At 55.2% G+C, this 114,764-nt stretch carries 98 protein-coding genes, 2 tRNA genes and 2 pseudogenes; 52 read left to right on the forward strand and 50 right to left on the reverse strand.

All coding sequences use genetic code 11. The features are described 5' to 3' along the window. Nucleotides 1-1,544 (forward strand): ATP-dependent nuclease (locus ABJF76_RS14375; protein WP_413822600.1); only part of this gene is annotated, 1,544 nt, incomplete at its 5' end. A gap of 109 nt (nucleotides 1,545-1,653) precedes the next feature. Here the strand turns inward: ABJF76_RS14375 and ABJF76_RS14380 are convergent. Then, complete coding sequence (locus tag ABJF76_RS14380; protein ID WP_413820787.1) at nucleotides 1,654-1,956, reverse strand: hypothetical protein; 303 nt, start codon at nucleotides 1,954-1,956, stop codon at nucleotides 1,654-1,656. Nucleotides 1,957-2,239: 283 nt separating this feature from the next. Here ABJF76_RS14380 and ABJF76_RS14385 point away from each other — a divergent pair, with 283 nt between their 5' ends. Beyond that, nucleotides 2,240-2,422 (forward strand): hypothetical protein, encoded by a 183-nt coding sequence (locus ABJF76_RS14385; RefSeq protein ID WP_413820788.1) that lies wholly within the window; start codon nucleotides 2,240-2,242, stop codon nucleotides 2,420-2,422. On the opposite strand, the gene ABJF76_RS14390 is transcribed toward ABJF76_RS14385, so the two are convergent. The 6 genes from ABJF76_RS14390 to ABJF76_RS14415 all read right to left on the reverse strand — a co-directional run bounded on the left by ABJF76_RS14390 (nucleotide 2,404) and on the right by ABJF76_RS14415 (nucleotide 8,695). Next, nucleotides 2,404-3,672 carry an integrase gene (locus tag ABJF76_RS14390; protein ID WP_413820789.1) on the reverse strand — a complete coding sequence of 423 codons (1,269 nt, stop codon included), beginning with the start codon at nucleotides 3,670-3,672 and terminating at the stop codon, nucleotides 2,404-2,406. The two genes, ABJF76_RS14385 and ABJF76_RS14390, sit on opposite strands and share 19 nt — an antisense overlap. 151 nt (nucleotides 3,673-3,823) lie before the next feature. After that, a tRNA-Ser gene (locus ABJF76_RS14395) sits at nucleotides 3,824-3,913 on the reverse strand. 535 nt (nucleotides 3,914-4,448) lie between these two features. Continuing rightward, entirely contained in the window at nucleotides 4,449-5,471 is a 1,023-nt protein-coding gene (locus tag ABJF76_RS14400; RefSeq protein ID WP_413820790.1) for a glutathione S-transferase C-terminal domain-containing protein, read from the reverse strand. Nucleotides 5,472-5,651: 180 nt separating this feature from the next. Further along, a complete protein-coding gene (locus tag ABJF76_RS14405; protein WP_413820791.1) occupies nucleotides 5,652-7,163 on the reverse strand; it encodes a tripartite tricarboxylate transporter permease in 1,512 nt (503 codons plus the stop codon). A 1-nt stretch (nucleotide 7,164) separates the two neighbouring features. Next, entirely contained in the window at nucleotides 7,165-7,647 is a 483-nt protein-coding gene (locus ABJF76_RS14410; protein WP_413820792.1) for a tripartite tricarboxylate transporter TctB family protein, read from the reverse strand. A gap of 64 nt (nucleotides 7,648-7,711) precedes the next feature. Next, nucleotides 7,712-8,695 carry a Bug family tripartite tricarboxylate transporter substrate binding protein gene (locus ABJF76_RS14415; RefSeq protein ID WP_413820793.1) on the reverse strand — a complete coding sequence of 328 codons (984 nt, stop codon included), beginning with the start codon at nucleotides 8,693-8,695 and terminating at the stop codon, nucleotides 7,712-7,714. 108 nt (nucleotides 8,696-8,803) lie between these two features. Between ABJF76_RS14415 and ABJF76_RS14420 the strand changes: the two genes are divergently transcribed. The 4 genes from ABJF76_RS14420 (at nucleotide 8,804) to ABJF76_RS14435 (ending at nucleotide 12,817) form a co-directional block, all read left to right on the forward strand. Beyond that, on the forward strand, nucleotides 8,804-9,472 hold the full coding sequence (locus ABJF76_RS14420) for a response regulator transcription factor (protein ID WP_413820794.1): 669 nt from the start codon (nucleotides 8,804-8,806) through the stop codon (nucleotides 9,470-9,472). Further along, a complete protein-coding gene (locus ABJF76_RS14425; protein WP_413820795.1) occupies nucleotides 9,462-10,829 on the forward strand; it encodes a sensor histidine kinase N-terminal domain-containing protein in 1,368 nt (455 codons plus the stop codon). The genes ABJF76_RS14420 and ABJF76_RS14425 overlap by 11 nt, the downstream gene beginning before the upstream one ends. Next, a complete protein-coding gene (locus tag ABJF76_RS14430) occupies nucleotides 10,808-11,809 on the forward strand; it encodes an ABC transporter substrate-binding protein (protein WP_413820796.1) in 1,002 nt (333 codons plus the stop codon). The genes ABJF76_RS14425 and ABJF76_RS14430 overlap by 22 nt, the downstream gene beginning before the upstream one ends. A 369-nt stretch (nucleotides 11,810-12,178) precedes the next feature. After that, entirely contained in the window at nucleotides 12,179-12,817 is a 639-nt protein-coding gene (locus tag ABJF76_RS14435; protein ID WP_413820797.1) for a glutathione S-transferase family protein, read from the forward strand. Between the two features lie 186 nt (nucleotides 12,818-13,003). On the opposite strand, the gene ABJF76_RS14440 is transcribed toward ABJF76_RS14435, so the two are convergent. The 4 genes from ABJF76_RS14440 to ABJF76_RS14455 all read right to left on the reverse strand — a co-directional run bounded on the left by ABJF76_RS14440 (nucleotide 13,004) and on the right by ABJF76_RS14455 (nucleotide 16,379). Further along, nucleotides 13,004-13,963 (reverse strand): ADP-ribosylglycohydrolase family protein, encoded by a 960-nt coding sequence (locus ABJF76_RS14440; RefSeq protein WP_413820798.1) that lies wholly within the window; start codon nucleotides 13,961-13,963, stop codon nucleotides 13,004-13,006. Nucleotides 13,964-13,989: 26 nt separating this feature from the next. After that, nucleotides 13,990-14,562 carry a TetR/AcrR family transcriptional regulator gene (locus ABJF76_RS14445; RefSeq protein ID WP_413820799.1) on the reverse strand — a complete coding sequence of 191 codons (573 nt, stop codon included), beginning with the start codon at nucleotides 14,560-14,562 and terminating at the stop codon, nucleotides 13,990-13,992. Nucleotides 14,563-14,680: 118 nt separating this feature from the next. Continuing rightward, on the reverse strand, nucleotides 14,681-15,349 hold the full coding sequence (locus ABJF76_RS14450) for a cupin domain-containing protein (RefSeq protein ID WP_413820800.1): 669 nt from the start codon (nucleotides 15,347-15,349) through the stop codon (nucleotides 14,681-14,683). 94 nt (nucleotides 15,350-15,443) lie between these two features. Next, on the reverse strand, nucleotides 15,444-16,379 hold the full coding sequence (locus tag ABJF76_RS14455; RefSeq protein ID WP_413820801.1) for a pyridoxamine 5'-phosphate oxidase family protein: 936 nt from the start codon (nucleotides 16,377-16,379) through the stop codon (nucleotides 15,444-15,446). Nucleotides 16,380-16,680: 301 nt separating this feature from the next. Between ABJF76_RS14455 and ABJF76_RS14460 the strand changes: the two genes are divergently transcribed. Then, a complete protein-coding gene (locus ABJF76_RS14460; protein WP_413820802.1) occupies nucleotides 16,681-17,325 on the forward strand; it encodes an MSMEG_1061 family FMN-dependent PPOX-type flavoprotein in 645 nt (214 codons plus the stop codon). A gap of 161 nt (nucleotides 17,326-17,486) precedes the next feature. On the opposite strand, the gene ABJF76_RS14465 is transcribed toward ABJF76_RS14460, so the two are convergent. The 3 genes from ABJF76_RS14465 to ABJF76_RS14475 all read right to left on the reverse strand — a co-directional run bounded on the left by ABJF76_RS14465 (nucleotide 17,487) and on the right by ABJF76_RS14475 (nucleotide 19,418). Continuing rightward, complete coding sequence (locus ABJF76_RS14465) at nucleotides 17,487-18,374, reverse strand: NAD(P)H-hydrate epimerase (protein ID WP_413820803.1); 888 nt, start codon at nucleotides 18,372-18,374, stop codon at nucleotides 17,487-17,489. 133 nt (nucleotides 18,375-18,507) lie between these two features. Then, entirely contained in the window at nucleotides 18,508-18,819 is a 312-nt protein-coding gene (locus ABJF76_RS14470) for an anti-sigma factor family protein (protein WP_413820804.1), read from the reverse strand. Continuing rightward, on the reverse strand, nucleotides 18,816-19,418 hold the full coding sequence (locus ABJF76_RS14475) for an RNA polymerase sigma factor (protein ID WP_413820805.1): 603 nt from the start codon (nucleotides 19,416-19,418) through the stop codon (nucleotides 18,816-18,818). Before ABJF76_RS14475 ends, ABJF76_RS14470 begins: the two co-directional genes overlap by 4 nt. Nucleotides 19,419-20,157: 739 nt before the next feature. On the opposite strand from ABJF76_RS14475, the gene ABJF76_RS14480 reads away from it, so the two are divergent. From ABJF76_RS14480 to ABJF76_RS14560, 17 genes are all read left to right on the forward strand, one after another. Beyond that, nucleotides 20,158-21,408, forward strand: a complete 1,251-nt coding sequence (locus tag ABJF76_RS14480; RefSeq protein ID WP_413820806.1) for a cation:proton antiporter — start codon at nucleotides 20,158-20,160, stop codon at nucleotides 21,406-21,408. A 29-nt stretch (nucleotides 21,409-21,437) separates the two neighbouring features. Next, on the forward strand, nucleotides 21,438-23,048 hold the full coding sequence (locus ABJF76_RS14485) for a glutamate synthase-related protein (protein ID WP_413820807.1): 1,611 nt from the start codon (nucleotides 21,438-21,440) through the stop codon (nucleotides 23,046-23,048). Further along, nucleotides 23,045-23,422 (forward strand): hypothetical protein, encoded by a 378-nt coding sequence (locus ABJF76_RS14490; RefSeq protein WP_413820808.1) that lies wholly within the window; start codon nucleotides 23,045-23,047, stop codon nucleotides 23,420-23,422. Before ABJF76_RS14485 ends, ABJF76_RS14490 begins: the two co-directional genes overlap by 4 nt. Beyond that, on the forward strand, nucleotides 23,419-24,489 hold the full coding sequence (locus tag ABJF76_RS14495) for a Rieske 2Fe-2S domain-containing protein (RefSeq protein ID WP_413820809.1): 1,071 nt from the start codon (nucleotides 23,419-23,421) through the stop codon (nucleotides 24,487-24,489). Before ABJF76_RS14490 ends, ABJF76_RS14495 begins: the two co-directional genes overlap by 4 nt. Then, entirely contained in the window at nucleotides 24,486-25,247 is a 762-nt protein-coding gene (locus tag ABJF76_RS14500) for a hypothetical protein (RefSeq protein WP_413820810.1), read from the forward strand. Before ABJF76_RS14495 ends, ABJF76_RS14500 begins: the two co-directional genes overlap by 4 nt. Then, entirely contained in the window at nucleotides 25,247-25,528 is a 282-nt protein-coding gene (locus ABJF76_RS14505; protein ID WP_413820811.1) for a hypothetical protein, read from the forward strand. The genes ABJF76_RS14500 and ABJF76_RS14505 overlap by 1 nt, the downstream gene beginning before the upstream one ends. After that, nucleotides 25,521-27,500 (forward strand): thiamine pyrophosphate-dependent enzyme, encoded by a 1,980-nt coding sequence (locus tag ABJF76_RS14510; protein WP_413820812.1) that lies wholly within the window; start codon nucleotides 25,521-25,523, stop codon nucleotides 27,498-27,500. The genes ABJF76_RS14505 and ABJF76_RS14510 overlap by 8 nt, the downstream gene beginning before the upstream one ends. A gap of 21 nt (nucleotides 27,501-27,521) precedes the next feature. Beyond that, complete coding sequence (locus ABJF76_RS14515) at nucleotides 27,522-28,181, forward strand: hypothetical protein (RefSeq protein WP_413820813.1); 660 nt, start codon at nucleotides 27,522-27,524, stop codon at nucleotides 28,179-28,181. After that, entirely contained in the window at nucleotides 28,178-29,431 is a 1,254-nt protein-coding gene (locus ABJF76_RS14520; RefSeq protein ID WP_413820814.1) for an alpha/beta hydrolase, read from the forward strand. The genes ABJF76_RS14515 and ABJF76_RS14520 overlap by 4 nt, the downstream gene beginning before the upstream one ends. Before the next feature lie 46 nt (nucleotides 29,432-29,477). Next, the gene (locus ABJF76_RS14525) at nucleotides 29,478-30,122 is read left to right on the forward strand and encodes a DUF6796 family protein (protein ID WP_413820815.1); all 645 of its coding nucleotides are present in this window, start codon (nucleotides 29,478-29,480) and stop codon (nucleotides 30,120-30,122) included. A 3-nt stretch (nucleotides 30,123-30,125) separates the two neighbouring features. After that, entirely contained in the window at nucleotides 30,126-31,751 is a 1,626-nt protein-coding gene (locus tag ABJF76_RS14530; protein WP_413820816.1) for an FG-GAP repeat domain-containing protein, read from the forward strand. Further along, nucleotides 31,748-32,158: a hypothetical protein gene (locus ABJF76_RS14535; protein WP_413820817.1), complete on the forward strand. Its 411-nt coding sequence runs from the start codon at nucleotides 31,748-31,750 to the stop codon at nucleotides 32,156-32,158. The genes ABJF76_RS14530 and ABJF76_RS14535 overlap by 4 nt, the downstream gene beginning before the upstream one ends. 41 nt (nucleotides 32,159-32,199) lie before the next feature. Further along, nucleotides 32,200-33,729, forward strand: coding sequence for a mechanosensitive ion channel domain-containing protein (locus tag ABJF76_RS14540; RefSeq protein WP_413820818.1), 1,530 nt, complete (start codon nucleotides 32,200-32,202; stop codon nucleotides 33,727-33,729). A gap of 186 nt (nucleotides 33,730-33,915) precedes the next feature. Next, nucleotides 33,916-34,899: a DUF4105 domain-containing protein gene (locus ABJF76_RS14545; protein ID WP_413820819.1), complete on the forward strand. Its 984-nt coding sequence runs from the start codon at nucleotides 33,916-33,918 to the stop codon at nucleotides 34,897-34,899. A gap of 208 nt (nucleotides 34,900-35,107) precedes the next feature. Next, a complete protein-coding gene (locus ABJF76_RS14550) occupies nucleotides 35,108-35,470 on the forward strand; it encodes a VOC family protein (RefSeq protein ID WP_413820820.1) in 363 nt (120 codons plus the stop codon). 497 nt (nucleotides 35,471-35,967) lie between these two features. After that, nucleotides 35,968-37,416 (forward strand): mannose-1-phosphate guanylyltransferase/mannose-6-phosphate isomerase, encoded by a 1,449-nt coding sequence (locus ABJF76_RS14555; RefSeq protein WP_413820821.1) that lies wholly within the window; start codon nucleotides 35,968-35,970, stop codon nucleotides 37,414-37,416. Nucleotides 37,417-37,794: 378 nt separating this feature from the next. After that, complete coding sequence (locus tag ABJF76_RS14560; protein ID WP_413820822.1) at nucleotides 37,795-37,995, forward strand: hypothetical protein; 201 nt, start codon at nucleotides 37,795-37,797, stop codon at nucleotides 37,993-37,995. 24 nt (nucleotides 37,996-38,019) lie between these two features. On the opposite strand, the gene ABJF76_RS14565 is transcribed toward ABJF76_RS14560, so the two are convergent. After that, on the reverse strand, nucleotides 38,020-38,910 hold the full coding sequence (locus ABJF76_RS14565) for a heparin lyase I family protein (RefSeq protein WP_413822601.1): 891 nt from the start codon (nucleotides 38,908-38,910) through the stop codon (nucleotides 38,020-38,022). Nucleotides 38,911-39,255: 345 nt separating this feature from the next. On the opposite strand from ABJF76_RS14565, the gene ABJF76_RS14570 reads away from it, so the two are divergent. Genes ABJF76_RS14570 through ABJF76_RS14610 form a run of 9 tightly spaced genes read left to right on the forward strand, consistent with a single transcriptional unit; the run spans nucleotide 39,256 to nucleotide 52,083 of the window. Then, the gene (locus ABJF76_RS14570) at nucleotides 39,256-40,575 is read left to right on the forward strand and encodes a nucleotide sugar dehydrogenase (protein ID WP_413820824.1); all 1,320 of its coding nucleotides are present in this window, start codon (nucleotides 39,256-39,258) and stop codon (nucleotides 40,573-40,575) included. Between the two features lie 31 nt (nucleotides 40,576-40,606). Further along, nucleotides 40,607-42,085, forward strand: coding sequence for a glycosyltransferase (locus tag ABJF76_RS14575; protein ID WP_413821051.1), 1,479 nt, complete (start codon nucleotides 40,607-40,609; stop codon nucleotides 42,083-42,085). A 10-nt stretch (nucleotides 42,086-42,095) separates the two neighbouring features. Next, a complete protein-coding gene (locus ABJF76_RS14580) occupies nucleotides 42,096-43,169 on the forward strand; it encodes a hypothetical protein (RefSeq protein ID WP_413820825.1) in 1,074 nt (357 codons plus the stop codon). After that, a complete protein-coding gene (locus ABJF76_RS14585; RefSeq protein WP_413820826.1) occupies nucleotides 43,166-44,584 on the forward strand; it encodes a mannose-1-phosphate guanylyltransferase in 1,419 nt (472 codons plus the stop codon). Before ABJF76_RS14580 ends, ABJF76_RS14585 begins: the two co-directional genes overlap by 4 nt. Nucleotides 44,585-44,588: 4 nt before the next feature. Then, nucleotides 44,589-46,223, forward strand: coding sequence for a NosD domain-containing protein (locus ABJF76_RS14590; RefSeq protein ID WP_413820827.1), 1,635 nt, complete (start codon nucleotides 44,589-44,591; stop codon nucleotides 46,221-46,223). Continuing rightward, on the forward strand, nucleotides 46,223-47,008 hold the full coding sequence (locus ABJF76_RS14595) for a hypothetical protein (RefSeq protein WP_413820828.1): 786 nt from the start codon (nucleotides 46,223-46,225) through the stop codon (nucleotides 47,006-47,008). The genes ABJF76_RS14590 and ABJF76_RS14595 overlap by 1 nt, the downstream gene beginning before the upstream one ends. 42 nt (nucleotides 47,009-47,050) lie before the next feature. Further along, nucleotides 47,051-48,337, forward strand: coding sequence for an alginate O-acetyltransferase AlgX-related protein (locus ABJF76_RS14600; RefSeq protein WP_413820829.1), 1,287 nt, complete (start codon nucleotides 47,051-47,053; stop codon nucleotides 48,335-48,337). 13 nt (nucleotides 48,338-48,350) lie between these two features. Further along, on the forward strand, nucleotides 48,351-51,089 hold the full coding sequence (locus tag ABJF76_RS14605; RefSeq protein WP_413820830.1) for a tetratricopeptide repeat protein: 2,739 nt from the start codon (nucleotides 48,351-48,353) through the stop codon (nucleotides 51,087-51,089). Between the two features lies 1 nt (nucleotide 51,090). Continuing rightward, nucleotides 51,091-52,083 carry an alginate lyase family protein gene (locus ABJF76_RS14610; protein ID WP_413820831.1) on the forward strand — a complete coding sequence of 331 codons (993 nt, stop codon included), beginning with the start codon at nucleotides 51,091-51,093 and terminating at the stop codon, nucleotides 52,081-52,083. 202 nt (nucleotides 52,084-52,285) lie between these two features. On the opposite strand, the gene ABJF76_RS14615 is transcribed toward ABJF76_RS14610, so the two are convergent. The 15 genes from ABJF76_RS14615 to ABJF76_RS14685 form a co-directional block, all read right to left on the reverse strand. Further along, nucleotides 52,286-53,065, reverse strand: a complete 780-nt coding sequence (locus ABJF76_RS14615) for a hypothetical protein (protein ID WP_413820832.1) — start codon at nucleotides 53,063-53,065, stop codon at nucleotides 52,286-52,288. 142 nt (nucleotides 53,066-53,207) lie between these two features. Next, nucleotides 53,208-54,140: an RDD family protein gene (locus ABJF76_RS14620; protein ID WP_413820833.1), complete on the reverse strand. Its 933-nt coding sequence runs from the start codon at nucleotides 54,138-54,140 to the stop codon at nucleotides 53,208-53,210. Further along, nucleotides 54,137-55,138, reverse strand: a complete 1,002-nt coding sequence (locus ABJF76_RS14625) for a stage II sporulation protein M (RefSeq protein WP_413820834.1) — start codon at nucleotides 55,136-55,138, stop codon at nucleotides 54,137-54,139. The genes ABJF76_RS14620 and ABJF76_RS14625 overlap by 4 nt, the downstream gene beginning before the upstream one ends. After that, nucleotides 55,138-56,412: a DUF58 domain-containing protein gene (locus ABJF76_RS14630; protein ID WP_413820835.1), complete on the reverse strand. Its 1,275-nt coding sequence runs from the start codon at nucleotides 56,410-56,412 to the stop codon at nucleotides 55,138-55,140. The genes ABJF76_RS14625 and ABJF76_RS14630 overlap by 1 nt, the downstream gene beginning before the upstream one ends. A gap of 20 nt (nucleotides 56,413-56,432) precedes the next feature. Further along, complete coding sequence (locus ABJF76_RS14635; protein ID WP_413820836.1) at nucleotides 56,433-57,389, reverse strand: AAA family ATPase; 957 nt, start codon at nucleotides 57,387-57,389, stop codon at nucleotides 56,433-56,435. Next, complete coding sequence (locus ABJF76_RS14640; RefSeq protein WP_413820837.1) at nucleotides 57,379-58,689, reverse strand: hypothetical protein; 1,311 nt, start codon at nucleotides 58,687-58,689, stop codon at nucleotides 57,379-57,381. The genes ABJF76_RS14635 and ABJF76_RS14640 overlap by 11 nt, the downstream gene beginning before the upstream one ends. Continuing rightward, complete coding sequence (locus tag ABJF76_RS14645; protein WP_413820838.1) at nucleotides 58,686-59,354, reverse strand: DUF4129 domain-containing protein; 669 nt, start codon at nucleotides 59,352-59,354, stop codon at nucleotides 58,686-58,688. The genes ABJF76_RS14640 and ABJF76_RS14645 overlap by 4 nt, the downstream gene beginning before the upstream one ends. Before the next feature lie 204 nt (nucleotides 59,355-59,558). Then, nucleotides 59,559-60,458 carry a NaeI family type II restriction endonuclease gene (locus ABJF76_RS14650; protein WP_413820839.1) on the reverse strand — a complete coding sequence of 300 codons (900 nt, stop codon included), beginning with the start codon at nucleotides 60,456-60,458 and terminating at the stop codon, nucleotides 59,559-59,561. Between the two features lie 49 nt (nucleotides 60,459-60,507). Beyond that, nucleotides 60,508-61,464 carry a DNA cytosine methyltransferase gene (locus tag ABJF76_RS14655; RefSeq protein ID WP_413820840.1) on the reverse strand — a complete coding sequence of 319 codons (957 nt, stop codon included), beginning with the start codon at nucleotides 61,462-61,464 and terminating at the stop codon, nucleotides 60,508-60,510. Between the two features lie 103 nt (nucleotides 61,465-61,567). Next, on the reverse strand, nucleotides 61,568-62,509 hold the full coding sequence (locus ABJF76_RS14660; protein WP_413820841.1) for an ABC transporter permease: 942 nt from the start codon (nucleotides 62,507-62,509) through the stop codon (nucleotides 61,568-61,570). Next, nucleotides 62,506-63,549: an ABC transporter permease gene (locus tag ABJF76_RS14665; protein WP_413820842.1), complete on the reverse strand. Its 1,044-nt coding sequence runs from the start codon at nucleotides 63,547-63,549 to the stop codon at nucleotides 62,506-62,508. Before ABJF76_RS14665 ends, ABJF76_RS14660 begins: the two co-directional genes overlap by 4 nt. Further along, a complete protein-coding gene (locus tag ABJF76_RS14670) occupies nucleotides 63,539-65,059 on the reverse strand; it encodes an ABC transporter ATP-binding protein (RefSeq protein ID WP_413820843.1) in 1,521 nt (506 codons plus the stop codon). The genes ABJF76_RS14665 and ABJF76_RS14670 overlap by 11 nt, the downstream gene beginning before the upstream one ends. After that, nucleotides 65,056-66,420: an amidase gene (locus tag ABJF76_RS14675; protein ID WP_413820844.1), complete on the reverse strand. Its 1,365-nt coding sequence runs from the start codon at nucleotides 66,418-66,420 to the stop codon at nucleotides 65,056-65,058. Before ABJF76_RS14675 ends, ABJF76_RS14670 begins: the two co-directional genes overlap by 4 nt. 13 nt (nucleotides 66,421-66,433) lie before the next feature. Next, entirely contained in the window at nucleotides 66,434-67,417 is a 984-nt protein-coding gene (locus tag ABJF76_RS14680) for a BMP family protein (protein WP_413820845.1), read from the reverse strand. 32 nt (nucleotides 67,418-67,449) lie between these two features. Beyond that, nucleotides 67,450-68,751: an amidohydrolase family protein gene (locus tag ABJF76_RS14685; RefSeq protein ID WP_413820846.1), complete on the reverse strand. Its 1,302-nt coding sequence runs from the start codon at nucleotides 68,749-68,751 to the stop codon at nucleotides 67,450-67,452. Nucleotides 68,752-69,214: 463 nt separating this feature from the next. Here ABJF76_RS14685 and ABJF76_RS14690 point away from each other — a divergent pair, with 463 nt between their 5' ends. From ABJF76_RS14690 to ABJF76_RS14705, 4 genes are all read left to right on the forward strand, one after another. Beyond that, complete coding sequence (locus tag ABJF76_RS14690; protein WP_413820847.1) at nucleotides 69,215-70,210, forward strand: TRAP transporter substrate-binding protein; 996 nt, start codon at nucleotides 69,215-69,217, stop codon at nucleotides 70,208-70,210. Between the two features lie 77 nt (nucleotides 70,211-70,287). Continuing rightward, on the forward strand, nucleotides 70,288-70,779 hold the full coding sequence (locus ABJF76_RS14695) for a TRAP transporter small permease (protein ID WP_413820848.1): 492 nt from the start codon (nucleotides 70,288-70,290) through the stop codon (nucleotides 70,777-70,779). Beyond that, nucleotides 70,776-72,086: a TRAP transporter large permease gene (locus ABJF76_RS14700; RefSeq protein ID WP_413820849.1), complete on the forward strand. Its 1,311-nt coding sequence runs from the start codon at nucleotides 70,776-70,778 to the stop codon at nucleotides 72,084-72,086. The genes ABJF76_RS14695 and ABJF76_RS14700 overlap by 4 nt, the downstream gene beginning before the upstream one ends. A gap of 93 nt (nucleotides 72,087-72,179) precedes the next feature. Next, nucleotides 72,180-73,064 carry an NAD(P)-dependent oxidoreductase gene (locus ABJF76_RS14705; protein WP_413820850.1) on the forward strand — a complete coding sequence of 295 codons (885 nt, stop codon included), beginning with the start codon at nucleotides 72,180-72,182 and terminating at the stop codon, nucleotides 73,062-73,064. A gap of 12 nt (nucleotides 73,065-73,076) precedes the next feature. Here the strand turns inward: ABJF76_RS14705 and ABJF76_RS14710 are convergent. The 6 genes and pseudogenes from ABJF76_RS14710 to ABJF76_RS14735 all read right to left on the reverse strand — a co-directional run bounded on the left by ABJF76_RS14710 (nucleotide 73,077) and on the right by ABJF76_RS14735 (nucleotide 80,655). Beyond that, nucleotides 73,077-73,751 (reverse strand): annotated as a pseudogene (locus ABJF76_RS14710) (L-histidine N(alpha)-methyltransferase). Nucleotides 73,752-73,808: 57 nt separating this feature from the next. Continuing rightward, entirely contained in the window at nucleotides 73,809-74,423 is a 615-nt protein-coding gene (locus ABJF76_RS14715) for a DedA family protein (protein ID WP_413820851.1), read from the reverse strand. Between the two features lie 168 nt (nucleotides 74,424-74,591). After that, nucleotides 74,592-77,951 (reverse strand): carbamoyl-phosphate synthase large subunit, encoded by a 3,360-nt coding sequence (carB, locus tag ABJF76_RS14720; protein WP_413820852.1) that lies wholly within the window; start codon nucleotides 77,949-77,951, stop codon nucleotides 74,592-74,594. A 166-nt stretch (nucleotides 77,952-78,117) separates the two neighbouring features. Then, on the reverse strand, nucleotides 78,118-78,474 hold the full coding sequence (locus ABJF76_RS14725; RefSeq protein WP_413820853.1) for a hypothetical protein: 357 nt from the start codon (nucleotides 78,472-78,474) through the stop codon (nucleotides 78,118-78,120). A 97-nt stretch (nucleotides 78,475-78,571) separates the two neighbouring features. Continuing rightward, nucleotides 78,572-79,825 carry a class I SAM-dependent methyltransferase gene (locus ABJF76_RS14730; RefSeq protein WP_413820854.1) on the reverse strand — a complete coding sequence of 418 codons (1,254 nt, stop codon included), beginning with the start codon at nucleotides 79,823-79,825 and terminating at the stop codon, nucleotides 78,572-78,574. Nucleotides 79,826-79,878: 53 nt separating this feature from the next. Next, entirely contained in the window at nucleotides 79,879-80,655 is a 777-nt protein-coding gene (locus ABJF76_RS14735) for an alpha/beta fold hydrolase (protein ID WP_413820855.1), read from the reverse strand. A gap of 78 nt (nucleotides 80,656-80,733) precedes the next feature. On the opposite strand from ABJF76_RS14735, the gene ABJF76_RS14740 reads away from it, so the two are divergent. Both ABJF76_RS14740 and ABJF76_RS14745 read left to right on the forward strand, forming a co-directional pair. Then, nucleotides 80,734-81,108, forward strand: a complete 375-nt coding sequence (locus ABJF76_RS14740) for a hypothetical protein (RefSeq protein ID WP_413820856.1) — start codon at nucleotides 80,734-80,736, stop codon at nucleotides 81,106-81,108. Between the two features lie 98 nt (nucleotides 81,109-81,206). Further along, entirely contained in the window at nucleotides 81,207-82,028 is an 822-nt protein-coding gene (locus ABJF76_RS14745) for a DUF6635 family protein (RefSeq protein ID WP_413820857.1), read from the forward strand. Between the two features lie 106 nt (nucleotides 82,029-82,134). On the opposite strand, the gene katG is transcribed toward ABJF76_RS14745, so the two are convergent. Further along, nucleotides 82,135-84,318 (reverse strand): catalase/peroxidase HPI, encoded by a 2,184-nt coding sequence (gene katG / locus ABJF76_RS14750; protein WP_413822602.1) that lies wholly within the window; start codon nucleotides 84,316-84,318, stop codon nucleotides 82,135-82,137. Nucleotides 84,319-84,425: 107 nt separating this feature from the next. Between katG and ABJF76_RS14755 the strand changes: the two genes are divergently transcribed. From ABJF76_RS14755 to ABJF76_RS14790, 8 genes are all read left to right on the forward strand, one after another. Then, nucleotides 84,426-85,313: a LysR substrate-binding domain-containing protein gene (locus ABJF76_RS14755; RefSeq protein WP_413820859.1), complete on the forward strand. Its 888-nt coding sequence runs from the start codon at nucleotides 84,426-84,428 to the stop codon at nucleotides 85,311-85,313. Between the two features lie 134 nt (nucleotides 85,314-85,447). Beyond that, nucleotides 85,448-85,651 (forward strand): hypothetical protein, encoded by a 204-nt coding sequence (locus ABJF76_RS14760; RefSeq protein ID WP_413820860.1) that lies wholly within the window; start codon nucleotides 85,448-85,450, stop codon nucleotides 85,649-85,651. Between the two features lie 97 nt (nucleotides 85,652-85,748). Continuing rightward, nucleotides 85,749-86,594, forward strand: coding sequence for a phytanoyl-CoA dioxygenase family protein (locus ABJF76_RS14765; protein WP_413820861.1), 846 nt, complete (start codon nucleotides 85,749-85,751; stop codon nucleotides 86,592-86,594). A 73-nt stretch (nucleotides 86,595-86,667) separates the two neighbouring features. After that, nucleotides 86,668-87,048 (forward strand): VOC family protein, encoded by a 381-nt coding sequence (locus tag ABJF76_RS14770; RefSeq protein WP_413820862.1) that lies wholly within the window; start codon nucleotides 86,668-86,670, stop codon nucleotides 87,046-87,048. A gap of 275 nt (nucleotides 87,049-87,323) precedes the next feature. Continuing rightward, nucleotides 87,324-87,397, forward strand: a tRNA-Gly gene (locus ABJF76_RS14775). Nucleotides 87,398-87,497: 100 nt separating this feature from the next. After that, on the forward strand, nucleotides 87,498-89,309 hold the full coding sequence (locus ABJF76_RS14780) for an ABC transporter transmembrane domain-containing protein (protein WP_413820863.1): 1,812 nt from the start codon (nucleotides 87,498-87,500) through the stop codon (nucleotides 89,307-89,309). A 185-nt stretch (nucleotides 89,310-89,494) separates the two neighbouring features. Then, nucleotides 89,495-91,396, forward strand: a complete 1,902-nt coding sequence (locus ABJF76_RS14785; RefSeq protein WP_413820864.1) for an acyl-CoA synthetase — start codon at nucleotides 89,495-89,497, stop codon at nucleotides 91,394-91,396. A gap of 109 nt (nucleotides 91,397-91,505) precedes the next feature. After that, nucleotides 91,506-91,991, forward strand: a complete 486-nt coding sequence (locus ABJF76_RS14790; protein WP_413820865.1) for a thioredoxin domain-containing protein — start codon at nucleotides 91,506-91,508, stop codon at nucleotides 91,989-91,991. A gap of 66 nt (nucleotides 91,992-92,057) precedes the next feature. Here ABJF76_RS14790 and ABJF76_RS14795 read toward each other — a convergent pair whose 3' ends face one another. Further along, nucleotides 92,058-92,501, reverse strand: coding sequence for an RrF2 family transcriptional regulator (locus ABJF76_RS14795; protein WP_413820866.1), 444 nt, complete (start codon nucleotides 92,499-92,501; stop codon nucleotides 92,058-92,060). A gap of 48 nt (nucleotides 92,502-92,549) precedes the next feature. Then, nucleotides 92,550-92,954: a group III truncated hemoglobin gene (locus tag ABJF76_RS14800; protein WP_413820867.1), complete on the reverse strand. Its 405-nt coding sequence runs from the start codon at nucleotides 92,952-92,954 to the stop codon at nucleotides 92,550-92,552. Between the two features lie 264 nt (nucleotides 92,955-93,218). On the opposite strand from ABJF76_RS14800, the gene ABJF76_RS14805 reads away from it, so the two are divergent. After that, complete coding sequence (locus ABJF76_RS14805; protein WP_413820868.1) at nucleotides 93,219-93,452, forward strand: hexameric tyrosine-coordinated heme protein; 234 nt, start codon at nucleotides 93,219-93,221, stop codon at nucleotides 93,450-93,452. Nucleotides 93,453-93,492: 40 nt separating this feature from the next. Here ABJF76_RS14805 and ABJF76_RS14810 read toward each other — a convergent pair whose 3' ends face one another. From ABJF76_RS14810 to ABJF76_RS14835, 6 genes are all read right to left on the reverse strand, one after another. Then, complete coding sequence (locus tag ABJF76_RS14810) at nucleotides 93,493-95,130, reverse strand: ABC transporter ATP-binding protein (RefSeq protein WP_413820869.1); 1,638 nt, start codon at nucleotides 95,128-95,130, stop codon at nucleotides 93,493-93,495. Between the two features lie 70 nt (nucleotides 95,131-95,200). Next, the gene (locus ABJF76_RS14815) at nucleotides 95,201-96,019 is read right to left on the reverse strand and encodes an ABC transporter permease (RefSeq protein WP_413820870.1); all 819 of its coding nucleotides are present in this window, start codon (nucleotides 96,017-96,019) and stop codon (nucleotides 95,201-95,203) included. A gap of 13 nt (nucleotides 96,020-96,032) precedes the next feature. After that, nucleotides 96,033-97,028: an ABC transporter permease gene (locus ABJF76_RS14820; protein WP_413820871.1), complete on the reverse strand. Its 996-nt coding sequence runs from the start codon at nucleotides 97,026-97,028 to the stop codon at nucleotides 96,033-96,035. Between the two features lie 9 nt (nucleotides 97,029-97,037). Beyond that, entirely contained in the window at nucleotides 97,038-98,633 is a 1,596-nt protein-coding gene (locus ABJF76_RS14825; protein ID WP_413820872.1) for an ABC transporter substrate-binding protein, read from the reverse strand. 129 nt (nucleotides 98,634-98,762) lie between these two features. After that, nucleotides 98,763-100,715: a CocE/NonD family hydrolase gene (locus tag ABJF76_RS14830; protein ID WP_413820873.1), complete on the reverse strand. Its 1,953-nt coding sequence runs from the start codon at nucleotides 100,713-100,715 to the stop codon at nucleotides 98,763-98,765. Nucleotides 100,716-100,758: 43 nt separating this feature from the next. After that, entirely contained in the window at nucleotides 100,759-101,859 is a 1,101-nt protein-coding gene (locus ABJF76_RS14835; RefSeq protein ID WP_413820874.1) for a DUF4147 domain-containing protein, read from the reverse strand. A gap of 222 nt (nucleotides 101,860-102,081) precedes the next feature. Between ABJF76_RS14835 and ABJF76_RS14840 the strand changes: the two genes are divergently transcribed. The 4 genes from ABJF76_RS14840 (at nucleotide 102,082) to ABJF76_RS14855 (ending at nucleotide 110,752) form a co-directional block, all read left to right on the forward strand. After that, nucleotides 102,082-105,846 carry an Ig-like domain-containing protein gene (locus tag ABJF76_RS14840; protein ID WP_413820875.1) on the forward strand — a complete coding sequence of 1,255 codons (3,765 nt, stop codon included), beginning with the start codon at nucleotides 102,082-102,084 and terminating at the stop codon, nucleotides 105,844-105,846. Nucleotides 105,847-106,017: 171 nt separating this feature from the next. Further along, nucleotides 106,018-107,328 carry a TolC family protein gene (locus ABJF76_RS14845; RefSeq protein WP_413820876.1) on the forward strand — a complete coding sequence of 437 codons (1,311 nt, stop codon included), beginning with the start codon at nucleotides 106,018-106,020 and terminating at the stop codon, nucleotides 107,326-107,328. Beyond that, entirely contained in the window at nucleotides 107,325-109,574 is a 2,250-nt protein-coding gene (locus ABJF76_RS14850) for an ATP-binding cassette domain-containing protein (protein ID WP_413820877.1), read from the forward strand. The genes ABJF76_RS14845 and ABJF76_RS14850 overlap by 4 nt, the downstream gene beginning before the upstream one ends. Further along, a complete protein-coding gene (locus tag ABJF76_RS14855) occupies nucleotides 109,571-110,752 on the forward strand; it encodes an HlyD family type I secretion periplasmic adaptor subunit (protein WP_413820878.1) in 1,182 nt (393 codons plus the stop codon). The genes ABJF76_RS14850 and ABJF76_RS14855 overlap by 4 nt, the downstream gene beginning before the upstream one ends. Nucleotides 110,753-110,856: 104 nt before the next feature. Here the strand turns inward: ABJF76_RS14855 and ABJF76_RS14860 are convergent, their stop codons facing one another. The 5 genes and pseudogenes from ABJF76_RS14860 to ABJF76_RS14880 form a co-directional block, all read right to left on the reverse strand. After that, complete coding sequence (locus tag ABJF76_RS14860) at nucleotides 110,857-111,780, reverse strand: AraC family transcriptional regulator (RefSeq protein ID WP_413820879.1); 924 nt, start codon at nucleotides 111,778-111,780, stop codon at nucleotides 110,857-110,859. Between the two features lie 74 nt (nucleotides 111,781-111,854). Continuing rightward, the gene (locus ABJF76_RS14865; RefSeq protein WP_413820880.1) at nucleotides 111,855-112,829 is read right to left on the reverse strand and encodes an MBL fold metallo-hydrolase; all 975 of its coding nucleotides are present in this window, start codon (nucleotides 112,827-112,829) and stop codon (nucleotides 111,855-111,857) included. Nucleotides 112,830-113,101: 272 nt separating this feature from the next. Then, on the reverse strand, nucleotides 113,102-113,548 hold the full coding sequence (dtd, locus tag ABJF76_RS14870; protein ID WP_413820881.1) for a D-aminoacyl-tRNA deacylase: 447 nt from the start codon (nucleotides 113,546-113,548) through the stop codon (nucleotides 113,102-113,104). Then, nucleotides 113,545-114,219: a nitroreductase gene (locus ABJF76_RS14875; protein ID WP_413820882.1), complete on the reverse strand. Its 675-nt coding sequence runs from the start codon at nucleotides 114,217-114,219 to the stop codon at nucleotides 113,545-113,547. Before ABJF76_RS14875 ends, dtd begins: the two co-directional genes overlap by 4 nt. Beyond that, nucleotides 114,216-114,764: pseudogene (locus tag ABJF76_RS14880) on the reverse strand (primosomal protein N' (replication factor Y) - superfamily II helicase); the annotation flags it as partial. The gene ABJF76_RS14875 and the pseudogene ABJF76_RS14880, both read right to left, overlap by 4 nt.

Genomic DNA, 114,764 nt, shown 5'->3' on the forward strand with positions numbered 1-114,764 from the left:
AGCTTTTCGACTTCGCACGTATTGAACAAGCCCCGCAGGAAGATGCGGAAGGCAACGCAATGGCTGCTGATCCGTTGCCTGAACCTCCGGAAAAAATGGAAATTTGGGGGTGGAGAAATTACGGCTACAAATCATGGTTTAAGGTTGTTGAGGCTGAGGCGCTAGGACTAGACGAAGAAAAGGTTTGTGAGTGGGCAAGAGAGAATGTCCCGAAATTTGTTTTAATCCAAGATTATGCATTTTCTGGAACACAAGTTGAATTGGATCAACTCAAGGCACGACTTGATAGGGCTGGTGGTGACAGATCAACACTTTCCGCTGAGGACCAAACGATCTTGATCGTCTTGGACCTTGCAGACATCGACATTGACGACTTTGTTGCAAAAGGGGCAACCGCAGAAGGCCGGACAACGAGGCAGTTTGACAAACGCGCAGCCTCAGCCTTTCTGACACAGCAATTCCAAAAGCTTTGGACACAGAAGAAAGTTCGTTTTGACATCGACATTGACGGACCAACATTAAATGTGTTCGCCGAAGATGAAGCTATCGGCTTTCCTGTTCGGTTGCATCGCAGATCGACAGGGTTCCGCTGGTATGTTTCTTTCGCATGGAAGTTTACTCATGCAAGCGATGGTGAATTTGAAAACTGTATATTGCTGCTTGAGGAACCGGGCGTTCACTTACACTACAGCGGCCAGCGCGACTTGTTAGGTGTTTTTGATAGCCTCTCCGAAAACAACACCGTCCTATATACAACTCACCTTGCATCTATGGTAGATCAATCGGCTCCTGAGCGTGTTAGAATTGTTGAAAGCACTGGCAAGCATTTGTCTCTTACGCATGGGGTTGTTAGCAAACAACGCGCACCTATGGCGGTGATTGAAAGCGCCTTGGGTCTGACATCTGATCTTTCGGGAATGCTTGGCAATCGGAAAGTATTGATAGTTGAGGGTGGAACCGACGCACTCATACTAAGCAAACTATCCGGATTGTTGAAATCGGGGGATAGAGTTGGATTGTCTGATCAAATTTACATGTGGCCAGCACAAACCTCCACTAAAGCCCCGATGTATGCTGCCTTCGCTATTGGCCAACGCTGGGATGCAGCGGTATTGTTAGATACTGATGATGCGGGAAATACCGCAAAAGAAAAAATTTCTGAAATGCAGCTTAAGGCCGTAGCAGAAGACGAAGGATATGAGTTCCGCGTATTGATGATGGGGGCTGCTTCTGGTGTAAAGAAAACTGACGTTGCTATTGAAGACATTTTTCCGGACAACTTTTTCCGTGAATGTGTAAACCGCGCCTATGGAATAATGATTCAAGACTCAGACTTACCTGCTGATGGTTCAACATTGATCGCAAAACGGGTGGAAAGTGTATTGAAGAACCGCCACGGGCGTAGCTTGGACAAGAAGCTGGTGCTGACTGAAATGCTCCAAGTTTTTGATAGCTGGCAAAAAGTTGATGACTTACCGGATGGCGTAGCAGAAACGTCCGAGAAACTTTTCAAAGCAGTAAATGCATCATTCAATTTCGAATGATGGGCCTAAGCAAGTTTTCTGCGCTGCAATTGGCAGCGCAGAAATCGGTTATTCCTCAAAGTAATTGGGGAGAACTAGATTGCGAGTATATCAAGCGTAGAGGTTTTTGCTATGCAGCTTTAGGGCCAAGTTTCATGGCAACCAAAATTGCCGCTTGTCCATAAGTGCGGTCTAACACGGGCAAAGGCTCACCTAGAAATGTCTGAACGGCTACACGCTGGAACGGGCAAGCAATTATCTCCTCACGTTTCTGGGCGTTCTGTTCGGCTCCAATCACTGAAAGGGCTTGCGTAAAGACTTCGACATCATCGGGGCTTATATCGTCATTTCTGCTTTCAATTGCAGAAATGAAACCCTCCGAAAAGTCTGCTTCGCTTATAGATATTGGTGATGTTTTCGTATCATCAAGCATGGATGTTTTCCTTATTGGTTTCGATTGTCGCGGCTCGGTTGAAATGATCGTCAAATCAACTTGCAATCGGGCCGCACCAAAACAATATCACCTCCCCAAACGGAAAAACTTAGGATAAAGTAGGATTCTTAGATTGGACTAAGTCATTGTTTTTAATAAATAATAGTAGCCTAAAAAATAGGCGATTTGTAAAGCGTGGGATTTTCGTCAATTTTCTTACCATAGGGCAAAGAAAAATCCGCCCAAACAGTTAGAGCGTCAAACAGAACGCTATAGGGAATCCATGTCTTACGATTTGGAAACCCTTAGATACACAGAACGCAGGCTTGCCGCCCTTGTGGTGGCGAACCCTGTTTATGTGCCGCTCTTTGTGCGTGTTCAAAACGAAATCGAAATTCTGACCAACACCCAAGACACCGTGGCAAAGGCCAAAGCCATTGCGGATAGCTACAAAGCGGTTGCTTGAACAATCTCTTGCAGGTGCTGCAAGCTTGCACCCTTGCCATAGCGCTCACGGTTCAAGGCATGGCCCATCAAATCGCGCCGGATACGTTCATCAACACCAGCCGCCAACTGCCGATCCTCAAAGGAATGGCGTAGCCCATAAAGCGAGTGCTTTGGCGTTTCCAACAAGCCATTGTTGCGCAGGTATTTGTTGACCACGGCGCTCAACCCCGCCGAACTGCCACGATACCGCTCAAAACCTTCGGGGAAGGCCTTGAGCGCCTCAAGGGACACACCACAGACCGGAATGCATCTCTTGGCGTTAGAACTCTTAAGTTGGCGTCCTACGGCCTCAATAGAGATATGCGGCACGTCTGCGTCCAGATGGATGCAATCGGGTGTAAGTGCTGCCAACTCGCTTGGCCGTGCGCCCGTGTTGACCATGAGCCGGACAATAGCCGCAGCCTGATCATTCAACCCGTCCAACGCACCATCTGCCAAGATTTTATCTGTGATCCACGTATCAGAAAATGAGGGCCGTTGCTTGGCTTCGCTTTCTTTGAATGCCAATCCGGTTAGGGGCAAAATCAGGCCAAGGCGTTTCATCACGTTCACGGTTTTCAAAACATCGCCAAGATGGGTGAAGTCTTTGTTTGCGGACGTGGTTGCCAGCCCTTCGCTTTCAATCTTGTCCATCCACCAGCCGCGAAAGTCCAACATATCGTCGGAGGTAATTTTGGTGATTGCCTTGTCACCACAGACCTCAACAAAGTTGTTCACAGCTTTGATGCGGGGATTTTTCCAACGGCGTAGCTGATCAACTGATTTGCCTTGAATTTTATCACGGGCAAGCTGCCAATACAGGTCCAAGCATTGTGATACCTTAAGCGCTGGTGGCTCTGCACCGCCTAGCAACGCTTCAGCCTCAAAAGTGTCCGGTTGATTTTCAGGGCCACTGATCGCCGCGACCCGTTCAACAACTTGCTCTAGATCATCGGCAAGGCGGTTGGCTGGCATATACCGAAAACCCCGCGCCGCAGCCAATTCCTTTGCCGCTTCAAACCGTTGATCTGCATCTTTGGTATCGCCTTTTAGCTTGGCTTCCCAACCGTCCAACATCTGTGACCATACCAACGGGGCTTTGTCTTGCGCCTCGCGCTCACTGTCTGTTCCAAGAGAACACCAAACGAATGTGCGCGGCTCAACCGAAGCGTAACGCTTGGGAACACGCTTATAGAGTGAAAATTTCTTACCGCGCTTCTTAATGGACATAGCGATTGGCCTCACGTTTGGATGAGGCGTGTATAGCGTTTTGTATAGCTAAATGTATAGTAAATACGAATCCAAAAGAAGCCGTGAGGAAGGTAAAGGCCTTCAAGTATTTGGTTTTATTGTAGAAAAATTTACGGATGCCAGATGTGGGTGGCGGAGACGAAGGGATTCGAACCCTCGAGACCCTTCCGGGCCTACTCCCTTAGCAGGGGAGCGCCTTCGACCACTCGGCCACGTCTCCGCCGACCTCATTAGTGATCAACACTCTGAATAACAAGCGCATTTTCTAAACTATTTCCGGAACAATCTAAGTGGCTGTTTTCGTTTGGCTCTTGGAAGCTTGTACCATTTGTGCTTTCGCAAATTACCTAGTGTTGTCGCCGAAGAACTCCACTCTTCGGCGAAATACTGTGATGCCACCTTTGTAAAGCGCCAGGTTTGGTTATCGAAATAAGGAATTGCTCTTACGCGTCGGTGATCCGTTGGGGGTGCCTTGGACTCTCTAGGTTACGATTATGTGATGCTGGATTGGGTTGTACGGGATGATCTGGCTGAGAACGGTCTTGATCATGCGAATGTAAACTGGAGGTGTACTTGACCGTTCTTTGGAGCAGCTCCTAATTTAACATCCGCGAAGCTTCGACAACCTGAGGACAACCGGAAGCTAACCAAAGTTGGGTCCAATCAAATCGCGGTTCTTGACGTCGGGCTATCTTTAGAATTCGCCTGTATGTTTCCTGAAAACGCGGGTTCAAATTGGCGTCGCATTTTGGGGGTTAACGATTGGAAAGATCAGGCTGAAGGTAGGCTTCGGGGTAGGGCATTGGCTTTCGCGGCCCTTTGGGGACAACCCCATTCCATGACCGTCCAAAGTACCCCTGCCGACAATGAACAAGTGATCCAGCTGCCGCGACGCCCGGCATTGCATAGACGCGACACAACCAGCGCCACAGGTGCGGATAGTCAAGAACCCGCGCGCCGTTCAATTTCATGCGCAGATAGTAGACAGGGTCATGACGGTAAAGCGTCGGAAACAGCCGCAGATCGGCTTCTGTGAATTGGTTTCCAGTTAGAAAAGAACGCCCATCTGACAGTCGATCATCAAGTGCTTCTAACGTTTTGAAGTAGGCATCAAAAGCGGCTGCATAGACCGATTGATCCGATGAAAACCCAGCCTTGTATGCCCCATTGTTGATGGTCGTATAGATTAGCTTGTTTAGTTCGTGGATGTCTTTCTTTAGCGCGTCGTGTGTGGGTAACAACTGGACGCGATTGGCCGTCGCGATATTACTGCCAAGGGCGTCTGCATGTGCATCGAACATCCGGATGATCTCTGCGCTTTCGTTGTTCACGATGCGGCCAGCGATTTTGTCATAAAGGATCGGGACGGATTGTTCTTCTGAACCTTCAGCTTGGTAGATGTCCTTGGCCAAGCGCAATCCTTTACCGGTGCCCGTTTCGCCAGTGCATTCGGGCAGGGGGGCGCCTGTAAGTGTTGCTGTGCGCTTTGGTGCGAATTCCCAAAGGTTGGGGCCGTCGGGATCGTTTTCGTCTGTGCGGTTTGGAAAGGCGACATCCATTGTAATGCCGTTCTGCAATCCCAACACATTGCGCGCCAAGGTCACGCGATGGCACCACGGACAATTAAGCGCCACGTACAAGTGGTAACGGCCGGGTTCGGCAGGAAAGTCAGGATCGCCAATGACCCCGCGAAAACCGCTGATGCCGCGTACAAATTCGCCTTTTGCGCGGCGCTGCTTGATTGCGACCTGGTCTTCTTGAGTTGATTTATCAGTCATATCGCCATCATCACGCTCTGAGCCGGTGAAGCAAGATGATTGATGTTACTGGAGTTTCCTAATCGCGCATATGCAGCCCGAGCACTTGAAACGACGCTAATATGCGAAAGCGGCAGCCGATTTGTATGTCGGCTGCCGCAGGTCGTCTTTGTATTCAGTTGTAGTGGTGTTGCTGACGGCTTAATCGCCGTCGGCAACACCCTTTGCGCGCGCTTTTGCGCGGTGGGCGCGATAGCTTGGCAACACCACAAGAAATGCGGCAATCACCAAAAGCCCTAGGGTCATCGGACGCTCCCAGATAAAGCTGATACCATCATAAAGCTGCATGGAGCGCGAAAAGTTGTCCTCCATCATGCCGCCAAGAATGAACCCGATCAGCAAAGGCGCAAGCGGGTAATCTGCAAACTTCAGTGCCGTCGCGCAGATGCCGAAACCGACCAGCAAAAGCAGTTCTGTTGCGTTGTTTTGACCGATGTAGGCCCCCATCAAAGTAAAGAACAGGATGAAGGGGATCAGGAACGTGCGTGGCACGGTCAGAACTTTGGCGATGTAGGGGATCAAGGGCAGGTTGAGGATCAAAAGCACAAGGTTGCCAATGAACATCGACATAATGACAGCCCAGAAAATCTGCGGATCATCCAGCATCAGGCGCGGCCCCGGCGTAACGTTCAAGGCAATCAGCGCGCCCAAAAGGATCGCAGTTGTGCCAGAACCCGGAATACCAAGCGTCAAAAGCGGAACAAACGAGCCTGTACAGGCCGCGTTGTTGGCCGTTTCTGGTGCTGCAAGGCCTTTGATCGAACCCTTGCCGAACTCGTCCTGTTCATGCTTGGGCGCGATATTGCGTTCGACCGCATAGCCAAGGAAGCTGGCGATCGTCGCCCCTGCGCCCGGCAGAACGCCGATGAAGAACCCTTGCAAAGATTGACGACCAATCACTGGCGCAATCGCTTTGGCTTCAGCGCGCGTGATACGCAGGTCTTTGATCTCGCCCTCGTCGCCCTTAAGGTCCTTAGGTTTCAGGACAAGAAACAAGGCTTCGGGCAAGGCAAACATAGCCATTGCAAGCGTGATAAAACCAAAGCCCGACTGAAGGTCCAAAATCCCCATCGTAAAGCGGGGTTGGTTGAACAATGCGCCTTCGCCCACGGTAGCCATGATCAGACCAAGAACGGTCATGATCATCGCCTTGGCGACTTGTCCGGTGCCCGCGAAAGCGGCAATTGCCGACAGGCCGACAACCATCAAGGCAAAGTACTCAGCCGAATGGAACAGTAACGCGACAGATGACAAAGCGGGGGCAAAAATCATCAACAGAAGTGCGCCAATGCTGCCACCTGCAAAACTGGCGATGGCTGCGATGGTCAGCGCCTTACCGGCCTTGCCTTTCCGTGCCATGGGATAGCCATCGAAACTTGACGCGACTGTTCCCGCAACACCCGGCGCATTGAGCAGGATCGACGAGGTCGAGCCACCGAAGATGGCCCCGTAATAAACGCCCGCCAAAAGAATAAGTGCGGCCGAAGGATCGCCCATGGAAATAGCCACGGGGATCATAATGGCGATGATTGACATCGGGCCCAACCCGGGCAGCATTCCGATGAATGTGCCGATCAGGCAGCCCGCGACAACCATCGCGAGGTTTTGAAACGATAAGGCCGTTGTGAGGCCGATCAGTAATCCTTCAAGCATGTTAGCCTCCCAAAAAGCCCGGCAAGGGGCGCATATAGATACCAAGAACTTCTTGAACCAAATACCAAACGGCCACGGTGGCGATCAGGGCCACCGGAAGCATGATGTGCCACTTCCGGTCACCCAGAATGTAAGACCCTAGAATGAGGAACGCCGAGGTCGAAATTAGAAACCCAACGGGGCGCAGGCAAAGCGCGTAAGCGATCATCAAAGCGAGTAACAAAAGCGCTTGTCCAAGGTGGTAATCCCCCAAGCGACGGTAATCGATTTCGGCTTCTTTAGGTTCGCTTTTTTCAAAGCCAAGCAGAATGGCCAGCGCAGCGATGATAGCAAGAATGGACAAAACCTTGGGGAAGGTGCTTGGCCAAATCGGGTTCCGCCGCATGAAAGGGGCAAGATCGCCATCCATTGTGAACCAAGCGGCATAACCATACGCTAGGCATATGCCCAACAACACAAGTGCGATCCAACGATCTAACGCCATAACGTCCCCTCCCAAGGCAAGTCGTGGTAAGGCAGAGCGGCGGACCGCTCTGCCGATTTGATTTTTAAAGGAAGCCCAGCTTCTTCATGAGATCGCCGATGACCTTTTCTTGGTCTTCGAGGAACGCTTTGAAGTCGTCGCCACTGTTGTGGATGTTGACCCAACCGTTGCGTGCACGCACTTCTTCCCACTCGGGGGTATCGTACATTTTGTCGAGAGCGTCCTGATAGGCGGTCACTTGTTCGGCGGGCATGCCCGGTGCACCGAAGAACCCGCGCCAGTTAACGAACGTGGTGTCGATGCCTTGTTCAATCATGGTTTGTGCATCAGGGGCCGCGGCGACGCGTTCGTCCGATGTGACGCCGATGATTTTGACTTCGCCTGCGTCTGCAAGATCGACAGCTTCAGAAAAGCCAGTGGACAGGGCTGCGATTTCACCTGACAGCAGAGACGCCATGGCTTTGCCGCCTGCGTCGTAGGGGATGTATTTAACACCCAACGCATCTTTGCCTGCCGCTTCCATCACCATAGCTGCCACAAGGTGGTCCATGCCGCCTGGAACTGAACCGCCGCCTACGGCTGTGCCGCTTGGGTCTGCGTCAAAGGCCGCCAAAAGATCACTCATCGAGTTGATCGGGCTGTCTTTGCCGACAACGATGGCTGCATAGTCACCGATTGTGCCGGACACGAGGGTCAGGTCACGGAAGTTATGTGGAAACACACCGGTGAGCGAGCGGATCACGATGGGGGTCGAGTTGACCATCAACGTGCCATGGTTGCTTTCCGCGTTTTCGATCAGAAAGCCGATGGCTTTACCGCCGCCGCCGCCCGACATGTTTTCGTAAGACGCTTTTCCGACGATACCCGCGCCAGTCAGCGCCTCGCCGGTACCGCGTGCGGTTCCGTCCCAACCACCACCGGCACCGCCGGGGATCAGAAAGTGAATGCTGTCCAGAACTTGGTGCCCATCAGCGGCAACCGGCCCTGTCAGTCCGAAAGCGGCCACAGCCGCGATTAGGGCGCGACGGCCCAGCTTAAAATTCGACATATTGTCCTCCCAGTTGACAACTGTCCGCATGGCGGCTCAGTTGAAATGAAAGAATGCACGTCAACCTGACACTAACCTGTCACACGCGAATAATAGTCCGGACCCCTCATGAAATTTTTGTTGGTTGAAGACAATCAAGAGCTGGCCAACGCGATTCTGTCGCGCATGGGATTGGATGGTCATGTCATTGATCATGCAACGAAATTAGAAGACGCGCGGGCCTTTGTCGCGACGGGCGACTATGATCTAATTCTATTGGATATCATGCTGCCGGACGGCGACGGGCGGGAGTTTTTAAGACAGCATCGCGCCAGTGATCAAGATACGCCGGTGATTATTTTGACGGCGCGCAGTCAGGTATCAGACCGAATCGGTTCGCTGGATCTCGGGGCGGATGACTACGTCACCAAACCATTTGATCACGCCGAGCTGGAAGCACGATGTCGCGCCGTTTTGCGTCGAAAATCCGGGATCGCCAAGACGACAATTGAAGTCGGTGGCATCGCTTTTGATCCAGTCGCCGGCAGCCTGAATATCGCCGGGAAAGAGATTACCTTGCGCAATCGCGAGCTGCGTCTGTTGGAACTGTTTTTGAATGCGCCGGGGCAGGTGTTTTCCAAGCAGAAATTGGCTGATCGGTTGTTTTCCTATGACGACGATGTCTCGGAAAACGCCATCGAAGTTTATGTCGGCCGCTTGCGCCGCCACCTGCAAGGATCAAGCATGAAAATCACCACATTGCGTGGGCTTGGGTATCGGTTGGGTCATGACGGGTAATCCGACCATCGCGGGCTCTCTCAGAAACCGCCTTATGGTGACGTTGATCGGCGGGGCGGCCTTGCTGGCGATCCTTTTGTTTTTTGTTGTCAGGAATTATGCTGAGCAGGTTGCTCAACAAGGTCAGGACAATATCCTTGTTGCCTCTGTCACTTCGATCTTGGATGCTGCCGCCATACGGGACGGTATCGTCGAGGTCGATATCCCCTATGCCGCCTTTTCGATGCTAAGCACGTCTGCGGATGATCGGGTGTTTTATGCAATCTTTCAGGACGGCGATTTTCTGTCTGGTTATGAAGAACTACCTTTTGCCGACGATCCGTTGAATGGGAATAGGAATTTTCAGACGAACGAGGTGCGTGGTGCAACCGTTCGGCAGATCAGCGCGACCCGTACATTGATCGGCGCAGATCAACGGATTGAAATTCAAATCGCGCTTGCCCAAACACGAGATGCCCTGTCTGAAACCCTTGACCAAATTTCGCGCAATGCAGCCATTTTTGGCGTTGGTTTTTTTGCACTGGCCGTCGCTTTGTCGTTGTGGGCCACGTCGGTGACTATGGGGCAACTGAACAAACTTACGACATCGGTTACTCGGCGTGGGCCACAAGATTTGACGCCGTTCAAAAAAGCAGTGCCGCGTGAAATGGCGCCCTTGGTCACATCCTTGAACTCACTCATGGGGCGGCTTGATCAGTCATTGAAGCAGTCAGAGGACTTTATCGCTGAAGCCGCTCATCGGGTGCGCACCCCGCTTGCGACGGTCAGATCCTATGCCGAGGCCACGTTGCAGCGCGTGCACAAGGAAGAAAACCGCGAAGCAATGCGATCCATGGTCAGGGCGATCGACGAAAGTTCTCGCGCGGCCGGCCAGCTTTTGGATCACGCCATGATCACCTTCCGAGCGGATCATTTGGAGCGGGAGGACATCGATTTAGTTGAGTTGGTGTGCGATCTTGTTTCAAGGCTGACGCCGATTGCGGAAATGAAGGATCTAACGCTGTCCGTGCATGGTGATACGGCGGTTCCCGTCGCGGGCGACGCTATTTTGATCCAAAGTGCAGTGCGAAACCTTATTGATAACGCTATGAAATATAGCCCTGCTGAAAGTGCTATCGAGGTCTGGGTATCAACCACCCCGCATCCTCAGGTGACAGTGTGTGACCATGGGCCGGGATTTCCGACTGATGAAATCGACAAGTTGGTCGGGCGTTTCAAACGCGGCCAAAACGCGGAAGGCACCATCGGTTCGGGCTTGGGTCTGACGATCGCGCAGGACGTTGCAGTGGCCCACGGTGGTACTATTGAATTGACAAACCAATCGGAGGGCGGAGCGTGCGTTTCTATTTCGTTTTAGCATTCTTGCTGTTGGCCCAAGCTGGGCTTGCTCAAAGTTGGGAAGACCGTCAGGTCTTTGGAAGCTCAGATGCTTCACCAACTTTGCGCATCATTTCAAGCACGGACACTGATCTATTTGCGCCATTGATTCAGTCTTTCGTTAGCACCAATCCCAATGTGTCGATCGAGTATTTGGTCACCAGTACCGCTGACCTTGATCGGCAATTTCGCAAAGACCCAACGGCCTTTGATATCGCAATCTCCAGCGCCATGGATTTGCAACTCAAGCTTACAAATGATGGTTTTGCGCTGGCCCTCGAGAACATCTCGCATCCTGTTTGGGCGGAATGGCGTCAAAGCCTGTTCGCGTTTACATCGGAGCCCGCCGCGATTGTCATCAACCGGGCTGCATTCGAAGGCGTGCCAATCCCGCAAACACGTCAAGAACTGATCGAGGCACTGCGTGCGCGGCCCGACGTGTTTCGAAATCGCATCGGGACCTACGACGTCCGCCTATCGGGGCTTGGTTATTTGTTTGCTACGCAGGATGCGCGCGCCTCCGAAACATTTTGGCGTCTTATGGAAGTGATGGGCGGTCTCGATGCGCGTCTTTATTGTTGTTCGGGGGATATGATTGACGATCTGACCAATGGCACAATTGCGGTCGCTTACAATGTGCTTGGCAGTTATGCTCAAGCCCGTGTTGATAACACACTTGAGATTGTGTTGCCTTCAGATTTTCCGACGACAATGATGCGGACTGCGCTGGTTTCCAATGCCTCACGAACACCAGAAGTCGCCGAACAGTTCATTAGGCACCTCGTCACATATCAATCCAACCTCGTCGATAAAGCGCGATCTTTGCCGTCACTTCATGCAAGCGATACTGTCGCCGAACGTCAGACCATTGCGCTGGAACCTGCCTTGATGACGTTTCTCGACACTCTCAAACGGAACAATTTCCTTACTGAATGGGAAAGTGCGTTGATTCAAAACTAACAGGCTGAGGTTTTGGTGCACAAATCGGTTAATGATGGCCGCTGTTTGATTGGTAAAGGCGCGGGTCAAATCCGGAACAAACGTGGTTCGATAGGTGTAAACATTGGCATGATTTACGAGAAACGCTGCCTCGCAGATGGGCGTATTTCCGTCCCAAATTGAAATAACCATTTGTTATTGAAAGGCTTTTGTAACGCGCTGAATTTCCGTTGGTCGGGTTACTGTGCAAAGCAAGCGTGGCCATTGTGTTTTAACACGGTTTTTTCGCGCTTTCCGGCAGGGACAAAACAACGCTACACATGGCGGGTAAATCCTGCCGACACGTTCTGTCGACAAGGGCAGTCGTTGACCAGAAAAGGGCCTCAGAAAATGATCGATCTTTACACATGGACCACACCTAATGGACGCAAAGTTTCGATTATGCTCGAAGAGCTTGGGATAGAATACAACGTCATACCCATCAACATCTCTAAGGATGAACAGTTTGCGCCTGACTTTTTGAAGATTGCTCCGAACAACCGTATTCCAGCTATCGTGGATCACGAAACCGGTGTGCATTTGATGGAGACCGGCGCCATCATGATGTACCTCGCGGACAAGTACAACAAATTCAAAGTTGATGGGCCCGAACATTGGCGGATGGTCGAATGGTTGATGTGGCAGATGGGCGGGCTTGGTCCAATGTTGGGGCAGGTGCATCACTTTGTGAAGTACAACGCCGGTAAAGCGGAATACGCTGAACAGCGGTATTCGAATGAGGCCAAGCGGCTTTACAAAGTTCTCAACACCCGGCTCGAGGGGCGCGATTTTGTCGCGGGCGTAGACCGCGGTGAATATACGATTGCGGATATGGCGATGTTCCCATGGATCGCCCGGCATGACTGGCAACAGATTGATCTTAATGATTTTCCCAATGTGCGTGATTGGTATTTGCGCATCGTCGAACGCCCCGCAACAAAGCGTGGTTATGACATTCCTAAATACGTGACAGATATTCCGATGCCATGAAAATAGGGCCCTGAAAACGGGCGCAAAGGTTAAAGCCCGCGGTCAGTAAAACGCGGGCTTTAAAATGATTGAGCCGCTTGTGCACATCGCTGCTTAGGCGGGTCTTCTAATTTTTGTCTTAGGATTGGCAAGGCCGCTTAATATAGATGCAGGTGCCTACCTTCAAACGGCGTGACGATCTTTGCGTTACTTGGCTGAAAGTGCGGCAAGCGTTTCGCAATCTTGCAAAACTGCGCCACCGTCCTTCAGCTTAAGAACCCATGACAACGGCACACCTGTGGGTGTTGCCACACCGTGAACGCGCCCCATAATTGCGCCAAGCATAATGGCACGCCCGGCGGTGTCGCCTGCGGCTAGAATGTTGCGTTCGATGGCTTCTTGATAGGAAGAGCTGCGCGCAAGGATGTGGAACACCACCGGGCTTGCTGCGGACAAATAGCACGCGCGCCCCATCAGGCCGTTAAGACCGGCAAAAACGACTGTGTCGTCTTCGGTTGTATTCAACGCGTTCAGCAAATCAGCTTTTGCGATGTCGTCAGCGCCATTTGCTGCGGCGACAAGAGCGTCATCTAAGGCCTCGCCATTCATGACCCGCGTCGCAAGGTCCGCAAAGACGTTGCTAAAGGCGGTTGCCTCATCGTTTATGTTGGTGACTTCCATGGCCGTCTTGATCATGTCAGGCAGCTGGTCCTGACCTTGGTAACCCACCAAGATTGCAGGAAGTCGGGCTAGGGCTGGTGTTTGATTGTCGTCTATCCCCGACGGATTTACATCCGCTGCAATGTTGGCCAAAGCGCCCAGAGTGGGGCGATCCATGAACCCAACAAAAGGCCCACCTGCGCCGAAAAACGCAGTAAAGGCAGACTGATAGGCGGGAACGTCAAATGTGCCATCATTGGCGTTCATGGATTTGATCGCCAGGTGCAGAACTTCGCCGATTTGGGTGAACATGCCGTTTTCACGGTCTTTGTGGGCAAAGGTTTTGACGCCTTCAAAGTTGCGCGCCTCAACTGGCGTAAACGCGCATTGCCCGTTCTGGCGGGCTGTGACTGCAGCGACGCGATCTACGTTGTAGATCCAGTGCAAACCCAAGCAAGCGGCGTCGGCAACAAGGGCACCAAGTAGAAGATCAGCGTTGTGGTTCATTGGAAGTCCTTTGGTGTGGGGGGCGTTTATGCAGCAATGCGCGCCATCAAAAGCGTCGTGGCGGTTTCAAACAGTGTGGGGTTTTCTTCGGCGCGCGCAGCAAGTTGCGCCCCTTCCATCAATGACATCGCCGAGGCGGCCTCAAACGCTGGGTGTGTGACGCCAGATATGGACCCGTCAGCGCGCCCTTTTTCAAATGCGGCTGTCATCCATTTTACGACCATTGCGCGGAATTGGCTGATTTCTTCGATGACTTCGGCGGGCAGACTGTCGCGGCTGGCGGAAAAGGACGCACATAAACAGATGCGTTTGCCATCGTCGCTGCCGGTTTTGTATTGTCGGATCAGGTCTGCCAACTGCGCGCCACCGGTGTCATTTGATGCGTCGATTTTCGCACAAATTTCTTGGAAATTAGCGTGATACCGCTGCATGAGCGCGACGGCCAGCGTCGCCTTGGATGGGAAGTGGTGGTGAATGCTTGCTTTGCGGATCCCGACGTCTTGGGCCAGATCCGCATAGCTGAAACCGTCAAAACCCAGCCTGCGTGCGGCGTTTTCAGCAGAGTTCAGCAAAGCGGTTTTTGTGTCAATTGTTGGCATCACGGGCACCTATTTTGGCGTTCAAGACAGCTGGTACGTTTCACCATTAGAACCCCCTCAGGCGCGGGGCGCAAGGTCGACAACGTTGCTCCGCGACACCTGAAAAGGTTCACATTCATCATACAGCTGGTGGTTTCGCGTGGGCAAGGTGACCTGTCTTGATCCAGACCTTGGCGCCATCATCGCCAGCGATTGCATCCAACGCTTGGCCGTCAGGCAAGCGCAACCAAGCGCCTTTTGCAAGGGTATCGCCGCCTTCGGTCACGGAGCCGCTGATGACCAGCAATTCAATCCCGCCAGACTCTGCGTTATGCAGTGTCGCACCTGCGTCCAGATGGCTGTAGGTGACCGTTTCGAACGCATCGTTGTGCAAAAGTGCGGTTGCAACACCGTCAACAGGCGTTCCAAGTTCATCGGCCATGGTTTTGCGGAATTGCGTGCGGTCGTTCAGATCAAATTGCCAAAGCTTTACGAAGATCGTGCACCCGCCTTCGGACCCCGGTGTGTGTGCCGTGGTTGGTGGATTGCGCACATACGTGCCCGTCGGGAAGTCGCCGTGTTCGTCTTGAAATACGCCATCAAGAACGATGAATTCTTCGCCGCCAGAATGCGTGTGCGCCGAAAACTTGCTGTCAGGCACGTAACGTACAATAGAAGTGGCACGCGCCACTTCGCCGCCGATCCGATCCAGCATACGACGATCCACCCCCGGCATAGGAGAGGCGCGCCATTCGATGTCGTCCGAATGAACGAGGACACGGGCGGTAAAGTCAGTATTCAGTTCCATTTGAGTATCCTTTTCGTGCGACGAAGGGTGACGCTTCGGCGCAGTGTTGAGGTTTGCCTACCAATAGGTAGGCCGCGCAGTCAAGGCATTTCGTTTATGGGGCAATTTCGGGGTTTCGGTCCGAGAATGCGCCAAAAGAATACCGAATTGGCAAGGCGCCTTCGCTTCGGGTCGCTGTTTGCACGGTGATGCGCAGCCCGCGTCCCATCAGTGGCAATACGCCATCGTTTAGATCTTCGACCAACTCGGCGGTGCCTTTGATATTCAAAAGCGTCCCTGTTTCAAAATCAACTAACTGAAGGCCGACACGGTTGTCTGTCAGAATGTTGCCATAGGTGTTGTAGAAACTGTTTCCTTTGTAGTCTGGAAACTGGATCGTTTTATCGTCCAGAACCGTTACAAAGCCGGGCATGCCGCCGCGATGATTGATATCGACACCGTCGCGCGGGTCGTCCCCAAGATCAGCCGCGCGCGATGCAATCAACAGGGTGTCGGCCTGTGCAATCTGTTTTTGATCCGCCGCCGTGAGCGTCGCAGATGTGACAGGTGCCTGCGGGGTGGATGGCCCGTTCGGAGTTTTGTTTCGTATTTGAATGTACTTAGGGCAATTGCCATAGCTTTGATCAACACGGAACGACAGGGTCCCGTTTGTTGTTGCACTGATCGTCGTATTTAACCGGTTGCGGCGCTGGGTCTCGAATTCGATCCCTACGACGCTTGTTTTTGCACCAATCGCGAGATTCAGGTCTGCGGGTTCGCCGGACAATGGCTCGGATGAAATGGCTAGGGTCTTATTATCGGGTGACGCCATAAAACCGGGCGCGCCTGTCCGCGTGATGGCCCAGGGGTGGCCCTTTGAATCGACCGCGCCGATGTGCACAGTCTCGATCTGTGCAAAGAATTCACGGTGTTGATCCGGCATGTGATCACGCACCATACGCAGGCCCAGTTCGTGCTGGCGTTCCTCGATATCCAGTTTTTTGTGAAGACTACGTTCACCTTCGTGAAAAACGCTCACTGGGTCGCCCATAATGGAAGTCCTTTTCGGGATTTACAATCTAACAACCTTCTACTAGGTAGGTTGTGAGCGAATTGTCAATCAGAAGGTGGCTTGCTCGCGAATTCTTGAGCGCATCGGGCATCCTCGACGGCAAAGTCAAACAGTTGGGTAGGGCAGGCGGGGCGATGAAGGTTGCGGGCCCTTGGACTGCCATGCCCAAGCGGGGCTAGGGTAGGGATGGCAAAATTAAAAGTTCCCAAACAGGTGCAATTGCAGCATTCATTCACCACACGACACTACGGCTTGTGCCCGAGAAATTGAAAGGTCACCCATGACGGACGACAGCGCGATCCGCGAAGAGTATCTGATCAAGGACATTCCGGAATTCCGGGAACGCTACGGCGATACAACGGCTACGATCTATGATAAATCGGCCCCATTCCTAAGTGAGCCGATGCAAGATTTTGTGCGTCTATCGCCGTTTTGCGTGGTGTCGTCACAAGACAAAGAAGGGCATTCGGACATAACACCGCGCGGTGATCCGGCTGGCTTTGTCGAGATTGTCACTCCAAAACTTTTGTTGATCCCTGATCGGCCAGGCAACCAGCGCTTTGACACGTTCCGCAATATTCTTCAGCATCCGCCGGTGTCGGTGCTGTTCATGATACCGGGTGTGTTTGATACTTTGCGGGTGAACGGCAAAGGCCTTGCGACCCGCGATCCAGAGCTGCTGGAACGTTGTGCAATTAACGGTCGTGTGCCCCCTGTTGGGTTGCTCATTCAAATCGAAGAAGCCTATGGGCATTGTTCCAAGGCGATCCGCCGTTCTGGCCTTTGGGCACCAGAGACGCAGATCGACCGCAAGATCGCACCAAGCCTGAAAGACCTGATGTCTGCACACATAAACTATGGTCAAGACGTGCTGGATGACATGGAAGGTCGCATTGAACGCGATATCAAGAAAAACATGTACTAGAGCGAAGTGCAAAAAGCCTGCAATGTCTCTTGTTGCCTAACCCGTTGAAATTAATTATTTTTGGCAGGGTTAGGTGACGTGGTTTATTACATTTCTGCTTTGAGTGGACCAAACTGGGCTGATCCAACTTTTACCAAAGAGCGCGTGGTTCAAAAACCAGGTTAAAGACGTACGATGTCGCTGTTTTTGAACACAAACCCGATGTCGAGGCTTGGGGTCAGGCTGTGGTACAGTTCGGGTGGGACGCTGATGTCAGCGCAATATAGCGACCCGATATGCTGTGCGTTGCCTTCGCTTTGCATCCCCAATTTCGGTAATGCAATGGTTAGCGTCGCTGTGGCTTGAATTGCTGGTTCTGCAATCGTGCCAGTGTGCGCGTCGTATCCTGACGGCACGTCTAAAGCCAAAGTGGGGGCGGGATTTTCGTTGGCCCACGCGATCAACGTGGCGGCTTGCCCTCTGGGCGCACCTGTAAGGCTGTAACCAATCAGCCCATCAAGAATGACGTCAACGGGTACGTCGATTTCTTCGATGGTCATTTCGACCACGTTTTCGAGGCGAAGCAGGATGTCCAATTGCGCCTTTGGGACATCCGCCATTTTGTCACGGCCTTGGGCTGTAATCACGCAGATTTTTGCGCCCCACGTGGCCAACCGTCGCGCAGCGGTCAAGGCCCCACCACCATTGCCACCAGCGCCGGCAAGAACAACTACGCGTTTGTTTTCAGGCGCATCCCCCAGTACGATGTCGCGCGCCAGAATAGCCAAACAACGCCCCGCATTTTCCATCATTTGAAACAGGCTGATCTGATAGTCTTCCATCATCAAACGGTCTACTTCGATCATAGCTTTGGTATCGATCTCTGGCAGAGGGCCGACGTTTGGAAAGCACTGGTTCATTTGATAATCCTTGATCTCGTGATCACTGCTGATTTTGTTGCGCGCCGTTTCGTGTTCCGTCAGGTGGACCATTGAATAGGGATGTGCCCGGGGCCAGTTTTTGTTTTGTCCTTTGACGCCAATGGGCAAATGGGACGAAGGCTCAGACATTTGATCATGTTTACCTTCGATGGCATTGCGCAAACCCATTTTCAAACACGCCCGACGTACTGGTGCTCAGTCCTTTTTCTTAGATGCTTGATGGCTCATAAAAGTTACAAAAAAAACGTCGATAACCTTCGTTTTAATCGTTGTCAGGCGGGTGCGCTGCGATGATCGCGGCGATTAAATCTTCTGGGACGTTCTCAAGGTTGGCTTTGTTGTCTGCGGCCAACGCATTTGTTGCGGCCAAAGTCTTTTGATAGTCGGACAGATATCGACGACACGACCTGCACACTTTCAGGTGAATTTCAAAAAGCCGCCGTTGGGGCGCTGGCAAGGTGCCCTCTAGATAGGCATAGATGAAACCTTCAAAAACTTCGCAGGTGATCATCCCAGGAAGTTTGAATATCACACCTTGAATGCGCCGCCTGCGGCGTTCCGTTATCAAGTTCATATCGCACCCCGCAAAATTAACGGTTCAAGTCGTTTTTTCAAAGCAGCCCGCGCACGGTGCAACCGAACGCGAGCATTATTTATGCTTAAATCCAACATTTTAGCCACTTCAGCCGTTGGTATCCCCTCAATGTCACGGAGGAGTAAAATAAGTCCGTAAGCCTCGGGTAAGGCCTGAATTTCGTTTCGGACGATGGTCAAGGTTTGTTGCGTCGCAAGTTCTGTTTCGGGCGTATCTACTGTGACGGCATCCGCCAAAATCCGGCAGCCGTTTGTGTCAAATTCTGGCGATAACGGGTCAAGAGTTTGCTCTTTTAAACGATTGCTTTTACGCAAAACCATCAAGGCTTCGTTCGCAACAATCCGGTGCATCCATGTTTTCACAGAGGCGCGGCGTTCAAATTTTACAAGGCCACTGTGGATTTTTGCAAAAGCACTTTGGACAGCGTCTTCGGCCTGCGCCGCGTCTCTCAGAATTCCGTTGGCAAGCGACAACATCCAGTTGATGTTCTCTCGAACCAGCGTTTCGAAAGCTGTTTGCGTGTCAAACTCATGAGTCCCGTCTGAGCCCGCACCATCTTTTTCGTGATCTTCTTCCAAGGAAACCTTCTTCTTGCAGCTTGCAAGATCTTTGGACGTCAAGGAAAGCGTCGTCCAAGACCTATGGTTTTTTTGCGAAAGCGTTGCCCATTAGTCAAGTTGGCTGACGACTTATTCTTCTGAGCAAGGGGGAATGACAAGGGGTTTTGACGGCAGAATGAGTAGCGCGAGATCACCTCGTTGTTACGTAATCCAAGTGCGTCGCACCCCCAATTTTACAAGCAGCAACCAGTGGTTGGCTGCTTTGAACGGGGCGCCGTGTGGCTTAAAACACCGGCATCATCGCTTTTGTCATGCGTTGTGATGGCAGCACGTTTTGAATAAATGACGGAGCCAGTGTAACGTTTGACGCGCCACTGCATCTAAAGATCAGAGCCTCAAAGAAAAAAGCCGAAAAATACAGGGAAGATAATCAATGTCAGATGCTTCGAACCGGGGCGCTAGGCGATCGGTTGCGTCCAAAGAGATGAGCAAAACGCATCTTGATTTGGCAAAAAACACATTCTCTCGTCATATAGAACCGGCACCGTTAAGATGCGCATGATACGCATTTTGATCTGATGATCGGCTTGAGCTCATCTGTGCGGATCGACTCTGTCACTATTGTGCCTACGCAAAGGATGTCGGCATTTGGGCACCAGTCCGGACGATCACCAGCCTAACTGCCTTGACCGACGCGCCAGAGCTTGGTCATTTCCACATTGAAAACACGCCGCATGGGCCAAAGGGACCTAGAACTATGATGGGATTTTTGATCGTTTGTATGGTCACTGTCGCGTATGCGATGATCGCACAGCGCCTCACGACTTCGGTTTTGACCGCACCTATGGTCTTTATTTTCGTCGGCGTGGTTTTGTCGATGACGGGCCTTTTGTCCGAGCACGATATGGAGGTGTTGCTGCATCCCGTTGCGGAAATCGCTTTGGTAATTTTGCTGTTTCTTGATGCAGCTCAAACTGATCTGGCGGCTTTGCGCAAACGCCATGTCTGGCCGGTGCGGATGTTGTTGATCGGTTTGCCTGCCTCAATCGCAATCGGATCGTTGGTCGGTGCTGTTCTTTTGCCGGCATGGCCGTTTGCTGCGATTGCCCTAATTTCTGCGATTCTGGCACCTACCGATGCTGCCCTTGGTCAAGCGGTGGTGACCAATCCCAATGTTCCCATGCGTCCTCGTCGTGCATTGACTGTCGAAAGTGGGTTGAACGATGGGCTGGCGCTGCCGTTAATCTTGTTTTTCGCCAGCCTCACGGCGGCAGAAAGCACGGCGGATGGCGGTGAGTGGTTGGTTTTCGGGGCCAAACAAATCTTGCTTGGGCCTTTGGTTGGCGCTTTGCTTGGCGGGGTTGGCGGGTGGATATTGCTACGTGCAAAGGCGCATGGCACGACCTCGGAAATCTACGAAGGCGTCGGCGCACTTGCCTTGGCGGGGGCCGCTTATCTTGCGGCCGTACAAGTCGGAGGCAATGGATTTATCTCGGCCTTCGTGGCCGGTCTTGCCTTTGGCAGTGTGGTCAAAGGCGCGTGTAAGTTCGTATTTGAGTTCACCGAAAGCGAAGGTCAGCTGCTGACGTGGGCGGCGTTCTTGCTGCTTGGTGCTGCTTTGGTGCCTGAAGCCATCGCACATCTGACGTGGCAAATGCTTGCCTTGATACTGCTCAGCTTGTTTGTGGTGCGCCCGCTTGCGATTTGGCTTTCGTTGCTTGGAACTGATGCCGCCCCGATAACGCGATTGTTTTTTGGCTGGTTTGGGCCAAGAGGATTGGCGACAGCGCTTTTTGCCCTATTGGTCGTCGAACAAATATCACATGAATTCGGGGCGCAGATGTTACACATAGCCGTGAACGCAGTCTGGATCAGTGCGTTGCTGCATGGCATTAGTGCTGCACCTGCTGCAAAATGGTATGGCTCGAAGACAGCAGACATGGGCGATTGTGCCGAGACGCAAAAGGTCGACGTTACGGCAAAGCCCGTTATAACACGACACGACTGACAGAAAATAAAGACATGACAGGGACAGCTATGAACAAGACAGCCATCTACAAGTTAAGCGCACTGGCAGACAGAAAACCCGAATACGCGCTTGTGGGCGAGGTGGATCTTGTTGTGGTGCGTTTCGACGACGAGATTTCAGTATTTTACGGGCGCTGCTTGCACCGCGGTGCATTGATGGCGGATGGCCATGTGCGCGGCAAAGATCTGATTTGCGGCGTGCACGATTGGGATTACCGTTTGGACACGGGCGTATCTTCCTATGCCAACGAAGAAAAGTTGCCCAAGTTCACATCATGGGTTGATGGCGATGACATCTGTGTCGACGCGGATGAGATCAACGCTTGGGGTAAGGACAACCCGCAGCCCTTTAACCGCGATGCCTATCTGGGGCTTTATGCCGATACCAGCCATGGCACCGAAGAAGAGCCCTATACCGGTCTGATCCAGCAATATGCGCGCGACGGGTTGACCAAAACGGGCCACCACGGCGCGATGGCCTCTATGGGTGTGCCGCGCAATGAATTGCCTGATTGGGACGATATTCAAATCCTGACAGCGCAATTGGCGAAACCGCCTTTGTTGGACGATGACGCTGTTGGCACGGACGTGGTGATTGGGCCAAAAGCTAAGAAACCGCTGCGCCTCGACATCCCGATGTTTGTTTCTGACATGTCGTTCGGGGCCTTGTCGGAAACTGCCAAAGTCGCTTTGGCTGTGGGGGCCGAAATGGCGGGCACGGGCATTTGTTCTGGCGAAGGCGGCATGCTGCCCGAAGAACAAGCCGCCAACAGCCGCTATTTCTACGAGCTTGCCTCGGCGCGGTTCGGGTTCAGCTGGGACAAGCTGGACAGCGTGCAAGCGTTCCACTTCAAAGGCGGGCAGGGGGCCAAGACCGGCACGGGCGGGCACCTGCCGGGCAACAAAGTACAAGGCAAGATTGCCGATGTTCGCGGGCTTGAGCCGGGCACGGCTGCTGTGTCGCCACCACGGTTCCCCGAATGGACGGACGCAAGCCAGATCAAGGAATTCGCTGACGAGGTGCGAATGCGCACAGGCGGTATTCCCATCGGATATAAATTGAGCGCGCAGCACATTGAAAACGACATTGATGCGGCACTTGCAGTGGGTGTGGACTACATCATCCTTGACGGGCGTGGTGGCGGCACCGGCGCGGCCCCGATCATTTTCCGCGACAACATTTCTGTGCCAACCATCCCTGCGTTGGCACGTGCGCGGGCGCATCTGGACAAGCTGGGGCGCGATGATGTGTCCTTGGTGATCACGGGCGGGCTGCGCAAACCGGCAGACTTTATCAAAGCGATGGCGATGGGCGCCGACGCGATTGCAGTGTCAAATTCGGCCATGCAGGCGATTGGTTGTTTGGCGATGCGGGCCTGTCACACCAACAACTGCCCCGTCGGTATCGCGACCCAAAAGCCGCATCTGGTCAGCCGACTGCTGGTGGATCGATCCGCACAACAGCTTGCCAACTTCTTTAGCGCCTCAACAGAATTGATGCAGGTGATGGCGCGGGCTTGCGGCCATGACCACGTGTCAAAATTCAACTCGGCTGACTTGACCACATGGAAACGCGACATGGCGGATCTGTCTGGTGTGGCGTTCGGTGGCCTGTCATGAACCAAGCCGAAGCAATCCTGTTGGGGCTGCGCATTTGGGCCAGCATCGGTGCCATTATAGCAGCGATATTCCTGACCATCGGTGTGGACCGGATCGACGAAGATGCCAAAGGGGCGTATATTTTCCGTGTTCTTTTGATCCCCGGTGTGGTGGTGATCTGGCCGCTGGTTTTGTGGCGCTGGTACGTCTACGAAACAAACGCCGAAGTTCTGGAGCGCCGATATGCGCCGCCTCGCAAAGCACATTTTGCAGTTGGTATGATCCTGCCCATCGGCATCGCGCTGATTATCCTGACAGGATTAAACATCCGTCAAACATGGCCCGCAGACATTGAACCTGTCCGCCTTGCCGCGCCTTCGGAGGTGACCCAATGAGCGTCAAATATATTCCGGTTCAATGGAACAACAACAAGTGGATCTATGACGCCGTCATGCTGCTGGGCGTTGCGATATTTTTGTATATCTTCCTGAATGCATCGCCTGACATTCTGGACCACGAACGCCCAATCAATCCGCAGGTTCACAATGCACGCGCCTTTGGGGCCTGTGCCTTTGTGATGTTGACGGTGATTTTGTGCATCGGCCCACTTGCGCGGCTGGATAAGCGGTTCTTGCCGCTTTTATACAATCGCCGTCATTTTGGCGTTATGACGACCTTTGTGGGGATCACCCATGCGTCTTATATCGTTGATTGGTATTTCGCGTTCTCAAGTTCGGACAAATACGAGGCTTTGCTGTTTTCCAACACAAGCTATGGTCAATTGTCCGGCTTCCCCTTTGAGGTGTTTGGCATTTTCGCGCTGAGCATTTTGGTCATTCTTGCTGCTACCAGCCATGATTTCTGGATGAAATTCCTGACTGCGCCTGTGTGGAAACGCATCCACTACCTGATTTATCCGGCCTATCTGTCGGTCGTGGCGCATGTCAGTTTGGGCATCTTGCAGGACCAACAGGCACACGCATTCACGGTTATCTTTATTGTGGGTGCTGCGGCAGTTGGCATCCTGCACCTGTTGGCGGCTCTGTACGAACGCCGCCAAGATAAGGCGATCGCAGCGCAGCCCGCTGATTGGATCGAAGTCTGCGATGTCAGCGAAATGTCAGAAGGGTTTGCCAAGATCAAGCTGTTGCCAGATGGCAAACGGGTCGCCGTATTCTTGATGGAAGGGCAACTTAGTGCCATTTCAAACGCTTGCGCACACCAAAACGGTCCTTTAGGCGAAGGCCGCGTTCTGGATTGTTTTGTGACCTGCCCATGGCACGGCTTTCAATACAACGTACGCAACGGTCAATCCCCGGCACCTTTCACCGAAAAAGTCCCGACGTATAATCTGCGTCTGATGGGAACGTCGGTGCAGGTGGATCCGAACGCTAATCCACCCGGAACGCCGGTTGACCCAGTGCCTTCACCGCTTCATCCGCAGACGGAGACAACGACATGAGTGACGAAAACAAACCTTTCTTTGTTGGTTATCTGCAGGCCCCCGGCGCGTTGCGGCGGTTTTTATTGGCCACGTGTTTCTTGTTCATGGCTGCATTTGCGGCACTTGGCCTGACGCTTGGTGTGGCGCAAGACGATCCCGGTCCGGGCGCGTTCCGGTTCGATTACGGGCGCCAAACCGTCACCGGAGTGATTGAACTGACGCCCTATCCTTTGGTGCGTGTCACCGAAGGCAATGACCGGATCAAAAAGGGCACGACGCTGATGCTGTCGGGTTCGGGCAAAAGCAGTGTTGATGCACGCGCCATCCCGCTTGATGGCAAACTGGCCAAAGTGTCTGGCGTTGTCTTGGAACGTGGCGATTTGAACATGTTGCAATTGCGCGGTGGCAAGAACGGGATTTCGGGCGTCGAAGGTGATGCACCGGAACAAGAAAAAGAACCTTTGGGCCGTTGGAAGCTTGCGGGTGAAATTTGTGATGGCAAATGCCTTGCGGGTGCGATGCGTCCGGGGCGTGGACTTGCGCACAAAGCTTGCGCGAACCTGTGCCTGATTGGCGGGGTGCCACCGGTCTTTGTATCGTCCCAAGCGGTTGATGGGTCGGAATTCCTGTTGATCACCGGGCCTGATGGCGTGGCGTTGCCGGTATCGGCCTATGATAATGTTGGTCAGTTCATCTCTTTGGAAGGGGATGTTGAACGCCGGGGCGACCTTTTGGTGTTTAGCATGGACCCCGACACATTGGAGGTTCTGGAATAATGCGCCGCATTATCACGATGGTAATTGCCGCCTTTCTTGCTGCGGTCATGTTCTATTTGTCGCGCTTTTGGTTTTTGTCACTTTGGCCGCGATCTGGCCTGTTTGGCATAGAAGAATTGCGCCCCCAAGGCGGGCTGCTGGCACGCTGGTTGCGCGGCACGGAAGCGGCCCAGTTTGAACTGATCATCTGGGCAATAGGATGCTTTCTTGTGCTGACCTTTGCCCAATCAATCTATGACCGCCTGACGGCACATAAAGATGCAGGAGATACCGATGACTGAAGAGAACCTCGACTGGATCAGCGTTGGCCATATCGACGATTTGCCCGAAGGCCGCGTCAAAACTGTGACCGCGCGTACGACCTCAATCTGCCTTGTTCACTTTGACGGCCAATGGGCTGCGATGAACAACCATTGCCCGCACCAGCGCGGGCCGCTGGGCGAAGGATCGATTGAAAAAGGCGTGGATGACAAATGTTGGATCCGCTGCCCTTGGCACGGCTGGGACTTTGATCCGCTGACAGGCAAGCCTCCGGGTGGGCACGAAGACAGCGGTCAAGACACCTATCCCGTCGACATCCGCGACGGCGAGATTTTCGTCGGAATTGAAGCAGAACCACCTCACGAACGCACCGTTACGGATGTGATGGTCGACACGCTGGCCAATTGGGGCGTGCAATCGGTATTTGGCATGGTTGGTCACTCTAACCTTGGTCTGTCCGATGCGATCCGTCTTGCTGTTGTTGATGGCAAAATGTCTTACTTCGGCATCCGCCACGAAGGGGCTGCAGCATTTGCGGCCTCTGCCTATGGCAAGCTGACGGGCACGCCGGCGGCTTGTCTGACGATTGCTGGGCCGGGTGCGACCAATCTTTTGACGGGTCTGTGGGATGCCAAAGTAGACCGTGCGCCCGTGCTGGCGCTGACAGGTCAGGTGCAAACCCAAGTGATGGGTCCGGGCGCGTTTCAGGACATTGATCTGCGGTCGGCATTTTCTGCTGTAACCGCATTTTCGCAGCCGGTTTTGGGCAGTTCAAACCATGCTGAACTGGCCTCTTTGGCGTGTAAAACAGCCATCGTTGAACAGAATGTATCGCATCTGATCTTCCCTGACGACGTTCAAACGAACCTGTCAGATCAAACGCCGGGCGCACCCGAAGGGCGCGTCACGCACGCACCTGTCTTGCCTGCACCTAGTGAAATCAACAAAGCGATTGCATTGATCAAAGGGGCCAAACGCCCAATGATCGTTGTGGGCCATGGCGCCTATTCGCACCGCGATGATGTCATTGCGCTGGCCGAAAGCCTTGGTGCGCCGGTGTTGACCACCTTCAAAGCCAAAGGGCTTGTGCCGGATAGCCATCCCAATGCGGGCGGTGTTTTAGGGCGCTCGGGCACACCAATTGCCAGTTGGTTCATGAACGAAGCCGATTTGATCATCGCGCTTGGTACCAGCTTTTCAAATCACACTGGCATCGAAGCCAGCAAGCCGATCATTCAGGTCGACCATGAGCGTATGCAATTGGGCAAATTCCACCCTGTTGAGTTGCCCATTTGGGGCGATGTTGGCGCTTTCTGTGACGCGCTGCGCGGATCGGATTGCACAAACCCTGCTGCCGACAAACAAATTCCTGAATTGGCAGAGCGGTGGGACATCTGGCGGCGTGAGAAACAGACGCGCTTGCAGGAAAATCTGGGCAAAGGCATCCACTCCTTTGCTATCTTTGAGGTACTTGGCCGTTTGGTGCCTGACAACACGATCTTTGCGGTTGATGTGGGCAACAACACCTATTCCTTTGGCCGTTACCTTGAAACCAAGGGCAGCCAGCGGGTTCTGATGTCGGGCTACCTTGGGTCAATCGGGTTTGGATTGCCTGCGGCGATGGGCGCATGGGCTGCGACCCAAGACAAGGCCGACCTGAAGGGCTGCAAGGTTGTGTCGATTTCGGGCGATGGTGGTTTTGGCCAATATCCGATGGAATTCACGACCGCCGTTAAATACGGAATGGATATCACCCATATCCTCTTGCACAACGGCGAGCTTGGCAAAATCTCGAAGGAACAGAAATCCGGCGAATGGCCCGTTTGGGAAACCGACTTGCAGAACCCCGGCTTTGCGGCATTTGCGCGGCTTTGTGGTGGTCACGGCACCAAGGTGACGGATGCGGCTGACATCGAGGCCGCGATTAAGGAAGCGCTGGATCACAAAGGGCCTGCGCTGGTGGAGATTATGACCGATGCCGATTTGGTCTGATTGTTCTAAAAAGGCAGGCGCATGACCGGTGCGCTTGCCCTTTTGTTTTTGTTTACAGTGACACTGGCCATCGTGCGGGTGGCGGGTGTTGCTTTGCGGCTGACCGGTTTGCCGCAACCTGTCGCACGATTTCAGGCGATTTCTGCGTTAACGGGTACAGGTTTCACCACTTCCGAAGCCGAAGGCACCATGCACCATCCGGTCCGACGGCGCATTCTGACAGTGTTGATGTTTACTGGTCACCTTGGGCTGGTTTCGCTGACGTCGACCGTGATTTTGACGATGGCATCAACAGACGGCAGTGGTGGTGCGTTTACGCAAATCCTTTTCATGCTGGGGGCGGTTTTTGTGATCTGCGCCTTGGCAACAAGCAAGGTTTTGGATCAGGCCATGTGCGATTGGGTTGGGCGATTGTTGACCCGCTTGGGTTGGATTACGTCGCTTCCTTTCGAAATCTTGTATGAAAACCCTGATGGATACCAGCTTGGCGAACATGTCGTTGGATCGCAGGTTCAAATTGATGGTGATGCGCAGTTGGTGTCGCTCAACGGTGTTCCATTGGCCTCAGCCGGGTCGGCGTTGCTGTCGGCCGGAGACCGTGTTGTGATTTATGCCAAACAATCCGAACAACTTGCTTGGGCATCGGGAAAATTCGACGGCGATCAAGGAAATGCAGAATGAACCGACTTCAACGTTTCTTCCTTCTTGTCGCTTTGCTTGGGCTTGCGGCCTGTAGTCCTGCGCGTGTTTTAGCGCCGACGCCGAATATCTTTGCCAACGACGGCTATCCGCTGAGCGAAATCCCTGCTGTGTACCAAACGGCACAGCCCAAAATTTTCTACATTACGGACCGAGGCAAAACGAACGAAGACGGTTTTCTATCTTACGGGTCTGAACGGTCCAGCTCGATGGCATTTGGTGCCTCTACCGTAGCCTTTGGCGAAGATCAGAATTGGCAGTCGCTTGGCACAGCTAGCGGCATGCTTGATCGATCTGAAAAGATAAAATTAAACCTTGTCAAAAACGAAGAAATCCTAAGGTTCGATAAAACTCCAACGCCGTTCAAAATTGTGAATGGCAAGCCCGTCCTGGTTCCGGAAGCGGTTAAATCCTACAACCGCAAACGCGCGGAGTTTCAAGGGCAGGTCCGCGAACAAATGCGGCTGTCAGGTAAGAACGAAGTTGTTGTTTTTGTTCCGGGTTTCAACAATTCCTTCGAAGATGGGCTCTATGCTTTGGCGGATATCTGGCACTTTTCCGGCCGCCATGGAGTGCCAATTCTGTATTCGTGGCCGGCTGGGGCGGGCGGGCTTTTTGGATACTTAAGGGACAGAGAATCCGGTGAATTTACCGTCTTTCACCTCAAAGAATTTTTGTCGCAATTGTCGCAAATCCCCGAACTGCGTAAAATCCACATCGTGGCCCACAGCCGGGGTACGGACGTCACGACCACGGCATTACGCGAAATGATCATTGCTGAACGCAGCCAAGGTAAAAACCCGAATGAAGTCCTAAAGATTGCCAACCTGATCTTGGCAGCCCCTGATCTTGATTTCTCGATTGTGCGCCAGCGTCTGATTGCCGAAGGGTTTGGCGCATCGATTGGCAAGATCACAGTCTACATCAACCGAGGCGACAGCGCTTTGGGAGTATCGCAACGTTTGGCGACCGGACGGCGCTTGGGCACTTTGACGGCAGACCGTCTGAAACCCGCAGAAAAAGAAATTTTTTCTGAGGTGAAGACCGTTAGTTTTGTCAATGTTGAAGGGGTAAAGGGCCTGACGGGGCATTCTTATTACCGTACCAATCGAAATGCGTTGTCTGACATCGCCACGATAATCCGGGAAAACGCGCCGCCTGGATCACCATCACGACCACTGGTTCGTGTTGAAGGGAATTTCTGGAATATGCCCCAGGAATACCCTTTCTGACCGCTCACATTCTGTGGGCCTCAATCTAAATACAATGGAAAAATCGATGACAGACAAACGTCTTATCCTGATCACAGGACAAATTGGGCTATTGGCAGCCATTCTGGTGGGGATTGGGGAGTTCTTGCTGCATTATGACAGCTTGGCCCGTTACACGGACACTTTTGCCTTCTTCGAAGGGGTCACTCGCGAACGTGCTACTGTTGGGCATTTCTTTGGCGTACTTGGCGCGCCTCTTTATGTTGTTGGGGCCTATCATATCTATCTGATGCTGCGCCCGGCGCATGAAACTGCGGCACGGATTGGCGGGCTTGTTATGGCCTACGGTTGTATCGTTGGGGCCGTTTGGATTGGGTCACGTGCAACGGCGGTTGAACTGGTTGCGGCGGGCAGTGTCGAAGACCAATTGGCGCTTTATGAATTGCGCTATGAAAGCCTGTTACAGATTGTGCGCGGCGCTGTACTGATCTTGTCGGGGATCTTTATCTGGCTTTGCCTTACGGGGCGGTCGCTTTATCCGCGCAAGATGGCCGTTCTGAACCCTATCTTCCTGATCATCGTCTCTTTTGTCATCTTTTTCACCGTTCCGGCGGTGGGCAAATACGTGATGCCGATTGCTTTGAATGTGGCGTACTTTGTCATGTTCTCTGTTTCGCTTGTTGTCGCTTCCAAATTGAAAAATGAGGGCTGAAATATGCTTAAGAAACTGAAATACATCCCCATGGTTATGGTGTCGCTTGTTGGCACAATGGTTGCCATCATGGCGGCTTATACGCTGAACGATCGTCGCATTGATTACGATGTGGATTTGGGCGACACGATTGTTCCGCAGTTTACCAAAGTCGAAGTGCCGTTTGATCAAATGCATTCCGACGAGACGTCTTTGCCCATGACCGGCAGTGCCGCGATTGATATCGATGGCGACGGCGTCGAAGAATTGTTCATCGGCGGTACGTTCCAACAAGAGAATGGCCTGTTCAAATTTGAAAACGGCGGCTTTGTTGCGATTGAAGGGCAGGCGGGGCTGACAAAACAAGCTGACGGCACGGCCCTTGGCCCCTTTGTGCTGGATCACAACAAGGACGGTCAAGCCGACCTGCTTGTGACGCACCCCGAGGGTATTTGGTTGTACACGAACAACGATGGCAGCTTTACGGCTGAAAAGCTTGATACGCAGATGAACGACAACACAACCGGCATGTCGATTGCTGTGGCTGACGTGAACAGCGACGGGCATTTTGATATGTATGTCGCGGGTTACATCCAGAACGACAAAATCGAAGGCCTGAATATCTTTAACAAAGAAGGCTACGGTGGCACGTCTGAATTGTTCATCAACAATGGCGACAACACCTTTCGCAACGAAACTAAGGAACGCGGGCTGTATTTCCTGCACAACACGTTTCAAACCGCGTTTGGCGACTTTGAAGGGGACGGCGATCTGGATGTGATTACTGCGAATGACACAGGTCACGTGCGCACATACCTCAATGACGGTACAGGCAACTTTACCAATACGGTAAACCCAAACACTGACCTGCCGTCCTATCCAATGGGCATCGGCATGGCCGACATCAACAATGATGGCCTCACGGATTATAGCTTTTCAAACATCGGTTCGACACCGCCAACCTTTATGGTGCGCGGCGACTTGGCAGATGATGAGCCATTGAACCGCAAGTGGATGGCCTTTGAGGCCGATGGCAAGGGTGGTTTTACAGACGAGGGCGCAGCAATCCGTATCGCGGATTACGAATTTGGTTGGGGGCCAAGCCACGAAGACCTGAACCTTGATGGTCGCGAAGACCTGATTGTGTCGCAGAACTTCGTCACCGCACCTTTCCACAAGATTGGAATGCTGCGGTTGCCCGGACGGTTATTCGTGCAAACGGCATCTGGCGAAATGGCCGAGGTCGGCGCAAAAGCTGGCGTTGTGAACCGTCAGTATTCGATTGCGCCGCTGACGGCTGACTTTAACGGCGACGGTCGCCCTGATGTGGTGCACGTCAATATTGCAGGCTATTCGCAGGCCTTCCTAAGTACGGGTGAGACGCCAAATGGGTATCTCAAAATCCGACTGCCTAACGACCTTGGCAGCATCGGTGCAATGGTTGACGTGACGTTGGAAGATGGCACCGTTTTGCATAAACCCTATGTCACGGGTGAAGGTCTTGCGTCTGACAGCAGCCACGTGATCATTGCGGGCTTGGGTACGCAAAAAGCAACTGCGGTCAACGTGCGGTTCATTGACGGCACAGAAGCCACCCAAGAGGGTAGCTTTCGGGATGAAACCGTGACCTTTGCGGGCGCTGGTCAGTGATCTGGGTCAGCCGCCTTTTGCGCGTCGGTGTTTTATTGGCGTGTTTGGCGGTGTTGAGCGGGATCGTTCCGATCTCGCTCACCCACTTTCGGACCGGCAATGCGTGCCCTGATCTGGGGCCAATCCCAGCCTGCTATGTCGTTTCGTTCGCCTATTTGGCGATGGCCATTGCGGTTTCTATCGGCTGGAACCGATTGAAGTGGTTGTTTTTTGTCGGTGCAGTACCTGTCATTCTTTTGGCGGTTGCTGGGACAACTCTTGAACTGTTTGGCAGACCAACTTGCCCACGATCGGACAGCGGTTGGCCGCTTTGCTATACATCGTTGATGATTGGCGCGAGCCTGTTGATCGCCTTCTTGGGTGCCGTCTTGACGGAACAAAAAACGGTGACGTCAGCGCGGGAATGACTAAGGTTCAGTTCTATGGATCGAGATGAGGTTTTCCACGAATGTTAGTTCTGTCTGTCTTTGAGCCGATCCTGGAAAATTCCACTTGGCTGGCTGTTTGCATAATCGTTGCTTTGGGTGTGTGGCTGTTTGGAAAACGCGCGGCTCTGCTTCGACGATTTGTCAGCGCCCACCCTGTCAAATCGGCTTTGGCGGATGTAGTTGCCGCGCCGTTGATGGTTTTGCTGGTCGGAAGCTGTGCCCAAATACTCTTGACGCGTTACGGCCCTGTGGGTGCGAATGGGTACGTTGCTGATCCTGTACTGCTGGTTTTGTTCCTGACCGTTGCGATGTGCTTTGCGCGCTTGGTTGAACTGTTTCTTGTGTCACGCCGCGCGCAGGGCGATGCGTCTTGTTTGCCGGGCTTGCAACGAGGCCTGTTGTTCGCCGGGTTCCTGTTCGCTGGCCTTATGTCGTTTTTATACCTGCAAGGGTATTCAATCACGGGTCTTTCAATTTCGACCGGTGCGGTTGCCGCATTGGTCGCATTTGCGATGCAGCAAACTTTGGGTGATCTGTTTTCAGGTATCGCACTTAGCATTGAACACCCGTTTAAATTGGGTGAACGCATTCGGCTAGCTGACGGATCAGAAGGCAGGGTCGTCGACATCAACTGGCGCGCAACACGGCTTTTGGCGTGGGACAATTCGACCTTAGTTGTGCCCAACAGCGACTTGGCTAAGCAGGGTTTCACGAACCTTCATGGAGCAGACCACCCCTATGCCCCTTGGTACGAGGTTAAAATTCCGGCCGAGGTGGATCCGCGTCTTGCCCGCGCCCTGCTGCTCGAGGCTGCGTTGAAATGTTCCAAAATTCTGAAGTCCCCGCTTCCAGTTGTGCGTCTGACCGACGCGACGACCCTGCCTTACACCTATATGGTTTGGGTGCATTTTCCCAATTACCTTGCGATGTTTGCAGGGCGTGAACAACTGTTTCAGGAAATCCATTACGCGTTGAAAGAGGTCGGCGCCCAAGTTTCGCCCGGCGTTCACGAGTTACACACACGAAAGACCGACACGATGCTGGTCGATCCGCCAACGACATTTTTGGCGCTTAAGATGTTGGACATTTCTAAGTCTCTTTCGGACGAAGAACTTGAACAATTGGCCGAAATGAGCAGTCACAAGACGTTCGAAGCGGGCACCGTTCTTGTTGCAGAAGGCGAGATTTCCAAATCTCTTGATGTGATCCTTCATGGCGTTGTTGAAACGAGCGTTCTATCGGCAACAGGGCCTGCAAGGGTCGTTGATCACCTAAGATCAGGGCAATATTTTGGACTGACTTCGATGCTGATGGACACGCCATCGTTTATGCAATTTACGGCCTCGACGAATGTGACGCTTATTCGGATCGATATCGAGTGCCTACGTCATATTCTGAACGATCGGAGTGACCTTCATGATGAGTTTGCGATCATTATGAAACAACGCATGGACAGTGCCCAAGATGCACGGCTCGAAAATGTCGCGCCAATTAAACGCTTTACGATCAAGGACTTCTTGCGCCGTTTTGAACAATGGAATAGTGAATAAACGGGTCAGTCTTTCGCCGGTCAGGCCGCGACAACAGATGTTCACCCCAATATATCAGTGTGATTTTCTGGGCATTCACACCCTTCTAAAATGGACCGGCCAGAGACCGCTTGTACTACAGTGACCTGTCGATCATGGTTCATCAGTACCCATCCCGCAAATAACCAAACAACCCGGAGTCGTTTTTTGTCGTCAAACTTATCTCGTGTGGGCCGTATCTTGGGGCATGTAGTCTTTACGCTTATCGCCGTTGGGTTTTTCCTTTGGTCTTGGGCGGCGTTTTCTGTCCAACTGTCTGGGATATTTTACTACGTGAGCGTTGTCGCGGTGTTCATTGCTGTGATGGCAGCATTTGTATTGCGACGCCGTGCGCGGCGTTTGGGCTGGGTTGGGCTGGTTGCCATCTTTGCTGTTCTGGGCATTTGGTACCAAGGGTTTGAACCCGCCGAAGATCGCGATTGGGCATTTGATGTCGCGCATGGAGTTCAGCCCCACGTCGATGGGGATCAGATCACACTATCCAAAGTGCGCAATTTCGAATGGACAGATGAAACAAGCGCAAATGAGTCGTGGGAAGATCGAAGCTTTGATATCTCAAAGCTGCAATCGGTGGATATGTTTACGTCCGTTTGGGACCATCCTTCGATTGCGCATCTTCTGGTGAGTTTTGGTTTTTCTGATGGCCAGCGGGTGGTTTTTTCATTGGAGACACGCAAGGAAAGCCATGAAGCGTTCAATCTTTTGGGCGGTTTTTTCCGACAATTCGAACTTATCTTGCTTGCGACGACGGAAGAAGACGCCATAAAATTGCGCACCAATTATCGCCAAGAAGATGTGCGCCGCTACGAGGTCAATCTGAGCCCAGAACAACGGCGTGATTTGTTCATGTCCTATATTCACTTGGGCCAAGACATGCAGGCCGAACCCAAATTCTACAATACGGTCACATCCAATTGCACCACCGAAGCATACCGGATTGCAAAGGTTGTCAAACCCGGCATGAATGCGGATTGGCGGCTTGTGTTATCCGGACATCTTGCCGCGTTTGTGGACGATATGGGCGGCTTTCAAGAGGCCACGCCTATTGAACAACGGATGGAAAAGGCGGCGATTACACCGACAGCTTTGGCCTACACGGGTACTGATTTTTCCGCGGCCATTCGGAACTGATGGGTGCGCCATGAGCTTTTGTTTGGGCGCATGAAGTTGGGAACGGTGTGGAGTGCCTCTTTGAGTTATTAAAAACTAAGCCTTGGGGATATGCGCAAGACGTCAAACAGACGATCTGTAACATTCAAGTGAATTTACCAATTCGGCTTGCTTACAGGGCGACAACCTTCTAGTTGGTAGACATAATCTAGCAAAAAAAGGAAATACCATGATTGGTTATTCAACAATCGGCGTCAAAGACATGACAAAAGCAAAAGCGTTCTACACAGAGCTCTTTGACGCAGAGGTTCAAGTGGACATTGGTCGTTTGGCCATGATCGGCAAATCGACAAGCGCCCCAATGGTCGCCGTGTGTGAACCGTTCGACGGCAACGCTCCGAGCTGCGGCAACGGTGCTATGATTGCTTTTTCGGCGTCCTCCAAAGACGAAGTAAACGCATTCTATAACAAAGCCATTTCTCTTGGCGCGACATCCGAGGGCGAGCCGGGCCAGCGTATCGATGACGTTTTTTACGGGGCCTATGTTCGTGACCTCGATGGGAACAAATTGGCGTTCTATATCTTTGGGTAACTAACCCTAAGTTCGAACACGCAATCGATCAGACCCGCCCACATGCATTGGGGCGGGTCTTTGACTGGAAACAGAGGGGCGTAAGAGCTTTTTCATGTTCCTTGGCGATTTCTTAACCATGACTGTTTGTGCGTTGCTCGCAGCTTAAGCGCGATCCTGAAGCCGACTAAAATCATCAATGCCCAGATGTAATCCGCACTGGCCGGACGCCTATGTAGCTTTTTCGCCTAGGTTACCAATAGGCTTTTTACAGATGCCACCAGCGGATTTTTCTTGCTTAAGACCGCGCAGGGCCAAGCAAGCGGCACGTTCATAAAACCCCATAAAAATTCCCCCCCCAGACAATGAACGCAGCATGGGTAAAAAATTTACCGCTAAGGCCAGCCATTCCCTTTGGTCTTTGCTGGGATTACAGTTCGTAAAAAGGCGGCCTGTAATCAGGTGCCATAGACGTTCATCAGGCTTTGATCAGCCGGAAATTTCAATAAGGTTTACGAATGGCGCCTTTAATACACCCTCTTTTGCTTTGTGGCGGCTCTGGCACACGGCTTTGGCCCTTGTCGCGGAAATCTTATCCGAAGCAATTTGCCAAGTTAACTGGGGAAGAAAGCCTATTTCAGGCCTCGGCCCTTCGGTTGACAGGGGATGGGTTTGCGGCCCCAACGGTCATCGCGGGATCGGATTTCCGCTTTATTGTTCTAGAGCAACTGGCAGGCGTCGAAATCGCGCCCGCCGCGACACTTATTGAACCTCAAGGGCGCAACACGGCGCCCGCAATTCTTGCCGCCGCCCTTGTTCTTGAGGCGCAAAACCCCGGTGCTTTGATGTTGGTCGCGCCATCCGATCATGTGATCCCTGATGCCGAACGCTTTGCCAGTGCCGTTCACGCGGCCGCTGAGGTGGCGCAAATCGGTCAGATCGTAACTTTTGGCATTCGCCCGACACGCGCCGAAACAGGCTATGGTTGGCTGGCTTTGTCGCAAAAACCAGATCCTGATTTCGCGCCAGTCCCGCAGCCGCTTAAGGGGTTTGTAGAAAAACCTGACGCCGCAAGTGCAGCAAAGCTGCTGGCCGGAGGAGAACACCTGTGGAACGCAGGTATCTTCCTGTTTTCGACGACCGTGTTGATCGAAGCCTTTCAAACATTTGAGCCGGAGATGTTGGCTCAGGCGCGTCTTTCAGTTGAGGGGGCCGAGAAAGACCTTGGCTTTACCCGGTTTGAACCGAAGGCGTGGGCCGAACTTGCCGATATTTCGATCGACTATGCGGTGATGGAGAAGGCGACGAACCTGACGGCTGTTCCTTACGGTGGTGAATGGTCCGATTTGGGGGATTGGGGGGCGGTCTGGCGCGATTCAGAGCCAGATGCGCAGGGCGTTGTGACCCGCGGCCCCGCGACGGCTTTGGATTGCGAAGGGACATTGCTGCGCGCCGAAGTTCCAAGCCAGCAATTGGTTGGCATTGGCTTGACGGATATCATCGCAGTGGCGATGCCAGACGCTGTGCTTGTCGCTCACAAGGATCGGGCCCAAGACGTGAAGAAGGTCGTGGCGACGCTTAAGGGAAAAGGCGTTTTGCAGGCCGAAACACTGCCGCGCGATTACCGCCCGTGGGGATGGTACGAAAGCCTTGTCGTGGGCGGGCGCTTTCAGGTGAAACGTATCCATGTCCTTCCCGGCGCGGCGCTGTCTTTGCAAAGCCATCACCATCGTTCGGAACATTGGATTGTGGTTGAAGGCACCGCCAAAGTGACCATCGACGACGAAGTCAAATTGGTCGCCGAGAATGAATCCGTTTATATCCCACTTGGTGCAGTGCACCGGATGGAGAACCCCGGCCGCATGCCTATGGTGCTGATCGAAGTTCAGACGGGCAGTTACTTGGGCGAGGACGACATCACGCGTTACGAGGACGTCTATGCGCGCGGGCAGGGGGCTAAGGGCTAGCTGAATTGCCGGTTTTGGCGGATCGCTATGGCCTCTCGACGGTGGATTGTTTTGCACGTCGCACTGGCTTCATCAGGCGACGGATTGTCACAAAATCCGTGGGTTCGCGAATCGCTTTGCTAAGCGAAAGGGCATAATTGCTGCCTAAGTTGAGGGTGAAAATGTCGCCTTCACAGCACAAAACCGGTCCAAAACCAGTGAAACCGGTCTAAATTTGCCTCAAGTCCGACTAATTCTTGCCACAAAGTGGTTGCGCCGGGTACGAAGCAGGTGGGGGTTTGGGCGTGTCATGTCTGCACATGGGGATGTGTTGGCATGCAGGATAAGGTCGAAAGACGCTGATCTTGCACACGCTTCTGCTTGAAAGGATATGATCTGATGCGCTGCTCAGAAGATCACACGATGAAGACAATCAAAGTGGAACGCGGCTGTGACGCCGAAGCGGGCCTTGCTGCTGGTGGTGTTTTGCGGTTTGAACGCGGGTCCGGCGCCATGACCGGGCAAGCGATGCTTTCGGTCGAGGACGGTGGGCTGGCGCTGCACTATGCAGATGGGTCTTCGGTTCTGATCAAAGACTAAAGTTTGACTGATCAGTTGGACAGGTCACTGTCCAAAGACCACGCGATGACGCACGTCAACTTCGGCGAAGGACGTGCCGCGCCGGAATTCGTCGTAGTACACAATTAGGTGCGGCTTGGCCGCGTCCTGCGTAGAGGCGCGCCATCTTTTGTTAAAGCTGGAAAAAATACCGCGTCGATGATGGGGGTTGGCCGCCGCTTGAAGGCTGGTCTGACTGCTAAGGGGGCCGGCATAGTCGCAGACCTGCTGCCCGTTGATCCAGACCTTTAGATAGCCGTCGTTGCCTGCGCTGAAATTGGTGTTCAGGGTAATGTCGACCCAACTGCCGCGCTGCTCGACCATGTCGAACAGCCGACACACATAACCATCGTTCTGCGCCTTGCCCCATCCATTTGCATTCGCGATATCGGCAAGCTGAACGACAACATCGCCATGGGTCGTGTTCGGACCAACACAGACGGAAGGGTCGCACGCAGCAAAATTGCCTTCGTCCTCGCCAAGCTGGATAAAACGGAAAATCGGGCGATGCTTGCCGCCGACTGTCCATTGCCCAAAGACAAGGCGCAATGAATTGTCTTTGCGAAAGGAAGGGACGGTGGCGTTGTAAAAACTATACCCGTACCAGGTGTCCTGCCCAATTCGGTCGGCAGTGGCATCATCCGTCACGCGAATTTCCGCGCGGGACCGGGGTTCAAGGCAGTCGTTGCCCCCACAATCCCCTTCGCGCAATTCGAACCGTTCAGATGTTTTGCCCGCGCGCACCGGGTCGCCTGCGCTCGCACGACCCGTTTGAAAATTGTGGCTGGCGGGGCTTAACAGTCGAACATATCCATCCGGAGTCGCCTGTAATTTGGGTTCAGAGCGCACGTTCAGACGGCTGGCCGCTTCGGGTGAACACCCGCTCAACAGTGCCATCGCAGCCAGCGCTGCTCATGTTTTGATGACCAGCATCATTGCCTCTTTGCCCCGTCTTACGCGAGAGTTGTGCGGTCCGTTGCCCTATGATCCGTTCCCTGTAAGGTGCGGAAAATGTGGCGAAAACAAGGCGCACACCGTTGTTCGATTATGTAAAGTGAACCACAGTTTGTGGCTCGCGGCAAGTTTGCTACAAGTCGCGTGACCAAATTAACACAAACAACTTTGTATCTCAGGATAAGCGGGATGCCGCACTTGGTGAAAGCACAACCAAAGGCTTAACAAATAATTAATGAAAGGCCGCAGGCACTCAAAAAAAGCGGCACATTATGAGGCAGAGCAGAAATGGCAAAGATTAGCGTCTTTGGCATCGGGTATGTGGGCGTTGTTTCCGCCGCGTGTTTGGCACGTGACGGGCATGATGTGATCGCAGTCGATGTCGATCTTGGAAAAATCAAAGCAATCAACGAGGGCCAAAGCCCCATCGTCGAAGAAGGTATCGACGAGTTGGTGGCCGAAGTCGTCGCTGCGGGCAAGTTGCGCGCAACCGATGATTTCCGTCAGGCAGTGTTGGACACGGATGCGTCCTTTATCTGCGTTGGCACGCCGTCGGCCCCGGATGGGTCGGTTGGCCTGAAATATGTGACCTCAGTTTGTGACAGCATCGGTGCCGCCTTGCGCGACAAACCCACGCATCACGCGGTGGTGGTCCGTTCGACCATTGTGCCCGGATCAACAGTAGATGCCTGCATTCCGGCCCTCGAAGTGGCGTCTGGCAAAAAGGCGGGCGTCGATTTCGGTGTTGGTTATTACCCTGAATTCCTGCGCGAAAGCACGGCAATCGCGGATTATTATGACCCCGGCTTGATCGTCTTTGGGTATATGGACGAAGGCACACGCGACATCTTGCATGGTCTGAACAAAGACCTGCCTTGTGAAATCCATCAGGTGGATATCCGTACGGCCGAGATGGTCAAATACACGTCGAACACATGGCGTGCGGTCAAAGTGACCTTTGCCAACGAGATCGGCAACATCGCCAAAGCCAGCGGCATTGATGGGCAAACCGTCATGGAAATCCTGTGCAGCGACGACAAAATCTCGATGAGCCCGTACTTCATGCGTCCCGGTTTTGCCTTTGGTGGCTCTTGCCTACCTAAGGACGTGCGCGCATTGCGGTATCTGGCCAATTCAACTGGCACGCCGCATCACATGCTAAGCGCCGTGCTTGAAGCCAACGAGGCGCAGATCGCCAAGGCCGAGAAGATGGTCATGGAAAGCGGCACCAAAAAGGTCGGTTTTGTTGGGATTTCCTTTAAACCCGGAACAGATGATCTGCGGGAAAGCCCGCTGATTTCATTGGCTGCGCGTCTGATCGACAAAGGCGTAGATGTGAACATCTATGACCCCTTTGTGCAGGAAGCCTATGATACGGCGACACCGGGTGCAGGACGTGGCAACGAAGAGGTTCCAGATTTGGAAGCCCGCATGGTTGCAGATCTTGACGAGCTGATCGAAAGTTCGGGCACTGTTTTGGTTGGTAACTTCTACCATGAAACGGTGGAACGCCTGAAAACAGCGGCCAAAGAACGCCCCGTGGTTGATTTGACCCGTCTCAATCGCGAGATGACGTCGGACGACCATTATCAGGGCATCTGCTGGTAATCGTGACTGTAAAGGAGCGTTGCCCGTGCTGATGGCATTGACCCATCTGGCGTACTTTTCCGTCGCCCTTCTGCTTGTGTGCGCAGTGCCCCGAGGTTTCCTCGGGGACCTGCAAGGTGCGCAAGGGACGGTGTTGGTTATTGGTACGCTGGGTCTTTGGCGGTACAGTTGGGCTGCGCTTAATTTTACGCGCGCGCTTTACTTCAAGCTCAGAGTCTACCCGCGCTGGCGCAAGGCGCGGGATATACGATTTGCGGGCAGCACGGCCCGGCATCACTGTTACTTTATGGTCACCAGCTACATGGTGGATCAAGATACCACCTTACCGGTCTACCGTTCGATCTTTCGTGCAGCCATGGCGGCACGTGATGGGGCGACGATTGTGGCTTCGGTTGTGGATGGCATGGATGAACGGTTGATCCGCGACATCTATCGCAACATGAAGATCGATCCAAACCACGTCGCGTTAGAGATCGACCGGATCAAGGCCAATGGCAAACGCGACGCGATGAGCCAAGCCTTGCGTATCCTTGCGAGCTTTTCCCCCAATCACAACGACATCCTTGTGTTTGTCGACGGCGATACGTTGGTTCCCGAAGACGTTTGGGCCAGATCTGCGCCAGTATTTATGGATGGCAAAACGGGTGCCCTAACGACCGACGAAGCGGCGATCATCGACACGGAAGGTTTGTTCAAAGACTGGTTCAAGCTGCGTTTCAATCAACGCCAAGTGATGATGTGTTCGATGGGCCTGTCCAATCGTGTGCTGACCTTGACGGGACGGATGAGCGTCTTTCGCGCTGATCTTGCGACAGACCCCAGCTTTGTACGTGCTGTTGGGCAGGATTTCTTGGATCATTGGCGCCTTGGGCGCGTGAACTTTTTGACCGGCGATGACAAATCGACGTGGTATTGGCTGCTCAGCCGCGGTTACGAGACCGCGTATTTGCCCGATGTGCAAAGTCGCAGTTACGAGACACAGCCAAGCGATTCATTCTTTGACAGCTCAAAGACCCTGATGGTGCGTTGGTTTGGAAATATGATGCGCACCAATGGCCGTGCGATCCGCCGCGGCCCGCGCGACATGGGTTTTTTCACGTGGTGGTCTATCCTTGATCAACGTGTTAGTTGTTGGACAACGCTTGTTGGTCCGATTTCAGTGGCAATCGCGGCGGTTTTGGTCACGCCATCTGTGATCCCGCTTTACATCAGCTGGGTCATGCTGACGCGATATATGTTCTGTACATATATTGCTGTTTTTAATCGTGAATGGTTTCCTGTTACCCATCCCTTTATTTTGTACTTTGGCCAAGTGTCGGGTGCGATCATCAAGACATTCGTGTTGTTCAGGTTGGATCGGCAAAAGTGGACTCGGCAAGGGTCGAGTGGCGGATCGGGCAAGGTCATGGCTTTTTATGACCGTTTGAAGATGGCCGAAAGCACAGCCCATCATGGTCTGGCTTATGCGTGGCTGACTTTGGCTATCCTGTTCCTGAATACCTTAGAGTAGGCGCAGCGAAATGAATGACGACAAAAAAAGCACAGCGCCTGCGGCCGCACCCTCACTTCCGATTGGCTTTGGCCTTGAAAACGAGCACCCGCTATTGACGATGCCGTTTTCGATGCGCGTTGGTGGTCAATGGTTTGAAGGCAAACGCGTTTCAGTCACAGAGATCGAGATCGCAGTTCCTAAGGGTGTAATAGCACCGGGGTTCAAAGACCTTGCGACACTAAGCTTCCCGTTCGAAGATTTCGCTATCACGATGATGGCGAAGGTCACGGCAACAGATCGTGGCGACGACGGGACAACGGTCTTGTTGTTCTCTGAACCCACGGGCGCGCACTTGGCGCAACTGCGCTATATTCTGAACAGCTTTATCGCGGGCGACTTGGTCAGCCTTAAGGGGATGATGGCCTATACGGGGCCGACCCAACCTAAAGCGCCAAAGGCCGCTAATCCGACGTCGATGGGCGAACGCGTGCGCTCTGTTGGGGTCGCGATGGCGTCGTTGCTGATTGTTCTCATCGCGGCGTGGGCCGTCTTTTCGCGCTATACCAGTGCCTATGAAATGCACCCTGTCTTCATTGACCGGGCAGGGTTTGCAATGCAGGCCACCGTGGCGGGGCAGGTCACATATCTTAATCCGCAGGCACCTGTGGGCGAAGTCGCCTATACCATCGCGTCAAACACTGGTGATGTGCTTAGTTTTCAAATGCCTCAGGACGGAGAAGTCGTTTTGGGATCAAGTGTGTTTGAAGGCGCGACAGTTCTTCCTTCCGACTTAATTCTGACAATTTTCGAAATTAACCATTCTTTAAGGTTAAGGACATTGATCAGCATCGAAGGGCTGGCGCGGGCTTTGCAAGGGGATCTTGCAACGATCGAATTAAACGATGGGCGAAAATTGCCTGTATCGATCGACGTTCGCGACACCACCCGCGCTGCGGCTCTTCGGGGCGAACTCTTTGTTCCAATTGACCTGACGGTGAAGGGAGACCCCCTCTCGCCGTCCGATGCAAACAAGTCGGCGCGGTTGCGGTTGTCAAAGACACTGCTAGGCGCGATCGGCCTCGGGCAGGAGAACGGGCAATGACACGGATCACACCACTGATCATCTGTGGAGGCAACGGCACACGATTGTGGCCGATTTCACGCAAACACAGCCCAAAGCAGTTTCAGCGCATCGGTGGCCCCGACAGCATGACGTTTTTCCAGGCTGCGGTGCAACGCCACCGTGCCAGTATTTTTACCGATCCGGTCATTGTGACAGGGCGAATTCATCAAGGGACTGTGGCCAAGCAGTTGCAGGATTTGCAGGTCCGTGCACGTGTGATTTGTGAACCGATGGGCCGTAACACTGGCCCCGCCGTTTTGGCCGCTGCCGAAGTGATGTTGGCCGAAGACCCAGACACCATCTTTGTTGTGGTGCCCGCTGATCACGTGATCGACGGCGATCTGGCGACACCCATGGAAAATTGCCTTTCGGCAGCGCAAGCTGGGCATATCGTAACCTTTGGCATTGCGCCGCGTTACCCCGAAACCGGATTTGGCTACATCGTCGATGGTGGTCCATTAGCGGATCATACCGGTGTGCGCAGCGTGGATCGTTTCGTTGAAAAGCCCCCCGTTGGGGATGCAACGGCTTTGATCGAAGCGGGCGATGCCTATTGGGCGTCGGGCATTTCGATGTTCTCGGCCAAAACGATCCGCGATGAATATCACAAGTTTGACCCTCATACGGCTGGCCTTGTGGCAACGTCTGTTGAGAAGGCCGCCTTTGAAGAGGGCGCGTTGCAGTTGGATTCTGGCAGCTTTGGAGAGGCGGCAAGCCTGCCCACTGAGAGTGCTGTGTTCGAACGGACCGACCTGATTGCGATGGCTCCTTTGGATGTCACGTGGGACGATGTTGGCAGTTGGAAAGCGATGTACGGCATTTCCCGCCCCGATGCGGATGGCAATGTGCTGCAGGGCGACGTGATTGCAAAGGATGCCCAAAACACAATGGTGCGCGCAGACAGCCGCCTTGTGTCTGTCGTTGGCCTGTCGGACGTCATCGTGATCGACACGCCGGACGCTTTGTTGGTGGCACGCATGGATCAGACGCAAGACGTCAAAGCCATCGTGGACGAGTTGAAACGCACAAGCCGATCAGAAACCGAACGCCATCAAGAAGCCAAACCAGCCATGGTTCCCATGGTGGACCGCGAAACCGTTTCCGCCTTGGCGCAAAGTGACAACTATCAAGTGGGTGCTGCTGAAATCGCAGTGGGTCGCGCCTTGACCTTGGAATCCGGGGATGCCCGCCAAGCGCTTGTTGTACGTGGACGCGTTCATGCCTCTGGCCCTGCTTGGCAGAAAACAGTGGGAGAGGGCGGCCGTATCTATACCGACCCGGACGGGACGATCACCATCACTAACCTTTCCGATGAACCGGCCGAGTTGTTGTTTGTGACGCTGGCTTCGCCCGATTTCCAGCCCAAGTCGCTGGGTCAGGTCGTGAATGGCTAGGGGAATGTCCCATAGTTTACGCAGTTTATTGACTGCTATTGTGGTGGCAGTGACACCGCACACCGCGCTTGGGGATCCCAGCGCGGTGAACCTGTCTGAAATGCGTGCGACCCTTAATCAGATCAATGCCGAACTTGGCGATGATGTGAAAACCCCTGTCGACGTCGCGGCCCTATGGACGCGGCTTGGCCGTGGGGCGGGCGTTCTGGATCAGGCCAAAGCCGTGACACCACTGGCAGCACAGACCACACCGCCGGCTGTCAATGGTAGCCTGTTTGGCGCTGGGCGGTCTCAGGATGCGGAACCAAAGGACGCGGTTACACCTGCGCCGATTGGGCTTCTTAGCCCCCTGCTTGGGACACATGTTGCAACGCCGTTGCGCGGTGTGCCGCAGGACGTCGGCACGACAAATTTCCGTCTGATGCTGGCAAGTTTGGCCCAAACCTATACCGGCAAGAATAATACGGCTGTGGTCAATGCGCAGGGCGCGCGCGGACCTGTTGCACTGTCGATCCAGTCTGGCACAGTTACTTTGGCTGATATTCAAGCCTATTCTGCGGCTCAAGGCATGCCGCCCTTGGCGGATGGTACGATGACGATGCCGGTGGTGATCTGGCCTGACGCAACCCTACGCCTTGATCAAGGCGAGCGGCTGGCGTTGGCGCGCGATGCTGGGGCTTTTGTGTTGGCGATGGGCACATTGATCGTTGATCGCGCTTTGATCGAAGCGGTTGGCCCTGAAAACCAGCATACGCCCAGTTTTAACCCATTTGTGAGCGTCATCGGTGGCGGTTCGTTGAAGATGACAGGGGCAATTTTGCGTGATCTTGGCTTTGGTCAGACGCCCAAGTTTAGCGGCTTGTCGGTTGCGGGCAATCTGTTGAACCAAACACGCGGTACGGTCACGATCCGCGACTCGTTGTTTGACAACCTTAAAGGGGTTCAGATCGCAGGCATGTCCGGTGCGGAAATCACTGGCAACACATTCGGGCATCTCAAGGATGCGGCCGTAACGCTGACGATGGCGCCGGGATCATCGGTGGCAGGAAACCTGTTTTACGGCACTGCACGGACCAATGCGATCCGTGTCACGGCGGGCTCGGGCCACAGTCAGATTGATCGAAACTTGTTTTTGGACGGCGAACGCGTTGCCGTTTTGGTGGATGGCCAATCTGACAACGTGCGTGTGCGCGACAACGTTGTGTGGCGTCGCGACGGCGGAGGCATCAAATTTTCGCGTACACAGTGCGGATTGGTCGCTGGGAATGTGATCCTTGATAACCGGCAAAAGGGCATTGAGGTGCGGCGCAGTGACGGGACTGTATTGCGCGACAACCTGATCGCAGGCAATTCTAGCGCGGGCATTTGGGTGTCGGCGCAAGCCAGACAGGCGCGCACGGCTTTGAATGGCAACATTTTAAACGCCAATGGTGCCGGTCTTTCCACAGCGACAAGCGCGGAAATACTGTTGGATAACAATGACTTTTCTCGCCAACTGCCGAAATTGTTGGATGGGGACGTAGGCCGCCTAACTCATAAGATGGTGGCTGATTTGCGTGGGAGCGTCCCATTGCGCTTCAAAGACGGTCAGGCCGAACATGTATCAACAGATGCGACGCTGTGCGGGGGGGCCTGGTAATGCGGCGCGTTGCTGTGGCTTTGATTTCGCTGTTGAGTACGGTGTTTGGGCTGCCTGCTTTGGCACAAACGCAAACCTCGCCCATCATTCCCAATCTGATTGCGCCAGACGCCTCAACAAATTTAGTCTCAGTCACTGTCGATCGTGGCCTGACCAGTGCCAAGCAACTGCGCAGTGCAGATTTGCGCCGGTTACGCACCAGATTCCACGAAGGTGGGGATGTTTCCAGCAGTGAACTGCGGGCTTTGGCCAACGCAGGGGATGGGTTAGCGGCCCAGCGGTATGTGCGAATTTTGCAGACCAATGATGGTGCCAATGCTTCGGATATTGCGTTCTTTTCTGCAATTGCTGTTGGGACAGGGCGGATTTGGACCATGGGTCCGATGATCGAGGCCATGCACCTATTGGACCCAGCCACAGAACCAAGCGATCGGGTTCGCAAATATATCAGCGTGTTGTATCCTCATGCTTGGGCGGGGAATGCCCGCGCGCTCGAAGCTGTGGTGGCCTTTAACGGTGAGGGTCGTCTGTTTGGACCATTGTCACAAAACACGCGCGACAGAATTTCGACCGAGCTTCAGAAAACGGGCGACGGGCGTATTGAGCTGGGAATTGCTATGGGGTTGTTGGAACGAATAGCAGCCTCGGAAAATCCGGAACCGGACCTTCAGGAACAGGCACGCGACTTGCTTGAACGGGCGGGTGGATCAGGGCACCTTGCCGTGGCCACAACTGCACAAAACCTGCTGCGTCTGATAGATACACCAAAGGTCGACGGCGGCTAAGGCATTCGATTGAAAATAACCGGACAGCAGCGGGGGCTTGCAATGACACCGGAGATCAAATCAGCAGTCAAAGGCGCACTGCAATTTGTGTGCGCTGGCAGCGTAGCTCTTATCACGAGCCTTGCAGCAAGCGGGGCACAGGCGCAGTCGGCCTATGGCTGTCGCGCCCTTGAAACCCATTCCGCGCTTGCGGCCGTCGAAGGTAAAAGTGGTACGTTTTTTGCCATCCGCCCAGAATTGCAAAGCCACCACGGCCTAGGCGATGCAACGATCGATCACCTGTCCAAGTTGACCGAAGTGTTGCGAAGCCGTGGCACAACGCTGGTGTTGATGCCTGTGCCAACACGGGCGCAGGTCTTGTCGCATTTGCTGCCGCCGATGGCGACCCATCTGGGCTTTGATGCAGATGCCGCGACTGCGGTGCATTTAGGCATGATTGCGCGGCTTCAGGCCGCTGGGGTGAATGTCGCTGATGCGCGTGCCGATCTGCGCCGTGCCAGTCTAAACGGAACCCCGGTCTACTTTGGGACAGACACCCGGCCAACAAATACCGGCGTGCGCCTGCTGGCCAAAAGCGTGGGCGCGGTTCTTGAGGATCATCCCGACCTGAGTGATACCACGCGGGCAACGTTTGTGTCTGCGCCGGGTAAGGTCATTGCATTGACGTCAGATATGCGGGCCCAATTACAAAGCGGGTGCCAATCCGAATTGCCAGCGGTGCGCGTGCAAACCCAAACGATCACCCGTGCAGGGGATGTCGCAACCGAACCTCTTGTGGTGGTCGGTACTGATATCACGTCCACCGACGCCCTGAACATGACAGGTTTCCTAAGCCAATCCACCGGGCTTGACGCTGTCGGGTATGGGGTGCCGGGCGGTGGCGTGTTCGCAGCGATGTCTTCCTATCTGACCTCAACGGCGTTTCAGGACACGCCGCCGCGCGTTCTGGTGTGGGAATGGCCAGTGAGCGCCCCGTTTGCCGATAGGGGTCATCAGCCGATGCGCGAACTGATCGCCGCGGCAAGCACCGCATGTTCCACAGTATTGCCAATGGTGGATGCCCGTGCAGACCTGACGGGGCTGACCATCAATGCCGACACTGCGCTTGCGTTTGATGCGGACGGTGCCGCACTTTCGTTTGTGCGGTTTCACTTCACAGATGCGGCAGGATTGGTGCGGACGCGCAGTATCTACCGCCACGCAGACCAATCTTTGACGGGGCGGTTTTATCTGTCGCTTTCGGGTCTGGATACGCAATCCCTTGCCTCGGTCCAGATCGAAGCGCCAACCGCCTTGGGTGCGCAACCGCGCCTGAACGCCTGTTTCTAGAAAGGACCGCCAGATGTTTCGCCCCCTGATCTTGACCGCGGCCCTAGCCTTTGCGCCGGTGATTTCGCAGGCGCAGGCCAACACCCGGCTAAGCCTTGATTTTTTGCCCCCTATGCTTGAGCCGCAGGATGTGTGTTTTGCAGCACCGGCCACGGCGGGTCCTGATGACTTGTCCGTCGGTGGTTCCACCCAAGAATTGAGCGACGAAGACCGCATCGGCTACCTCCGCCGCGACATTCGCACCTACACAAACGAAGACGCCAACGGGTTTTACCCCTTTATCGAAGCGTTGATTGCGCGCCGAACCCAGATCGATGAAACCTTTACCGAGGTCGACGCGATCTTTGCGCGGATCGAGCTGATGTTACGGGCGGGGCGAACCGATCAACTGGTCAGCGAAGGGTTGGTCAATTCCTTGCGCGACCGCGTCGATGATTTGGACAACGGCCAACAAATGGCACTGGCTAGACACTTTTCTGACGGCACAGGGGTCGTTGCAGACCAAGCCTTTGCCCAAGAATTGATCCGCGAGGCGGCCTACGGCGGTAATGCAACTGCTCTTTTGAACATCGCGCGCCTTGCGCAAGAAGGGGTCTTGATCGAGGGCTGGGATGCGCCGTTGGATTTGACGATCACCATGGCATTTGGTGGCATCTTGGGCGCGTTGGACAGCGGTGTCTGCGCGCGCGCGGAACGGATCGCACAGGAATACATCAAGGGCGATCTTGTTGCACCCAATCCGGCGCTTGCCTTGGCGTGGTTTCGTTTTGCTGCTGATATGGGCGGGGCAGAGGCCGCTTGGAAAGTGGTGGAATTTCACCTGAACGGAGACTCCGAAACCTCAAACAATGTCGAACTCCGCCGGTACTTAGAACAAGCTGTGCGCCTTGGTGTTGCCATTGATGAGGTCGCGACCGAAGCTTTGGTGTCTTCGGGTGCTGTTTTGCGAGATGAGCTGACACGTATCCTTGGGTTCAATTACCCCCAAGACCAGCGTCGCACGCGGTCTGCGATTGGTCCATTTTTGCAGTTGGCCGTCAACATCGATGCCACCGAAGCCAACGAAGGCGGGTTGTTGCTGCAGTATTTGGGCGAAATCGTTCAGATGCCCGAAGCCCCGGGTCGCATTTTTAACCGCCTTGCGGGCGAAGTTCTGGTGCGTAAAGGGCGTTGGGCGGGTGAAGCCGACGCGCTAACTCTTCTCGAAGAAGCGACGGCGCGTGGTGACGGTCCGGGACAACGCCGCCTGGCACGAATGTTGGTGCGGTATCGGGATGACCCGGCCCAAATCGCGCGGGCCGATAGTTTGTTGTCTGACGTCGTGTCGCGTTTTGCGATGCCGGACGCATTGCGCGATCTCGATACGCTTTACCGTTGTCAGGTGAACGATGCGCCGCGTTTGGATATCGCCGACCCATGGGCAAGGGCCTATGCTGCATCGGGGCGGGCAAATGTTCAGGTGTCTGCGACGGACTTGTTGGCCTTGTCGCCAGATCGCGCACCCGAAACAATCGCACAAATCCAATCGCTTGCCTTAGGGAACCGCGCCCAGATGGTCGCATCTCATGCGCACCGTGTGCAGTCTGATCCTTTCGCGGCAGAGGCGGCCTTGCGGTATTGGGCTGGCGTTGTGAACCAATCGGATCAAACACTAGAAGCGTTTGCCGAGCTGGAATTCGAATTGGCCACCACCCCGGCGCAGCGGGATCTGGCGATTGAATTTTTCCGCCGTGTCTATTTGAATAATGGGGTGACGACGGCATTGGATTTGGCGATTGCGCTGGTGGAATACGATGCCCGCGACCCCAAGGTCGCCGCCGAGATCGTGAATTTGCTGACTATGGCAGGCAATCGTGGGGAAGGGGCGGCGATCCGATTGCTGTCCCGATTGCAGGCTGACACACGATCCGAAGCGGCAGTGTTTGCCGAATTTGCGGATAAGATCGAAGCGCGTGGCGACTTTTTGGCGCTCATGTTTGCGATCCCTCATATCAAGGCCGAAAAGATCGATGACTACATTGATCGTGCCGTGTCGTTGATGAGTTGTGGGACAAAGGACGCAGCCGAGTTGGGCGACGCCTACGCCATCCGCGGTGATGATCAAATGAGCCACCACTGGCGCGAGGTCGGTTTGCACTTTGACGGCGGCCATGTGTTGTCAAAACTGCGCTTAACCAACTTACAAATGCGATCATTTGACGGTGGGGTTGCACCTGACCCGGTGGCTCGTGCCACGCTGGCGCTGGCAGAAGGCGACCGGGGCGCTTTAGTGCGTTTGATCCGGCTGACTTCCAATGCCGAACTGCCGACATATGACGCCGAAGCGGCGGTCGGGCATCTCGTGACGGCACTGCAAACCAGCACGGCTGATGCCGCGGCACCTTTGGCCGCGCTTTACCGTGCAGCACCCGAAGAAATTCGACGCGACGTCGATCTGCGCATTGATATTGCCACTGTCCTGCAACAAGGGGCAGAATTCGGCGATGCGGCCTCGGCTTTTGAACTTGGCATGTTGTTGCGTACCACAGCCACGGACGCAGCCGGGTTGGCACAATCGCTGGTCTGGCTTGAGGCCGCTGCCGCCAAAGGCCACAGGGATGCGATGTTTGAAGCAGGCTATGCGCTTGGCTTTGGGCTTGGTCATGTGCCGGACGCAGTGGCGGCCATTGCGTGGCTGGACCAAGCCGATACGGTGGGCCATCCGCGTGCGGCTGCATTGGCGCAAACCTTGCGTATCAAGGGTGGCTTGTAACATGCGCCCTTGGATTGCGGCGCTTGCATTTTGCACCCCATTGCCTGCAATCGCGGCCTGTGACGTGGTGCCAGACCCTGTTATCAGCCTTAGCTTTGACAGTCGCTATGCGGCCGATGATCCGTCCCGCAGTGAAATCGACATTGAGGCCGAAGCTGCGGCGAAAGAGGCGCTTGCTGACCTCGATGATTTTATAACTTACCTGACCACACGCACAGACGCCGCTGTTGGTGCAGGTGATCGTGACGCCGCCAATTGCGTCATGGCGGCATTGGCCACATGGGCGCGGGCCGACGCTTTGTCTGACTTGGGCAGTCAAACCGCACAGTTGACCATTGGATCACGCCTTGCTGCGTTGGCTTTAGTTGCGGCGCAAGTGGCACCGGCTGCACCTGTCGGCGATACCAGCGTTGTATCGGCTTGGTTGGGTCGGCGCATGGACAGTCAAATGACGTTTTGGGAAACGGCCTCGGATGGGGCGGCGTCTGGCAATCTGCGCGCTTGGGCCGCTTTGGCGGGCGCGGCGACGTCTTTGTTGACCCAAGACCCTGTTACCCTTGGATGGGCCGGTTGGTCGCTTGGTTATGTGGCGTGCACAGCATCCCAAGACGGAAGTTTGCCGCAAGAAATGCAACGAAAGCAGCTTGCATTGCACTATCAGGTGCACGCGGTGACGCCGATGGTGGTCGCAGCGGCCCTGCTTGAACAACAAGGTGTTCCGGTCATGAACCGGTGCGGAAGAGCGCTGGATAGAATTGTCGATTTCACATTGAAAGACCTCGCTGCCGGGGGCGTGGCCAGCGCCGCTTATGCCGGGGCACCACAAACGCTGGACGCAGGCGTTGAGGGGTTGAAGGACTTTCAACTGGCATGGGCGGAATCGTGGTTAAGCCTGCGTGCGAACCCCGAGTTGGAAGCCCTTGTCGCGCCGCGTAGACCGCTGCGGTATTCTAAGCTGGGTGGAAATCAAACCCGCCTTTGGAATGCGCGCTGAAGGTAATTTCGCTGGGGGGGCATGTGCCCGACAGATTGCTCTTTCGCCAATCGAAATTGCTTTGACAGGGTCACAAATTTTGGGTGTTTTGCAATTCGGGCCAATAAGTCCGGCCCTGAAATATCCCACGGGGCAATCAAAAACGTATCGCCCGATTGGGTAGAATGGGCCGTATTATTTCAAACACGGCCCAAATTGTACGTTACTCAAAGACGGACGCGATTTGATCGACGTCGACGCCTTCTTTGATTTCACGCAGGCGCGCATACACTAAAGCCACGGCAATGCCGCCCAGTGCATAGGCCAGCCCTGTGATCATGGCCAAACCAACTCCGGCAATAAATTGCCCGCCGACGGCCGCGATGACCCCAACCAGAAATGTGCCAATGAGCTGCAAAATCATCGTAACAATCAAAACCAGAATAAAAAGGCCAACGATCGGCCAGCGGTATTCTTTGGTCAAATTTGCGCTGCGTCCCATTGAGCCAAAGCCGCCACGTTCAATGACAGCGACCGGTGCGGTAACGTAAAAAACCGCATAGACCCATAGCGCACCAATCAACAAAGCAATTGCGCCGATAGCTGACAAGATACCAATGACAATACTAAGTATTGCGATGGGCAAAACTGCGGGTAAAGCGGACTTGAAGTAAGTGCTAAGGCTGTTTTGACGCCCCAATTTTGCATCATAAGCCAGCTGGATAAGCAACGCGGTAATCAGGCCGTAAATGGCCATGTTGATTATGATTGAACCAAGCGATCCCAAAAGGATTGTCGCTGTGTCGCCGTTAAGATTTTGGTCCGATCCTGTTGCGGCATCAAAGCCTAAAAAAAGGAAATTGATGACGAAACCCAAAAAAGCGCCAGCAAAACCCAGCAAAAAGACCTTGCCGAAATTCCCGAACATGATGGAAAAACTGTCGGATATGATCGCGCCGACGCCGAGTGGTGCCTTCGCAGCTTGAGCTGAAGTATCTGTCATCGATTTTTGTCCCTGTTTTATCGTATTTTGGTTTCTTTGCTGGTCTATTCATTACATGCAAAGTTGCGATTGAATGAACCTTATGGCCGGCACTGTTTCAAGTTATTTTAAAGAGTAGCTTTTGATTGTAACCTATTGCCCACTATTTTGCTTCGTCATTGGCCGCAAAATGCTTGTCACTGCGTCTGTCCCCGAACAGTTGGCGTTGTTCAAGATAAGCGCGCTGGGCATTATAAAAGGCTTGTAAGAAAGGCAGATGATCGACCTTTGAAATCGCCTCGGCATAGCCGATTTTCTTGCGGATTCGTTCGACGATAGCAGCAAGCGTTTGGGTGTTGCTTTGATGGTTTTGGCGGGTCGTCCCTTTTTCTTGCGCCCGCAAAAAGCTCTCGAGTGTTTGCAGCTCAAAGCGACCGTAGTGGTCTAGCTGATGGGACAAAAACGCAAACCCCGTTTGATCCGTCGCAACAGGTGCCGGGTTTTCGCGTGCGAGGTCTGACAGCAGGATCGGATGGGGCAGATGCACCACATGCGTGCCCGCAAGCATATCGCCCAAGCGCATGCGATGCGGGTTTGTCAGCGGGATCGCGAAGGCCATCATAACCCAGATGAAACTGATCCAAGACGCAATGCTGTTGTCTTGCTGAAGGGTCAGAACAAGTGTGCCCGGCAGGAAAACCTCGGCCTCTTTCATGATGTTGCGCAGCACCAGCGCGTGTGTCGTCAGTGACCCGCCCGTATGCGAGACGACTTTTATTTTCATCAACCTTTTGCCGATGGTCTGACCATTCCAGGCAAGTTCGGAAAGAATGTAATAGGGAATGCGGATCGCAAAAAACAGCAACGACCCCAAAGCCAAAATAGTCGACGTCCCGATAGCGCCGCTGACGCTCAGTATGATCAGGATCGATCCCGCAAAGCCCAGCGTAATCAGAACGTCGGTGATTTGCGCCACCATTCGCACGCCGACGCCTGCGATGTCTAATCTAAGCGGTACGCCTTCGGGGGGCATAATCTGGGCTGCGGCCTCATGGCGTGACTGACGGCGTTGCTTTAGGGTGCTGGTCTTGTTCATGATGCGCGCCGTCCCACCATTGAAAACCAAGCCAGCCACAAAACCCCAACACCCCAACCAATTACGTAGCGCGTGGTTCTATCTTGCACCAATTGGCGTCCGAACCCTTCCAACAAGGCGGCGGCGACAAGCATAAGTGCGGCCACAATGGCCAGTTTGACGGCATCACGGCCCGCCAATCGCAACGCTTCTTTGCGGCTGTTTTGACCGGGAAACAGAACCGCAAACCCAAGCTGCATGCCACCACCGCAGGCGATGCAAATCGCCGACAATTCGGTCACGCCATGGATCGACAACCAGCCGCCCAAATCCCAGCCCAAACCGCGTTCCACATGCAACGCATAGAACGCACCAAGGATTAGCCCGTTGTAAAACGTCAAAAGCACGGCGGGCAGGCAGGCAAAAACCCCTAAGCCAAAGACAAAAATCGCGATCCGCGTATTGTGGGAAAACAGGTAGGTGGCGAAACTGCCCAACCCATCCGCGCTTGGGTCTGCTTCGTAAAGGAAGCCGCGCAAAAATTCGGTCGATGCATCGGGCCCGCGCCCATCGCCAAGCCCCGGCGGCATAAAGACATAGAACCAGTCGGCATTCTCAAGATACAGCATGAACCCAACCAAAGCGCCCAGACCCATGCACAAGAAACCAAGTGCGATATATCCCGCAGATCGGCGCATGGCCTGTGGCGCACTGCGTGTAAAGAAACGGCCAAATACCCCGCCCAATTGTTCTTGGGGCGCGTAAACGCTTAAATATGCGCGCGCGGCCAGCGCTTCGAGGTAATTTAACAGCGCCTTATCGAGAGAGATTTCTCGCGCGATAGCCAGCGATGTTGTGGCTTGGCGATAAAGTGCAGCAAGGTCACGCGCTTCGGAAAATTCCAACGATTGCGCGCCGCCGCGTTCGGCTTTGGTGACCAAGGTCTCAAGCCGTGTCCAATCGGCCTCGCGTTCGTGACGAAACCGGGCAGAGCGCATGAGGGTGGCAGTATCAACCATCAGAGCAGTTCCCGATCTTTGATATCAAGATAGGCCGAAACCAGCCGCGCCGTTACTTGCGTTGGCTTGGCATCGATCACGGTCACGCCCAGCCGGTTGAGCCGTTCCAGCACCACGCGGCGTTCCGATATGGATTGATTGGCCGCGACCAATGTTGCGACTCCAGACAGGTTTTCTGATGGGTCATCAAGGATGCCTTCGACCTCGGGATCGCGGATGGCAATGAAGATGATCAGGTGCCGTTTTGCCAAGATACCGATGTTTTCGATCATCAACTCGGCCGAGGTGGTGTCGACGAAATCGGTGAAGATGACGATGAGGCTGCGCTTTGGGGTGCGCGCGTTAAGCTCGGTCAACGCAAGCGTGTGATTGCTTTCGCGGCTGACGTAATCCAATTCGGCGGCCCAGCTGCGCAGCCGCACAAAAGCGGCGCGTCCGGGTTCGGGTTTGGCAAAGGTTCGCGGGCGCACATCATAGGCAAAGTGACCGACCAAATCCCCCCCAAGTGCGGCGGCCCATGCCAGTGAAAGCGCGGCTGTGACCGCATGATCGATTTTTGGCAGACCGCCAATTTCTTCGCGCATCAAAAATCCGTTGTCGATGGCAAGGATGACGTGGTGATTGCGTTCGGCCCGCAGTTCTTTGGCCACAAGGGACCGTTTGCGCGCTGAACGTTTCCAGTCGATGGATTTGACATCCATACCGGGCACAAAGTCGCGCAGTTGGTGAAATTCTGACCCGTCCCCGATGGCACGGTTTTCTTTTGACCCGAACAGCGTGCTTAGGACCGTTGTCGTCAGCGCACCTGATTGCACAGCGCGAATGTTCGGCACAACCCGGATTTCTACCCCAAGGGCGACTTTGGGTACGAATTCGAACAAGGTCAGGCGCGACGGCCAAAACAACCAGACGTGGGGCAGGGGCCAAACCCCGCGCCGCGTTGCGCGTACCGCCACATCAATCATGGCGTGCCCCGTGGGGTCTTGGGTAAAGGCGACCTCGTTTGGCCCATCAAGCCCTTCGGGCCAATCAAACCGGGCAAGCTGCCCGAGCCGGTTGGCGCCGTCTTGAATTGTTAGGGAAAACGTGTCGCCGACAAAGGCCTCAAGTGGTGCGGTATGTTGCAAAGGCACAGCCCGCCGGGTCGACACGATCAGGTCCGCCGCCGCGACGCAGGCCAAAATGGCCCACGGCAATATGGCCACGTCCTGAAAGGCACGGCTGAATGCCGACCCAAGTACGGTGAACACCAGCAAAGCCAAGGCGATCAGCAAGAATTTGCGCGAAGGACGTATCAGCGGGGGGCCTCGATCTGGTTCAGAATATTTTCAAGAACTTTGTCCGAAGATTGCCCCTCGATTTCGGCCGCAGGGCCAAGCACGACACGGTGACGCAATGCGGGCCCAAAAAGCCGTTTGACGTCATCAGGGATGGCAAAGTCCCGCCCGCTTAACGCCGCAGTCGCGCGTGTCGCCAAGGCCAATGCATCCGCCGCCCGCGTCGAGGCACCAAATGCGATATCTGACGTTTCGCGCGTGGCGCGGACCAGGCGCAAAATATAGGCCAGAATGTTCTCATCCAGAATGATGCCGTCAATCACCGCTCGCGCCTCGGCCAATGCGGCGGCATCCAAAACAGGTTCAACACCGTCCGTGGCACCGGCGGCGTTCACGGGTTTTGCGGCGTGTTGTTTCAAGATCGACATCTCGACGTCCTCGGGCGGGAAATCCAAGATCACTTTGAACAAAAACCGATCCAACTGCGCCTCTGGCAACGGATAGGTGCCTTGCTGCTCGATTGGGTTTTGCGTGGCCACAACGATAAAATTGTCGCCAAGGCTGTGATCATTGCCGTCAATCGAAACCGTCTGTTCGTTCATCGCTTGCAACAGGGCCGCTTGTGTTTTTGGCGGGGCACGGTTGATTTCATCCGCCAGAAGAACCTCGCTAAAGACAGGCCCTTTGGTCAGAATGAAGTCATTGGTTTGAAAATTGAAAATCGAGGTCCCCAAAACATCGCCGGGCATCAGATCAGGCGTGAACTGAATGCGGCCAAAGTCCAAAGACAAGGCCGATGCAAAGCTGCGCGCCAACAGTGTTTTTGCGGTGCCTGGCGGCCCTTCCATCAGCACATGGCCCCGCGCAAACAGGGCGATGATCAGCATATCGACCACGTCTTCTTGTCCAAGAACGGTTTTGCCGATTTCGGCGCGCAATTTGTCTGCTTGAGCGCGCAGCGTTTCAAGTGTCATGGGTGATTTGCTCCAGTATGCTGTCAAGGCTTGCGACCGCCGCCATGGCATGGGTGGCTGATGCGCTTGGTGGTAAAGCGCTGATTGTGTTGAGCGCCTTGGTTAAGGCGGGTGCGTGTTTGGGGTGGCGACGTTGGGTATAGGCCAGAAACGTGTCGGGGTGCGAAATGTGGTTGGCATGTGCCGTGCCCACAAGCGCTGTCGCAGTGGCCGCCAATCGCGCTTTGCCATAATCGGCGACCAACGCCCCATCGCGCCCTGCAAGGCGCATCAGGCGGGCGCGTGCGCCGATCGCCATCAGTTTGCTGGCTCCCAATCCACTTCCCGTTGCGATCAGCGGCCCAAAGCGCATGGCAGCGCGCCACAACACCAAGGCCACGGCAATCGCCAAACCCACCCACATCAAGGTGAAGGGCGGTTCAAGGAAACGCTTTAAGTCCGCCCATGTCCGTTCGCGCTGCGGCTCATCGGAATCGCGCGTCAGCCAACTTTTGCGACTGTAGTCGATTATGATCTGTTGATCGTTCGCCGTTTGGGCGATGAAATCGTTGATAATGAATGCGTTGTCCCCAAGGGTAAGGCCGTGATTGTTGATCAGGTCCGGATCGGACAGCACAAAAACCTTTGTACCGGATGGCAGTTCGCAGGCCCCAAGGATCATTGTTTTTGAGGTGCCCACAATGGGTTTGCACCCTTTGGCCGTGAACATTTGGGCGGCATAAACGGTTGCGGATAGGGGGTCTTGGGCTGTGGTTTGATAAGGGAACGTCGAAAAGGGCGTCCGCCCGTAGTCCAGCCGCACGTCATCTGTTTGCAACACCGCTTTCAACGTATCTTGGAGCCGCGTTTGTTCTGCCAACAGCAACGGATGCGCCAGCCCCGTTAGCCGCATTCCGCTGCGCCATTTCGGGAGAACAAGCAATGTTGGTACATCCGCGATCTTTGCTAAGATCGGAGCGGTGTCCAGATCGTATTCATCTTGCTGGGTGATCCAGTCTTCTTTGGATCGTGCCAAAGTGCGCGCTTCATCAAGGGCCGTGTCGTAAATCGGCAAAACCAGAAGCCCGACTTCGTCGATATTCAACGGCCAACTGCCGGAAAAGTTTCGCGCGGTTTGCCCTTCAGAAGCTAACCAGACCTGTAAGCCGTTCAAACCCGTAGGCGAGGTGCGCAGCTGTTGTTGGCGTTGCGAAGAGACATAAAAAAACGCACCTATCATTAAGATCGCCAAAGCCCCAAGGATAATTTTGTCGGCCCCAATCCGAGGGTGGGCGGCAGGCGTATGATCAAATTGGCTCATGACGGAGTGACGGCCCAAAGGGGCTTTAGACGGGTGATGTGATCATCAAATTCGCTTTCGGACACGTCTCGCCCGCCAAATTGCACTTTCTCGCTGGCGAAAACGAGCGCCTGCAAGGCCTCGCGTTGGGGCAGGCCTTGCGGCACGCGGCGCAGCGTGTCCCTGTCTGTCCAACTGTCTTGCAGCAAGACACCTTCGGCTGTCATCACGCGCGCCAGCAGGCTTTTGCACAAGGCAACAAGCGCTTGACGGCGGTCTTTCATCCGCAACACAGCATCGATGCTAAGGGGTATTTGTTCGCCGTTGGGTTTCGCACCGTTTAGGGTGCGCCCCGAGGTGGTGCCATCTTCGGGTTTGCGCGCGAAAGACACCGGCAAACGCCCACCAAACACGATGAATAGGTAGGCGATGCCAATCAATATGATGCTGGCGATCAGAATGGATATGGTCTTGCCTTCAGCGGACGGGACGTTGACGTCAAGCCCGTCATTGTCGACTGGGCTGTCGCGTTGCGCGGCTTGGTTCGTGTCAAACGGGGGCGGCGGTCGGGTCGGGTCAAAATACAAGACCTCGCGATCAATCCCGCGCAATCGGATGGCCTTGGTATAGGCCTCTCCGGAGCTTTTAAGTTCCAGTGCATCCAGTTCCACATGCTGTGCAGACACTGCTTGTGTCAGTCCAGCGAACAATATGGAACAGATAAAAAAGCACTTAGTAATCATATCTTTAGTTTAGCCATCGTGCCCGGTGCTGACAATAAGGCGCGTCCAAGTATTTCGCCACATGCGTGCTTTTTGCAGAAGCTCCACAACGTCATGGGTAGCACCCGGATGCATTTTGCAAAGGACTGCGATGCCCGGGCACGTGGGTCAGCTTGAGATCGCGTTCAAACTTAAAAGCGTTTGGCGGTCTTCTTCAGTTCGCGCGGTGATGGCCAGAAACGCGTCATTGGGAATTTCGGGTCGCCCAAGCGCGTGCAAAACCTTGCGCCCAAAAGACCCAGACAGCAATGCGATGCCTTCGGGTTCAAGCACACCGCGCGCGCCTTGGTTTTTGCGAAGACGTTTGAGCGGATCCAATTGATCATGCAGCAAGGCTTGGACCACTTCTCTGGGCACTACCTTATCGATGTTCGACCTGAAAAAATCGGCGGCACGCGTGGTTCCGGGCTGCACTTTGCGCAAACGGTTGAAATGCCCCATGTCAAAGTCGCGCCAGACAGAAGTGGGATAAGGCGCCCCTTCGACCAGCCATAGAATATTGCGAACGGCATCCGATTTCACGCCGCGCTTTCCGTCGCGATTGGGGGCGTTCAGGTAATCCATCCGCGCCAGCATGACGCCCATCCAACATGTGCTTTCTTGTTCTTTTGAGGTGATGACAAGGCAAGGATCAGCATCTGCGTAGGTTTCGGGCGGGATCATCCAACTGTTATCAAGAGTGTTTTTAATATCAACGTCTTGCCCGGCGATCACCAAGTCCCTCATTCCTTTGGGGGCACCCAAAAAGTCGCGGACATAGTGTTCAATTTTCAAGCCAACAAAGGTCTTTTCGACGTTGTCCAATTGGTGAAGCTCGGTGCGCCCTGTGCGCACAGGGTCCAGCACAAAATCGATGGCATCGCGGATCGCACCGGGGAATGCCTGATGGACATGATCGCCCCCGCCCGCAAGGGCCAAAACCCCGTCACGCACCTTGGCCAAGGCATCGTAATCTGGGTGACCGGGAATCACGTTTGAGGGCAACATACGCATGCGCCAAAGCTGCACCATCAGCCCCGAAAGGTGGAGTCACTGTTTGGCGGTCTGGCGATATGATTTAGGCGACAGCGTACAGTTTTCGCACTGAAAGGGCCGCGTTCAACTGCTTTCCGACGGCCTCTGCGACCGGTGGCGGAAAGGCATTGCCGACTTGGCGATATGCGTTGGTTTTTGCGCCTGTGAAATGCCAATCATCTGGGAACCCTTGGATCTTGGCCACCATGGGTACGGTCAGGCGCGGCATGCCTTCATGGTCCGGCATCGGCGCTTCGGGCGCAATTGTACGGCCCTCAACGCCAAGGGACGCCCACGCTTTGCGCGCGCGTGTCGGGCCAAGGTCGGGACCGCCGTGTTTCTTGCTGCCACCCACGATGGTCGGCGCGATTTCGTTCGCTTGCCCGGCCCACGCTTTGGCCCCCGGCCAGCCGTTTTCCTGCATCATAGGAAGCAGCGTTTCGCCCACCGTTTTGGGTTTGATCAACCCCGGTTTTGGCCATTCAAAATGTTCGACACGGTTTTCTTCGATGGCCATGATCACAACACGCGGCCGCAACTGAGAGACACCAAAATCAGACGCATTCAGCAGTTTGGCCTCGGAATAATATCCAAGTTTCTTCAGTTGAGCCTTAAGATGCATACGGTAATCTTCAAACACCGCATCCAGAAACCCCCGGACATTTTCGATCATCACGGCACGGGGGCGCATCACGTCGATGATGTCGATTGCGTCATCAAACAGGTTGCGTTCGTCGGCTTGACCCAATTGCTTGCCCGCTTTCGAAAACGGAGGACAGGGCAATCCCCCCGCTAGCAAGTCAACACCCTGATAGGTATGCGCGTCATTTTTAAAGATGCGCATGTCTTCTTCGCGTACGTTCCATTCGGGACGATTGTGGCGCAGCGTGTTGCAGCAATGCTTGTCAATTTCCACCAATGAGACATGCTTGAACTTCGCCCGTTCCAGCCCCAAAGCCTGGCCGCCCGCGCCTGCGCAAAGTTCGAGTGATGTCAGCATGTGGTGCGTCCTTTTGACTGCAATACAACAGTTTGGCTTTGGCTAAGCAACAGGATTAGCCGAACCCTTTGATGTTCACAAGATGTTCTTGCCGGTCGTACGCCTAACGTTCGCCGCGTCGGTAGGGGGCCATCAGGGCTTCGGGCACCTCGGCGCGGCGCGCAACAAGGATCAGCGCGGCGATTGAAAGAACGTAAGGGGCCATCAGGAACAGTTGATAGGGCACGCCTTCGACCACGTTTTGCAGGCGCAGTTGGTAGGCGTCGAAAAAGGCGAATAACAGCGCGCCCAACAGGGCTTTGCCCGGTCGCCACGATGCAAATACGACCAGTGCGATGCAGATCCATCCGCGCCCCTGTACCATTTCCGGAAAGAAGCTGTTGAACGCGGCAGTGGTCAAAAATGCACCGCCGATGGCCATCAATGCAGACCCTGCCACCACAGCGCCAATGCGAATGTGGTTCGGATTAAGCCCTTGGGCTTCGACCGCATGCGGATTTTCTCCGGTCATGCGAATGGCCAGCCCCAGCGGTGTGCGCGCCAGCACATAGGCCATCACAACAACAAAGAACAACGCAAGATAGGTCGGCATCGTTTGCGAAAACAAAATTGGTCCAAGGATCGGTATGCCGGACAAAACAGGGATGTCGAGCGGGCGAAACGGTTCAATTGTTGGGGGCAGATCACCGACGACCACGATCAACCGATACAGATAGTACGACAACGCCGACGCAAACAGCGTGATCCCCAACCCCGAAACATGCTGCGACAGCCCAAGCGGAACCGTCAGCATCGCATGAAGCAATCCCATCATCGCGCCACTCAAAGCGGCCACAAGCAGCCCAGTCCAAAGGTCGCCGCCCATATAAACGGTCAGCCAACCTGTCATGGCCCCCATCGTCATGATCCCCTCGATCCCGAGGTTCAAAACACCGGACCTTTCGCAAAGCAACGCGCCAAGCACGCCGAAAATCAGCGGCGTCGCAATGCGCAATACTGCGGCCCAAAGGCTGGTGTTTCCCAAAATTTCTAACGCATCCATCATCGCCGTATCCGGTATGTTGTAAACATGAGGGCCACCAACATCGTCAGCAAGCACAGCGCGACGATCACGTCCGCGATAAAGCTGGGCACGCCGCTTGCGCGGCTCATGGCGTCAGCGCCGACAAATACTGTGGCCACAAAAATTGCGGCGGTCACGACCCCGGCCGGGTGCAATGCCGCCAGCATTGCCACGACAATGCCCGCATAGCCAAAGCCGGGCGACATGGTCGTGGTGACCCCAGCTGTGACGCCAAGAACCTCGACCGATCCGGCCAATCCGGCCAACGCGCCTGACAAAAGTGCGACGCCCATCAGGGTTCGCGGCAGGGAAATGCCTGCAAAAGCGGCGGCAGTTGCGTTCAACCCGGCGGCGCGCGTTTCAGCCCCGAAAACCGTCCGGGCAAGGACCAACCAAACAGCGCCCGCCGCTGCAATTGCAAAAACGAACCCGATATGAAGTCGCGTGCGTGGCACAAGGTCTGGCAAGCGAAAATCGCCATCCACGGGCACCGAAGACGGCCAGCCAAAGGCTAAGGGGTCGCGCAATGGTCCTTCGACCATCATGCCGACAAACAGAATGACAATGAAATTTAGCAGCAAGGTCGTCACGACTTCGTCCACACTAAACCGCAAACGTAAGTAGGCGGGGATCGCCAGCAGCAACGCGCCCGCCACCATGCCCATAGCCATTAAAACCGGAATGCCGATGGGGCCGGGCAGGGCCAGTGAATGACCAATCCACGCCGTCACAAGGGCTCCGATAAAGAATTGCCCCTCGGCGCCGATATTCCAAAGGCGTGCGCGAAAGGCAACGGCGGCGGCCAGCCCCGTCAGGATCAAAGGCGTCGCGCGGGTCAGCATTTCTGTCACCGACAGGCGCGATCCAAAGGCCCCGCGCAGCATTTCACCATAGGCGGAAAGCGGGTTGACCCCAGCGGCCGCAATCAGCCCACCAGCAAGGATCAAAGCAACGGCGATAGCAATCAGCGGCGCGATAATCACAAGGTGTAGTGGCACATGGGCGCGTCGTTCAAGCCGCATCGCTGTCGTCCTCCCATACTCCGGCCATCATCAGCCCCAACGTTCGCGCATCGGCGTCATCCGCCGCAAGTGGCTGGGACAAGCGCCCCTTAACGATGGCCTGAATGCGGTCAGACAGTGCGACAGCTTCTTCCAATTCTTCGGAAATCAACAAGATCGCGGCCCCTTTGGACCGTGCGGCCAGCAATTCCGCATGCACGGCCGCGATGGCCCCTTCATCCAGACCTCGGGTCGGTTGGTTGGCCAAGACAAAGCGCGGACCAATTGACAAACATCGCCCAAGGATCAGCTTTTGCATATTGCCACCGGACAACAACCGGGTGCGGGTGTCCGGTGTGGCGCCGCGAATGTCAAAACGTTGGATCAATTCGGCTGCGCAGGCTTTGCACGCGGCTTGGCGCACAAACCCTTTGTGCGAAAATTCGGGGCTGCGCAGGCGTTCCAGCACGGCGTTTTCCCAGACGGCCAGCTCGCCCACAGCGCCTTCGGCATGGCGGTCTTCGGGGACGCGGCCAACGCCTGCGCGGATCATGCCGCGCGGTCCTAACGGCCCCACGTCCTGACCGGCCAAGGTCAGCGTGCCCGAAACCGGGGCAGTCAGGCCCGACAGCAGTGCGCCAAGGGCGGCCTGTCCGTTGCCGGATACACCGACGATGCCCAGAATTTCGCCCTCGTTCACTGTAAAAGATACATCATCCAACTGCGCTTGCCCGTTGTTTTCGACGCGGACTTTGTCGGCAATCAAAACGGGCGCACCGATTTGATGGCTTTGTCGCTTGGGGCGTTCCACTTTGCGGCCTACCATCAGCTCAGCCAATTCCGATGAATTGGTTTGTGCTGTTTGACGTTCGGCGACCATCTGTCCGCCCCGCAGCACCGCCACGCGATCCGAGGCGGCCATGACCTCGTGCAGTTTGTGGCTGATAAAGATTAGGGACAGACCTTCTTTGGTCATGTCGCGCAGGGTTTCAAACAGGCGTTGCGCTTCGGGGCGGGCAAGAACGGCGGTGGGTTCGTCAAGAATCAAGATGCGGGCGTCGCGGTAAAGCGCCTTGAGGATTTCGACCCGTTGGCGTTCACCGACCGAAAGTTGGCTGATCTTGGCCTCGGGGCGGACAGGCAGGCCAAAGCGGTCTGCGATCTGCATCAGTTTTTTGCGCGCGGCGGCACGGGCTGACGTCATCGACAACAGGGATTGCGACCCCAACATGACGTTTTCCAGTACGGTCAGGTTGCCCGCCAACGTAAAATGCTGGTGAACCATGCCAACCCCGGCGTCGATCGCAGCACGCGGTTTGCCGGAGGGCAGTTCGTTGCCAAACACCCGTACCGTGCCTTCGTCTGCGGCGTAGTGCCCAAACAGAATATTCATCAGCGTGGTCTTGCCCGCGCCGTTTTCGCCCAAAAGCGCGAGGATTTCTCCTTGGCCTAACGACAGCGTCACATCGTCATTTGCGGTCAAAGCGCCGAACCGTTTGGTGATGCCTTGCAGTTCTAGAACAGGGGTCATGTGGGCAATCCCGCAATATCAAAGGGATAGGTAAGCGCAGGCGCGCGGGCCTCAATTTGGGCTGCCAAGTGGCACAACAGGCCATCCGCGCCGTGTGGCCCCCAAAGCTGCACGCCAACAGGTAGGCCTGCGTTCTGCATCCCAAAGGGCAGGGCAAGTGCAGGCAGGCCAGCGACATTGGCGATGGCTGCGTTGGGGGCGAAGGCCTCCATTTTTGCGAAATGGGCGTCGGTGTCGGTGTGGTCGAGGTCGAACGCGTCTAAGGGCGGCGGGGGCGTGGACAAAACAGGGCTTAAAATGGCGTCAAAGTTGGTGAACATCGCGGCTGCGCGGTCTGACAGGTGCGCCATTCGGCGGGTAAGGGCAAACAAGTCTGTCGCTTGCATCGCACGTCCTTTGCTGGCTAACGCGGCAGCGAGTGGGGGCACTTGGTCATCGGTGATCTCAAGCGCCAAAAGCCATTCGGCAAGGGAAACAGCAAGGATCGTTTTTACGGTTGCGTGGGCTTCGGCCCCCATCTGATCTGGGGCGGCAATCGCTGTTACGGCGCAGCCTGCGGCGGTCAAGGCGTCGGCAGCGGCGCGCGTGGCGGCGATTTGGGCCGCGTCGCAACGTGCGGGAAGGGCCAGTGCGATGCGTGGCGTGTTGGGCAAGGCTGCCGGTGCGCGCGTTGAAACGTTAACGGCCCCAAAGGCTGTGGCGACATCGCGCACAGATCGCGCCAGCACCAGTTCGGACGCAATTCCCATCAGGTGATTGTTGAAATCTGGCCCGGCGGGGACGGCCCCTTGTGACGGTTTCAATCCGACCAGCCCACAGCAGGCCGCGGGCACGCGTATCGACCCGGCAGCGTCTGTCGCATGGGCGATGGCGACCAATCCGGCTGCGACGGCCACCGCTGCACCGCCCGATGAACCACCGGGTGTCAACGATGGGTTCCAAGGGTTGCGCGCAGGTGGCAGCCCTTCGGGCGCGGCATCAAGCGCAAGCCCGAAAGGAGGGGAGGCGGTTAGACCAAAGGGCAAGAACCCTGCCTGGCGGAAGGCCGCAAAAAGATCGCTGTCCGCTTCCGGCGCTGCGACGCGCGTCCGCATGGCGGCGGCACCAGCGGCGACGGGCAGCCCTTTGGCGGTGGACCCAAGGTCTTTGCCCAGAAAGGGCACACCATGAAATGGGCCGCGATCATTGCGCGCGGTGTGATCAGCAGCGGCCGCGCCAGTGCGCGCGACTGCCTTATCAATGAAAACCACGGCCCCCAATTCGGCATGGGCCTCGCAGGCCGCAAGGCTTGCCTCCATCGCCGCGCGCGCAGTTGTACGCCCGTCGGAAATGGCGGCGGCTAGGGCCGTGGCATCGTTCATGTCTAAAGACCCCTTAGGCGGGTTCTTCGTTGTTGATAGGCACATCCCATGCGCCGGATTGAATGGCCGCTTGTTTTTCTAGCATCGGTGCAACTGCGTCGGCAGGCACGTCATCGGCCACATAGATCAGTTCGTTGCCACCGTGGGACATAAAGGAATATTCGGTGTAATCGCGTCCCACAGGTTTGCCTGCTTGAATGTCGGCAACGATGGCTTCGATCGTCGGGCCGTAGTTCCAGATTGCGTTGGCAAACACTGTGCCGGGATAGCGCGGCGTATAGTCGATCAACGATCCGATGGCTTTAACGCCACGCTCTTGGGCCGCATCAGCCGTGCCGATCCGTTCGCCAAACAGAATGTCAGCGCCCGCATCAATCTGAGCGATGGCGGCTTCTTTGGCACGCGCGGGGTCAAACCATGCACCGATAAACCCGTTCAGGAAGGTCGCATCGGAGTTCACTTCGTTTACACCTGCGCGGAAGGCGTTGATCAACAAGTTGACCTCGGGGATCGGATAGCCACCGACGGAGCCAAAGGTGTTGGAGGTCGACATTTTACCCGCCAACATGCCCGCAAGGTAAGCTGCTTCGTGGTTGCGTGTGCCAAAGACGCCGAAATTGTCGTCCTCTGGTCCACCAGATGATCCCATCAGAAAGGCCGTGTCGGCATAATCGGCGGCCACTTCGCGGGCCTCACGTTCGACGGCATAAGATTCACCCCACACAAGCTGCGTGCCACTTTCAGCATATTCCCGCATCGCTCGGGGATAATCGGTTGGGGTAACGCCTTCGGAAAATTCATATTCGATCAACCCACCGGCTGCGGCCTCTTGAAAGGCAAGGTGAATCCGGCTGTTCCAGGCGTTTTCGACGGGTGACATGTGCACGCCTGCGACCTTGACGATGCTTTGCGCATTGGCACGGCGAATATAGGCGGGCAGGGCCAATGTGGCGGCGGCCCCTACGATCAATTGGCGACGGGTTGAGGTGAGCTTCATCAGATTTTTCCTTTTTCGGTTTAGCAGGCTTCTTAAGTGTTCTTTTTGTCGCCCTTTGGCGCGTAATCAGCAGGGTCAAGCGTGGTGGGACGGTTAGGCAAATCAAGGGTTGCTGTTCGCGGTGCCGTGCGGGCCAGGACCTTGCCATGTTTGATCACGGCCAACCGTGTCGCCTTAAGGCGGACCGCCTCAATCGGGTCGCGGGCTTGCAGCAAGACCATGTTCGCAGGTCCGCCGACCCGCAAGGTGGGGTCGGGCAAGCCCATCGCGCGCGCGCCGTTTTCAGTGACGGATGTGAACGTCCACGCCATCGCCTCGCGCGAGGTCATGGGGACAGCGTGCACGCCCATATGGGCGACTTCCAACATGTCGCCCGAACCAAGCGAATACCAAGGGTCCATAGTGCAATCTTGCCCGAAGGCGACATTGACACCGGCGGCGCGCAGTTCTGGCACACGCGTCAGACCGCGCCGTCGCGGATAGGTGTCGGATCGGCCTTGCAGGGTGATGTTGATCAGCGGATTGGGGATCACGTTCATGCCACTTTCGGCGATCAGCGGGATCAGTTTGCTGGCGTAATAGTTGTCATAGGAATGCATCGCGGTGACGTGGCTTGCCGACACTCGGCCACCTAGCCCTAGGCGTGTCGTTTCAGCGGCAAGGGTTTCCACATGGCGCGACATCGGATCGTCGCTTTCGTCGCAATGCAAATCAAGCATCAAATCGCGTTTCGCTGCGATCTCGCACAGTCGCGTAACAGAATGCGCGCCATCGGCCATCGTACGTTCAAAATGCGGGATACCGCCCACGACATCCACCCCCATATCAAGCGCCCGCAACAGGTTGGCTTCGGCAGTGGCTGAACGGTACAACCCGTCCTGTGGAAAGGCGACCAATTGAAGGTCGATATAGGGCGCCACACGTTTGCGCACTTCGATTAAGGCTTCGACCGCCGTCAGGTTGTCGTCACAGACATCCACATGGGATCGAATGGACAACAAGCCCTGCGCCACGGCCAAATCGCAATACCGCAAGGCGCGTTCCATCACGGCGTCGGGTGTCAAAAGTGGTTTGAGTTCACCCCACAGCGCGATGCCTTCCAACAACGTGCCCGACACGTTCATGCGTGGTGACCCAAGGCTAAGGGTTGCATCCATGTGAAAATGTGGGTCGGTAAATGGCGGCGCGACAAGGCGTCCAGCGGCGTCGATGACTTCGTGTGCTTCTGCGTCAACCAACGGCGCGATGGCGACAATCTTGTCCCCTTGAACCGCGATGTCCAGCGGTCCGCGCCCGTCCGGTAGACGCGCCTGTTTGAAAATGAGATCCAGCACGCGTCGCCCTCCTATTCTTGATCATATGGTAAATAAAATATCCGCAAACGCCTACATCTTTCGAAGAAAGTGCTCACGACATATGTATTGATCCATTTTTTAAGCGTATTGAGCTTACTTGTCTCGTGACGCTGCCTGTTATTTTGGCAGCCTTTGGTTGGGGGTACACGCATGTTGTGTGCGATTGGTTTTGAGCTGAGTTCAAACCCCCGATAAGCCTGCAATGGCCACAAAGTGTGTTTGTAGGCGTTGAAAAACTGACCGAAATTGAATGGAACCCTGTGGGAGAATTACGTTTTTTCGTTAGGGTTCAATGCCGACGTGGGGTGTAGGCAAGGCCACTGTCAGATTTGGCTCGGAAAACCGGCAAGACCTTTCAAAACCGTTGTTGACACAAATTTATCCATACTAGTATGGTAGTATGGCAGCCCGGAATCACGGGCGTCAATTCTGGGAGGAATTCATGATTAACTTTGGTTCATTCGCACGCATGAGCGTCGCGGCCATCGCATTGTCAACTGTTGCAGCCGTTTCTGTATCCGCGGAAACAGTCGCATTGCGCGGGGCAAGCTTGTTCGATGAAGAGCATGCCTACACCAAAACACTACGTAAACTCGAACAGCTGGTTACTGCCGGCTACGACGGTGACGTCACATTCGAGATGAGCCTGAACGGCGAACTGGGCGACGAGAGCGACTTTGTTACGTTCTTGCAGCAAGGCGTTGCCATCGACTATGCCATCATGGCCCCGTCGAACATGGCTGTTTTTGCCCCGTCGATCCCTTTGATGGATATGCCATTCTTGTTCCGCGATCTGGATCACTGGAACACAGCACTGTCCAGCGGCGTTATGGCGCCACTTGAGGCAGAGCTGCTGGCCAAGGCCGACATCCGCGTTATCGGTTATGCTGGGGGCGGCGTTCGCAACCTTGCATCAGCTGAACCTATCAGCAACATCGAAGAGCTGACAGGCCACAAAATGCGGGTCATGGGTGCACCTATTCAGGCGCAAATCTTTGACGCGATTAAAGCGGCGCCATCGGCGATTGCCTACAACGAAGTCTACAACGCGATCCAAACTGGTGTGATTGCTGGCTTTGAAAACGAAGCGGCGTCGATCCAGAACCTTAAGTTCTACGAAGTTGCACCAAACATCACTTTGACCAAGCACGCCATTACAGTGCGTCCAATTGTGATGGCTGAAAAAACGTTCAGCAAATTGCCAGAAGCTTTGCAGGCTGCAGTTCTATCCGCAGGCAAAGAAGCTGGTGCTTTTGGTCGTGACCTGGAAAGCAGCCAAGACGGCGAAAAAATGCAGGAAATGATCGATGCTGGTCAGGTTCAAGTGCAGGAATTTGCCGGTCGCGAACAACTGCTTGAGCTGGTGATCCCTGTTCAGGACGCTTACGCAGCCGAGCTTGGCGCAACCGATTTGCTTGAAGCAATCCGGGCTAAGTAAGTAAACCACTTACGACATTGATCCACCGGCGGGATAGTCCTGCCGGTGGACGCTTTTACTGAATTGGCGCATCCCAAATGGAACGAATTCTTGACAGATTTTGCGACGCGTTTCGCCTGCTTCTGGGTGTCTTGATCGCGACATTGGCCATTCCGGTCGGCATGCAAGTTCTCGCACGCTACACCGGGATCATCCCCGTCTATCTTTGGACCGAGGAACTGGCTACGTTCATTTTTGTCTGGGCTGTCATGGTCGGTTCTGTTGTTGCTGTCTGGGAAGGTACGCATTTCGATGTGCGCGTGCTGCCGGATGCAAAACACCCCCTTCTAAAGCTTTTGCAGGATGGTTTTGTTCTGGTGATGATCACCGGGTTTGCCATTCTTTTTGCGATCTACGGGATTGAATATACCAAATTCGGCTATATCCAAAACTCTCCCATGATGCGCGCCAACATGGCTATCACACATATTTCGGTTCCCATTGCTGGAACACTTTGGACGCTGTTCGCAGGCTTCCGTTTGTTCCAAGCGATTGAGACGTATCGAACCGGCCCGAAAGAAACCTCATGATTATTCCAACGGGCCTTGCCTGTCTTATCCTAGTCGGGTTGTTCATCCTGCTGGTGCTTATGCGCATCCCCGTCGCCTTTGCGCTGGGTCTGGCGACGATCCCCATCGTGGTGCTTGATTTACGCCTGACGCCGTTCATTTTGCTGGACCGGATGTTCCAATCCTATAACTCGTTTATTCTGCTGGCTGTGCCGTTCTTTTTGTTGGCCGCCAACTTGATGAACTCAGGCAAGATCACCGATAAGCTGATCGATCTGGCCCGCGTACTAACTGGATGGATGCCAGGTGGGCTGGGCCATGTGAACGTTGCGGTGTCTATGCTGTTTGCAGGTATCTCTGGTTCTTCTACAGCCGATGCTGCGGGTTGCGGCAAGATCTTGATCCCCGCCATGGTCAAAGAAGGCTACGACCCGCGCTTTGCCGTTGCGCTTACCGCGTGTTCGTCGGTCATGGGGGTTATCATCCCGCCATCGATCTTGATGATCGTCTGGGGTGGGGTGATGCAAACTTCGGTCGGTGCGTTGTTCTTGGCGGGCGCCACGCCGGGCATCATGATCGGTCTTGCGCTGATGGGAACGGTTTATGGTTATGCCAAGGTCTATGGCTATCCCACGATCGGCACACCAACCATGTGCGATCTGTGGCGCGCGTTCAAAAGCTCGTTTCTGGCGTTGCTGACCCCGATCTTGGTGGTGGGTGGTATTGTTGGCGGGGTCGTAACCCCCACCGAAAGTGCCATCATCGCTGCGGGCTATTCGCTGATCTTGGGTCTGTTTGTCTATCGGACTGTGACGGTCAAAGACCTAGGACACATCTTTTACGACACCGGGCGGTTCGCTTCGATTTCGCTGTTTGCGATTGGTACGGCCTCGGCCTTTGGCTGGCTGCTGGCGTTTTATAAAGTGCCCGCGTTGATTGTTGGGCTGATCGTTGATCTGCACCTTGGCACATTTGGTACTGCGCTTATCATTGCGGGGCTGTTCTTGTTCTTTGGGCTATTCATCGATGCGATCCCAACGATCATCATTCTAGGCACCGTGCTTTTGCCGGTTGCGCAAGCGGCTGATATCCATCCAACGGTCTTTGCGATCATCGGGATTATCTCGTTGGCATTTGGGTTGGTGACGCCGCCATATGGGTTGTGCTTGCTGATCTCTGCTGCGATTGGCGGGTTGAACGTGGTGCAGGTGATGCGCGACGTGGTGATTATCTTGCTGCCGATGTTGCTGATTTTGCTGCTGGTGATTTTGTTCCCCGAAATCGCTTTGTGGCTGCCAAAACTGCTGATGCCAAAGACATTCTCTTAGGATGCTGCGGCCTTCTTATTCTCAATTGCAAAGCTGCCCATGCTGGGCGCTGCGCGTCAAATCGAACACAAACCACTATTTCAGGAGTGCACCATGACAAAGCCCGTAATCGGATTCATCGGCCTAGGCCTAATGGGCGGCAACATGGCCGAATGCCTGCAAAAAAATGACTTTGACCTTGTGGTCATGGGCCGCAACAAAGACGCTGTAGGCGCTACTGTGGCGCGCGGCGCAACGGAGGTCAGCACACCTCGTGAACTGGCCGAAGTCAGCGACATCGTAATGTTGTGCGTGACCACGTCGGACGTCGTCGAGAGCCTGATCTACGGTGATGACGGCATTCTGGCGGGCATCAAAGACGGCGCTGTCGTGATTGATTTCGGAACTTCGATCCCGACGTCGACCCAAAAGATCGGCGCTGCTTTGGGTGAAAAAGGTGCGGGCATGATCGACGCGCCTTTGGGCCGTACACCTGCACACGCCAAGGACGGTTTGCTGAACATCATGGCCGCGGGCGACAAGGACACCTTTGAAAAGGTCAAGCCAGTGCTCGATGTACAGGGCGAAAACGTGTTCTATGTTGGCGCACTTGGGGCAGGGCACACCACGAAGTTGATCAACAACTTCATGGGTATGACCACTGTTTGCGCCATGAGCCAAGCCTTCGCAGTCGCAGACCGAGCCGGAGTAGACCGCCAGCAGTTGTTTGACATCATGTCAGCGGGCCCATCCAATTCGCCTTTCATGAATTTCTGTAAGAACTACGCTGTGGACGGTGTCAGCGATCTGGGTTTCTCGATTGCCAACGCGACTAAAGACATCGGTTATTTCGTCAAAATGGTCGAAGACCTTGGAACCCGCGCGCAGATTGCGGAAGGCACGTCAGCAAACTTGCAAGCAGCATTGGCCGCCGGTCAAGGCGACGGAAATGTTCCCGAGATTTTCGACTACTTCCTGAACCTGCAAGAGCGTTCTTAACAAGCGCTCAAGTCACGTGTTGCGGCCTTGTCGAGGCCGCAACACGACAACGGAAAACTGGTTTTCAGTGTCCGTGATCCATTTGCCAATGCGCCACTCGGCGGCATTGGCGAGATCGCCCAAAGTTTCGGCGGTGTATTTACGCGATTGGCTGATCGCCACTCGTTCTCCTGCCTGAAACAAGATCGCTTGACTGACCAACATCGCCGTTTGCGACTCGGTCGAAATCAGTGCCATTTCGATACGTGGCAATGCGGCGTTCCACTTGGACTCGTAGGCGAACCCAGACAGATCAAATGTTGCGTTTAATTCGGTGTTGAGCCGGACAAGAATATTGCTGATGAACTTTGCGGTCACGCCCGCGCGGTCATCATAGGCCTGAACCAAAACATACGGATCTTTAATTAGATCGACACCAAGAACAAAGGCGTGAACGTTCGGCTACGCGCGCACCAGCGGCAACCGAAATTAGGCGTCATCCGGTGGAAGTTTACCCAAAGTCGAGCCGGGAAAGAACACGATTTTGGGCGTGCTAGACAGATGTTCAGGCAGACGAACGGGGTTTAGAAAGTCACCTACAACCGGTTCGAAGGACAAGAATGGATAACGGTGACGCAAATCGATGGCCGTTGCGTGCAGAAAGTCGATTGAAATGTCGATGGGAACGTACGCGCCGATGTGGCCCATATTCGAACGCCGTTCGAATGTTGCAACCCTTGGTTCTGCCGTGTGAAAGGGTGCGCGCTAACCGGTGGAATCGTTTCGTTTTGCTTTTCGTCGACGCAGCATCCACCAAACAATACCGCCGATGATGAGTGCCGGCACCGCGATCAACGCGACGATGTGCAGATGCTCCAAAAGCCACGGCAGCAGCGCCGTCAATTCTCCGAAGCGCACCCCGATCCAAGTCCAGATGGCCACCCAAAGCGTCGCGCCCAAGACATTGGCCACAAGGTAGCGTGGCCATGGCATATCCGTTGTCCCAGCGACAAAACCGCTGACTTGACGCACCAGCAATATGAACCGGGACACGATTAAGATCAGGGCCCCGTGGCGCGCCATTTTGTCCTCGGCCATGGCAAAACGTGGTTCGGACAGACCAAAACGTGCGCCGTAGGTCAGGATCACTGGCCTGCCGAACCGCCGCCCGATCATGTAGGCGGCCCCGTTCCCAAGCACAGCCCCGCTCCAGGCTGCCAAAACAATGTGCGTCAGCGAAAGGCTACCCGTTTCGCGCAGCGTGATAATTGCGATCAGAACGCTTTCAGCAGGCAGAAAAAGGCCAACAGACTCGCCAAAAATCGCGAAAAACAGCGTCGTCAGCCCAGCGGTCTCTATCAGATGCGAAAACGCGTCCATCCCACGACCTTTCCAAAAGCAGCGATCCGCGACCCTAGTCTGGGCTGGGCTGCGGGTACACCGCAAGTCACTGAATTGCTATCTGTTTTGAGCCTTAGAAACCGTGCAGATGGATAAATAGGCATAGCGCGCAATCTTGGGTCGCGCGCCATGCCTGTTCTGAAAGGGTTATCCTTGCAAGGGCTTGACGCCCACATCGCCCTGCGCTTGTTCACGGATCGCAAGTGTGGCGGCGTAAGATCCGGCAGCGGTCGTGAAATATGGGATTTTATCGTAAAGGGCGATGGAACGGATGGATTTGGAATCCTCAACCGCTTGCGTGCCTTCAGTGGTGTTCAGGACCAACTGTATGCGCCCGTCTTTCATCATGTCGGTGACGTCCGGGCGCCCTTCATAGACCTTGTTCACAGTTGCGCAGGTCACACCTTGATCTTCGTACCACGCAGCGGTGCCGCTTGTGGCGACCAGCGTAAAGCCAAGTCCGGTCAGGATTTGTGCCGCTTCCAGCATATCGGGCGTCTTGTCAGCATCTTTGATCGAGATGAACGCACAGCCAGAGTCTGGCAATACCATGCCAGCCCCCATCTGCGCCTTAAGGAAGGCGCGCGCAAAGGTGCGATCCCAACCCATAACTTCGCCGGTTGATCGCATTTCAGGGCCCAAAATCGTATCCACACCGGGGAAACGGGCAAAGGGCAGAACCGCCTCTTTGACCGAAAACCACGGCATGTTCGGATCGGCCAAAGTCATTGGATCACCCAAAGGCAGCACCGCGCCATAGCTGGCATCGGCGTCATAGGGCGCGCGCAACGGGAAGTTCGTCAGTGGCTCGCCCGCCATGATGCGCGCGGCAATCGATGCAATCGCGGAATCGGTCGCCTTGGCCACAAAGGGCACAGTGCGCGAGGCGCGCGGGTTGACTTCGATCAAGAAGATATCGTCGCCCTGCACCGCAAATTGGATGTTCATCAGGCCCACAACATTCAACGCGAGTGCCAATGCGCGGGTTTGGACTTCGACCTGTGCGATGATGTCTTTGGACAGCGAGTAGGGGGGCAGCGAACACGCACTGTCGCCCGAATGCACGCCGGCCTCTTCGATGTGTTGCATGATACCGGCCACGTGCACGTCCTTGCCGTCACACAGCGCGTCCACGTCCAGTTCGACCGCGCCCGCAAGGTAGCTGTCAAGCAACACAGGACTGTCGCCTGACACCACAACCGCCTCGGCGATGTAGCGTTTCAACTGGCCCATATCGCGCACGATTTCCATGGCGCGCCCACCCAAAACATAGGACGGGCGGATCACAAGTGGAAAGCCGATGCCTTCGGCGATTTCAAGCGCTTGGGCATCAGAACTGGCGATACCGTTATTAGGTTGCTTCAGGCCCAGATCTTGAACAAGCTTTTGGAAACGCTCGCGATCTTCGGCCAAATCAATGGCGTCGGGCGTCGTGCCAAGGATTGGGATACCGGCCTCTTGCAAGGCGTTGGCCAGTTTCAGCGGCGTCTGCCCGCCGAACTGTACGATGACGCCGTGCAGCGTGCCGTTTTCCTGTTCGACACGCATGATTTCCATGACATGTTCAAACGTCAGAGGTTCAAAATACAAACGATCCGAGGTGTCGTAATCGGTCGACACTGTCTCGGGGTTGCAGTTGATCATGATGGTTTCGTAACCCGTGTCGGTCAGCGCGTAACAAGCGTGACAGCAGCAGTAATCAAATTCGATCCCTTGCCCGATCCGGTTCGGACCACCGCCAAGAATGACAACCTTCTTGCGATCAGATGGGCGGGCTTCGCATTCCACGTCGCCGAATACGGGCGCTTCGTAGGTGGAATACATATAAGGCGTTTGCGCCTCGAATTCCGCGGCGCAGGTGTCGATGCGTTTAAAGACGGCGCGCACGTTCAGATCGTTTCGAGCAGTACGGACCTGGGTTTCAGTCTTTCCTGTCAACGCGGCCAACCGGGCGTCTGCAAAGCCCATCATTTTCAACGCACGCATGCCTGCCTCATCGGCGGGCAGGCCACCAGTGATGACTTGAGCCTCGGTTTCGATGATTTCGCGGATGCGAGCAAGGAACCAAGGGTCAAACATGGTGACGCCGTGGATTTCATCGTCGCTTAGCCCGTGGCGCATGGCCTGTGCAATCAAACGCAGACGGTCGGGTGTTTGGGCGGCGATGGCCTTGATGATGGCGGCCTTGTTTTGTGGCGCGTCAGTCGGCACATCGGCGTCAAATCCCGGAATTTCGATGTCATCCAGACCGCTTAGACCGGATTCCATGGATGCCATCGCTTTTTGCAAGCTTTCGTGGAAAGTGCGGCCGACGGCCATGATCTCGCCCACGGATTTCATGGCGGTGGTCAGCGTTGCCTCGGAACCGGGGAATTTTTCGAAGGCGAATTTTGGGATTTTGGTGACGACATAGTCGATAGTCGGCTCAAAACTTGCCGGCGTGACCTTGGTGATGTCGTTATCAAGTTCGTCCAGCGTATAGCCCACGGCCAGTTTCGCCGCGATCTTGGCGATGGGGAAACCAGTCGCCTTGGACGCCAACGCAGACGACCGCGACACGCGTGGGTTCATTTCAATGACGACCATACGCCCGTCGGCGGGATTGATCGCCCACTGCACGTTCGACCCACCGGTTTCCACACCGATTTCGCGCAAAACGGCGATCGAGTGGTTGCGCATGATTTGGTATTCTTTGTCGGTCAGGGTCAGCGCCGGGGCCACAGTGATGGAATCGCCTGTGTGTACGCCCATTGGGTCCACGTTTTCGATGGCACAAACGATGATGGCGTTGTCGGCGGTGTCGCGCACCACCTCCATTTCGTATTCTTTCCAACCGAGCAGCGATTCATCGACCAGAATTTGGCCTACGGGCGACGCATCCATGCCTGAGCGGCAAATCGCCATGTAATCATCACGGTTATAGGCAACACCGCCGCCCGTTCCACCAAGCGTAAAGGCGGGGCGAATGATGGCAGGCAGGCCGATATCTTCGAGGGTTTCCAGCGCGATAGAAACCCCGGCGGCAAGGTCTTTCTTGCCGTTGTCGTCCTTGGGGGCCGTTACAATGGTGGCGCGCGGGTTTTCGATGCCCAAACGGTCCATCGCGTCGCGGAACAGTTTGCGGTCTTCGGCCATCTCGATGGCGTCGCGTTTGGCGCCAATCATTTCGACGCCGAATTTGTCCAGCACCCCCATTTCTTCAAGGGCAAGCGATGTGTTCAGGCCTGTCTGGCCACCCATCGTTGGCAAAAGCGCGTCAGGGCGCTCTTTTTCGATGATTTTGGCAACAACTTCGGGGGTGATGGGTTCGATATAGGTGGCATCGGCCATGTTGGGGTCGGTCATGATCGTGGCGGGATTCGAATTCACGAGAATGACGCGGTAGCCTTCTTCGCGCAGGGCCTTACAGGCTTGTGCGCCAGAGTAGTCGAACTCGCAGGCTTGGCCAATCACAATGGGTCCCGCGCCGATGATCATGATCGACTTTATGTCGGTACGCTTTGGCATCTCAGGCCCCCGGGTTTGTGCAAATTATCCGCGTTATAGGCATGGCGCGGAAAGGTGCAAGGGGGTGTGCGCGCTTATCAGGCGCGGGATGCGAAATGGGCCATGGACCGCGCGGGCAAAGGCCGTTGTGACCCGTCGCAGTTGGTGACGTCAGTGGTTTTTGGGCTTAGCGGCCAATCAAGCGGGACAACAACGAACGCGATTTGACGGCGGGCGATGTTTCTTGTGTCAATTCAACGCTTGGGGTGGGCGATGTGGCTGCCTGACTTAGCGCAGGATTAATCACCGCTTGCATATTTTGCATATGGGGTGGTTGTTGCAGGCCGGAAAAATCCGACGTTGCGGCGCTGGGCATACTGCGGGGCGGCATTGTGGCTGCTTCGCTTGAGGATTCGAAGTTTTCGGGATCCAGCAGATGCTCTTGACCCTGCGTTTGCAGAATCTCGCGGACAGAACGCATCATCATCGTTGTGCCTTCGCCTGCTGGCTCGCTTTTTAGCTCTTCGCGGTGACTATATTCCACTGTGTCCATCCTCCATTCGAAAAGGGTCAGGAGGCAGAGACCTCCGTTACCCATACCGTTGCAATGTAAGATGGCGGAAATGTGGTCAGAACGAGGTTTATGCGTGCTGTTTATCCCGTTTTGGTGCGGTTGCGGCGGGTTTTGCCGTCGCGTCCCGAGGGTGTAAGTAATCGCGTGTCAGCGGCACTGCATTGCGTTGGTGCGCAAGTTGAAAGTGGTACACAGCTTGCATTTGATGCTCAAAGGACAAGATGCAAACGGTCAGGTAGTAGCGGAACATGCGCACAAACCGGGCGTCATGCATTGCTTCGATTTCGGCGACATTCGCATCAAATCGATCACGCCAGTGGCGGATTGTTTTTGCGTAATGCAAGCGCCAGATTTCAATGTCACTTTGCCATAGGCCTGATCGTTCCATCGCGGGGGCAAGTTCAGACAAAGATGGGACATAGCCTCCGGGGAAGATGTATTTATTGATCCAGCTCGAATGCGCCATCGGTGGTGCCGAACGTCCAATGGTGTGGATCAGTGCGATGCCGTCGGGGTCGAGCAATTCAGCCACACGACCAAAATAGGTGTCAAAGTTCGGCACGCCGACATGTTCCAACATGCCCACTGACACGATGCGATCAAACGTACCGCTGGTGTGGCGGTAGTCCTGCAAATTGAAATGGATGCGGTCAGACAGCCCTTCTGCATCGGCGCGTTTTTGTGCGGTATCCAACTGGTTCGCACTCAGCGTGATGCCAGTCACGTCACACCCATAGTCGCGCGCCAAAGTAAGGGCCATTCCGCCCCAACCACAGCCAATGTCCAGCACTCGCATCCCCGGTTCAATCCGCAGTTTGTTGGCAATATGCGCCTTTTTGGCGATCTGCGCCTGTTCCAGCGTCATGTCGTCATCGCGGAAATAGGCGCAGGAATATTGCATGTCTTCGTCAAGAAACAGCCGGTACAGATCGTCAGAAATATCGTAATGATGCGCCACGTTTTGACGCGAGGCCTTTGGCGCATTTTTCTGGATAAAGCGGCGCATATGAAATCGCGCGCGGTTCGCCATCAACAACCATGGGGGCAGGCCGCCTTGAAAACGGTTGCGAATGATGACGGTCAACGCATCCTCAAGGGTGCAATTGCGCGGCACGATGCGTTCGTCCATGTAGGCTTCGCCAAGACCTAGATCCGGGTTGACGATCAGGGCGCGCAGCGTCTCTTCGTCTGTGACTGCCAAGTGAACATGCGCACCACTGTCGGGTCCGTAGTCACGCGTGTTTCCGTCGGGATAGGTAATTGTTAGTCGATCTTCGACCATCATTTCGGTCAGAAAACGATCAAGCAGCTTGGCCCACATGTGTGCACTCTCCTTTGGTAGTCTGTCTGATAAAGTTGGGGGTTCAAGCAGGCTTACGTCAAGTGTGCCCCCGAAATCGTGTTCAGATAAGAGGTCAGGTTTTGTTCAAACTCGCGCGGTTTTTCGGCGTGTAACCAGTGGCCGGCACCGGGGATTTTAGCGAATTTGGCCTGTGGGAAGAGGTCCAAAATTTTGGGTCGATAGCTGCGGTCGACATAGTCTGACGCGGCCCCGGACAGAAACAGAACCGGCCCTTCGAATGTGGTTGATACCTCGGGAAAACTCAGGATCTCTGGCATGTTTTGCGCCAGCACATCGATGTTCAATCGCCAGCGCTTTTCAGCCACATCAAGCGATTGGGTCAGAAAACTGCACAGGGCGGGTTCGACCCCAAGGGCGGCCAGTTGGTCATTGGCCTGCGAACGGCGCGTGACCTGCGCCAAGTCCACAGCGCGCATTGCCTCAATGTATTGCATTTGGCTGTGGCTGTAGGCGACAGGCGCGATGTCACCAACGACGAGGCTGCGCAACGTATCAGGCCGCGTCAGGGCCAACATCATTGCGGCCTTGCCCCCCATCGAATGCCCCACCACATCCATCGGCGCGCCGATATGGTCGATCACCTGCGCCAGATCATCGGCCATAGCAGGGTAGGTGTGATCATCTGACCAATCACTGTGGCCGTGATTGCGCATGTCGACGGTGATTACGCGCCGCGTGGCGGACAGTCGCTTGGCAATAACGCCCCAATTGCGTCCAGACCCGTAAAGCCCGTGTGCGATGAGGACCGGAGTGCCGGATATATCGCCGTGAATGGTGTGTTCTAACATGCTCAAATCCTAGACCGTAACCGGTCGATGAACCAGAGGGATTGAACGGCGACCCTCAACCAGAGTAAAGCGTGAGGCATGGAAACCGAAGATAGCATCAAACTGCGCAGTGATCGGGTGCAAAAAGCGCTGGAAGACGCATTTGGCGTGCGCGCCAAGACGGTGTCGCGTGCCGTGCGCAAGGCAGGTCGACGCCTTCCGCGTGGGTTGCGCGCAGAGGCGGCACGCATTGTTGCGGCCGAAGGGTGCGGCGGGAATCCCAAGCTCTTGCGCACCATAGATGGTGCAGCTTTGGACACGGCGGCGGATCGATTGGAAGTCTGGCTTGATACTGTGGACCGCGCAGATGCGCGCCGCGGGTATTGGACCGGAATCGGTGCGATGATTGGATTCAATATTCTACTGATTGGCGGGCTTGTGGTGCTCTGGATGTGGTGGACGGGCCGCGTTTAAACGGCCCGTGTTCCAAATTCACAGGCACTTGTTATGGCATATGCAGGCCGTAGTAGGGCCTGACCACATAAAGTGAGGAACAAGCAGAGGGTTTGCGCGTGAACGATCAGACCACAAGGGCGAAACGGCAGATTGAAATACGCGCTTTTGTGCGCATGCACTTTGGTCTGGTCGGCACCTTGCGGCTTCATCGGTTGGCTTTCGGGGCGGACCTTTTGCGCGCGCCCGCAAATGTTCTTTTGGCACCGCTTTTTGTCATTGTGAAATTGGCAGGCCTCTTGGCCAAAGTGTTGCGATGCCACAAAGCGGCAAGGTGGCTATCTGGTCGGAAAATTCTGTTGCAAACCAGCGTCTCTCGGCAAGTGGCTGTGGGCATCATGGCCTTTTTCACAAACCTTGAAACGCAAGGTGTCGGCATAACAGTGCCCCAAGCCGTGTTGGAACGCGAAGTCGCGGACTACACAGGTGTGCGCAATGCCGTGGGCGAAATTACAACGACGATCTTGGTTTTGATGGCAGGTTTTGCCCTGTTTAAAACCGCAACACCGGGTCTGATTTCGCTTGTTGGGCCGATTGCTGAACTCAGGGCATACAATCTTGCGGTTGCGGAATTCCCTTTGGGTCAAGGGATGGGGAAAATGTACTATGCTGTCTTTTCGACCCAACTCGATACGTGGCAGGTGGTGATCACGGGGCTGGTGTTGGCGATGTTGATGTCGGTTGTGACGACCTTTGCTGGTGTGATCGCTGACCCTTTGCAGGTCGTGACGGGCACGCATAGGCGGCGTCTGTCCCGACTGATTGATCGCCTAGACACCTATCCAGACCGCGCCACCGGACTTGCCAAAGAACACATCACGGCAAGGTTCGCTGATCTTACGGACATGGCGTTGAATATCTGGCGGTTTATTCGCGGATAGCCCCGATGGGGGGCAAAAAGGCGCGAGATCAAAGGCGGGAACCCATCGCCAAAGATCAACAAAAGAAACTCCGGGCGGCGCGTCGTTGCCGCCCGGAGTTTTAACGTTATGCGACCAGATCGAAGCGGTCGTTCATCATCACTTTGGTCCAAGCTGCAACGAAATCACGCACGAACTTTTCGGCGTTGTCGTCTTGGGCATAGACCTCGGCATAGGCGCGTAGGATCGAATTTGATCCGAACACCAGATCGGCGCTGGTGGCAGTGAACTTAGGTGTGCCTGACGCACGATCCCGCAGTTCATAGGTGCCACCCTCAACAGGTGCCCACGCCAGATCCATGTCCGTCAGGTTGACGAAAAAGTCTGTGGTCAACTGACCCACACGATCTGTTAACACACCGTGCGCGGCGCCACCGTGGTTGGTGCCCAGAACTCGCAGGCCGCCAACCAAAACGGTCATTTCAGCGGCTGTCAGGCCCATCAATTGCGCGCGGTCCAGCATCATCGCCTCGGGCGATACGGCATAGTCCTTGAGCTGCCAGTTGCGGAACCCATCCGCGACAGGTTCAAGCACCGAGAAGCTGTCCGCATCGGTTTGCGCATCAGATGCATCACCACGACCGGGGGCAAAGGGCACAGCCACATCCATCCCGGCGGCTTTGATCGACTGTTCCAGCCCGACGTTGCCAGCCAAAACGATCACATCCGCGATGGATGCACCGGTTTGGGCGGCGATGGGTTCAAGAATACCAAGCACCTTGGCCAGACGTTCGGGTTCGTTGCCGGCCCAGTCTTTTTGCGGAGCCAGACGGATACGTGCACCATTGGCGCCGCCCCGTTTGTCAGACCCACGGAAGGTGCGTGCAGAATCCCAAGCGGTTGTGATCATTTCGACCGTGCTTAGGCCGCTGTCGGCGATCTTGGCTTTGACGGCATCGACGTCATAACCGGTTGCGCCTGCAGGAATTGGGTCTTGCCAGATCAGTTCTTCGGTCGGCACAAAAGGACCATAGTAGTTGTCGGTTGGCCCCATATCGCGGTGCGTCAGCTTGAACCAAGCGCGTGCAAATGTGTCTGCGAAATAGGCGGGATCAGCTATGAATTTTTGGCAAATCTCGTTGTAGATCGGGTCGACCTTCATCGCCATGTCCGCATCCGTCATCATCGGCAGGCGGTGCGTGCCGGGGTCCGTCGGGTCAACAGGCATTTCGGATTCAGGCATGCCAACAGGTGCATATTGCTGCGCGCCAGCAGGGGATTTGGTCAGTTCCCATTCATACCCGAACAGGTAGTCGAAATAACCCATGTCGAACTTCAGCGGTTCTTTGGTCCACGCACCTTCGATGCCTGATGTGAACGCGTTTGTCGCTTTGCCGTCCAGATCGGGGTTGGACCAGCCAAGGCCCTGACCGTGAACGGTGCAACCTTCGGGTTCGGCACCGATTTTGTCGTCGCCCATGGCGCCGTGCGCTTTACCAACCGTGTGGCCGCCACAGGTCAACGCTGCAGTTTCTTCGTCGTTCATTGCCATGCGGGCGAATGTTTCGCGTATGTGCAGCGCTGTGCGGGCTGCATCGGGGTTGCCGTTCACGCCTTCTGGGTTGACGTAAATCAGGCCCATGTGGACAGCGGCAAGCGGGTTTTCCATGGTGTCCGGTGTATCCAGATCGCCATAGCGGTTTTCAGACGGCGCAAGCCATTCGTTTTCCGAACCCCAATACACGTCTTTTTCTGGGCCCCAGATGTCTTGGCGACCAAAGCCAAACCCAAAGGTCTTTAGACCCATGGATTCATAAGCCACGGTGCCGGACAGCAAAATCAAGTCAGCCCATGACAGCGCGTTGCCGTATTTCTTTTTCACAGGCCACAAAAGGCGGCGTGCCTTATCGAGCGATGCGTTGTCAGGCCAAGAGTTCAAAGGTGCAAACCGGATGTTGCCGGCACCACCGCCCCCGCGACCGTCGCCCAAACGGTACGAACCCGCCGAGTGCCAAGCCAAACGGATCATCAAGCCGCCATAGTGACCCCAGTCCGCAGGCCACCACTCTTGGCTGTCGGTCAGCAGGGTTTCGACGTCCGCGCGAACGGCATCAAAATCCAAACCCTTCACCGCGTCGCGGTGGTTGTAGTCTGGACCCATTGGATTGGTCTTGGCGTCGTGCTGGTGCAGGATGTCGAGGTTCAGCGACTCGGGCCACCATTTGGTCACCGCATTGTCGGTGCCTGTGTTGCCGCCGTGCATGACGGGGCAGCCGCCGCCTGATTTGTTGTTGGTCGGATTGCCGTCCATGGTTTTTCTCCTGCAGTTGATCTGTGGGTGAGGTCTGACATTGCAGATATCGAGGGCGATTGATAAGTTCCAATTCAATTATCTAATCGTCGCGATAGGTTTTTCTTATGAAGTCTTTGACGCTCAAACATCTCCGATATTTCGGGGCTTTAGCGGCGCATCGCCACTTTGGTCGTGCGGCAGAAACCTGTTCGATTTCGCAGCCGGCATTGTCGTTACAGATCAAAGAACTTGAGGGAATCATGGGTGGCCCGCTTGTCGAACGTGCCGCCCGCGAGGTCAGGCTTACGGCGATGGGCGAGGATTTACTGGCGCGAGGGTCTGAAATTCTACAACAAATCGATGACCTCAACGGTCTTGTGCGCCGACAGGCCGGGCCATTTTCGGGGCGATTGCGGCTTGGGGTCATTCCGACTGTTGCGCCCTATCTATTGCCGGGGATCATTCATGCGTTGGCAGATCGGTATCCCGATTTGAAACTGGAGCCCAAAGAAACCATCACGCAATCCCTTGTGCACGAAATTCTGGCGTCCCGCCTTGATGCGGCCATTGTGGCCTTGCCCGTGACCGAACCCGCCTTGCAGGAATTCACGCTATTTGAAGAAGAGTTCCTGCTGGTTCGCCCCGCCCATGATGCAGGGTTGCCCGTGCCCACAGCCGCGGTTTTGCCGACGATGGAATTGCTGTTGTTAGAAGAAGGGCATTGTTTTCGCGACCAAGCCCTGTCGTTTTGTGACGCCTCTGTGCGCCCACGCCAGATCATGGAGGGCAGTTCATTGTCGACTTTGGTGCAAATGGTCAGCGCTGGAATCGGTGTAACCCTGATCCCAGAAATGGCGCGCGCTTATGAAACGCGATCGGCAGATGTTGCGGTGTCGCGGTTTGATGTCAGCCCACCTAGCCGTTCCATCGGGATGATCTGGCGCAAAACCAATCCGCTTAGTCAGGAATTGATGGAAATGGGCGCTATCATTCGCAAAACGGCCGAACGTTAGGCCGCGCGTGCAAATTTAGTCATGTTTGATTGTGAAAACTCTGCCGGGGCGATCTTGACCCATTTGACAGCGCGCGCCTGATCGTGGTTTGCAGGCAAGACCGTGCATATGCACGGCTGATGTCCGGAGACCATATGCGCAAACTGATTGACCTAGACCACGCGTTCTTTGCCCGGCCTTCACGGCGCTACATAACTGTTGCAGTATGCGCCCTGTGGGGGCTGTTTGAACTGTCGATGGGGGCGACCCTGTGGGCGGCATTGTTTTTTGGTATCGGGGCGATTGCGATTTGGCAATTTCGCCAAATCGATTGGTCGAAATACGACGGCGGGTCTTAAGGCGGCACATTTTCCTATTGGCTTGTGATCGCGAAGTATCTTGCAACCGGTTGCAAGGTCGCTATCGTCTCGTTCAACGCCCAAAGGAGCCGTGCCCATGCTGACTGTCGAATCCACACACATCGACCCCGCTGCCATCTGCGAAGAGCTTTTGAACGGCGGTGGGGCGGTCAAGATCAAGGGCCTTTTTACCCCAGACCAGATTGCCCAAGCCCGCGCGATCATCATGGAGCATTCCAACGCTGAATCTGAAAAAGTCACACATTTTCAGGGCGCCGCCATGGAGGACGGGAACGCCAACCTACAACGACGGGTGTGGAATCTGCTGGCCAAGGGGCCGGTCTTTTCCGAAATGGCCGCGCATCCGGTCATCATGCAGGTGTTGTCGCGCTGGTTGGGAACCGAGTTCATCATGGGTTCAATCGCCGCCAATCGCATCTTGCCGGGCGGACCGGGACAAGAGCCACATATCGACTTTCCCTATTGGGATTTTCATGGTGTCGAAACGCACCCTATGGGGCTGAATGCCAGCTTTCCAATGAACGCGCAGATTACCATTGTGCTTGATCCTTTTACCGAAGCAAGTGGTGCTACGGCCTATTTGCCCGGCTCGCAAACCGATCTGCGCTATCCCACATCAGACGATCATGCGGGGTTCTATGCTAATTGCGCGCGGATGACGGGCGAACCGGGCGATACGGTGCTGTTCTTTGGGGCCGCGTGGCACTGTGCGATGCCCAACAACAGTGATCACGACCGCAATGCCGTGCTGATCAACTACATTCCGAAATGGGTGAAACCGCTTGAGGACATGCCCGGCGCGCTGCCTGCCACCTTTATGGAGGCCGCAAGCCCTGAAATGCGCCAGCTTTTGGGCTTGAACTATCGCTATCCTGAGGTGTTGGATCGCGCCGATGCCATTAACGCCGAAGGCATCAAATAAAATTGCGACTTATCTAAAGTTGCTTATCGCGCCTCGATTGATACGCAGGTGCGGCGAAAAAAGGATAAATCAGATGCAAATCAATCGTCTTGATCACGTCAATCTGCGCACCATGCAACTGGACACAATGATCGCGTGGTACGTGGACGTGTTGGGCTTACACAACGGGGCACGCCCAAATTTTGGCTTTCCCGGTGCGTGGCTTTATGCGGGTGACGCGGCTGTTGTGCACATCACGCAAGTCGAGGACGACGCGGGTGCCGGATCAGAAGCCGCGTTGAAACTTGAACATTTTGCTCTGACGGCGACGGGTAGTGCTGAATTTGAAACGCGGTTGAACACGCATAATGTGACATTCAAAAAGTCGATCTTGGCCGAACTTGGAATCACCGCATTTAATATTTGGGATCCCGACGGCAACCATATCCACGTGGATTTCACGGACGCAGAATAAGGGGCAGGTGGGTTAGGTTTTGACGAGGGCTTTCTGAGTAGCGCCCATGACGATGCAAATGGCGTAGTTTAAACCCAATGAGGCCGCCCAAAATGCCACCGCAAAAAACGTGCCCGATTCACAAAAAGCCTGCAACGCAGCAAACCGACCGTAAGCCAAAGGCGTCAAAACAGAAAAAGGCCGGGTCAATCACACCCACGCGGACCTTTTTTGTGTTTGGGTGCGCGTGCCATTCTTGACCCTCCTCGGCGGGTGGCATATGCACCCCTCACTGCGCGGGCGTTGTGTAGTGGTAAGACCTTAGCCTTCCAAGCTAATGACGCGGGTTCGATTCCCGCCGCCCGCTCCACTTCCCTTCTTTGTGAATTGACGTGTTTCGGGTGGCTGATCCCTTGACGTTGTTGCGCGGTTGCGGCCATGTGCGGTGCAAACCAAATGCCGGAGCGCGCATGACTGATACCACGACACAACCGGTGCCGCCGGCGTCTGCTACAAAAGAACGCGAAAAGTCTAAAAAGATTGGGGCGTTAGGTGCCCTTTTTCCGTTTATCACCCCCTATTGGAAACTGGCGATCGCCGCGATTTGTGCGCTGGTTGGGACCGCAATTATATCGCTGACACTGCCTTTGGCTGTGCGCCGGGTGATCGACAATTTCGGCTCAACCGACCCGGGTATCCTTGATTCCTATTTTCTGGCGGCGATTGGTATCGCGGGCCTATTGGCGATCGGAACCGGCCTGCGCTATGCGCTGGTGACGCGCTTGGGTGAACGTATTGTCGCTGACATTCGCAAGGCAGTGTTTAATCGGGTGATTGGAATGTCGCCCAGTTTTTATGAAAATATCATGACGGGCGAAGTTCTAAGCCGCATCACCACGGACACCACCTTGATCCTAAGCGTTGTGGGGTCGTCCGTTTCGATTGCCTTACGCAACTTGCTGATTTTCATCGGTGGGTTGGTTCTTATGATGCTGACCTCGGCCAAGTTGACGCTGATGGTGTTGTTGATCGTGCCGGCTGTGGTTGTGCCGATTATGGTGCTAGGGCGGCGGTTGCGCGGCCTCAGCCGTGAAAATCAGGATTGGATTGCAGCGTCTTCGGGGCGGGCCTCTGAACAGTTGAGTGCGGTTCAAACGGTGCAGGCCTTTACCCACGAGACGGCCAGTCGCGCAATGTTTTCTGATGTGACCGAGGCCAGCTATGGTGCAGCGCGTCGGCGCATCACCACGCGTTCGGCTATGACGGTGATTGTGATTTTCCTGACATTTGCAGGCATCGTTGGTGTGCTGTGGATTGGGGCAAATGATGTGCGCGCTGGCGTGATGACTGCGGGGGCGCTGATCCAATTTGTGATCTACGCGGTGATGGTCGCAGGCGGTGTTGCTGCTTTGTCTGAGATCATCGGCGAATTACAACGCGCAGCGGGTGCAACGGAACGGTTGGTGGAATTGCTGCACACGCGCGATGATGTGCAAGATGTGGCGAACCCCGCCCAACTGGCCGCGCCTGTGCAGGGACAGATCAGCTTTGAAAACGTGCAATTTTCCTATCCGGCGCGCCCGGCGACCAATGCGCTTGATGGGGTCAGTTTTGACATCCAACCGGGTGAAACGATTGCTTTTGTTGGCCCTTCGGGTGCGGGCAAAACAACTGTGTTTCAGATGTTGTTGCGCTTTTATGATCCGCAAAGTGGCGCGATCAAACTGGACGGCATGGATGTCGCCGGCCTAGAGCGCGAAGCGTTCCGCAAGCACATCGCCTTGGTGCCCCAAGACCCAATGATCTTTGCCACGTCTGCGGCCGAAAACATCGCCTTTGGTCGGCCCGATGCGACGCAGGCCGAAATTGAAGCCGCCGCGCGCGCCGCTGCGGCCCATGATTTCATCACGGCCTTGCCGCAGGGCTATGACAGCCCTTTGGGTGAACGCGGTGTGATGTTGTCGGGCGGCCAAAAGCAACGCATCGCGATTGCACGCGCCATTTTGCGCGACGCGCCAGTGTTATTGTTGGACGAGGCGACAAGTGCGTTGGACGCAGAAAGCGAACGCGCCGTGCAAGACGCCGTTGACGCATTGTCCGAAGGACGCACGACCTTGATCGTCGCGCACCGCCTGGCAACGGTGAAAAAGGCCGATCGTATCGTCGTTCTGGATCAAGGACGCGTTGTGGCGCAGGGGTCGCACGACGCTTTGGTGGCCGAAGGCGGGCTTTATGCGCGGCTGGCACGCCTGCAATTCACCGACGGAATGGCGGCTGAATAACGCCAAACGCGGTTATTTCCTTTCTTTCGTCGCAGCGCGTGACCCAAGGTCACAGCGTTTTACGCGGCGTCCCTTGGCCTTTGGCGAAAATGCAATGCTTGAACAATGCGCGCCGTGGCATCATCTTGGTTTCAAGGGAAAAGAGCCGCGCGCCATATTTGGCTTGCGCGTCAGGGAGGATGCCAATGACGACCTTTGCAGGGATCGCAGATCGCGACGCTATCGAAAACGAGATGCCGTGGACGCAGCGCGATGTTGCCACAACACTTTACGGCATGCTTTCTGACACAACCGCCAAGTTTCCCACACATAAGGCGATCAGCTATCAGATATTTTCGGACCCGACGTCCAAGGCCGAAACCCTCACGTGGTCGGCGTTAAAGGATCGCACCACGCAGTGCGCCAACATGTTGCGCGCCCTTGGTGTTGGGCCAACAGACGTGGTCGCTTATGTGCTGCCCAATGCGACGGAAACCGTTGTGACTTTACTTGGTGGCGCGGTTGCAGGGATCGTAAACCCGATCAACCCGTTGCTGGATGCTGAACAAATCGGGTCTATCTTGCGCGAAACCAACGCCAAAGTTGTTGTGACCCTGCGCGCCTTTCCAAAGACCGATTTGGCCGAGAAAACAGCAGAAGCCGTCTCTCTTGCGCCAAGCGTCAAAACCGTACTTGAGGTCGATCTTTTGGATCACGTGTCGGGGCTGAAGTCATGGATTATCCCCTTGATCCGACCCAAAGTCGCAAAGGCCCCCGGCGTCACCTACAAGGCGTTCAATGCTGAGGTGGCCAAACAACCGACCACTTTGCAATTTGAGGATGTGCAAGAGGACCGTGTGGCCTTCTATTTCCACACAGGCGGCACGACGGGCATGCCAAAGGTTGCCCAGCATAAATATTCTGGCGCGATCTATAACGGCTGGTGTGCGGATACTGTCTTGTTCTCGGAACAGGACGTTGTGATGTGCCCGCTGCCATTGTTTCACGTCTTTGCCTGCCACCCTGTCATGATGGGGGCCATTTTCAGTGGCGCGCATGTGGTGTTCCCAACACCGCAAGGGTATCGCGGCGAAGGGGTGATGGACAACATCTGGAAGCTGGTTGAACGCTGGAAGGTCACGTTTATCATCACGGTACCCACGGCCATTTCAGCCAAGATGCAAAGGCCCATTGATGCCGATATCAGCTCGATCAAAAAGGCGTTTTCCGGATCAGCACCTTTGCCGCAAGAACTGTTTAAACGGTTTGAAACGGCCACTGGCGTTGCCATCATCGAAGCCTACGGCATGACCGAGGCGACCTGTGCGGTCTCGGCCAACCCGCCGGATGGTACAAAAAAGATCGGGTCGGTTGGTATCCCGCTTCCTTACACGCAGGTGAAGATCTTTAAAGGTACGCCCGATGGTTCAATCGAGGCGGACGTGGATGAGGTTGGTGAAATCTGTATCTCGAACCCCGGTGTTGTTGCTGGCCATACCTATACCGAAGTCGAAAAGAACGCGGACCTTTATTATAACGATATCTATCTGCGCACTGGCGATCTGGGTCGTGTGGACGCGGATGGCTATGTGTGGATTACAGGGCGCGCCAAGGACTTGATCATTCGCGGTGGCCACAACATTGATCCGGCCGAGATTGAAGAGACGTTGATGGGGCACGAGGCCGTCGCCTTTGCTGGTGCCATCGGTCAGCCGGATGCGCATGCGGGTGAAGTGCCGTGTGCCTATGTGGAACTGGTCGAGGGGGCCTCGGTCACAACGGACGAGTTGATGGCGTTCTGTACAGAAAATGTGCTTGAACGCGCAGCGATGCCCAAGCACATGACCATCATGGATGAACTACCAAAGACGGCTGTGGGTAAAGTGTTCAAACCCGATCTGCGTCGCGAGGCGATTACGCGGGTGTACAACGCAGCCTTGGCTAAAGCCGAGTTGGAGGCGCGTGTGGTTTCTGTGATCGATGACAAAAAGCGTGGACTGGTGGCGCAGATTGATATGGGCGAAGCGACGGACACGTCGGTGCAAACTGTACTTGGGTCTTTCGTGCGTCCTTGGGACGTTGCAAAACCTGCGGTTGCGGCGGAGTAAGTCACTTTCCCACCCCATGGCGGTATTGCAATGTAACGGGATCGTGAGACATATGAAGCGCGGCTCGATTTAAAGTACGCAAAACCAATTCAGTTACATGTGAGTACAAATGTCAAAGTCCCGCAGCAAAGCCCGCAAAGCCAAAGCCAAAGCGCCGGTTGCACCAGCGCCAAGAACGCGCCGTGACATGTTACGGTTGGGCGGATATGGGGCCGCGGCCGCTGTTGGGGTTGTCGGTGTTGGGTTTTGGGGGGCGAGCTCATTTAGCGCCTACGGTAAGGAACACGATCTAAGCCGTGTCGGCGAAGCGCCGATGACCGTTGTACAAATCCATGACCCGCAATGTCCGACCTGTACAGCTTTGCAAAAACAGACCCGTGCTGCTTTACGCGATTTTGACGAGGGAGAGATTACTTACCTGATCGCGGACATAAAGACGCCTGAGGGTGCGGCGTTTGCACGTAAATATCGCGTGCCGCATGTGACGCTTTTGTTGTTTGATAAGGACGGGGAATTGCAGCAAACTATCCAAGGTTTGCAACAAGCCAGTCAATTGTCCGAAACGTTTGCATCGCAAAAAGCGGCCCTAAGGTAGAGGCACCATTTTCCGACACGGAAAATGACCGGAAACCGTATCGGTTTCCGCGCCCGCCACTCAGGGTTAAGCGGTATTTAAGCGGTGCAGTAACGGGGTGATTTTTCTGTTGTTCACAGTCAGTTGTAACAAGGTTTTGCCATCAAGCACTTGAAAGAACGCGTCTTGTGCCTCTAGCAACGTTGTCGTCAACTCGCATGCCGGTGCAAGAATGCAGGTGCCACCGTCTTCTCTCAGGCATTCGACCAGCCTGTGCTGGCTTTCCAACGCGCGGATCACTTTCCCGATGTTGATCTCGGCCGGATCGCGGCGCAGTTGCAGCCCCCCTGAACGCCCGCGCGTCGCGGTGACATAACCCTCTCGTACCAACCATTGTGTGACCTTGGTCAGATGGTTGAATTTGGCCCCGTGCATGTCCGTGATTTGCCGGGTTGTGAGTTTACGATCTTGTGCCACGGCAAGATGCATCAGCATCCTTAATGCGTAATCGGTAAATGTGGAAAGCTGCATGGCAAGGCTCCGGTCTGGAACGAAATTTCTTTATGGGCCGCGTCAAGATCAGCCGCCGCGCAGGTTTGGAATTGATCCCACGGGGCAACGTGCGTCAGTGACGCCAAACGACAGGCCGCGCCCGATGCGATGCGCGAGATGGGACCATTGTTCGCGCTGTGGCGGGGCGATCAATTCGGCCAACGTCTCGTCAAACAAGGCGAGCCAAGGTTCAAAATGCGCAGGAAGCACGTCGCCTGTCTGAATATGCACCTGCATAGGATTGCCGTCGTAAGATCGTTCAAAAAGGATCGCATTGGCCCAAAAACAGGTGATCTTTTCTTCGTGTGTTGGCCAGTCATCGACATGGGCCGCAAATATGGGGCCAAGCACCGGGTGCACACGCACGCGGGCGTAAAAGGCTTTCACGACGTTGGCGATATCCTGTCGGCGCAGGTCAATTCTGGGTGGCATCACCGTACGATGATCCACATCACACTGAGTGATATGATTAAATAAACCAGCGTGTTGATCATCCAACGGATCATGCCGGCGTCTGCTTCTGGGTCTATGCCCATGAGTTTGCAGACTTTGGTTCCTGGCCACAATATCATTTCCGAGACAGACATGTTTTTCATCCTTACCAAAGATGTTTTTTGGTATCACAATAATATGCTTTTTCAATGCATATTATCGGCACTATGAAAACGATCATTTATTTCAGGAAGGAACACCATCATGTCATGGTTACCCACGCTTATCACTGCAACGCCCGAGGAAGGGTTCAATTTGGCCATCAAGTTGTCTCGTATGGCGGTGAAGACCACGCAGCCAGATGACGAAATACGGGCGAAACTACGGGCCGTTTACGAACAGGATGCAGACGCATTGACGGCCGCCAGCCATGTGGTTGCCGTCAATTTTCAGACAGTCGCCGCGGCGAACGGATATTGGCAGACACAATCGAACTAACGATTTAATGCATCGCGACAAAAGAAATGGATCGCGCGGCTTAGTTGCCAGCGCTTTCCATTTTGCGATGCGCGATCACCTCTTCGAGCCAGCCAAGTTTCATTTCAGGCACAGAACTCAGTAGCAGGTCTGTGTAATCGTCAAAGGGCGGTGACAGGACTTCGGACTTAGTCCCATAGCGCTGCACGCGGCCCTGATACATCACAGCGATGCTGTCGGCGATGGCGCGCACTGTGGCAAGGTCATGGGTGATAAAGAGGTATGCCACGTCTTCGCGTTTTTGCAGATCAAGCAACAGCTTTAGGATGCCATCCGCGACCAGCGGATCAAGCGCGCTTGTGACCTCGTCACAGATGATCAATTTGGGTTTGGCGGCCAATGCGCGTGCAATGCAGACGCGTTGTTTCTGCCCGCCCGACAGTTCGGCCGGATAGCGGTCTTGAAAGCCGTCGCCCAGCTCAATCTCGTCCAGCAATTCCTGAATACGTTTTTGTTTTTCTGCGCCTTTGAGGCCAAAATAGAATTCAAGAGGGCGCCCAATGATCGTGCCCACAGTTTGACGCGGATTCATGGCGGTGTCGGCCATTTGATAGATCATTTGCAATTCACGCAGGTCTTCGAGGCTGCGTGAGGGCTGATCTGGCGTCAACGTGCGCCCGGCAAATTCAATGGAGCCATCACGCGGTGGCAAAAGCCCTGTGATGACACGGGCAAGAGTGGATTTGCCCGAACCAGACTCGCCCACCACGGCCAGCGTTTGACCGGCGCTGATGTCGACGTTGACATCATGCAGCACGTCGAAACTGGTGCCCGCATAACGTGCTGTGATGCCCTTAACGCTGAGGATCGGATCATCGGTGGGTTGTTTCTCGATATGTTTGATCGATCGGACAGAGACGAGCGCTTGGGTGTATTCTTCTTTTGGGTGGTTGATGATCTGATCTGTTGTGCCATATTCGACCATCGCCCCTTGTTGCAGCACCATGATATGGTCTGCGACTTGAGCCACCACGGCCAAGTCATGGGTGATATAAAGAGCGGCGACGCCGGTGTCGCGGATCGCGTCTTTGATCGCTTTGAGCACGTCGATCTGAGTGGTGACGTCCAGCGCAGTCGTCGGTTCATCAAAGACCACAAGGTCAGGTTCAGGGCATAGCGCAAGGGCCGTCATGCAGCGTTGCAATTGCCCGCCGGATACTTGGTGGGGATAGCGGTCGCCGATGTTTTCGGGGTCGGGCAGGCCAAGTTTTTCGAACAGTTCGACAGCGCGTTTTTCGGCGTCAGACTTGTTGAACTTACCTTGTAAAACGGCCGCTTCGATCACCTGTTCCATGATCCGTTTGGCCGGGTTGAACGAGGCCGCCGCAGATTGGGATACATAAGTCACCTCGGCACCGCGCAAGTTGCGCACATCGCGCACAGAAGCTTGCAGCACGTCGCGCCCGTTGACTGTGACAGACCCGCCCGTCAGTTCCACGCCACCGCGCCCATAGGCCATAGCAGCAAGCCCGATGGTGGATTTACCTGCGCCGGATTCCCCGATGAGGCCAAGGACTTTGCCCGCTTCGACGTCGAAGTCGACGCCGTGCACGATTTCGATGTCATGTGGTTTCTCGCCCGGTGGATAGACGGTTGCGCCGATTTTAAGGCCACGGACTTGAAGAAGAGGTGTGGTCATAATGGCTTCCTCCCGGGGGCTCCGCCCCCGGACCCCCGGAGTTTATTTGGCAAGATGAATGGGATCAGAGTCATCCGCGTCCACCCTTGAGTGAGGTCGTACGCGTTAGGATCCAGTCGGCGATTAGGTTCACGCTGATCGCCAGTGTTGCGATCGCGATGGCCGGGTAGAGGGCCGCGCCGATGCCGAAGTTGATGCCTTCTTTGTTTTCTTTCACGATGCCGCCCCAGTCTGCCAGTGGCGGCTGTACGCCAATGCCAAGGAAAGAGAGTGTCGAGATGAACAGCACCATAAAGATGAACCGCAGCCCCATTTCGGCCACCAGTGGTGACAGCGCATTGGGTAGGATTTCGCGGAAGATGATCCATTTCAGTTTTTCGCCGCGCAGGCGGGCAGCTTCGACGTAGTCCATGACAGAGATATCGACAGCCACAGCGCGTGCAAGGCGGTAGACGCGGGTGGAGTCCAGCAGTCCCATGATGATCACCAGTGTGACTACGGTTGCTTCGATTGAGGACAGGATCACGAGGGCGAGGATCAGCGAAGGGATCGACATGAACAGATCGACAAGGCGGCTCATCACTTGGTCAACCCATCCGCCGGAAACCGCTGCGATGAAGCCAAGCACAGAACCCGTGGCGAAGCTGAGGATTGTGGCCAGTGTCGCGATCAGGATCGTGGTTTGTCCGCCAAAGATCATGCGCGTCAGCAGATCGCGCCCGATTTGGTCGGTGCCCAGCCAATGTTCCGCCGACGAGGGTTCCCACACGTCGCCCACGGCTTCGGCCATGCCGTAGGGGGCGATCCAGCTCGCAAAGATTGCGGCAAGGAAATAGGTGGCTGTGATAGTTAGCCCAACAAGGGCGGAGAGGGGGATGTTTCTAAGCATGTTTAGGCTCCGCTCACTTGGGGTGGCGAAGGCGCGGGTTGGCCAGAATGGACACCACGTCTGCGACGATATTGAGGATGATATAGACGGCCGCAAAGATCACGCCGCAGGCCAGCACTACGGGCACATCGCGTTTCACAACCGCGTCCACCAGATATTGACCCATGCCGGGATAGGCGAACACGACCTCGACCACCACGACGCCCACCACCAGATAGGCGAGGTTGATCATCACCACATTCACGATCGGTGCGATCGCGTTTGGAAAGGCATGTTTGCGGATCACAGCAAAGGTGTTCAGCCCTTTGAGTTCTGCCGTTTCGATATAGGCAGATTGCATCACGTTCAGGATCGCAGCGCGCGTCATGCGCATCATATGTGCCAGCACCACCAACGTCAGGACCATCACAGGCAGCGCAATGGCGTAAAGCTGTGCCGACAATGGCATGCCGGGAGAGACCGAGGCGAAAGATGGAAAGGCGATTGGGCTCATGCCAAACCATCCCCAGATGCTCCAGCTTAGGCTTTGCACAGCGAAGAAAAAGATCAGCACGTAGGCGATCATGAATTCAGGCAGCGAGATCGAGGCGAGTGTTACCCCAGAGATCAGCTTGTCGGGCCAGCGGTTCTGGAATCGCACAGCGATCAGACCCAGCAGAATGGCCAGAGGTACAGAGATGATTGCGGCCCAGAAGGCGAGGAACAGTGTGGCGCTGAGGCGCCGGCCGACCTGTTCGGCAATGGAGAGTTTGTTGATCAGCGAAGTGCCCATATCCCCGGTCATGATACCGCCAATCCATTCGGCGTATCGGGTGACGGCGGGGCGGTTCAGGCCCATTTCTTCGCGCAGGTTTGCAAGGTTTTCCGGTGTCGCGGCTTGCCCCAATTGGGACAGTGCCGCATCGCCCGGCAGCACCTCTGTCAGCCCAAACAAAAGGACCGACGCGGCAAAAAGAAGAACGACGCCCAGCGCAAGGCGCTGGGCAACAAGTTTTAAAATCGGGTGCATAAAACCGACTTACGCCTTCCAGGTGTACTTGGCAGTTTTCCAGTACATCTGTGGCCCGTTCGGGTTGGCTTCCCAACCTTTGACGCTTGTCGACATCGCATCGACAAAGTCGTTGAACATGGGCACGATCACGCCACCTTCTTCGTTCAGCAGGCGACCCATTTGGGAATAGATTTCCTTGCGCTTGCCTTCATCGATTTCAGCACGTGCCTCAAGTAGCATGGCATCAAAATCTTCGCGCTTCCAACGTGTGTCGTTCCAGTCCGCTGTGGACAGGTAGGCAGTGGTGTACATCTGATCCTGCACAGGGCGACCGCCCCAATAGGAACAGCAGAACGGCTGTGCGTTCCACACTTCGGACCAGTAACCATCGTTGGGTTCGCGCTTGATTTCCAGCGGGATGCCAGCCGCTTGGGCCGATTGCTGGAACAGGGCAGCCGCGTCAACCGCACCGGGGAAGGCACCATCAGCCGTGCGCAGAACGATGGGCGATCCGTCGTGGCCAGATTTTTTGTAGTGCTCGGCCGCTTTTTCGAGGTTGAATTCGCGCTGTGGGATTGCTTCGTCATACAGCGGATAGGCTGCGTTGATCGGAATGTCGTTCCCAAGCGAGCCATAGCCCTGCAGGATTTTGTCGACCATTTCCTGACGGTTCAGCGCGTATTTCAATGCTAGACGTAGGTCCAAGTTGTCGAACGGTGCTGTGTCGACGTGGGCGATGAACACATAGTGGCCACGACCGGATGTCGACAGAACGTCGATGTTGGGTGCGCGGTCAAGCAAGGCCGCAATCTTGGGCTCAACGCGGTTGATCGTGTCAACCTGACCAGATTGCAGGGCCGCTGTACGTGCTGTCGCATCGTTCAAAACGATGACTTCGACAGTGTCGTAGTGCGCCACTTCGTCTTGGCTGCCGCCCCAATAATCGTCTTTGCGTTTGAAAACCATACGCACGCCGGGTTCGTCGCTTTCCAGCGTGTAGGGGCCTGTGCCAATCGCCGCTGCGGGGTCGTCAAAACCACCACCGGGCTGAATGATCAGGTGATAATCGGCCAAGAGATAGGGCAGGTCAGCATTGCCGACACTCAGCGTCACTTCGAATACGTCGTCCACTGTGCGCATGCTGCCGATGCCTTGCATGATGCCCAAAGCGCCGGATTCAGAATCTTCGTTCGAGTGGCGTTCCATGGTTTTCAGAACGTCATCGGCGGTGACGTCTGCACCATTGGAAAACTTCACACCCGAGCGAATTTTGAAGCTCCAGACGGTTGCGTCGTCGGACCCTTCCCAGCTTTCGGCGACCAAGCCCTTAAGGCTGCCGTCTGAGTTCAATTCAACCAGTGGCTCACCCCAAAGGAAACCGCCCTGAAGCGGTACATCAGAAGCCCATGTTGCGGGGTCTTGGCTGTTGGTGGATTCACCACCTTGGATGCCCATTTTGAACGAACCACCAGCGACAGGTGTCGCAGCTTTGGCGTCGCCAGCCAGAATGGTCGAAGCCACGGCGGCGCTTACGCCCAGTGCGGCGGCTTTGCTCATGAATTCGCGGCGCGTCATTGAACCTGCGGCAACGCGTGCGGACAGATCTTTGAGTTGGTCTGACATAATATCTCCCGGTTGTTGTGACCGCGTCTTTGGCGCGGATTGTTTTGAATGTGTGCCAGAGGGTAAGCATTTGAAGCCGTGTCGCAAGCGTTAATGACTCTTGAAGTCAGGGACGTGGCGTGCAGGGGGCTACAAAAGATCGCGGGAAATCTTGTCCTCGACTTCGCGTTGATAAATGCATTTTCCGTTCTCAAATGCCTGCACTTCGGCGTGTAGATGGAAGTGCTCGGCATCCGACCACATCTCGCAGGTGGTTTCGGTGCGCAGGGCAATCCCGTCGCGTTCTAGCTCGTCGGTCCAATGGCATGTGCCGCGCGCTGACAGCGGATCATCGGGGTGAATTTCCCAAGCCTCGCGCGCGATGGACCCATTGATAAGTCCATGTTCAAGGTCACGCACCTTGCCAAAATCGTCTTTGATCAGCAGTGACGTGATGCCTGTGGTCATGTCGGTGATGTGCTGACGACTGTGGGCTTCGGGGCGCAGTTCTTCGGTTTGCCAAGGAGCAGCGGCATCAGGTGGCGGGAACGTCCAAGTGTCAGCGTTTTTCAGGGTTTGCAGGCTGAGTGAACCGGCGAACAACGTTAACGCGACGGCATTTGGGGCAGGCCAGATCAGAGGCCAATAGGTCGGTGAAATCGACACGCGAATGCGGTGCCCAGCGGGCACTTTATAGGCGATATGATCAAGCGATAGGCGAATGTTCTCTTGTTGGCCGGGCACCAAAGGGCGCCCCAAATGACGCGCGATGTTCAACACGCCATATGTGATACGCGTCGCCGCGCCGTCCGGATGGATGTGGTTCAGCCGGACCGCCACATGCGCGATGGGTTGGTCGGCGGCGAGGGTCAGATTGATTTCTGGCGCATCAGTGATCGCCAAATCAGCGGGCAAGGCTGCACTGTCAAAGGTTGCGCTGAATGCATCATCACGGCGTTGATCGCCCGGCAGTTCCGGACCCAGCCAAATCGCGCAATATTCACCCGCATCCGCGCCGGTGTCTTGAGGCGAGGCAACAAGGCGTTCAAAAGTCTGTGAAGACGCCCCCAACCCGTCTTGGTTCAGGTGCCATGTTTGCGCCTCGCTTACAGCGTTCGCAAGCCAACGCCCATTTCGTTCGGTGTACCAAGTTGCCGGGCGCACACCATCCATCAGATAGGTCCGTAAATCGGGGTCTTTTTCTACGCCGGTATCGACGCCTTTCAGCCACTTATCCCACCAGCGCAACGCCTCTTGCAGAAAGCCGATTCGCGGCTCGGGTACTGCAAAATGTGGGTATTTATGCACCCAAGGTCCAAGGATTCCTTTGGCGCCGGGGATGTTATCAACGATTTGTGGCACCGTGTTTTTATAGGAATCACCCCATCCCCCCACGGCCAACACACGCGCTTTGATCGTGTCATAGCTTTCGCACACCGACCCGTGTTTCCAATACTCATCCCGTCCTTGGTGGCGCAGCCAGACGGACGGCAAAAAGGGTTCGTTTTCCAACCGCTCTAGCCACATCTCGCGCCAATCGGGGCGCAGGGCAGGGTCGGGCGCGCGCGAAGAATAGCTCCACATGGTCGCGCCCCAGCCAAGGTTTTCGTTCAGCAGGCAGCCGCCTTTGTAATGGATGTCATCGGCATAGCGATCGACGGTGGAACACAGCGTCACAATCGCCTTGAGCGGTTCGGGGGTCATTGCGGCCACCTGAAGCGCATTAAACCCACCCCAGCTGATGCCCATCATGCCGACAGACCCATTGCACCAATTTTGGGCGGCGGCCCAATTGATGACCTCAACCGCGTCATCAAGCTCTTGTTGGGTGTATTCGTCTTCCATCAGCCCATGGCTGTCGCCATTGCCGCGCATATCAACGCGCAAACAGGCATAGCCGCGTTGGGCGAAATACACATGCGTCAGCGCATCGCGTGCGCAAGTGCCGTCGCGTTTGCGATAGGGCAGGTGTTCAAGGATCATCGGGACCGGGTCGTCGCCTGCATCTTTGGGCCGCCACATACGGGCGGACAGGCGTGTGCCATCGGACATGGTGATGCCAAGGTCGGGAATTTCTTCGATGTCGCGTAGGTTGTTTTTCATGCGGGCACGGTTGCGATACGTGCCCGCACTGTCAAGCCGCGCCCTAATCTTTCATGGCAATCAATAGATCAGCGACGTTGGTGCCTGTCGGCCCGCTTTTGATCAACGCGCCATGTGCATCAAGCCACGTGTATGCATCTGCACGTTCTAAAGCGTCGGCCGCGCTTTCTTTCCATGTTTGGCCGTCAACCAATGCACCCGCCGCATCCGTCGGACCATCGGTGCCGTCAGTGCCCGCTACCAGAATGCGCAGGCCTGTTGTGCCCGCGATTTCGCGGGCCAGCCCAAGGGCCAGCGCCATGTTGCGCCCCCCCTTGCCGGGGTGTTCTGGCAGAACGACAACGGGTTCCCCGCCCAAGACAAACAGACCAGACGGCGCGGCCGCCAGTTCACCAGCAATGCGTGGGATCAAATCATTGATGTCACCGTACAGTGTTTCGGCGTTCATTGTGACAGGCACGGGGCTGGCCGCGGCGACAGCGTCCCGTGCAATCGTGTTGGATGCCACGATATGAGGGTGGAAATCGAAGACAGGCTTTTCTGGCGCGTCTCCTATCCCTGATCCGATGGTTGCAAGTGCGTCGCCTTCTACATCCGACAGGGCAAGGGTGGTCACTTGCGCGCCTTTGAACCCGGCAAGCAATTTCCCCCCTTTGATTTGCGAATTGGCTGTGCGGAGGGTGTTCATTTCGCCAATAGGCGCACCTGTCGCCAGTAACGTGTTGGTGCTGTCTTTCAGGTCCGACAAGGTCATGCCGTCGCGCGGCACTTCGGCGAGGGCCGAGGCACCACCAGACACAAGCATCAGCAAATGGGTGCCCTGTAAAAATGACGAAACTGCGGCCTGCAATGCGCGCCCCGCTTTCAAAGACGCGTCATCCGGAACGGGGTGAGCGGCCTCGATCACGTGGGATGTGGCGGGGGCCTCATTTGCATGCCCGTATTTCGTCACCACAAGACAAGATGCGTCTGGAAACGCCGAACACGCCGCGCGCGCCATGGCGCCTGCGGCCTTGCCAATGGCGATGATATGATCAGGTCGAGCAACAAAACCTTGAGCAATCGCATGGGCCACCGCCACATCGCCGCGCACGGCCTCAACACCCGAATGCCACAGTTCTTTTATGTCTAGAGCGGTATTCATACACACATCCTTGTGGAAAATCGTCAAATTGAGTCCAAATAGGCACAATATATGGCTTGCGCTGCTTCAAATTGTGATTGGGGCGAAAAAAGACTCTAGCCCTTGATTCGCTTTTGAACTATACCCGCATACATAAATATTGGTCAGCACGGCAAACAATGTCGGCGGCGTAGTAACAAATTGGACCGCAACAATGCGGCCAGAGGCGAGAGTGGTGGTGTTATGAAGGCGATTGATTTCGTCGTCCGCGATGGTGCGGGCGCTTTGCAGCGTGGTGTGGTTCCGGGCGAAGGGGATACAGCAGTATCTCTTGGCAGCGGCCAAGAAGTTTCCTTTAACCTTCGGCAGATCGACATGGCTGGCCAAAGCCGTGTTGGGGATGACCTTGTCATTACTCTTGTCGATGGCCGCACGATCACGCTTGAAAATTATTTCAATGATGTGGGTCCAACAAACCGCTTGTTTATTTCGGCGGATGGTTACCTGAACGAAGTCGCGTTTGTTGAGACAACAGACGGCGAACTTTACGCTCAGTTCGGCCCGACCGAACAGTGGGGCAAGTGGAGCCCGTCAGACGATCTTATCTATCTTGGTGGCACGGATTTCGCAGATGCGGGCGCCGTACTTGCGGGCGACGACGAAGTGACAAGCCTTGCAGCCGGTGCGTTGGGCGGGCTTGGCCTGCTTGGCGGCGGTGGCGCTGCTGCCGCGGCAGCTGTAGGTGGTGCCGCGCTTTTGGCTGGCGGCGGCGACGGTGACGATGGCGACGGTGAAGGAACACCTGCTGCGGTGCCAACGGTAAATGAAGTCGGTACGACGACAGATATTGGTGGCGACGACACGACCACGCATACATTTGAAGTGTCTGGCACCGGTGAACCGGGCGATACTGTCGAAGTTGACGCCGGTGGTGTCATTGAAACTGCGGTCATCGGAGAAGATGGCACGTGGACCGTCACCTATGATGAAACAAACCTGCCTGACGACGGCACGGTTGTTACGGAAGTGACCTTTACACACGAAGATGGCACCGAAACCGTCATCGAAGGACCTACCTTTGTTATCGATACAATCGGCCCCGACGTAGAGATTACGTCAGGCGTTGAAAGCGTCGGTCACATTGTGAACGGCGCTGAGTTATCAAGTGGTGTAACGCTGACAGGGACCAGTGAAGCAGGCGCAACCCTTGAGATCACCATTCAAGACATCACGCGCACCGTCACTGTAGCCGAAGATGGCACATGGTCCGCCACATGGCAGGCGGGCACGCTTGTGGACGGCGAATACACAACAGATGTGACAATTGTCGCAAGCGACGCGTTCGGTAACACCACAACCATCACCGATGGTCTGGTTGTCGACACGATTGCTGATCTGACGATTGACTCCAACATCGAAGGTGACGGCATCATTAACGCTGCCGAGGCCGCAGATGGTGTGACATTGACAGGTACGGCGCAGGCCGGATCTTCGGTCGAAGTGACCTTCAACGGCATCACGCGCTCGGCAACAGTTTCCGCAGACGGAAGTTGGACTGTGGATTACCTCGCTTCTGAATTGCCGACCGGTGAAACAGACGTGGCCATCACTGCCGTTGCGACTGATGCGGCGGGCAACACAGCGACTGCAAACGGGTCCGTCAACGTGGACACGCTGGTCAATGCGCTCAGCATCACATCCTCTTCGGGTGGGGCAGATGGCGTGATCAACGCTGTTGAGGCGACCTCGGGTCTGGTTGTGACAGGTGTCACAGAGCCGGGTTCAACCCTTGTGGTTACTCTGGGAGGCACGACAGTTACGGCTGTTGTTGCAGCTGACGGTTCATGGACTGCCAACTTTGCAAGCGACGCTATCGCGCCGGGCACCTACACCACTGAATTGACAGCTACGGCAACGGATGCTGCGGGCAACACACTGGATGCCACGCAAACGGTCAATGTCGACACCGAAGCCAACCTGCTGACCATCAATGGCCCAGTTGAGGGCGACGATGTCATCAACGGCGTTGAAGCCAGCGATGGTGTGGTTCTGACGGGTAACTCCGATCCCGGTGCGCTGGTTAGCGTTACTTTGGGCGGCGTGACAACGCAGACTGTGACCAACAGTGCCGGTGTTTGGCAGGCTTCCTTTAGTGCGGCTGACATTGCGCCCGGCACCTATGAGGCAGAGATTACTGCGACGTCGACAGATGCCGCGGGCAACACTGCAACAACAAGCGACACTGTGCTTGTTGATACGCAAGTCGACGTTCTAAGCATCACATCGCAAGCAGGCGGAACAGATGGCGTGATCAACGCTGTTGAAGCCACCGCAGGCCTGTCTGTCACAGGTGTGACGGAGCCGGGTTCAACCCTTGTGCTTACACTGGGCGGGGCCACTGTTTCGGCTGTTGTCGCAGCCGACGGCAGCTGGACGGCCAACTTCTCAAGCGATGCGATTGCAGCTGGTGAATACACTTCAGACCTGACCGCCACAGCGACAGATGCGGCAGGCAACGTGCGCAGCACAACGCAAGCGATCACTGTTGATACCGAAGCCGGAATTCTGACCATCAATGGTCCGATCGAAGGCGACGACTTGATCAACGAAGTCGAAGCCAGCGATGGTGTGATCCTGACCGGTAACGCCGATCCTGGTGCGCTTGTCAGCGTGACGCTGGACGGCGTGACCCATCAAACTATCGCCAACAGCGCGGGCGTTTGGCAGTCGTTCTATTCGGCGAATGAAATCACCCCCGGCACCTACGAGGCGCAGATTTCGGCAACCACGACGGATGCTGCGGGCAACACTGCCACAGCCAACGCGACTGTCGATGTCGACACGCAAGTGGACAACCTGTCGCTTGCAGCAGACGTGATCGAGGGTGACAATGTCATCTCCGAAGCAGAACGCGCTGACGGTGTGGTGCTGACAGGCACAACCGAAGTCGGTTCGACTGTGGTTGTGACGCTTGGTGATGCAACAGCCACGGCGATTGTTGATGCCAATGGGAACTGGCAGGCACCGTTCACGGCATCGCAAATTCCGACCGGCGAATATGTGACAGACGTCTCTGTGACGGCAACAGATGCGGCGGGCAACGTCGCGACTGTGACCGACACCGTGCGCGTGGACACATTGGTTAACCAGCTGGATATTCAGGACACTGTAACCGAAGACGATGTCATCAGCGGCGCCGAAGCCCGCGAAGGCATCTCGCTTGGTGGTCAGGTCGAGGCGGGATCGACTGTTATGGTCGACTTCAACGGCACTGTTTTGGCAGCGGTTGTGGATGCAAACGGCAACTGGTCTTTGGAAATCCCACCATCTGCGATTGCACCGGGCACATATGATGCTGACATCACAGTGATGGCGACGGATTCTGTTGGAAACACCGACATGATCAGCGACACGCTGAGCATCGATACCGAGGCCCCAGACGGCCCCGTGATCGCCAGCCTGACACGTGACGGTGACGGTATCCGCGGCATCACAACTGAACTCAGCGATGGCGAGCTTGTCGTTGCCGAAGTTGCGCCAAACGGATCGATCACAGAAGTGCAGGGCGGTCAAAGCGACAGCCAGTTCCGTCCTGAAACGCAGTTTGAATTCGCCAGCAACGTGCCGGATGGATCGAACCTTGTGGTCACATCTTCGGATGATGCAGGCAACACCAGCGGCACCTTTGTTGTCTTGGATGACGAAAGCGCAGGAACAGTGGTCGAATTGTCCAACCCACTTCTGGGCAATTATCAGATCGAAGCTGTCGATCTGCAATTCGCAGAAGAGGCAAGCCTGACGATCACCGAAGCCGCATTGGTCAATCTGTCAGACTCGACAGATGCACTGACCATCCATGGTGGTTCGGACGATACGGTGACCATTGCAGGGGCAACTCTCACAGGTTCTACCAACGTCGGCGGTCAGAACTTTGATGTCTATTCCTTGGGTTCCGAAGGCACGGTAATCCTGGATGACGATATCACGGTGAACACAGCCATCGCCTAAGTCACGAAAACTGTAAGTAAAATTTCACTGGGAACAAAAATAACAAACCTATCGAGACTTCCAGAATGATAAGAGGCGCGGGTCGGAGATCCGTAACCGCGCCCTTCCTCACAACGATAATAACCCGAAACGGGACGTACCATGGGGCAAGGTGTTAACAAGAGAGCGGCGATGTTTGTCGCGGTCTCGCTACAGGCGGGATGTATGGGGAGCGCGGGTGATCTACCATTCGTATCGCGTTTGAATTCAGGGGCAGATGCGCAAGTGTCGACGCCCCAATCGAGCGCGGCATTGCTGCAAACTCCGACCAATAACGATGAAACGCTGAACAGCGAAAGCTCGGTCATTCAGGGTCTGCTGGCCCGTAAATCCGTACTGCCGTCAGGCAGCGCTTATGAACAGGTGACCACATCCGTGCTGGCCGCCAATGCGCGCGCCGCAGAAACCGAATTGCGTGCCGCACGTTTGCGGGCCGAAGCGGCATCCAAGAACTGGTTGCCGACGATTGGGCCCAGCGTGTCGTTGAATTCGCTTGGCGACATCATCAGCCAGATCGTGGTGGAACAGGTCATTTTCGACAATGGTCGCAAAAAGGGCGAACGCGCCTTTGCCAAGGCCGACGTCGAAGTCGCCGCCGTTGCACTGGCCGAAGACACCAACGAACGCGTTGCCACGGGTCTTGGGCTGTATCTGAACGCCGCCGAAGGGCGCGAAACGGCGCAACTGCACCGCGTCACCCAACGCGAGATGGAGCATTTCGAATACATCATGAACGAACGCGTTCGGGGAGGTGTGTCTGACATGTCCGACTTGAACGTGATCCGCCAACAAACGGCTGAAATTCGTGCCTCAATTGCGGCAAGCGAAGAAACTGCAGCCACCGCGTTGGCCGAACTCAACGCCATGTCCATTGCGCCGCAGAACGATGTACGCGGGCATCAAACCTTGAATATCAGCGCCTCTGAGGCACAGCCCTTGGTCGTCACGCGGGCCAATGCGGAAAAAGAACGCACCATTGCGCAATCCTCGATTGATCGCGCAAACCAATTGCCGGGCATTGGCGCGCAAGCATCCATTGGTGAAAATGGTGGCGCAGGGATCACTGCGGGTGGGGCTAATATCGGTTTCGGCACCAGTGCGCGCCTGAAATCGATCGAGGCTGCTAAAGAGGCCGCAGGCCGCGTGGTTGCACAGGCCAACGAGGATTCAAACCGCACGTTGCGCAGCCTTGAAGGGCGTGTTGCATCGACAAACCGTCAGGCACAAGAAGCCCGCGGATTGACAGCGCAGGCGAAAACCAACCTAGATCTGTTTCGCGAACAATACGAGGCCGGGCGCCGCCCTGTCATGGACGTGGTGGGGGTCTACGAAACCTTCGCCGCCCGCCAAAACGCGGAAATCACATTAAAATATGACGCGTTGCGTCTGCAAATTGAACTGGCACGCGTCCAAGGTGTGCTGGCGGATGGAGATCAGATTTGACCCAGAAGCGCCCCTTCACGATGACCATCACGAATGGCAACCGCGCCAAAATTAGCGCGGGAACCGGCACCGGTGCTGTGTCGCCGCCTGCTGACAATGCCAATCACTTTGACGACCGTCTGCGCGCGCGCGCAGACCTTTCGGTCGCTTATGCGGGCATCCTTGGCCTCAATGCCTCTGCCAACGATTTGCACGAATCCTTGCGTGGTCTTAGCTCCAAAGGGGCGACGGACAAAGTCGAGGCGGGCGCCATTGCCAAAAGCTTGGAAACCGCTGGTTTGGTGGCGCAAGTCGTCTCTGCGCCACGTTTGAAACCGGATTTGTGGCCTGCACTTGCCTACATGACCAGTGGTCAAGTGGTGCTGGTGTTGGGGCAAACGCGCGGTGATCTGATCATTTACGACAAGACCTGCACAGATAATCGCGCCCATGTGCCAACGTCCGAATTTTCGCCGTTTTATGCTGGATTGATTGTGCGCGCCGAAGCGCCATTGGCCCGTGTCGCCGAAACGCACAAGATGGCCAGCGTCAAAAATCACTGGTTCTGGGGCGAATTCCACCGCTTCCGCAAGGCTTTGGCCGAAATCGCGCTGGGTTCGTTTGTGGCGAACCTATTGGCGGTGGCCGTGGCGCTGTTTTCCTTGCAGGTCTATGACCGTGTGATCCCGCACCAATCCGAGGCGACGCTTTGGGTGCTGGCCATCGGCGCATGCCTTGCGCTGTTGATGGAAGCCTTTTTGAAGGTTGCCCGCGCCCGTTTGATGGACGGCGCGGGGCGTCAGATTGAACTGAGTGTGTTGTCAGTGTTGATGCAGCGCGTCATGGGCATGCGCAGTGATCTGCGTGGCCAATCGCCGTCTATGACGTTCTCGGCGATGCGCGAATTTGGGTCTGTGCGCGAATTTTTCACAGCGTCGACCATTGGCACCATTGCTGACATTCCGTTTATCTTTGTCTTCCTGCTGCTGGTGGCATCAATTGCTGGCCCGGTGGTTTGGGTCTTGATCCTTGGCGGCATCTTGATGGTTGTGCCGGGATTCTTGATGCAAAAGCGCATGTTGCAACTGACGCAGGAAACTCAAGGTGCGTCCGCCAAATCTTCGCGGCTTCTGCACGAAGCGATCTTTGAACGCGACACGGTCAAAACCCAACGCGCCGAAGAACGCGTGATGCGCCTGTGGCATGAACTGACCACACTTAGCGCGATGAAATCTTCGGATCAACGTCGTCTGGCATCGGTTCTGACATTCTGGTCGCAGGGTATGCAACAGATGACATACTTGGCGGCTGTGGTTGCAGGCACCTATCTGGTTTTTGCCGGGCAATTCACCGTTGGGTCGATCATTGCGGTGGGCATTTTGACCTCGCGCACCCTTGCACCTTTGACACAGCTGGCGGGCACCATGGCGCGTTGGGGCAACGTAAAGGCCGCCCTTGATGGGTTGGATGCCATCGCCGAAGCCCCCCAAGACGTGATGTCTGACCGCACCTATCTGCGTCGCGACAGCCTGCGCGGCAATTTCGAACTGCGCGAGGTGCAATTCCAATACGAAGAAGACGGCGCACCCACAGTCGATATTCCGGGCCTCGCTATCTTGCCCGGTCAACGCATCGCAGTGTTGGGGTCGAACGGGGCGGGCAAGTCATCGCTTCTGAAACTTTTGTCGGGGGTTTATGCCCCGACCAAGGGCCGCATTCTGATCGATGGCACCGACATGAGCCAAATCGAACCGCGCGACCTGCGCCGTTTGGTGGGATATCTGGGCCAAGACGTGCGCCTGTTCACGGGCACTTTGCGCGACAACCTGAACCTGACAATGCTGGAACGCGACGACAATCGTTTGATGGAGGCTTTGGATTTCGCAGGCCTTGGGAAATTCGTCAAAGAGCACCACAAAGGGCTCGATCTTGAAATCCTTGATGGCGGGCAGGGCCTGTCAATTGGGCAACGCCAATCCATCGGTTGGGCGCGCCTTTGGTTGCAAGACCCTGCGGTGTGCCTGCTGGATGAGCCGACAGCCGCGCTGGATCAAAACCTAGAACGCACGCTTGTCAGTCGCCTTGAAAAGTGGATGGAAGGGCGCACCGCCATCATCGCAACGCACCGTGTGCCGATCCTGTCACTGACCAACCGCACACTTGTGTTGAACGGTGGTCGCATGACCATGGACGGACCGCAGGATCAGGTTCTTGCCCATCTAGGCAACAACGGCGCGCCAGTGCAGGTACGGGGTAAAATCGCATGACTGTTGCAAACACAAACCTCAGTGCCCAACTCGAAGCGGACTTGCGAGGCCCGTCATGGGTGATCTGGTTGTGCGGCGGCGCGGTTCTGGTCTTTATCTTGTGGGCGGCCTTTGCGTGGGTCGACGAAATCGTGCGCGGCCAAGGCGAGATGATTTCGTCTTCGCGTCCGCAAATCATTCAAAACCTCGAAGGCGGCATTCTAGCCGAACTGGCCGTTGCCGAAGGCGATACAGTGAATGAGGGCGACGTGCTGGCACGTTTGCAAAGCACGCAGTTTCAAAGCCAAGCGGACGACCTTAACAGCCAAATCACGGCCCTTGCTGTGCGCCAGCTGCGCCTTGAGGCTGAATTGGCCGGACAGTTCGATTTCTCGGTTCCGGCGTCGCTTGAGGGCCGTATGAAAGGCTTGATCGACAGTGAACGTGCTTTACTGAACGCGCGCCAAACAGACTTTTTAAGCCGCCGCGAAGGTGCGCAACGGGTACTGGATGAAGCGGCCAAAGAACGCGCCTTGCTCGAAGATTTGCTAGAACGCAACATCGTCGCCCTGATCGAAGTCACCCGTGCCCGCAAGGCGCATGCCGATGCGCGGATTTTGTTGGACGAGATCATGACGCAGACCGAATTGGAACGCGCGCAGGCCTATTCTGACACGCTCAAAGAACTCAACACGCTACGCCAGAACTATAAAGCGGCCCAAGATCAGTTGACCCGCACCGTGCTGGTCAGCCCCATGCGCGGCATCGTTAACAATCTGTCCGTGACCACCATCGGCGGCGTTGTGCGCCCCGGCGAAGAGATTTTGCAAATTATCCCGCTGGACGAAGAACTGTTCGTCGAAGCCCGCGTGTCGCCCAAAGACATCGCAGGCGTGCGCCCCGGCCAAGACGCGACAATCAAGCTGAGCGCCTATGACTATACGATCTTTGGATCGCTTAAGGGCGAGGTCAAATTGATCTCGGCCGACACCTTCAAAGACGAGCGCAAGCAAGACGGCGATCCGCATTACAAAGTGACCCTGCGTGTGGATGTTGCCAACTTAAGTGATCGCCAACGCAGCATCGCCATACGCCCCGGTATGCAGGCCGAAGTAGAATTGCACACAGGTTCAAAGACGGTTTTGCAGTACTTGATGAAGCCGCTCTATAAATCGCGCGAGGCGTTCCGCGAGCCGTAGGGCAATTCCAGCTTTCGGCTCAAAGTCAGTGCCTTTCTGCATCGCGGAGAAGCGGCCGCCATGAGATTAATAATTCCGAACGCTGCGTGAAAAACGAAGGTCGTCTAAGTTTTTTGCGCTTGGACCTTATCGCTCTTTCGCGCATGGCTGGGGCTCATTCCCAAGGCATCGCGAAAGGCGCGTGAAAAGGCACTTGCTGATGAATACCCATGATCATGCGCGACTTGATCGATTGTTTTTCTGCCGTCTTGAAGCGCTTGCCGAGCTTTAAGCAATCTCCAGGTCAAGGCATATTCACCGGCTGTTTGGCCAACATGCTGTTTGAATTTATTGGCAAAAGAAGATCGCGACATTCCAGCGATTGCGGCTAAGTTGGATAGTGAATGTCGCCAACCGTCCGCTTCATGGATCGCGGCAATAGCAAGAATAATGCGGTCGTTGCGTAACCCCGCGTAGAAACCGATCTTTGTCACGTCTTGCTCGAAATGAACCCGCAAGATTGAAGCAAAAAGCGCTTGAGATAGATGCTTTGCGACGATCCGCCCGCCAAGCGGGGTGGAATGCGTTTCGTTCACAATCAACGGCAAAAGGGCGGACATCAAAGATCCGATTTCAAGGTCATTGGAACGCAGCAGGATACAAGACGGAAGATCGCGCATAAACGGGTGTCGGTGTGTGAGGTCATATTCGAAGTGACCACAGATCATGCGTGTGGTTACCTCGCCGTCAAGAAAGGGTTCTTTCCCGCTTTCCATAGCGACAATGACGTCCTGCCCACGCATGGCGGGCGTATTGGGGTGGTCGCTTATGGCGTGCGTTGCCCCTTTGGGGAACAAAACCAAGTCCCCGACGCAGAGTTGTTCAGTACGGCCATCAAATTCGACAAAGGCATTGCCCCGCACGATGAAATGAAATTGGGCAAAACCGGTATCTGCGATGGACATTTTCCAATGACCGCAAAAGTTCTTTTGAAAGTAGATCGAGCTTTTGAAGCCGATAAGTTCCAGAACATCGCTTAGCGGATCCAAGATTTTCTCCGTCAGGTCATTGGGTTAGAAAGCCCCGGCGGTGTGGAGTTATCCGCCGGGGATTGTGAGGTAGCTTAGGACACAGAAACCGGTGTGTACAAGAAGCCATCACCGTTGACGGACATCCGTCCGATGCCTGGGAACGGGAAGTGGTAGCCCGCGACCAGCAGATTTTGTTCTGCAGCCATTGTGAACAGTTTGCGGCGTGTTTCCACGGCTTGTGCCGGGTCATGTTCAATGCCCAAGGCCCATTCAGGTTCGTTGGTCCCGACAATATAGTGCACCGACGTATCGATCAGGTGCAGCAGGGATTCTTCGCCACTGGTCAGTTGAACGGCCATGTGGCCCAACGTATGGCCCGGCGCATCAAGAACTTTGATGCCTGGGACAATCTCGTCACCGTCTGCGACGGTCTTGATCTTATCCTTGATTGGGTTGAGCTTATCGTTGGCGATGCTCAGCATCAGGTTGCCAAAGTTCGCCTCTGCCGTCGGCGCTGCTGTCCAGAACTCAAGTTCTGCCGCGTTCATGTAATGAGACGCGTTCGGGAAACAGGCGACACCGTTCTGGGATACACCACCGATGTGGTCAAAGTGGCCATGCGTTAGGAACACGTGTGTGATGTCGTCAGGCGACACGCCTACTGCCTTGAGACCGGCAAATAAACGACCATTGTCGACGTCTGCGTCAGGCAAAGTCACGTCACCTTGGCCCGTGTCGATCAGGACTTTTGCGTCGCCCGTTTCAACGAGCAGGACCTGACCTTGCATATTCGCGAACTCTTGCGGCAGGCCGTATTTCGCAAACAGTGTATCAACGCTTCCTTCAGGTTGGTTGGCGCCAAAGATTGCGGTTGGGACCGTGAACAACATGTCGTCGATGACAGTCAGGCGCATATCGCCCAACGAGAATTGTTGAACCGCGCGCATTGGCAGGTCTGAAGCACCCGCTGCGGCGGCTGGGTTTGCAGAGGACAGAATCGCCGGAGCGGCGACAGCAAGGGCACCCCCCATCAAGGCGGCGCGGCGGTTGATTGTAAGATAGGACATGAAATTCTCCCTTTGAACATTATGTCCATCGACTATTGCGCAGGGAATTTGGCACCTGAATGCCTGTAAGTCCAAAATACGATACATATCGTACAATCATTTATCAGGAGCCCGTTTGGTCTGAGCGGTATCATCCCCCTACAGGAAAGGCTTGCCAACGCCCGTCAAGGACTGCGCTTAGCTCTGCCGGGTAGGGACGTTCACATAGGAAACGGTCATTGGCGTAACTGCAGTGATCGTCGGGAGGGGGCCGTTATGTCGATCTTTGCGGCTCATCCTGCGTCCGTATCCAACCAGATTGTCACCGGTCCGTCATTGCAAAGCGATACATCCATATCCGCGCCAAATTGACCCGTTTCTGTTGCAATCCCAAGACCGCGTAAAGCGTGGGCGAATTGCAGATAAAGCGTTTCAGCCTCATCCGGTTTGGCCGCCCCTGAAAAACCCGGACGATTGCCGCGCGAAGTGTCTGCCGCGAGCGTGAACTGGCTCACGACCAATGCACTGCCTTCGGTTTGCAAGATCGATAGGTTCATCTTGCCCGCGTCATCCTTAAACAACCGGAGTTTGGAAACTTTTGCAGCCAGCGCACGCACCGTGTCAAAATCATCGTCGGGCATTGCGCACACGAGGATCAGCAAGCCTGCACCGCATTGACCAACAACGGCCCCGTCCACAGCGACTTGAGCGTGGCTGACACGTTGCAACAAAGCCCTCATGCGTCACGCCAGTCGGTGATGTCATCCACTTCGGCCCGGTCGGTACGGAAAGTGTTGGCAGGGTGATCGGGGTCTGCGTATCCGAATGAAATGGCGCACAAGACCATGCGATCTTCGGGGATGTCGAAATGATCGCGCACAAATGGGGCTTGGGCTGCGACGGCGGCTTGCGGGATGGTGGCAATGCCAAGCGATTGTGCGGCCAAACAAAAGGCGGTCACGAAACCGCCCGTGTCCATCGCGCCGTAGGCCCCAAGAACGCGGGGTGACGTGATGATCGCCACATGTGGTGCACCGAACAGGCGATAGTTTTCCATCATCTGCGCAGTGGTCGCGGGACGGTCCCCTTTGGTGATACCCACGGCGTCATAAAGCTGAAACCCGCACGCGCGGCGGCGCTGGCCATAAACGCCCGGATAGCTTTCGGGCCACGGCAAGTCGGGTGTGGGCGTCGTCGCGCTGGCACTTTTGTAAAGAGCGTCACGAAAGCGATCTGTCGCCGCACCTGTTGTCACGATGACCTGCCAAGGCTGCGCGTTGCACCAACTTGGCACGTGGCGCGCGGCACGCAAGATCTGATCGATTGTGTCCTTGGGCACGGCTGACGGCAAAAACGCGCGGCAGGAAAAGCGCCCGGTTAAACTGTCTAATACCGCGTCATAGGCCGTCATTGTTGCATCGCCAGTACAAAGCCAATGGCCCCGGCGATTAGCAAACCAGCCAACACAGCCAAGGCGATTTTACCCTTGGAATAGGGGCGTTCACCCTGCACGCGGCCGGTGCGTCCGTTGACCACAAAACGGTAGGTTTCGCCCCTGTATTTGTAAGCGGCAAGCCAGACGGGCAGCAGCACATGTTTGAAGGTCACTGCGCCCATTTTTGTGTCGACTGAGTGAATGCGCTGACGATCGCCGCCAATGTCAAACCGAACATCGCGGGCGATCACGCGGTCCATGTGGGCGCGGGCCTCGACAAAACCGGTCTCAAGATCGACAGAATATCCCTCCGCTCGGAAACCGGCCAGAAATTCAGGGGCATAGGGTTGTAAAGCGCTTAGGTCCCATGGTTCCAACGCGTCGGTAAAACGCTTGGGCAACGAGGTTGAGGCCAATACCAGCACATCGTCAAAGAAACGCGCCACCTTGCCGCGCGCACGGTTCCAGCGGACCTTGGCCACTTGCACTTGGGTACGTTTCCCGTCGCGCATGACGGTTTT

Origin of the sequence: Tateyamaria sp., assembly GCF_039940735.1 — a bacterium.
Classification (GTDB): Bacteria; Pseudomonadota; Alphaproteobacteria; order Rhodobacterales; family Rhodobacteraceae; genus Tateyamaria.

Excerpts from the sequence above, each read along its gene's own strand:
- ABJF76_RS14735 (WP_413820855.1), bottom strand. The coding sequence starts at position 80,655 with ATGTTAGAACACACCATTCACGGCGATATATCCGGCACTCCGGTCCTC.
- ABJF76_RS14435 (WP_413820797.1), top strand. The coding sequence starts at position 12,179 with ATGATCGATCTTTACACATGGACCACACCTAATGGACGCAAAGTTTCG.
- ABJF76_RS14570 (WP_413820824.1), top strand. The coding sequence starts at position 39,256 with ATGGCAAAGATTAGCGTCTTTGGCATCGGGTATGTGGGCGTTGTTTCC.
- carB (WP_413820852.1), bottom strand. The coding sequence starts at position 77,951 with ATGCCAAAGCGTACCGACATAAAGTCGATCATGATCATCGGCGCGGGA.
- ABJF76_RS14670 (WP_413820843.1), bottom strand. The coding sequence starts at position 65,059 with ATGACCCCTGTTCTAGAACTGCAAGGCATCACCAAACGGTTCGGCGCT.
- ABJF76_RS14665 (WP_413820842.1), bottom strand. The coding sequence starts at position 63,549 with ATGCGGCTTGAACGACGCGCCCATGTGCCACTACACCTTGTGATTATC.
- ABJF76_RS14680 (WP_413820845.1), bottom strand. The coding sequence starts at position 67,417 with ATGAAGCTCACCTCAACCCGTCGCCAATTGATCGTAGGGGCCGCCGCC.
- ABJF76_RS14540 (WP_413820818.1), top strand. The coding sequence starts at position 32,200 with ATGTTAGTTCTGTCTGTCTTTGAGCCGATCCTGGAAAATTCCACTTGG.
- ABJF76_RS14675 (WP_413820844.1), bottom strand. The coding sequence starts at position 66,420 with ATGAACGATGCCACGGCCCTAGCCGCCGCCATTTCCGACGGGCGTACA.
- ABJF76_RS14810 (WP_413820869.1), bottom strand. The coding sequence starts at position 95,130 with ATGACCACACCTCTTCTTCAAGTCCGTGGCCTTAAAATCGGCGCAACC.
- ABJF76_RS14555 (WP_413820821.1), top strand. The coding sequence starts at position 35,968 with ATGGCGCCTTTAATACACCCTCTTTTGCTTTGTGGCGGCTCTGGCACA.
- ABJF76_RS14815 (WP_413820870.1), bottom strand. The coding sequence starts at position 96,019 with ATGCTTAGAAACATCCCCCTCTCCGCCCTTGTTGGGCTAACTATCACA.
- ABJF76_RS14500 (WP_413820810.1), top strand. The coding sequence starts at position 24,486 with ATGAGTGACGAAAACAAACCTTTCTTTGTTGGTTATCTGCAGGCCCCC.
- ABJF76_RS14390 (WP_413820789.1), bottom strand. The coding sequence starts at position 3,672 with ATGTCCATTAAGAAGCGCGGTAAGAAATTTTCACTCTATAAGCGTGTT.
- ABJF76_RS14620 (WP_413820833.1), bottom strand. The coding sequence starts at position 54,140 with ATGAACAAGACCAGCACCCTAAAGCAACGCCGTCAGTCACGCCATGAG.
- ABJF76_RS14780 (WP_413820863.1), top strand. The coding sequence starts at position 87,498 with ATGACTGATACCACGACACAACCGGTGCCGCCGGCGTCTGCTACAAAA.
- ABJF76_RS14865 (WP_413820880.1), bottom strand. The coding sequence starts at position 112,829 with ATGTCCTATCTTACAATCAACCGCCGCGCCGCCTTGATGGGGGGTGCC.
- ABJF76_RS14875 (WP_413820882.1), bottom strand. The coding sequence starts at position 114,219 with ATGACGGCCTATGACGCGGTATTAGACAGTTTAACCGGGCGCTTTTCC.
- ABJF76_RS14655 (WP_413820840.1), bottom strand. The coding sequence starts at position 61,464 with ATGCTGACATCACTCGAACTTTGCGCAGGCGCGGGCGGCCAGGCTTTG.
- ABJF76_RS14405 (WP_413820791.1), bottom strand. The coding sequence starts at position 7,163 with ATGCTTGAAGGATTACTGATCGGCCTCACAACGGCCTTATCGTTTCAA.
- ABJF76_RS14445 (WP_413820799.1), bottom strand. The coding sequence starts at position 14,562 with ATGCCAACAATTGACACAAAAACCGCTTTGCTGAACTCTGCTGAAAAC.
- ABJF76_RS14640 (WP_413820837.1), bottom strand. The coding sequence starts at position 58,689 with ATGAGCCAATTTGATCATACGCCTGCCGCCCACCCTCGGATTGGGGCC.
- ABJF76_RS14515 (WP_413820813.1), top strand. The coding sequence starts at position 27,522 with ATGACCGGTGCGCTTGCCCTTTTGTTTTTGTTTACAGTGACACTGGCC.
- ABJF76_RS14825 (WP_413820872.1), bottom strand. The coding sequence starts at position 98,633 with ATGTCAGACCAACTCAAAGATCTGTCCGCACGCGTTGCCGCAGGTTCA.
- ABJF76_RS14495 (WP_413820809.1), top strand. The coding sequence starts at position 23,419 with ATGAGCGTCAAATATATTCCGGTTCAATGGAACAACAACAAGTGGATC.
- ABJF76_RS14790 (WP_413820865.1), top strand. The coding sequence starts at position 91,506 with ATGTCAAAGTCCCGCAGCAAAGCCCGCAAAGCCAAAGCCAAAGCGCCG.
- ABJF76_RS14660 (WP_413820841.1), bottom strand. The coding sequence starts at position 62,509 with ATGATGGATGCGTTAGAAATTTTGGGAAACACCAGCCTTTGGGCCGCA.
- ABJF76_RS14590 (WP_413820827.1), top strand. The coding sequence starts at position 44,589 with ATGTCCCATAGTTTACGCAGTTTATTGACTGCTATTGTGGTGGCAGTG.
- ABJF76_RS14765 (WP_413820861.1), top strand. The coding sequence starts at position 85,749 with ATGCTGACTGTCGAATCCACACACATCGACCCCGCTGCCATCTGCGAA.
- ABJF76_RS14565 (WP_413822601.1), bottom strand. The coding sequence starts at position 38,910 with ATGGCACTGTTGAGCGGGTGTTCACCCGAAGCGGCCAGCCGTCTGAAC.
- ABJF76_RS14615 (WP_413820832.1), bottom strand. The coding sequence starts at position 53,065 with ATGACAGATACTTCAGCTCAAGCTGCGAAGGCACCACTCGGCGTCGGC.
- dtd (WP_413820881.1), bottom strand. The coding sequence starts at position 113,548 with ATGAGGGCTTTGTTGCAACGTGTCAGCCACGCTCAAGTCGCTGTGGAC.
- ABJF76_RS14605 (WP_413820830.1), top strand. The coding sequence starts at position 48,351 with ATGTTTCGCCCCCTGATCTTGACCGCGGCCCTAGCCTTTGCGCCGGTG.
- ABJF76_RS14800 (WP_413820867.1), bottom strand. The coding sequence starts at position 92,954 with ATGCCACCCAGAATTGACCTGCGCCGACAGGATATCGCCAACGTCGTG.
- ABJF76_RS14635 (WP_413820836.1), bottom strand. The coding sequence starts at position 57,389 with ATGACACTTGAAACGCTGCGCGCTCAAGCAGACAAATTGCGCGCCGAA.
- ABJF76_RS14425 (WP_413820795.1), top strand. The coding sequence starts at position 9,462 with ATGACGGGTAATCCGACCATCGCGGGCTCTCTCAGAAACCGCCTTATG.
- ABJF76_RS14760 (WP_413820860.1), top strand. The coding sequence starts at position 85,448 with ATGCGCAAACTGATTGACCTAGACCACGCGTTCTTTGCCCGGCCTTCA.
- ABJF76_RS14400 (WP_413820790.1), bottom strand. The coding sequence starts at position 5,471 with ATGACTGATAAATCAACTCAAGAAGACCAGGTCGCAATCAAGCAGCGC.
- ABJF76_RS14380 (WP_413820787.1), bottom strand. The coding sequence starts at position 1,956 with ATGCTTGATGATACGAAAACATCACCAATATCTATAAGCGAAGCAGAC.
- ABJF76_RS14625 (WP_413820834.1), bottom strand. The coding sequence starts at position 55,138 with ATGGTTGATACTGCCACCCTCATGCGCTCTGCCCGGTTTCGTCACGAA.
- ABJF76_RS14480 (WP_413820806.1), top strand. The coding sequence starts at position 20,158 with ATGATGGGATTTTTGATCGTTTGTATGGTCACTGTCGCGTATGCGATG.
- ABJF76_RS14470 (WP_413820804.1), bottom strand. The coding sequence starts at position 18,819 with ATGAACTTGATAACGGAACGCCGCAGGCGGCGCATTCAAGGTGTGATA.
- ABJF76_RS14730 (WP_413820854.1), bottom strand. The coding sequence starts at position 79,825 with ATGTGGGCCAAGCTGCTTGATCGTTTTCTGACCGAAATGATGGTCGAA.
- ABJF76_RS14785 (WP_413820864.1), top strand. The coding sequence starts at position 89,495 with ATGACGACCTTTGCAGGGATCGCAGATCGCGACGCTATCGAAAACGAG.
- ABJF76_RS14715 (WP_413820851.1), bottom strand. The coding sequence starts at position 74,423 with ATGGACGCGTTTTCGCATCTGATAGAGACCGCTGGGCTGACGACGCTG.
- ABJF76_RS14455 (WP_413820801.1), bottom strand. The coding sequence starts at position 16,379 with ATGGGCGACCCAGTGAGCGTTTTTCACGAAGGTGAACGTAGTCTTCAC.
- ABJF76_RS14855 (WP_413820878.1), top strand. The coding sequence starts at position 109,571 with ATGACTGTTGCAAACACAAACCTCAGTGCCCAACTCGAAGCGGACTTG.
- ABJF76_RS14415 (WP_413820793.1), bottom strand. The coding sequence starts at position 8,695 with ATGTCGAATTTTAAGCTGGGCCGTCGCGCCCTAATCGCGGCTGTGGCC.
- ABJF76_RS14510 (WP_413820812.1), top strand. The coding sequence starts at position 25,521 with ATGACTGAAGAGAACCTCGACTGGATCAGCGTTGGCCATATCGACGAT.
- ABJF76_RS14410 (WP_413820792.1), bottom strand. The coding sequence starts at position 7,647 with ATGGCGTTAGATCGTTGGATCGCACTTGTGTTGTTGGGCATATGCCTA.
- ABJF76_RS14610 (WP_413820831.1), top strand. The coding sequence starts at position 51,091 with ATGCGCCCTTGGATTGCGGCGCTTGCATTTTGCACCCCATTGCCTGCA.
- ABJF76_RS14795 (WP_413820866.1), bottom strand. The coding sequence starts at position 92,501 with ATGCAGCTTTCCACATTTACCGATTACGCATTAAGGATGCTGATGCAT.
- ABJF76_RS14695 (WP_413820848.1), top strand. The coding sequence starts at position 70,288 with ATGGAACGAATTCTTGACAGATTTTGCGACGCGTTTCGCCTGCTTCTG.
- ABJF76_RS14490 (WP_413820808.1), top strand. The coding sequence starts at position 23,045 with ATGAACCAAGCCGAAGCAATCCTGTTGGGGCTGCGCATTTGGGCCAGC.
- ABJF76_RS14820 (WP_413820871.1), bottom strand. The coding sequence starts at position 97,028 with ATGCACCCGATTTTAAAACTTGTTGCCCAGCGCCTTGCGCTGGGCGTC.
- ABJF76_RS14805 (WP_413820868.1), top strand. The coding sequence starts at position 93,219 with ATGTCATGGTTACCCACGCTTATCACTGCAACGCCCGAGGAAGGGTTC.
- ABJF76_RS14420 (WP_413820794.1), top strand. The coding sequence starts at position 8,804 with ATGAAATTTTTGTTGGTTGAAGACAATCAAGAGCTGGCCAACGCGATT.
- ABJF76_RS14575 (WP_413821051.1), top strand. The coding sequence starts at position 40,607 with ATGGCATTGACCCATCTGGCGTACTTTTCCGTCGCCCTTCTGCTTGTG.
- ABJF76_RS14460 (WP_413820802.1), top strand. The coding sequence starts at position 16,681 with ATGACGGACGACAGCGCGATCCGCGAAGAGTATCTGATCAAGGACATT.
- ABJF76_RS14740 (WP_413820856.1), top strand. The coding sequence starts at position 80,734 with ATGGAAACCGAAGATAGCATCAAACTGCGCAGTGATCGGGTGCAAAAA.
- ABJF76_RS14440 (WP_413820798.1), bottom strand. The coding sequence starts at position 13,963 with ATGAACCACAACGCTGATCTTCTACTTGGTGCCCTTGTTGCCGACGCC.
- ABJF76_RS14830 (WP_413820873.1), bottom strand. The coding sequence starts at position 100,715 with ATGAAAAACAACCTACGCGACATCGAAGAAATTCCCGACCTTGGCATC.
- ABJF76_RS14450 (WP_413820800.1), bottom strand. The coding sequence starts at position 15,349 with ATGGAACTGAATACTGACTTTACCGCCCGTGTCCTCGTTCATTCGGAC.
- ABJF76_RS14700 (WP_413820849.1), top strand. The coding sequence starts at position 70,776 with ATGATTATTCCAACGGGCCTTGCCTGTCTTATCCTAGTCGGGTTGTTC.
- ABJF76_RS14835 (WP_413820874.1), bottom strand. The coding sequence starts at position 101,859 with ATGAATACCGCTCTAGACATAAAAGAACTGTGGCATTCGGGTGTTGAG.
- ABJF76_RS14525 (WP_413820815.1), top strand. The coding sequence starts at position 29,478 with ATGACAGACAAACGTCTTATCCTGATCACAGGACAAATTGGGCTATTG.
- ABJF76_RS14505 (WP_413820811.1), top strand. The coding sequence starts at position 25,247 with ATGCGCCGCATTATCACGATGGTAATTGCCGCCTTTCTTGCTGCGGTC.
- ABJF76_RS14755 (WP_413820859.1), top strand. The coding sequence starts at position 84,426 with ATGAAGTCTTTGACGCTCAAACATCTCCGATATTTCGGGGCTTTAGCG.
- ABJF76_RS14595 (WP_413820828.1), top strand. The coding sequence starts at position 46,223 with ATGCGGCGCGTTGCTGTGGCTTTGATTTCGCTGTTGAGTACGGTGTTT.
- ABJF76_RS14580 (WP_413820825.1), top strand. The coding sequence starts at position 42,096 with ATGAATGACGACAAAAAAAGCACAGCGCCTGCGGCCGCACCCTCACTT.
- ABJF76_RS14690 (WP_413820847.1), top strand. The coding sequence starts at position 69,215 with ATGATTAACTTTGGTTCATTCGCACGCATGAGCGTCGCGGCCATCGCA.
- ABJF76_RS14385 (WP_413820788.1), top strand. The coding sequence starts at position 2,240 with ATGTCTTACGATTTGGAAACCCTTAGATACACAGAACGCAGGCTTGCC.
- ABJF76_RS14530 (WP_413820816.1), top strand. The coding sequence starts at position 30,126 with ATGCTTAAGAAACTGAAATACATCCCCATGGTTATGGTGTCGCTTGTT.
- ABJF76_RS14585 (WP_413820826.1), top strand. The coding sequence starts at position 43,166 with ATGACACGGATCACACCACTGATCATCTGTGGAGGCAACGGCACACGA.
- ABJF76_RS14560 (WP_413820822.1), top strand. The coding sequence starts at position 37,795 with ATGCGCTGCTCAGAAGATCACACGATGAAGACAATCAAAGTGGAACGC.
- ABJF76_RS14845 (WP_413820876.1), top strand. The coding sequence starts at position 106,018 with ATGTTTGTCGCGGTCTCGCTACAGGCGGGATGTATGGGGAGCGCGGGT.
- katG (WP_413822602.1), bottom strand. The coding sequence starts at position 84,318 with ATGGACGGCAATCCGACCAACAACAAATCAGGCGGCGGCTGCCCCGTC.
- ABJF76_RS14485 (WP_413820807.1), top strand. The coding sequence starts at position 21,438 with ATGAACAAGACAGCCATCTACAAGTTAAGCGCACTGGCAGACAGAAAA.
- ABJF76_RS14550 (WP_413820820.1), top strand. The coding sequence starts at position 35,108 with ATGATTGGTTATTCAACAATCGGCGTCAAAGACATGACAAAAGCAAAA.
- ABJF76_RS14520 (WP_413820814.1), top strand. The coding sequence starts at position 28,178 with ATGAACCGACTTCAACGTTTCTTCCTTCTTGTCGCTTTGCTTGGGCTT.
- ABJF76_RS14705 (WP_413820850.1), top strand. The coding sequence starts at position 72,180 with ATGACAAAGCCCGTAATCGGATTCATCGGCCTAGGCCTAATGGGCGGC.
- ABJF76_RS14465 (WP_413820803.1), bottom strand. The coding sequence starts at position 18,374 with ATGTCTGAGCCTTCGTCCCATTTGCCCATTGGCGTCAAAGGACAAAAC.
- ABJF76_RS14770 (WP_413820862.1), top strand. The coding sequence starts at position 86,668 with ATGCAAATCAATCGTCTTGATCACGTCAATCTGCGCACCATGCAACTG.
- ABJF76_RS14600 (WP_413820829.1), top strand. The coding sequence starts at position 47,051 with ATGACACCGGAGATCAAATCAGCAGTCAAAGGCGCACTGCAATTTGTG.
- ABJF76_RS14840 (WP_413820875.1), top strand. The coding sequence starts at position 102,082 with ATGAAGGCGATTGATTTCGTCGTCCGCGATGGTGCGGGCGCTTTGCAG.